The organism is Pseudoalteromonas shioyasakiensis, assembly GCF_001550135.1.
GTDB lineage: Bacteria > Pseudomonadota > Gammaproteobacteria > Enterobacterales > Alteromonadaceae > Pseudoalteromonas > Pseudoalteromonas shioyasakiensis.
Genome location: NZ_LRUE01000022.1, coordinates 277,439 through 361,159 on the forward strand (window position 1 = coordinate 277,439; position 83,721 = coordinate 361,159).

Sequence of the window (83,721 nt, forward strand, 5' to 3'; positions counted from 1 at the left end):
CGTTGTCGCACAACCTGAAGGTTGCGGTGAAACGTTCTGGCAACTGAGCTAGTGCCGCACAATAAGTTACTAGTTTTAAGTTACAAGCTTCAAGTTAGTTACTTTCTTCTTGAAACTTAAGCCAATTTCTTTTGGTGAGAAATTGGAGCGGCACACGAGGCTCGAACTCGTGACCTCAACCTTGGCAAGGTTGCGCTCTACCAACTGAGCTAGTGCCGCATAAATAAGTTGTAAGCTGCAAGTTTCTAGTTTCAAGCTAATGCTTTCAACTTTCCCCTTGAAACTTATATCAATTTCTTTTGGTGAAGAAATTGGAGCGGCACACGAGGCTCGAACTCGTGACCTCAACCTTGGCAAGGTTGCGCTCTACCAACTGAGCTAGTGCCGCTTTAAAGTAGTCAGTAATTTGTCCGTTGTCGCACAACCTGAAGGTTGCGGTGAAACGTTCTGGCAACTGAGCTAGTGCCGCTTTAAAGTAGTCAGTAATTTGTCCGTTGGCGCACAACCTGAAGGTTGCGGTAAAACGTTCTGGCAACTGAGCTAGTGCCGCAAATTATAACTTTCAACTATAAAAGTTTAGCTAAAGACACACTAACCCCGCGGGGGTTAACGTCTTAAGCGGGGCAGGATTCTACAATAATCCGATGTGTTTGCAAATGTTTTTTACAAATTAAAGAATTTTTCTTGGTAAACCTTTAATTCCATGATCGAATCTTTGATATCGTCGAGGGCTAGATGTGAACCTTTTTTGTTCACTTGCGCTAATACGTCAGGTTTCCAACGACGTGCAAGCTCTTTAACTGTACTCACATCAAGGTTACGGTAGTGAAAGTAGTCTTCCAATTCAGGCATGTACTTATTCATAAAACGGCGGTCTTGGCCGATAGAATTACCACACATAGGTGAAGCACCCGCAGGTACCCATTGCTTTAGAAATGCCAATGTTTGATCAATAGCATCTTGTTCAGTGAATGTGCTTGCTTTACAACGAGCTGTTAAACCAGATTGACCGTGCTGAGTCGTGCACCACTCGTCCATGCCATCAAGCAGTTCATCGCTTTGATGAATAGCAATAACAGGGCCTTCAGCCAAGATGTTTAAATCACTGTCGGTGACAACAGTGGCAATTTCGAGTATTTTATCTGTTGCTGGTTCGAGGCCTGTCATTTCCAGGTCGAGCCAGATAAGATTTGATTTATGAAAAGACATAGTTACCTTAGCGGTGCTTTCCTTTAGATCCAACGCATTTAGATATATCATATTAGTATCATCAGTCGACCTAAAGCTTTTTTTTCAAAAAGCCCGACATTTACTCAAGTTATAGGCCAAAAGTGGCAAAACAAAAGAAATTAAGTAAAGGCCAATCACGTCGAATTAAGGCCAATCATCAAAAACGCCTCTCTAATGCAGACAAAAAGCAACAGAAAGGGGCAACTGTGCAATGGCAAAATGACAATTTAGGCCCTGCCGAAAATGCGGTTGTGATCAGTCGATTTGGCCAACATGCCGATATCGAAACCGAATCAGGCGAAGTATTGCGCTGTAATATACGCAGAACAGTATCGAGCCTTGTATGTGGTGATGAAGTTATTTTTCGCCGTGCAAAAGTTAGCGAAGGCGACTTAGCAGGCGTTATTGAAGCAACTCATGAGCGTCGTTCACAACTAACTCGCCCTGATTTTTATGACGGGGTGAAAGTCGTCGCTGCCAATATTGACCAAATTTTAATGGTCTCTGCTGTATTGCCTGAGTTTACGCCAAACATTATCGACCGCTATTTAGTTGCCTGTGAAGACATGGGGATTGAGCCTATTTTAGTGCTTAACAAAATAGATTTAATTGACGATGAAGGCCTTGCTTTTATTGATGAAATTCTCGATATCTATCGTGAGCTAGGTTATCAAGTACTATTAGTCAGTAATAAAACCGGTCAAGGCATTGCTGAGCTTAAACAAAAACTGGTTGATAAAAACAGCATTTTTGTTGGTCAAAGTGGTGTGGGTAAATCAACCTTAGTGAACACTGTACTGCCTGATGCTGACATCTTAACCCAAGAAGTATCTGAGAACAGCGGCCTTGGTCAACACACAACAACCGTATCGCGATTACACCATTTACCAAGTGGTGGTAACCTAATCGACTCACCGGGAATTCGTGAGTTTGGCTTATGGCATTTAGATGTTGAGCGCGTTACATGGTGCTTTAAAGAGTTCCGTGATTTTATTGGTGGCTGTCGTTTTCGCGATTGTAAACATTTAAACGATCCTGGCTGTATAATTCGCCAAGCTGTTGATGATGGTGAAATTTCAGAACTTCGCTTTGACAGTTACCACCGAATTTTAGAAACTATGGCCGACGGCCGTGCTGGTGCACGCGCTCCTCGCGTATAACTATTTAGGAAATAACAAGTGAGTTTAGATAAATTCAAAATTGCTATGCAATATGCCATGCCAAAACATTTCATTTCGCGCATGGTTGGCAAGTTAGCAGCAGCAAAAGCGGGTGGCTTAACAACGGCCTTAATTAAATTGTTTATCAAACAATACAAAATTGATATGAGTGAGGCTAAATACCCAGATCCAGCTCATTACAAAACTTTTAATGAGTTTTTCACTCGCCCGTTAAAAGAAGGTATTCGTCCACTTGCTGAAGAAAGCGACATTATTGCTCACCCAGTTGATGGTGCAATTAGCCAATTAGGCGATGTAGTAGACGGTCAAATCATCCAAGCAAAAGGCCATGACTACAGCTTACAAGCACTCCTTGGTGGCAAAGAAGAAGACACTGCACCGTTTTTAGGCGGGAAGTTTGCAACTATTTATTTAGCGCCTAAAGATTACCACCGTATTCACATGCCTGTTGATGGTACGCTGAGCAAAATGATCTACGTACCGGGTGATTTATTTTCGGTAAACCCGTTAACAGCACAAAATGTACCTAACCTATTTGCTCGTAACGAGCGTGTTGTAGCTATCTTTGAAACTGAAATTGGCCCGCTAGCCATGGTACTTGTTGGTGCGACAATTGTTGCTAGCATCGAGACTATTTGGGCAGGCACAGTCACGCCACCAGCAGGTAAAGATGTATTTAGTTGGAATTACCCAACTACAGGTGACAACGCGATTACTCTGAAGAAGGGTGAAGAAATGGGTCGCTTTAAGTTAGGCTCTACCGTTATTTTAGCCTGGGGAGCAAATCAAGCTGAGTTCTTATCAGATCAACACCCAGAAACAGTGACCCGCATGGGCACACCATTTGCGAAAATTAACGACTAATAAGTTCAATTAAGCAAACCACTTGAGCAATAGTGGTTTGCTTAAAATTCATTATAAACCGCGCCTACACCCCACGATTACACTCTGAGCATTCACTATCTTTTTGAATATTAAAGCACTGCTGCATTAGTGTTAGCCCATCAAATTGAATAAACTCGCTACCCGTTTTATGGCCAAGCAATATATTGATAGCCAATAAACTTTGCATGCTCCCCATAACACCCAGCAACGGGCTCAATACCCCTGCATTGTCACAATTAAGCGCTGTTTGCTCCTCCGTTTGTGGGAATATACAGCCATAGCAAGGGCTCTGTTCATCACGAAAATCAAAACTCATCACCTGCCCCTGCGTTGCAATAGCGGCAGCTGATACAAGTGGGATAGATTTAGCTAAACAATAGCGATTAACCAAATACCGGGTAGCAAAGTTATCACTGCAATCGAGGATGATGTCAGCACCTTCAAGTAGCTCAACACAGTTACTTTCATCAAGCTTTTGGCATAAAGGCTTAACCGTAATTTGATTATTTAAACTGCTTAACACCTTGGCAGCCGCCTGTGTTTTTGCCTGCCCCATGTGGTTTACTTTATAGAGTATTTGTCGCTGTAGATTTGAAAGCTCAACTTTATCGTCGTCAATCAAAGTGAGCGTTCCGATTCCTGCAGCCGCTAAATAAAACAGTGCAGGTGAGCCAAGCCCCCCCGCTCCGACAACCACAATATGTGCAGACTTTAACTTTTGCTGCCCTGCATGCCCCACCTCTTTGAGTAGCAAGTGGCGGCTATAACGAATTTGCTCTTTGTCGCTTAACGCGCTCATATTATGACTGACCTTCGACCAGCTGTTTTAACTTGGCAATGGCTGCTTGGTAGTTTTCGGCTTCAGTAATCGCACGTACTACGGCAACACTGCCAACACCCGTGCTCGCAACTTGCTCAGCACGAGATAAGTCAATTCCACCAATCGCGACCGTTGGATAATCGGCCATCAACGGCACAAATTTTTCGAGCTTTTCTAAGCCCTGAATTTGCCCAGTCATGTCTTTAGTGGTGGTTGGATAAATAGCACCAAACGCCATATAACTTGGTCTGTAATTATGTGCACGCAGCATCTCATAAAAGCCATGAGTCGATACACCTAAGCGTAACCCCGCCTCTTTTATGGCAATTAAATTAGCGGTTTGTAAGTCTTCTTGTCCTAAATGCACACCATAAGCACCGTGCTTAATCGCCAACTGCCAATAATCATTGATATACACCTGCGCATCGTAATTCTGCCCCAGCATAACCGCACTTGCAATCGACTCATCAAGTGCTGCATCGTCTGCATTTTTCATTCTTAATTGAACTGTTTTAACCCCTTCGGCTAAACACTTCTCTAACCAATCAACCGTATCTACAACGGCATACAGCCCAAGTTGTTTAGAGTCGCACTCGGCAAAGCCTGCTGCCATGGTAAAATCAACCGGGCAATCAAAGTCGAGCTCATCACCGAGCCAACTTCCCGCCTCGATGACTTGTGGGTAATCTGCTAGATTTGTTGGAAAGCAAGTGTGTGCAACAGGTCCAATCCCTTCACCATATCGAATGGCTGCTTTTAAACCTTGGTTTATATAGGCTTTCGCTAAAATAAAGGCATCTTTGAGTGGATACTGTTTGGCTAAACACGCGGCAATCACAGAGGCCATACTGCATCCAGTACCGTGACTATGCGGAGTTTGAATTTTTTCGTTACCAAGCCAATATTCCTGCTCACCTTGCACGCAGTAATCAATGCAATAGCCACTTGGGTAATCCCAATGCCCCCCTTTGATAATCACCGCTTTTGCACCAAAGTCAGTTAACTTTTCTGCGGCTTCTTTCACTGCGCTTGGGCCAATCAAATAAACACCGGTTAATAGCTGCGTTTCGTGGGTGTTCGGTGTTACTACATCGACTAATGGCAATAAGCACTCTTTAATGGCACTAACGGTATCTTCTTCTGTTAATAAATCACCACTTGAGGCAATGGCAACCGGATCATAAACAACTAAAGGCGGCTCTGCCCAAGTTGCTTTGTAATGTTTTAAATGCTCACTAATAAGCTGTATTTGCTGCACATTGGCAAGCATGCCAATTTTAATCACACTGGCAGGCATATCACTGGCTAAGGCTAATAGTTGCGACTCAATCACCTCTGTTGAAATCGGGTTAAGTGCTTCTACACCTAAACTATTTTGTGCCGTTAAAGCAGTAATAACCGTACAGCCGTGTACATTAAAACTTTGCATTGCCTTGATATCGGCTTGAATTCCTGCACCGCCGCCCGAATCTGAGCCAGCTATGGTCCATACAACCTGATTCATGTTATTCCTCACATTTTATTCTTGATGCCAAAATGGCATACCGAGCGTCGGCGTTGATGGGCTTGCTACGTCTTTTTCTGGCATCGCTTTAGCCACATAGCTATATCGCCCCGCTTCAACCGCACTTTTAAACGCTTTACTCATCGTCACTGGGCAACCTGCCCCTGCAATTGCCGAGTTTAATAATACGGCATCATACCCTAATTCAAGCGCTTGGCAGGCATGAGATGGTAAACCTAAGCCTGCATCAACAATTAAAGTATGGTTTGGCAAGCGCTCACGGATCATTTTTAAGTTGTAAGGATTCAGCAAGCCTTTACCTGTGCCAATCGGTGCGCCCCAAGGCATTAGTACTTCGCAGCCTAAATCAGCGAGGCGCTGACACAGCACTAAATCATCTGTGCAATAAGGTAAAACTTTAAAGCCATCGGCCAATAAAATTTTAGTGGCTTCGAGCAGTGCGATTGGATCTGGCTGTAAATTATATTCATCACCAATTAGTTCTAACTTGATCCAATCAGTGGCAAACACTTCGCGGCACATTTGCGCCAAGGTCACCGCCTCTTTTACGCTATGACAACCCGCCGTATTTGGCAGCACCTTTAACCCAGTGTTTTTTATCAATTGCCAAAAATCATCACCCGCAGCAGCGCTTTGCTGGCGTCTTAATGAAACGGTGACAATCTCAGCCTGTGAGGCCACTATCGAATCCTGCATAACACTAGGTGAAGGATACAATGCTGAGCCAACCAGTAACCGACTCGTAAATTGCTCACCATAAACCGAAAAACTATCCATCTTAGCCTCCTTGAATTGGCGACAATAACTCAATGCTGTCGCCTTCGTTGAGGGTTTTAGCATCGCATTGACTGCGCGGTACAAAGTCACCATTAACGGCAACCGCAAATGGCGGTCTTGCGCCAAATTGACTTAACGCCTGAGTCAGCGATGTATTGTCGTTCACTGTAACTGACTGACCATTAATTAAAATATTCATTTTTATCCTTAAGCAATTAAGCTCACTGCATCATCAACCACCTGAGGCGCAAGTAGATAGCCATGACGGTATAAGCCATTAATACTGATCACTCGACCTTGCTTAGTGACTTTCGGACGATTGTCTGTAAACGCAGGACGAAGCCCCGATTGCAAGCTCTCGATACGCCCTTCAGCAAAGCCGCTATGCACCGTATAAGCAGCAGACAATAACTCCAGCGCCGAGCGCACGGTGACTTTACCGCGGTCTTGTGATTCGATTTCAGTCGCACCAATCACAAATTGATGATTTGGCTTAGGAGCAATATAAATTGGGTAACGCGGATGCATCAGTCGTATCGGTCTAGTTAGGTTCACCTCTGGTGCATATAAACGCGCCACCTCTCCTCTTACTCCACGCAGTAAAGGTTCAGCCTGTTTAGCACCTAAGCCTCTACAATCAAATACATAATCAAAGCTTTGGCCATTCACTTGATGGGCGTTCAATTCAACTTTACAGCCAAAGTTAAATTGCACTCCTTGCGAGGTAAGCTTTTTAAAACTAGCGCTATAAAATGCCTGATTATCGAGTTGCCCTTCACAAGGTAAATACACACCTTGGTGGAAACGCCCAGCTAGTTCTGGCTCAAGATCAGCGATTTGAGTGCCAACCAAAGCCTGTGCCTGATAGCTTTCAAGTGGTTTTAAGCGGCTCACAAAACTTTGTAAATCGCCCTTATCTTGCTGATGAGCAACCACTAAACTGCCTGTTTGTTGAAAATACACAGCGTCATCGAGTTCACTTAGAATTTGCTGCCAACGCGTGATGCTATTAAGCCCTTGTAGGGCTAAATCCTGTTCACACAGGACTGATTCTGCAAGGGGGGCTAACATCGCTGCAGCAACGCTGCCGGCACTGTTGCTAGCATGTTCATCATCTTGCTCAAACACACTTAACTGATGCTCTTTAGCAAGTGCCAATGCAGTTAAACGGCCAGTTAAACCAAAACCCAGTATCGCTATCTTTAAAGACATAAACTTTCTAGGCGCTAGGCTCTAGGCCCTAGGTAAAAACCCAGAGCCCATCGCTGATGCCTAGCTCCATCAATTAAACTGCTTTATGGTAAATCTCAGAGCCTGTTTTTTTGAACTCGTCTGATTTCGCTTTCATTTCGGCTTCAACATCGACCATTTTGATTTCGATAGCATCGCCTACGTTATTTGGATCGATACCTCTTGCTTCAAGATCTTTGGCGTAATCACGTACTTCTTGAGTGATCTTCATCGAGCAGAACTTAGGGCCACACATAGAGCAGAAATGTGCAATCTTGCCTGATTCTTGTGGCAGTGTTTCGTCGTGATATTCGCGGGCGCGTTCTGGGTCTAAACCTAGGTTAAATTGGTCGTGCCAACGGAACTCAAAGCGTGCTTTTGATAATGCGTTGTCACGCTCTTGCGCACCTGGGTGGCCTTTTGCTAAATCGGCAGCATGAGCAGCAATTTTGTAAGTGATTAAACCTTCTTTAACGTCTTCTTTGTTTGGTAAGCCTAAATGCTCTTTAGGGGTTACATAACAAAGCATAGCGCAGCCGTACCAAGCAATTTGCGCAGCGCCAATACCTGATGTGAAATGATCGTACCCCGGTGCAATATCCGTGGTTAATGGACCAAGCGTGTAAAACGGTGCTTCTTCACAGTGTTTAAGCTGCTCTTCCATGTTCTCTTTGATCATATGCATTGGCACATGGCCAGGGCCTTCGATGAACACTTGCACATCATGTTTCCAAGCAAGTTTTGTCAGCTCACCTAAAGTACGTAATTCGCTGAACTGGGCTTCGTCATTAGCGTCAGCAATAGAGCCCGGACGCAAGCCATCACCTAATGAGAAACACACATCATACTGTTTTAAAATTTCACAGATTTCTTCAAAGTGCGTGTATAAGAAGTTTTCTTTATGGTGCGCTAAACACCATTTCGCCATGATAGAGCCACCACGCGAAACAATACCGGTAACACGCTTTGCCGTCATCGGCACGTAACGCAGTAATACCCCAGCGTGAATAGTAAAGTAATCAACACCTTGCTCTGCTTGTTCAATCAAGGTATCGCGGAAAATCTCCCACGTTAGGTCTTCAGCTACACCGTTTACTTTTTCAAGCGCTTGATAGATTGGTACGGTACCAATTGGCACTGGCGAATTACGTACCACCCATTCACGGGTTTCGTGAATATAGCGACCCGTTGATAAGTCCATTACCGTGTCGGCGCCCCAACGAGTCGACCACACCATTTTTTCTACTTCTTCTTCGATTGATGATGTGACCGACGAATTACCAATATTCGCGTTCACCTTAACTAAGAAGTTTCGGCCGATGATCATCGGCTCAGTTTCTGGATGGTTGATGTTGTTAGGAAGCACGGCGCGACCACGGGCAATTTCATCACGCACAAATTCAGGGGTAATAAAATCAGGAATACTAGCGCCAAACGATTCGCCTTTGTGCTGGGCCGCAAGTAACTCTTCACGAACTTTAGCGCGTCCCATGTTTTCACGGATCGCCACATATTCCATTTCAGGCGTCACAATGCCTTGTCGCGCATAATGCATTTGCGTTACGTTTTTACCGGCTTTTGCACGGCGGATCTTTGGTAGGTGTTCAAAGCGGATATGATCTAACCCTTCATCTGCCATTCGCTGTTGAGAAAATTGCGAAGTCACTGAGTCTAAAATTTCAGTGTCGCCGCGGCTTTCAATCCACTTTTCACGGTATTTCTCAAGACCCTTGCGCACATCAAGTTGAAAATCTGGGTCAGTGTATGGGCCCGAGGTATCGTAAACACGAATTGGCGCGTTAGGCTCAAATACTGGGTTTTCTTCTGTACCACCGATGAAGGTATCGCTGAGGGTGATTTCACGCATCCCTACTCGTACATTGTCTTGTGTACCTTCTACATAAACTTTATGAGAATTAGGAAACGGTTGCCCCGTTAAGTTATAAATATAATCTGATGCAGCCGCACGGACTTCGCGGCGAGATGGTTTAGTTGTTGTGTTTGACATGACTTACCTCATTGCTTTAAGGGTTGTCTTGTCAGATATTGCAAATGCAATAGAGAGTGGCAAACGCCATTGGATCGTCAATAAGCTAAGTGCTTACTAGTGCAGCCTGTACCGCTTATGCCCCAAAAATTTGGCGCACAAGCGCCCAGTGAGGCAGCTTGTTCCCTACGCAGGTGTTAGCCTGATCAGGTTCACGGATCCCGCTTTCGCGATCTCAGCCTTATTAAAGGCACTCCGACAAGTATAAATTCGTTTCTTTTAAAACGCCCTGAGTGTACGTCAGTTAAAAATTTGCTGCAAGCTCAGCTACTTTAGTTTTTTGCAATGAAGGTAAAGTGGTGCTCACCTTGCAAGGTCAGTTGCTCAGCAGTTAAAGTAATGGCCGCACCTTCTTTTAGCGTTGACAGTAATTGCTGCTCAAGCGCATCAACTTGCTCACCACAAGATTTACGCGTCATACCTAACTTATTTACTGTTAGCGTATCTTCGCTGAGCGCACCTTCACCAAAAAATTTATTACAGCCAGCAAAGCCGTTAACCTGCATCGCTTCGATAAAACGCAGCGAGGCTGTTTGGGATACAGGAATGGCTAAACCATTCACTTTTGATAATTGCCACTGTGTATATTTTAATTGCTCACTAGTGACTGTCCCTGTCGATGAGCAGCCCATGCAAAATAATACTAAAAGGAGGGGCAAGGCTACTAACTTCATATTTTTTTACGATTCAAATTTCAATGTAGTAATAATAACAACATTTAACGCAATTGATCGTTAAAAAAACATGTTTTATCTGTAAAAAATTGTTCTAAGTTAGCTTTTTAAATAACAACGCAGACTATTTGAATAAGTTATCGACTTCTTCTGGTAAAAAAGGACGACCTTTTTCATTTACCGACGTGCCAATCACCAAAGCTTGCAGCATCACTTTATCGTCATGTTTACGATACACCGTTTGCCTAAAAGCAAACTTTAAACGGCTGATACGCTCAGGCTCAACTGCAACGTAAAACTCATCGCCCGGCACTAGTGATGCCTTGTAATCCATTTCGCTTCGCAGCACGACCAGGTTTACTTTTTCTCTTGCTAGCTTTGCAAAGTCGATACCTTGAGCATGTAAAAACTCATGGCGAGCATGCTCTAGGTAATTAAAATAAACACTGTTATTAACAATGCCTTGTAAATCACACTCATAATCACGCACTTTAAAGTCTACTTTAAAGGTCATAGTCGTATTCCTAATCAATTTACGTATAATTGCCTGCGTTTATACCATAAAAATTGATTTTATAGCCATTTGGCTAGCTAGGTTGCTAGAATAGCAGTCCCGAAAATGGAGTTAAGAATCCGCATGAAACGACGTTTATCATTATTATCTGCTGCCATCCTGCCTTTATTCGCAGCATCTTCAATTGCTTACGCTGAAGACGGTGATCTAGAAACGATTGAAGTTACCGGTGATTTCAAAAGAGAAAGCATTCAAACCCTTAGTGCCAGCGCAAGCTTGTTTTCTGATCATGAAATCAATCAACGTGGTGCAAAGTTTTTAGATGAGATGCTTGCTAGTGCAGCGAATGTAAACTTTACCTCTGGTGCATCTCGTGGTCGTTTCGTGCAAATTCGTGGTGTTGGTTTACGCTCACAGTTTGTTGACCCTATTAATCCTTCGGTTGGCTTAGTGATCGACGGTATTAACTACTCTGGTTTAGGCGGCAGTTCACTGTTATTTGATATCGACCAAGTTGAAATTTATCGCGGCCCACAAGGGACTCGCTTTGGTGCTGATGCCTTAGCTGGCATGATTCAAATGGAATCTGCAACACCCACTCTTGACCCAAGTGTGAAAATACAATTAGGTGCTGGCAACTACAACAGCTATGAAGCAGGTATAGCCGCAGGTACGGGTATTACTGACGACACAGCAGTACGCGCCAGCATTTATCAACGTGAATCGGATGGCTATGTTGAAAACCGTTATTTAGGTGAAGATACCCAGCAACAAGATGAGCTTGTTTCTCGCTTTAAGTTACACAGCCAATTGACCGATCATCTGCGTACTGAACTGAATGTACATTACATCGATATAAATAACGGCTATGACGCATTCACACTAGATAACAGCCGTTACAGTGTTGCTGATGAGCCAGGCCAAGACAACCAAGAAAGCATTGCGGTTGGCCTAGCAAACATATACACCGGCTTTGACTTTTTTGATGTTAGCTTAAACCTATCTGGTATCGACAGCGAGCTGTTATACAGCTATGACGAAGACTGGGTGTGTAATGATGAAGCCCAACCTGAATTATGTGCCGCTGGCTTACATGATTGGGGTTATAGCTCAACAGATGCTTACTTTCGCGATCGCCAAGATCAAGCGGCTGAGCTGCAATTTAGTGGTAAATCTGGTGAGTGGGTCGCAGGCATTTACTATCAAGGCCGCGAAGTTGACTTAGAACGTCAATACACTTGGCTTGCGCAACCATTTGCATCAACTTATGAAACCAGCAATATTGCTGCATACGGTCAATTAGCAACACCTATCGGCCCAAAAACAACCTTAATCACAGGTTTACGTGTTGAGCAGTATCAGGGCGACTACACCGACAACAACGGTTTTATTGAAGAAACCGATGATGTCATGGTGGGCGGTAAGCTTGCACTTGAATACCAAGTCATTGATCGCACCATGATCTACACCAGCATTACTCGTGGCTATAAAGCTGGCGGTATTAACTCTGAAGCTTTAGCAAAAGCAAAAGACGAAGGCTTAAACCTAGATGCTGATTTCTTTGCTAATCACACATCATTTGCCCCTGAATACCTATGGAGCGGTGAGTTTGGTGTGAAAGGCAGCTCTTTGGACGATAAGTTTGTGTTACGTCTTGCCGCTTTCTACATGTACCGTGAAGATATGCAGCTAAAATCGTGGCAAGTTGAAGGCCAAAAATTCACAGGTTATATCGATAACGCCAGCTCTGGCGAAAACTATGGTTTAGAAATTGAAGGCAGCTTCCAAGCTACTGACAATTTACTACTAACGGGTAGTGCAGGTTATCTACATACAGAAATCAATGACTTTGTTGCGCAATCAGGCCTAGATCAAGATGGTCGAGATCAAGCACAAGCTCCTAAATACCAATATGCATTCACTGCGCGTTATAACTTTACGCCAGCACTTTATGCATCAATTGGTGTAGAAGGCAAAGACGATTACTACTTCTCTGACAGCCATAACTCACAAGCACCAAGCACTAATTTAGTGAATGCTTCATTTGGTTATGAAAGTGATAATTGGAGCATTAATGCATGGGCACGTAACTTATTTGACGAAGACGTACCGACTCGTGGTTTTGAGTTTGGTAACGATCCATTAGACGGTTACACCACTCATACATACACACAGCTTGGCGAACCTATGGTTGCCGGTGTGACATTTATTTACGAGTTATAAGCAATAGGGTGCTAGGTTTTTTATCTAGCACCCAAACACCTAGAGCCTAGAGCCTAGAGCCAAATAAGTTAAGCCCTTTCAACATCAAAGGCGAGTACGTCTTTAATCTTTTGTTTATTCATTGCCAGCATAATGAGTCGATCAATACCCAGTGCGACACCCGCACATTGTGGTAAGCCATGCTCTAGTGCAGCTATTAAACGCTCATCCATTGGCACTTGCTTTAAGCCATTTGCTTCACGATATTGATTATCTTCACTAAAACGAGCTGCTTGCTCTTTGCCATTGGTCAGCTCATTAAAGCCGTTTGCCAGTTCCATATTTTTAAAATATAACTCAAAGCGCCCTGCGACTCGCTCATCATGTTGGCAAATATGCGCAAGAGCGGCTTGCGATGCAGGAAAATGATAAACAAAACAAGGCTTTTCTTGGCCAATCGTTGGTTCAACCTTCATACAAAATAATAGCTGCAACAAGGTATCGCGGTGCGTTTCATTCGCCGCAATATCGGCAAAGCCCTGCTCTGTTGCTAGTTGCTGCAATGTGCTGATATCAGCAGTTAAAGGATCAACACCTAAGGCGTTCATAAAGGCTTGCTGATATGTGAGTCGCTCTGCGCTTTCTACGCCAAGCACTAATTGCATAAGCTCATCCATTTCATCCATAAGCGCAAATTCATCAAAACCCGGACGATACCACTCAAGCATTGTAAATTCAGGATTATGATGACTACCCGCCTCTTCATTACGAAAGGCTTTGCATAGCTGGAAAATAGCCCCAGAGCCTGCAGCAAGTAAACGCTTCATGGCAAACTCAGGGGAAGTTTGCAAATAAAGTGGTAAGCCACCAGCATGACCAGGACCAACAAACTCGGTACTAAATGTCGCTAAATGCACATCGGTTACACTGGCCGCACTTAAGCTTGGCGTTTCAACCTCCATAACATCACGATCATAAAAGAACTCGCGAATACGGCGGATGATAGCGGCACGGTGGCGTAAAGTTTCAATATCGGCGCTTGGTTGCCAGAGGACATTAGACATAAAGTGTTTCCCAAAAAAAATCCCAGCAGAAGCTGGGATTTTATAATAAATTGCTTAACAAAGCCTATTACTTAACACGGCTCACGTATTCACCGCTACGAGTATCAACTTTGATCACTTCGCCGATTTGTACGAATAGAGGAACACGAACAACAGCACCTGTGCTTAATGTTGCTGGTTTACCGCCAGTACCCGCTGTATCACCTTTTAGACCTGGATCTGTTTCAGTGATTTCTAATTCAACGAAGTTTGGTGGAGTCACAGCGATTGGGCTACCGTTCCAAAGCGTGATTGTACAAACGTCATTTTCAACTAACCATTTTGCATTGTCGCCAAGCGCTTTTTCGTCAGCAGCGATTTGCTCAAATGTTTCGTTGTTCATGAAGTGCCAGAACTCACCGTCAGTGTATAGATACGCTAAATCTGTATCCATTACGTCTGCACCTTCAACTGATTCACCTGACTTGAATGTTTTTTCTAGTACTTTACCTGTGATAAGTTTACGAATACGAACACGGTTAAACGCCTGGCCTTTACCTGGTTTTACCATTTCATTTTCTAAGATGCTGCAAGGTTCGCCGTCTAACATAATTTTTAGGCCGCCCTTGAACTCATTGGTGCTATAATTCGCCATCGTTTCCTCTGTCTAAATAATTTCGAGTAATCTACGTGTCAATGATACAAAGAAATGAAGTAAATTTGCATAAAAACTGGCAAAAAGAATTGGCAAATGTTGTCACTTGTCCTGAACGCTTGCTAGAAATGCTAGGATTATCAAGCAAAGTAGACGAAAAAGACCTCAAAGCACGCAGTCTTTTTCCTGTCCGCGTGCCACTGCCTTTTATCAAAAAAATGCGTTATGGCGACATAAACGACCCTCTTTTGCTGCAAGTGATGCCAAGACACCAAGAGTTTTTAGCAAAAACAGGTTACGACAAAGATCCTCTAAAAGAGCAAGATAACAACCAACCTGGTTTGTTACACAAGTATCGCTCTCGGGTTTTAGTGATGTTTAAAACCGGCTGTGCTGTAAATTGCCGTTATTGTTTTAGACGCCATTTTCCTTATCAAGAAAACCAATTAAACAAACGCAGCTTGATTGACGCACTGGCTTACATAAAAGCAGACAGCAACATCAACGAAGTCATATTAAGTGGTGGCGATCCATTGATGGCCAAAGACGATGCTGTTAGTTGGTTTATGGATGAGTTAGAGCAACTTCCGCAAATTAAACGCATGCGTATTCACAGCCGCTTACCTGTGGTGATCCCTGCAAGAATTACCGATGAGCTATGTGCACGCCTTGCTGCATCACCGTTAAAAGTGGTGTTTATAAACCATATCAATCACGCTAACGAAATTGATGATGACTTTAAAGCGGCCATGCAAAAATTAAAAGCTGCAGGGGTGACGTTATTAAATCAGGCGGTATTACTAAAAGATGTGAATGATTCTGTCGAGTCGCAAGTTGCATTAAGTGAAGCGCTATTTGAGGCAGATATACTTCCTTACTACTTACATCTACTCGATAAAGTTGAGGGTGCTAGCCATTTTGATATCTCTGAGAGTCAGGCACGGGAAATCGTGACGGCTATGCTGGCAGCATTGCCGGGGTTCTTAGTTCCTAAGCTGGTGCGCGAGATCGGCGGCGAAAAAAGTAAAACGCCTATCGATCTAAGGGCGTGCTGACCTTTATTGATTGAAATTTGTTCACTCTATGGGCGATTTAATCGCGGCGCGAGATTTGTAACCTAGTGGGCTAAGTAAAAATCGAGTAACAAAGAGTTAATCGCCCCTAGGAAGAACCCGAAGGGCAGCGCGTGTTTGGCATTAATGCTGCGTTATCGCCTATTTATGTGGAACAACCACACTACATAGGCTCTGCCTTGCCTAAATACCAAACACACTGCTGCAAAATCAATCATAAAGGGTCAACACGCCCTATCTAATTTAACAACTAAACGTATACGTTTACGTTATTACCTAGTGTCGCAGTTACCGACTTAGCAGGTGTTTGTGCAGCACTGGTGTTCATTGCTGCGCCTTCGATAAGTGCAAGTGCCGCAGCACCATCAGCCTTTTGCTGTTTTTTAGCAAGCGATGCGCTGTAAACTTCTGCGCTTTCGCCACCGCCACTCATCGCTGGTAAGCTTGATCCTGATATATTCATAGTTCATTACCTGACTTTTTAAGACAATCCACGTACTATATCGGCATTGCAGTCTAAAGCTTTAGGAAAAAAATGGATTCAATTATAGAACAGCTAAATGCTAACCTAAAAATCGTTTACCGTCAGGCACTTGATGCCGATAAAAAATTAGATGACTTACAGCAGCAAGGGCACGGCAAATTCACAGCCTTATTTGCAAAAGATGCTGGCTTTGATTTTGAAGCTAAACGCTTTAAACCTTACGTTCTTGATGTTGCTGCTGATGTAGAAAGCTTAAGCAACGACGGTATGGACGAAGAAAAACTGAAAAAAACCGTTATTAAACTGCAACAGCTATTACAACTGTTAGCGACGTTTAAGTAACGTAGAAGCCTCTATTTCATTTATTGTGAATAGAGGCTAACGCGCGAAATAAATTTCACGCCTACATCAAAGAGCTTTAATTTCACAAAGAGACATAAGAGACGCTGCGCTTAGCAGCTACTAAATTAAGTTACTTTTTTAGTTTATTCTTTCTCTTCTCGTTCACTTCTCTTTGTGCAAAAACATGTTGAACCACAGAGAACACAGAGGCGCTGCGCGCTACACAGAGACAACCAAATTATCACAAAGAGGATAAGAGACGCTTCGCTTCAGAGGTAGAGCCTTTTGGTTTCCTCATTCTTTTCTCATTCACTTCTCTTTGTGCAAATACTTCTCGCGAAATAAATTTCACGCCTACATGTGGGAGCAGCTTTATCCGAGCATTGTTTTCGGCGTTAAAACGCCTCCCACGTTGCAGGTCTTTTACAAGACCCACAAACAACGCAGCTCAACTTAAAACTGACGGCTATCATTCACTCAGGTTTAACGACGGTAATAGCTCATCTTCGAACCAATCAGTAATTAAACGTTTATCGTAATAATAAGCCTCGTCACGACCTATCTTCATACGATCCATGAATCCCATATCTTTGAGTTTTACATCGTTTGCTTCGCTCACGACCTTACCGTTTTTATCGGTAATTGAATAATTTAGGTCGATACGCGGAAAGTAAATTGGTTTGATAATACGTAGCTCATTCATGGTACCAAAACGCACATCACCAGCTAGATCGAGCTCTGTCACCTCAACATTGAAGGTATAACCTTCGGGTAGCTTTTCAGCAAGTTTATTAAAGTGTTTTTCAAAATTCTTTGCCACATTTTTATGAAATGAACCTTTCGGTGAGTTGTTACCAGGTTCTACATCGCGGTAATCGTTAAAGTCATGCCATTTAACTTTTGCTTCTCCTGCGTGAGCAAAAGCGGGTAGTGCAATGACCATTGCTAAGGCAATTTTTTTTACTGTATTCATCTGTTTCTCCACTTAACAGGTATAGCTAATGATTAAATTTTAGCTGCTGACAATTAACTATAGCTTAATATCTAAACACTTAGGTGTAACCAATATGGTGCAAAATGTAATCAAAAACAAGCGATTCATGTTTTTGCTTTATCGCCGTAAATCACAATTAATTCATGTAATTTAGGCCGAAATGTGATGAAATAAGGCTAATTCAACCAGGTATAGTTCATGGATATTTTATGACCATTTTAGTCACCGGCGGAGCCGGATACATCGGTTCTCACACCGTATTAGAGTTATTACAACAAGGCACTGACGTTGTTGTACTCGATAACTTAAGCAATTCATCAAATGAGTCATTGGCTCGCGTAAAAAAAATAACAGGCAAAGACGTCACGTTTTATCAAGGTGATATTTTAGATAGAGCCTGCTTAGACAAAATCTTCAGTGAACACACAATTGATAGTGTTATTCACTTCGCTGGTTTAAAAGCGGTTGGTGAATCGGTTGTAAAACCTATCGAGTATTATCAAAACAACGTACAAGGTACACTGACTCTGGTTGATGCAATGCGTGATGCTGGCGTATTTAAGTTAGTTTTTAGCTCATCAGCAACGGTATACGGTGACCCAGCAAGTTTGCCAATTCGCGAAGACTTCCCAGTTGGTGGCACGACTAACCCGTATGGCACATCAAAGCTTATGGTTGAAATGATGCTGCAAGATATCGCGAAATCAGATGAACGCTTTGCCTTTGTTATCTTACGTTACTTTAACCCAGTCGGCGCACATGAATCTGGCCTTATTGGTGAAGACCCAAATGGTATTCCTAACAACTTATTACCTTATATTTCGCAAGTCGCTGTGGGTAAGCTAGAAAAGCTAGGTGTGTTTGGGGATGACTACGATACTGTAGATGGTACAGGTGTTCGTGACTATATCCATGTCGTCGATTTAGCATTAGGTCACTTAAAAGCGCTGAACCGAATTGCAAGTGATACAGGTGCGCACGTATTTAACCTAGGCACAGGTAATGGTTATTCAGTACTGCAGATGGTTACCGCTTTTGAGAAAGCCAGTGGTCAAGCCGTACCATACCAAATTTCGCCGCGTCGAGCGGGCGATATTGCAGCTTGCTACGCAGCTCCAGAAAAAGCGTTAAAAGAGCTTGGCTGGCAAGCTGAGCGTGGTATCGATGAGATGATGCAAGATACATGGCGCTGGCAAAGCAATAACCCGAACGGTTACAAATAGTCAAAGTCATTATAAGGCCGATGTTCACACATCGGCTTTTTAATTTGATGAGGCTTTCTTAAGCTGCGCAATACCCCAGAAAAGTATTCCTGCCCCCGTGCACGATAAGAAAAAGAATAACCCTAAGCCGACAGGCGATCCCCAAAACAAAATACTGTATAAAACTTCCATCTCTATATCCTTTATTATTATTTGAATTGTAAGTTATATAAGTTTTAGGAATAGCTCGTCAAGTCGCACATCAGCGCATCGCTTGAATGCTCTCAAGCGCTACAGCTAGCTGAGTTTTTAGTTTTTTATAGCGTATATAAACAACCAGCACGATAATGCCATTAATACCAAGCTGGATAAGCCATAGGCTGTATGTTTTAAACATAACCATATTAAACAAGGCAACGATTAGCAAAGCGCACCAAAGCACAACGCAGCCAATAAAACTCACACGCCAGTAATGAACTTGGTGCTTCAGCTGATTCTCTTTAAAATTAAGCATTGCATTGACATCTAGCGTTTCTGCTCGCCAAAGCTTTCGTCTTAAACGGTATGACCAAATTCCAAAACCTAGAGGAATAGGCACTAATAACGCAAACATAATGGTTTCATAGGTGTTTTTTGCCTCAAATAACATGGCGTAAATACAAAATACAGTTACCACAACACCTAAAAATGAGTCGATTAACCCTTTTAGCTTTAACTTAGTTCGCGACTTTTGCGTTTGTGCTATTAACGCTGCACTATCCACTTTCGGCGTTGCTTGCACAAATGCCTGCTGCCACTTAGCTAATTGATCATCTGCTTCGAATTTATCCACGTTATTTACTCCATTAGGCTCGCAAGTTGCTGTCTTGCTCTACTTGCACGCTTAGCAACCGCATCTTCAGACAGCCCCAGTGTTTGAGCTATCTCACTTTGATTAAACCCTTCAAGCTGTAAAGCAAGCACCTGCCTATATTTCAGCGTTAATTTACGAAGGGCAGCCATTAAATCTAAATTGTCGTCTGGTGATTTATGCGCACTTAAGGCTTGGGTGTAATCAATACTTTCAGAGCTTGCCACCTCTTTGCGGTTTTGCTCTTTTATCACATGATCAACCGCTTTATTATGAGCTATTCGGGCAATATAGGTTTTTATGCTGGCATCGCCCCGAAAGGCAACATCGGGTGATGAGTCATTACTTTCAAAAGCGCGCCAAACAGCCAGCGACATCTCTTGAATTAGCTCATCTTGTAGCGCTTGATTGATCTCGTAGGTTGCAGCAACACGCGCCAACAGCGGCGCGTATTCATTCAGCAATGTGTTTATTTGAACATCAGCTTTCACTGTACTTCCATGTTTTTATTATTATTTGAACAAACGATTATAGGCACAAAAGTAGGTACATGCTAATACCGGCCCTACCAACAACATAGGTAAAAGACTATAAGGGGCAGCAAAGGTAACGAGCATATTAATCAAACAAAGCATGCTTAATGGTTTAATCACCTTTAGTGCCGTTGTAATGCCTTCTTTAACAGCTGCACTAAGCGAAGCATTGTTTAAAAGTAACAGAGGTACCACAAACATAAGCAACATATTTACAGGAACAATTGATACAAACATGACCCCTACGCGCCAGCGCTCAACATCAACAAACTGACCTGACAATAAAGCCGATAACTGCTCACTACCAATCAAAGTACTCCCAACAGCAAATTGCACCAGCGCCAGTAAAATACCAACAACTGACCACACGGCAACTCGCCCCCACTTCGTCCATGTTGCATTGTGCTTAAATGAAAAGCCTTGCTGATTATTCAGGTTAAACAACAATGGCCACACCGTTGCCATTAACATAGGCGCTAACCATTTTGATAAAGTTAAACCTGTAGGTGCAGGTAATAGCTGCACTAAACCTGGCACAATAGCGAACAGCGTCATAAGTAAAAAAAGTTTAAACGGTGCTTTTTTAAATAGCCCCCACCCTTCTTTTAACCAAACAGCAGCATCACTAAATGGTGCATTCGTTGAATCAAGTTTTAGCGTATTCACAGTTGATGTTGTAGTCGTCATGAGTTTGTCCTTTTCGTAAAAATAGATACATAAGACACTGCCTATTGCTACCACCAAATAGAACAACTTCGTGTCATTTGCAGCTATAGACGAGACAAACACAGAAAACCTGACAAAATATTTTTAAAAAATTAAAAATAATTTTATTTCATTGAATTTTAAGGATAAAAAGAAATTGAGCGCAGCTATAAAAACAGCTTTAATTTTGGATTTTTACAGTAAGAAAATGGTGGCCCCTCCCAGACTTGAACTGGGGACCTAACGATTATGAGTTGCAAAACAAAGACTTACTACGAGTTACTTTTTGATATAACCATTTACTAATTTTCATAGTTATATCATAGGGTTATTGAACAAAACCCACCTCTGATGCATAAATCATTATGTATTTCAGAACGTTAAATTTTACGTTCAAAGTAGCACAGAGGTAGCACCATATGTCAGACACAAAATTTCGCTTCACAGAATTGTCGCTTGAAAAGATAGAATCAAACGGTAAACGCACTCGCTATTATGACAGTCTATTGTCAGGACTCATTTTAGATGTGAGCGTAGCTGGTAAAAAATCATTTAGAGTTTATAAAAAGATACCAGGGAGAGACACCCCTATTAATGTCACCCTTGGTTACTTTCCATCAATTGCACTCGATGATGCAAGGCGAATGGCTAGAAAGGTAATGGCAGATATAGCTGAGGGTATTAATCCTAATGACCTTAAGCGCCAGTTTAGAGCGGCTTCAGTTACCTTGAAAGAAGCTTTTGATTCATATATCGAATCTAGAGATCTCAAGCCTATAACTGAAAGAGGTTATAAACAAAAAATGGATTGCTATCTACCGGACTGGCATAACAAGCGCTTAGCCGATATTAATCAAACAATGATTTTAAAGCGCCAACGAGAAATCACCTCAAGAAGTCCTGCTCAGGCAAATTATACTATGCGCCTAATGCATGCTTTATTTAACTTTGCTAAAGCTGAATACAAGTCTTCAGAAGGTCGTTCACTATTTCCAGAAAACCCTGTAGATGCTCTATCTGAAAAACGTAGTTGGAATAATATAAAACGTAAAACAAGACGGCTGCGCCGTTCACAGCTAAAACCTTTTGTAGATGCATTATATGAAGTAAGAAATGAAGCTGCTAAATATCGTCAAAATAGTCGTGTCGGTTTTTGTGATTATTTGGAGTTTTTAACCTTTTCAGGCCTAAGAAGGTCTGAGCTACTGCAACTGCCTTGGTCACAAGTACATCTTGAAGATAGGATATTTATTTTAGAAGATACAAAAAATGGCTTGGACGTTGAGTTTCCTATAACGGATCGCTTAGCTGAGATATTTAATCGACGAAAAGAATACAAAGTATCTGACTATGTGTTTGGAACAAAAAGTAAAAAAGGCTACCTCACTGATCCTAAAAAAACGTTAAAACATGTATGCCAAATTGCAGGAGTAGTAATCACTTCGCATGATTTGCGCCGCACATTTACATCAATGGCAGAGAGTAGCGGAGTGTCAGGATACCTCCTGAAACGCCTTCTAAACCATATTACAGATAAAAGTGATGTAACTGCTGGCTATTTAATTTTAACCGCTGAGGAGCTTAAAGAGCCCGCAGAAAAAGTAACAGAAACAATAGCCAAATATGCAGGTTTGATTGAACAAGAGCCTGAAAATAAAATGAGTGAAATGAAAAGTCTGTTAGCAAGCTTAACTAAGGAACAAAAAGTTGAGCTGATGAGCACTTTATTAAGTTAGCTCTAAAAGAAAATACTTCCCCCTGTTAGTTCATCAAAACTAACAGGGTAAGCATCAGTCTAGTTTAGACTCAAGCAGACTTAACCACTCATCAAATAATGGACATCGCTGCCGTATTTTATCAATGCCAATTTGTTCCGCAATGCTTATACCTTCCGTCGTTTTTCTGAATTTTCCGTTTCTTTTCAGATTATCTAACCTCTTAGACGGAGCAGTCTCGCGACTATTATTAATTTGTTCAGGTTCTTCACAAGCTTGCGTAATAGCTATAACCTTTTCAACTTCGATATCTAACGCATTTGCTAAAATCACTTCATCACTAAATAACAAAGCTTCAAATTCATGCATTGCCATAAACGGAATAAAGCGCCTTTGTGGTTGAAGGTCACCATAATTTTGCGAAATCAACTCTGCTGCTGCATCATTTAATTTTTTTGCAATCTCAATATGATTTTCATTATTAATATCAGCTAAACTAGGCCACTCCTTTAAACCATAGTAATCAAAAAATTGAGTTACATATATATCAGGGCGCTGCTTCAAAAAACGACCTATATCTTTTTCGGCTCGGTTAAATTTAACATCCCCTCCCTTTTGACCTGGTTTGGATATCTGAGTCGCTCTGATAAAAATATTTTTATTTGCTAAATAAGGAGCAAGCACTCTCTCTATAAATGCTTGCTCAGTTCGACCTTCAACAATAGCCATCACTTCAATAAAGTTATTCATTCACTGGACCTCCAGTAATGACATTTTTATTCCAAAGCTCACCTAATGAATACTCATCAAGCCAATCTTCATAATCCTCTTCTTTTAAGCGGTTAAAAGTCGACGCACCATCTTTACGATTAGCAACTATGATATCTTCAACAGAAAAGTAATTAATTAATTCTGGTGATTGAGTTGCAACAACTACTTGTGTCCTTTCTGAAGCAGCTTTAACCAACTCAGCCAATATTGCTATCGCAGCAGGATGTAGGCCTAGTTCAGGTTCATCAATAATAATGGTTGCAGGGGGGTTAGGTTGTAATAGAGCTGTTGCTAAACAAATGAACCTTATTGAACCATCTGAAAGGTGATAAGGCTGCATAGGATAATCAGAGCCCTTTTGTAACCACGTTAAATTAACCAGTTCTTTTTCACCTCTTTTGAATGCTTCAAGTAAAAAATCATCAAAAAAAGGTGTGACTAATTTTATTGCATTTACGATATCTCTATATTCACTTGGGAAGTCATTTTTTAGCTTTAACAAAAAAGCCCCAATATTTGATGCATCCTTTCGTAATATTTTATTATCTTGAATTATTTCTTCCCCCCGCATAGGGGCTGTCGAACTAGTGTCATGGAAGTGATAAATTTTCCAAGATGAAATTGCATCGAAAACCGGTTTCGAATATTTTGAATCTGAAGAATTACTTTTAACTTCAGATACCATCCGTGATATCCCCTCTGAACTATCTCCTAGGTTCCACCATCCAGATGCCCCTCCACTATAATAACGAGCTTCATCTTCTATTGCTGCGTTATTGTTTGGTGTTGCTATTAAGTTAAAGCGAAAACCTCGAACACCAAAATTAGTCGAAAACTCAATTTTTTTCGTTACCTTCGGCCCACAAAAAAGTAAGTCACTAGCACCACCATTATCACGAACAAATCGATTCAGGTTACCATCAATCAAGGCACCCAATAATTTAAAAAAAGCAATAAAATTACTCTTACCAGCACCATTGGCACCTACAATTATATTTAAAGCATTCAGTTCAAAGTCTTCTAGTTTCTGTATAGACTTAAAACCTTTGATCGTTACTTTATCTAAAGAGCTTCCCATTGTATTTCTCCCATTAGTAACTCCTTAAATTAACTTGAAATAAGTGACTAAAAAGCTTAAATTTTTGTGTTTTTTTAATTTTAGCAGAGGCAATTCTCTTTATTCAATGATTGAATCTGGAAAAGAGGAAACATTAAAGAGCATATAAGCTTTGAGTGAATTGCACTTTACTGAAATTTGGCTAGTGAAACAAATTCATAGCCTACACTATAGCTAAAGTATCTCATACAAGTATGTGAACTAAACAATCAAAGCGCTTCAGAAAACTTTCAGATGTACGATTTTTATAAACCAGCTGATAATTATCCTTTCAAAAAGTTCACTTATAAAATCACCTTTGACTAAGCTTCAAATCTTTTAAAACTTTGATGTATCTACGTATCTAAACAGTTAGTCATAGACTATTAAATCAATATTGGGTTTATTTCTTTATTTATAAATACGTTTAGTGCTTTCCGTGTTTAGAACATTGAGTATATAGCTATAACAAGGGCTACAGAGGATATAAAAAATCAAAAGTACGAATCAAAAAAGTTAAAGGTACGACAGTTTTCATCAAAAGTACGATACTATTCAAGATCAAAAGTACGATATTATTCAAGATCAAAAGTACGACACTAACCTGTGTTTATCCTTTTCATAAAAAGTTCGGAGTTAAGTTTCGCGAGTTCCATCCTTCCACTTTCAGTATCACGAAAAATAAATAAGCTGTCGCCTTCAACCTTCAATAAGTAATCGAGTATTTTTTCTATTTTTCTAAGCCGCTTTTTTAAATCTGACAATGACGATCTAATACCAATTCTTTCTCGTAAATTATCTAACTTGATAACTTGCTTAGAAGGTCTACCACAGCGCTTCCGGCAGACTTCATAAAGTCTGCGATCAAATGGTTTAGATAATTGAAAGTAATCATCATGTAATGTTAAGACATCATTGTCATCAATCGTCTCGATGAGCCAATCGGGCAATGTTACTTGCCAGCAGCTTAAACCACTACCTTCGATTAACTTAAAGCCTTCGATGAGACCCATATTTTCCAAAAATCTTCGGCCATTAAACTTGTAATCAGTCGTAATTAAAGTTCCTACGAGTCGATATAAAGCCTTTTCAACAAGTTTGTACTCTTTTCCTGATGTTCCTCTCCCTGTAGCCTTTAGGAGATCATAGGTGTTGAAGCGAACCGTGTTACTGAGCTCTAACTTAGCATTTTTTGCAGCCATGATATGGCTCAAGCAATAAATGAGTACTTCTTTATCTTTGATGGTTGCTCGACCCTGGACGCTTGGAACGATTTTTATTGATACACCTTTATATGAGAAATCTAACGTACCTTTAGACTTTCCGTCTAATGCAAACACAGGCCACACCATTGAAAACATATCTGATTTCAAATTGACATGAGTCATTTTGCACTCAAAATACGCCATAACTAGCGTTACTTATTTCTTGGTTGAGAAGCTAACCAGTTGTGAAAGTCTTCAACAGGGAAAAGTAATCGAGCGCCAATTTTAATATGTGGTGGTAATGGGTAATTACCATTGCCTTGTTTGTTCTTAGAGATTTGATTAAAAAGAGCTTGTTTGCTGATAAAAAGTAAGTCGGCTACTTCTTCCGAACGATAAAATACCTTTTCCATTATTATTGACCTCAAAGCGTAAGCGTTGAGCTCAATTATTAGCTCAACACATTATTAATTAGTTGAGCAACAATGGTAATTGAGTGGTCAGAAAGTTGCCCCGAAAAGCTAGGGGAACTTTCGGGGGGTTTTTAATGTTTTAGGGGAAAAGCAACACAACTTAGTAACTATAAAAATTAACCATTTGATTTTTATAGTTATTATCTTTTAAAATGGGGATTGGCTAATAAAAACACCTACAAAAAAATTTGCTTGATAAGCTTTTTAAGTAGGCTTTTGGAGAGGCTCTATGCAATATCACTTACATTTGAAATAAAACAAAACAGCGAAGAAGATCACAAGGCTTAAAATCAAAGCGCAACCAGCGAGTACAGGAGCCATGTTTAAATCCTGCCTTCTTTAATTGCTGCAAAAAGGCTATTTTTTAACTTGTCGTAACGACGAGTGGCTCTAATAGCTAACACCATTAAAATCCACATTTGAAACCATTCGTATATTGTCATAACTGCAATCTCTGCTAATGCTTTGCATTTGAGTATAGAAAAGATCCTTCCCAATTACACAAAGCAATAATCCACTCACTAATATTTTGTTGCTTCTGCTCATTACAACCCATAAAGGGAAAAGTTATTTTTTTGCTTCGAGACTTAAAATGGCTGAAAGGCTCTAATCTAATATCCCAAACCTCACCGGTTTCATTTGTCACGTCGAAAGCAAACGCTTTTTGAGAAATTAGAGCAAAAAAGATTTCCTGCTCTGATTGCACTTCTTTCTCAAATGATAGCCCTAATGGTTCACATTCAGCTTCGATACCAGCCAAGCGGCTCTGAAACTCAACGACTACTGGGATGAATGGCCTTAGCTCAACATTTTTGTATAGATCTAAAAGTAGCATTACATTGCTCCTTAAAATTAGGCATGCCTAATTTTGATCGCTGACCTATTCTTTATGTGATTAGTAATAGGTGTCGTAAAGTTCCCCACGTGATTGTGCATCTTCAGCTTCTTCACGCGACATAAATTCATCATCAGCAATAATATTGCCCATACCATCATTCAATTTATCTAGTTGCTCTTTTTCTTTCGACGACTGCTCATCACTTGTAAATATACTTACCAACAAGTAGATAGTCCCGACTGATACACACACAAATGTTTCAAGCATATTCATTCCTCCAAATTCAAATTACCCACGAAAGCAAAAACTAAGGATTCCTTAGTATCTAGATTCAATTAAAGCTAAGAAACTCTTAGTTTTCAAGCTAAGAACAATAAATAATGAAAACTAATGACGAATCACCATTTCCAAAACGCTTAAAAGAGGCAAGAAAAGCCAAAGGGCTATCGCAAAAACAGTTGGGAATTTTGGCTGGAATGGATCAATTTGCAGCATCAGCAAGAATGAACCAATACGAAAAAGGTGTACATTCTCCAGACTTTAAAACAGTGAAAGCTCTGGCTGATATTTTAGATGTGCCAACTGCGTACCTGTATTGTATTGAAGATGAGCTGGCAAGTGTTATTAGGGAATGGTGCTTATAATACCTTCTCCATGTGTCTTCATCGCAAATAACTATCCCTTATAGAGGTTATTTGAAAGCCCCTATGTTAAGAAGGCCTTTTATCAATTGCTAAGCTTCTCCATAACATCTTGTGTATATAGACAATAGAAGTTTGCTCTATGAGTTTAGGAGTTAAGTTTTGAGTTCTATCATGGCTCCACTTTACAGTGCTTGTCCCATCAACTTTGATACCAACAATGCCTATTTTATATAGCGTATACAAAATATTCTGCCTAACTTGAGTCATGAAAGAGAGAGATGATGGATAGCTCGATTTAACATAGTCATGTGCGCTTTTGACGGCCAAGTCACCTTGCTCTTTAGGGATTTCTATTAAGCCCAAAATAACTTGCTCTAATTCTTCATCTAAAATGCTAGAAACTTTAAATTTACTATTTTTATGATGTAATAGTTCAATATATTTTTCTAACAATTGGTGCTCTGTTCGCCATTCAAATTTAAGTGACTCCAAACGCCCTTGAGAATAAGCTAATTCTGCTTGCTTAATCATTGAACCTGTAATTTCAGTTTTTCCTTGTGCTTCAATAAGACACTCATTAACAAATATAATAGCATCTCTTGGCCTCATCAATGTCCTATCTAAAATATAATCAAGAGGTGTAACCTTATCTATTTTATTCGGGAAGATATCTTCAAAAAAAACTTCACTATTAGTGTATTTGTTCTTTAGTAATTGATTAATCCTCATATCTAACAGGCTTTTGAGCTGAGGACGACTCCATCCCATTTTTAAATAAAAACTATTGTACTTCTCCGGTTGAAAGCCTGAATCTTTAGTCTTATCCAGCACTCGATGAAGTAAGTCTGTTCTAAGAGTAATAACTATTTTTACTGGTTTTATTGCTCTAAACTTTTTAATTGTTTCAATTAAAGCCTTGATTAACTTATATCTAAGCTCATCATCTACCCAGTTTTCATCAAGTCTATCTATAACAATAAATGTTTTTTGCTTTCGGTCATTAAAAATATCATCAGCAAGAATATTTACCAATTTTGCTAGTTTTTCAATTTGGACAGTATTTACAACTTTTTTTCCATAGTGGATTACTTCTGACTTAACCTCTTCTGTCATTGCCCCTCCTGCACCTCCAGTGATTTTTACACCTGGTACATTTGAAGAAATCGAAGATTTTAGGCTTGCTTCAAGCTTTTCCGTTAATTCTTTGATTCTGGTTTCAGTATCGACCCAAAATTTGTCCCCCCACTCTTCAATATACTTTAAGGCTTGTTGTTTTTTATAATTACCTGACAGTAGGTTGGTTATTAAATCAATGAAGTTGGTTTTTGCTTGAATGGAGTCAATGTTATATTTATATTTGATAAGCTCAACTGCGAAAGTATGCTGCCAAAGCAAATTATAAAAAATATCTAAATTTACACCTAAACCCTCAAAAAAATTTAAGACTGTAGAATTTGAAATATGTCTTAACGCTAAAGATTCAGGTTCAATCCTAATAACATTTTCAGAGCTACTTTCCAGTTGCTCCAAAAGAGCACTCTTTCCAATGCCTGTTCGACCTAAAACAATTGATTGCGGGGCTTCTGTATTTTCTATAACTTCAAAGTCACCAATATCAACAAAACAATCAGCTAAGAAGTTTAAATCGTTTTCTGCATCTGCCTCACCAATAGACATATGCTTCTTAAATACAAAATCTTGTTTAGGACTTTTCGCCATTCTATTTCCATATAAATCTAAGAATCTTCAACCTATATACTTTCACATGTTGGGTAAAACTTAAACTGTGTTGATTAAAATAGCTTTAAGATTTGAATTTTTAAAATGAGGCATCATGAGCAATTGCCTCCTCTTTTCTGGGCTTCGCCCATACCCCGCTATGTAGAAGCCTAAAACAGGCTTGCACATAGCGGGGTATGGGCTCTTGAGCATCTTACACGCAGGTTTTTATTTGCAGATTGAAATATTAATTAAAGCTGCTAATCTAAATATTAATCAAGCCCTACGGGCAAGAAAAAAACAGGCGCTTTCCTGCTGCCTTCAACACGTTGTTACATTCTCTGTAACCCCCACTTCAGAAGCTTTCAGCTTCATTATAAAACCAAGTCTTTTGATTTTTAGGCGCGATCAGTCCGAGCCTTACGCATGCGTAAAACAGGGGCGAATAGGCATTAGCCGCTGAGCTTAATCAGCCAGTTTTTCTTACAATCACATCGGAGAATAACTATGACCTTTAATGCTAAAGCAGAAGCACAGCGCCTAAAAAATGAGAAAAAATTGATCAGTAAAAAACGATTTAAGTCATCCAAGCTAGATAAACATAAACAACGACTTTTAGCTCTTTACGAAGAAGGTACGAATATAGCCAACCTACAAAGATGGCTCTTGCGTAAAGGAGTGAGAGCACATTGGACAACTGTAAAACGGTGGGTTGATAAAAATGCCTAAGTTCGCAAAACCAGAAACGCAAGCGGAAAAGCTAGCTAAAAACTTATTTAAGCACAAAATTATTAAGTCTTTAGGTACTGCTCGAAGTTATAAAACTGCACTTATAAAAATAGCTCGGTGGTCAAAGGATATTGGCATCAATGGTGTGCAAGGGATGAGCACTCAAGATGCTTATAAATACCTTGATTACCGCAGTGAGTTTGCAGGCCAAAAAACACTGGATATGGAACGGCAAGCAATCCAAGCTATGTTTAAACTCAACGGCAAACTTGGCCCTAAAGAAACGCTGACCGTAATAAAATCCGAAAAAGAGATAATCGAAAAGTCTCGCGCCTACACTCCAGCCCAAGCCCATGCAATTAGTGAACATCAAACTAGAAAATATAATTTATCAACACAAATAGCCTACGCAGCAGGATTAAGAGCCCATGAGCTTTTAACAATTGCAAAAGTATCAGAGCGTAAAGCAGATAACCGTCCAGCGCTAGACAGTAAATGGCTTGGTCGAGAAGGTCGTATTTATACAGTAAAAGGCAAAGGCGGCCTAATCCGTGATGTACTAATACCTAACACTTTAGCTAACCAGCTAGAACAAAGGCGCTTAGCGCAGCCCATAACGGTTCGTGATAGGGAAATTAACTATTTGCAACGTTATGATATTGGAGGTGGTCATAAATGGTCATGCTCATTCTCGAAAGCATCTAGCCGCACACTCTTTTTTTCTAATGGCGGGCATGGCCTTAGGCATAGCTATGCGCAAGAGAGAATGACTGAGCTAAAAAGCTTAGGTTTAAGTAGAGCAACTGCTCTCGAAACGGTATCGCAAGAGCTAGGCCATTTCAGGGCTGAAATAACTGAGGTTTATTTAAAGTAGCTCTTATTTGTTTAGTAATTCTATAAACTTTAAAGTTATGTTCGTAAATTTATATCTTTCTATTAACTAATTGGTACTGTAAGTTAATGCTACTGAACAAGGATATTCAAATGAGCGATAGACACATTGAGGGAGCATCTGTTGATGATATTCTTCTAAATACTTTTGATTTATTACTGAAGAAGGGCTCTAAATATACCGCCACCAAGGGTGACTTTATCGAGTATGATAGTTGCTTAATCACATTAACTAACCCTGTAGCAAGATTAAGTAGAACAGACATAAAACAAACAATTTATAGTTGCTTGGGAGAGTTTTTTTGGTACCTTTCTGGCTCTGATGCTTTAGACTTTATATCTTATTACTTGAAAGATTACGCTAAATTTGCAGAAGATGATGGCCATGTCCATGGTGCTTACGGTAAAAGAATATTTGATTTTGATGGGAAGTTTAATCAATACGAACAAGTTCTACAATGCCTCAAAAGTAAGCCAACAACTAGACAAGCTGTAATCCAATTATTTGGTGCGCATGATACAGCAGACACTTATAAAGATATCCCTTGTACCCTTAGCTGGCAATTCATGATCAGAAATGGAAAACTCAACATGTATGTAAATATGAGGTCCAATGATGCCTATAAAGGGTTACCTCACGATATATTTGTATTTACTATGCTACAAGAAATTATCTCTATTGAGTTAGGTGTTGAAATAGGCCTATACCATCATTATGTTGGTAGTCTTCATATCTATGAAGAGAATTTAGAGGATGTTAATCGTTTCATTGAAAAAGGCTGGGCTGCCGAGGCTCCTATAATGTCAATAATGCCAAAGGTACAAGACTTCTTGCCGATAAAAGGTGAAATATTGAGACTAGAAGAAAAAATAAGACAAGGCAGTACTAGTTTCACAGAAATATTTACTTCTTCAGTACCAAGTTATTGGATTGACATACTGCTATTACTATACTCTTTCAGAAAAAAAAGAGAGCTTCAAAATGATGAAATTAGCTTTGACCAATATATAACCTCTCTAGAGGCTGTAAAAGATAAGTTTGAATGCAAAAATTATGTAAATATCCTAGAAAATAAAATTATCGAGGCAAAATATAAAGGGAGTTATTGAAATTGTTATTAAGATCACATCAATCTAGTGCAGTTGAGCAACTGCATAATAAATTACTAAACTATAACGCTAACGAAGAAAATATTTCAATAATTGAATCAGATGACATCGCTCGCACATTAGTACTGCAACTTATCGATAGCATTAGAAGAGTTGACTATATTGAAGCATTAAAGAAGAGATCCATTTCAAAAAGCCGCTTAGATCCTCTTAATTCTGCTTTTGACCCACTTAGAGCTGCAATTTATTACTTTAATAATGATGAGATTGATGAAGCGGCGTGGCTAGTTTTCTTGTTTACCCACTTCGGTAAAAACCCAGATTCAGGATTTAGGCTATGTGCCGATATTTATGGAGCTTATGGAGAAAGAGACATATGGTCATGGAATGAGATAAGTTCAAACCCTATGGCTTTTGAACAGTGGTACAAGTCATGTTATCCAAAGATGATATCTGATGGTGTAGTCAGAAAGTTTGGGAATCACAGAAAATATGAATCTTTAAAACCAAATGCGGCAAGATCACTAGCTAGAGTTTTCAACTCATATGTTTCTTGGGTTGGTAGCAGTCATTACGCGAAATTTGATGAAGCAAAGCACCTTGCTAATAAAGTAGAAATAGATTTTTTTGAATTTCTTTATCGGTCAGTGCAATCAGTATCATCAATAGGTAGAACAGGTGCTTTTGACTACCTAACTATGCTCTCAAAAATAGGAATCATAGACGCCGTACCTAAAAAGTTATACCTACAAGGTTCAACTGGTCCAATCCAAGGAACTAGGCTTCTTTACGGGGTTAATCAAACTATGAATTGGAAAAATGAAGTCTTCGAAGAAAAGCTTTCTGAACTCGGAGACGCTTTAGAGCTAGGTAAATTTAAAATGCAAATCCTCGAAGATGCTCTGTGTAATTGGCAAAAAAACACCTCATCTTATAAATATTTTAGGGGTTAAATTAACCCCATTTGTATTTAGTTTTCAATTTGTTTAAATGAGAATGAGGTATAAGTCCTTTATGCTGTAGTTGGCCAACCAGAATTCCAGCCGAAACTTCTAGCTGTCTAGCTAAACGCATAATTTTTGCATAATCTTTAACTCTTAGACTAAAAAGATAAGGTTGATACTCCCTTGGAACCAATGTTGACATTGCAAAATCATTAGCTTCCTCTTCGAACATTTCTGGTTCAGAATCGTTTCTTATCCCTTCAATGAAGACCTGAGTTTTACTATGTAAAATTACATGACCTAACTCATGGAATAGGGTGAACCAAAAATGATCATCACTAAGATATCTAAAGCTTAATGCAACGATAGGAGTGCCCTCTTTAAAAAAAGTTGCACCGCTCGCTTTACACCCCTTTATTGGCTTTACAACCGCAAGCTTCACACCACAGTCATTCAGAATTGACTTCAACTGAGGTAAAAATATTTTTGGTTCAGTGATTCTAGATAGAGGTTTAATGTTACTCAAATTCGCTAATAATAGTTCTTTATTGAGCTTTTTAGGCTTTTGGTCTGCGCTATAGATATCAGCTAACCTGAGCCATGTAGTAACAGCTAAAGGTTTTGAGTCAAATGAGTTTGATGTTCTAAAAGCAACTTTCTCCATTTGCGATTGGTACAGGCTCTCCCACTCATCAATAGCTTTGGATTCAAAAAAATCTAAACACTGTGCCACTTTATATGGTTTAGATGAGTTCTTAATAAGGAATCCTCTGTTAACTAAATCAGAAACAGGCAATTCATTGAACCAACTTTCACACTCACTCGCCTGATGCTTTAGTGACTGGAAATAGTTCTTTTCCCTATTTATCCAAAAAGACTTAGATACCCCAAAAACTCCCTCAAGTCTCTCAGCTATATCAGATGTTAATTTTGAAAAGCCTTTTAGAAGGTTCTTAAAATCATCTGAATCTAAGTCTAATTGATTCATTAGCTCTTCATTGGAAAAGTCATTTTTCTTAGCTAAACTTTGGATTGTTACACCTGGTGGGGAGCACCAGTTAGGCTGAAAATTTTGCATTTTGCACTCCATTGTCCAAAATTTCGACTAATTTTAAATGGGTAACATAATCCCAATTTATATTTTTCCCATCATTATGAACATAGCTGTTGTTTGAAACAAAAGCCAACTCAATTGTATCAGTAATTTTAATGATAAGACGCTCTGGGGACATATGATTTTGAATACAATAAGGAAAAGATAATAGGTTCTTTAAATCTAAAAAAGAACAACAAGCTTTGATATCTTCAAGAAGAGACATCAATACATCAGCAAAATCCCCAACCATTTCTTTTAATTTTAAATACTGGCTACATGAATCCCTGAGTTCCTTTGAGCTGAAAGCTATTTCCACTATGACCTTGTAATCTTTTCCCTAATTATGTCGTTATAATACTCGTTTTGTATCTTTTTTGTCTAGGGCAGATAATTTCAAACAAAGACCTTAAAACAGCTAAAAGCCTATTCCATTTTAAGACTTCAATGATTAAGTAGCTGCAACATCCCCACTATTTACAATAATGCGCCAACTAATCACTATAAGTCATAAAAATTACAAGGCCACATTGAGTTGTTATAATAAAAAGTAGCACAGAGGTAGCACAGGGTAATTTCTGTTAGTAGGTGTTTACTTGGAAAGCTTGTAAAAATGGTGGCCCCTCCCAGACTTGAACTGGGGACCTAACGATTATGAGTCGTGTGCTCTAACCAACTGAGCTAAGGGGCCATTGTATTAGCGAAAGCTAAATTTTTTTGATGCGTTTAGCAGGTTTAACTGACTAAAGCGGGATGCAGTATAAAAAGTTTTTGTAACCTTGTCACTAGCAAAACCCTTTATTTTAACAATCACTAAATCAACTGCTCAAATAGTAAACTCTTTGTTTTTACAACGACCTTAAAGCATGCCGATTAGTTTCTAGCCTCCGACATTGTTCTAGATCAAATAGCTAAATCACTAAACTCGTTAAAATAGCCGCTCAATCAATTGCGGAGTGCTGACTGTGATAAATTTACCAAGCTGGGATCAATCTCTGATCAACAAGTACAATATTTCTGGTCCTCGATATACATCTTACCCAACAGCATTGTCTTTAGCTGATGGTTATAACCAACAAGATATGATTAACGCGATTGCGGCGTCGAAAAGCCGTTCTTTATCTTTGTATATCCATATCCCTTTTTGCAGTCAGCTTTGTTATTACTGTGGTTGTAATAAGGTGATCACTCGTCATCAATCTAAAGCCGATTTATACCTAGATAATTTAGCGCTTGAAATTGCTGAGCAAGCAACGCTTTTTGCCGATTATAACATTGAACAACTGCATTTAGGGGGTGGTACGCCAACGTTCTTATCGGCAGAGCAAATGAGCCGCTTAATGGTATTGGTTGAGCAGCATTTTAATTTTGCTGATGATGCCGAGCGCGGTATTGAGATTGACCCTCGTTCTTTAGCTGATGGCATGCTAGTACACCTACGTCAGCTTGGCTTCAATCGTGTCTCATTTGGTATTCAAGACTTTAATGATGATGTGCAACTGGCAGTTAATCGCCCGCAAAGCGTGCAATCTGTAAAAGGTTTAATTAGTGAGGCTCGTGAACTTGGCTTTAAATCTATTAATGCCGATATGATTTACGGTTTGCCACTGCAAACACCTGAGAGCTTTAAAGAGACGATTGCACAGCTGATTGAGCTAAACCCTGATCGCGTGTCGGTATTTAACTATGCTCACTTACCAGATAGATTCGCTGCACAGCGTAAAATTAAAGACGCTGACTTACCATCTGCGGGCGATAAGCTCACTATGTTCAAAAATACCCTTGAGCAGATGTTAGCGGCGGGTTATCAGTTTATTGGTATGGACCACTTTGCCCGTAAAGACAATGAACTAGCGATTGCACAAAACGCAGGTCAATTACACCGTAATTTCCAAGGTTACACAACGCATGGCCAATGTGACTTATTAGGTTTGGGTGTGTCATCGATTTCGCAAATAGGCAATGCCATTTTACAAAACGAAAAAGAGTTGAAGCACTATTACAAAGCTGTGCAAGAAGGCTATGGCAGTGCAATCTGTAAAGGTGTTGCTTTAACTGATGACGATACGTTACGTGCCGCAGTGATCAAACAATTGATCTGCCAGTTTGAGCTGGATATTCCAGCAATCGAAAAACAGTTTAATATTAACTTTGCCAGCTACTTCTGCGAGGCACTACAGGCACTCGACCCATTACTAGCTGATGGCTTGGTGTCTGTTAGCCAAGATAAGATCACAGTAACAGCTCGCGGTAATTTATTTATTCGTATTATTTGTATGTGCTTTGATGCGCACCTACAACAACAAATCAAGCAAACTCGTTTCTCACGAGTTATCTAGCCCAACAAAAAGCAGAGCCTAGGCTCTGCTTCTATTTTGCTTAAATCGCAGCATGTTTGTTTAATTGAATACTACGTTTTCGCTGCCTGGAGCGGCTTTAAACTCTTCAATTATACGTGCGCAATCTGCTTTAATTTCATCGCTATGCTGTTCTTCAGCACGCCAGCGAGCGGTGTCCATTTTAAAAATCTCTTTTTTAGAGTATTTCTTACGGGCATCGTGCGTTGGCATATCTTTTACGACTTCGTACATTTTAAATATGCCTGGGTAGCGCTCACTTAGCTCAAACTCTTCTGCAAAGCTGTATTGAGAGATCAGCACCCAAATACGTAAGCAACCTTCTGAGAACTCACATTGCTCTTCATTCATTGCACGGGCAATTAAATGAATGCTATCGGCTAGCTTTGCATTACGCTTTGCTTTTGATGCCGCAAGCTTTTGCTCATGCTCAGCTTGCTTCTTGGCGATAAGCTTATTTTGCTCTTTTAGTTTATACAGAAGTTGCCCTGCATAAAACGCAAGCCCTGCGATAATTGCCGCACCAATTACAATGGCAATAATCAAGGTTGTGCTCATCGCTCATCCTCATCTTCGTCATCAAACCATTCATTGGCTAAGTCATCAGATAAGTACTTATCGAAGTCAGATTCACCTTCATCGTATGAATCATCTTCAAAGTCATCTTCGTACTCGTCTTCATCTTCAATGCCTAATAACTCACACAGTGCTTGGTGGCGAGCAATACGGCTATTGAAGTACTTAGCATCTTTACCTGTTAATAACTCACCGCGCTCATGACGCTCAACTAGCTTAAGTAGACGCTCGTCATTCTCTAGCGCTTCTAACTCTTGCTCTGGTGTTAGTTCAGGCTCAGCCACTTTCTTAAGCTCAACCATAGGTTTTAAGTTGCGTTTCATTTCAACTTTCGGCTCAGCCTTAGGCGCAACTAAAGAAACCGGCTTTTTACTACCAACACGCTTATCTTTCGGTTGATTGTTTACAGCAGTGTTTTCTGCATTTTGTGCATCAGGTGCATTTCGAGACCCAGGTTTAGCACCTTTGGTCTTTTTAACTCGCTGCTCTTTTAACGCGCGCATCTCTCTAAGCTTTTCTTTGCTTAGACGTACAGGACCATTCGATGGAATTTTACGCGACTTTTTCTTTCTACTCATATCTTGATCATCTCACTTAAGAGGTTGTGCACAACGCCTTTGTGGCATTGTAATGCTGGCATAACCAGAAGAATTCGATGTGCGGATGTGGTTGGTCAACTTGACGAACTGCGCACTTTTCATACTTTTAGTACAAACGGTGGCTATTGTAACAGGACAAATAAAAAGGCGGTAGAGAAAACATCTCTACCGCCTACTAATCTGAGCGCCAATTATCTGGACACTTCTCCCTTCGACTTTTTAGTCTTTATTATTTTTATTATTATTGTTTATCCATTTTGTTATTGTTTTAACCTTCCGTGTAGCATTCCATTTTGTTTTTATTATTAAACTTCCATGAGCTTTTATTATTCTCGGTCAATCCTGACGCTTTTTTGTTATTTCCTTTAGGACACCTAACCAGTGTCAACCCCTAAAGACTTGCCGCAGTCACTTTCCTTATTACATTGTCCATGTTGTTTTTGCTGTCTCAGCGACAGTGGTTAATTTACTCATTAATAATTTTGTTACAACTGATTTATATAATTTTTCTTACAGATAAGATATTGCAACAAGCTCAACTTATTTAATAACAAAGAGTTATGTATAAAATTGAAATAAAAATAAGATTTAGCTTACAGCTCGATATGGACAATGTCTCACAAAGGCGTAGGAGATTTCGACATAGTTTAAATACAAAAAAAGCAGCTTGCGCTGCTTTTTTCACACTAATCACATATTACTGCGGAGTATTACTACCCGCAATCAGACTTTAGTGTAAGCCACCTAAGTATTTTGAAAGTACTTCGATGTCTTTGTCTGTTAGCTTTTTAGCGATGTCTTGCATCATACCGTTTAAGTCGTTATTACGCGTACCATCACGGAATTTTTCAAGTTGTGACTTGATGTATTCTGGATGTTGGAACGAAACTTTCGGGAATTTAGCTAGTGATGTACCGTTACCACGAGGACCGTGACACGCAGCACATGCTGGAATACCACGCTCTGCATCACCGGCTTTATAAAGCTGCTGACCTACTTCTACTACATCTTTAGGCGTTGTACCTTCAGACATATTTAAAGAAGAGAAGTAAGCTGCTAGGTCTTTCATGTCTTGATCGCTAAGCGGCATAGCCATACCACTCATTACTGGATCCATACGACCTTCTTTGCCGCCAGATGTCATACCTAATTTAAACTCTTGTAATTGTTTATAGATATAATCTGCGTGTTGGCCTGCAATTTTAGGGTAGATATTAACCGGTGCATTACCGTCTGGGCCGTGACAAGCCGCACACGTTGCCGATTTCTCTTTACCTGCGTTTACATCGCCATCAAATGCTGTTGCGTTGCTTGCTGACAACGTACCAAGCAATATAGTTAAAGATAGTGCTATTTTTTTCATGGTGAATTCTCTGTTTCCGACCCTGTATCATCTACAATATGGATGTTGTGATTTCTATATTCTACACGATAATAAATTCTCTGGCACGTTTTCTGCCCACATTAAGCTCATAATTTATAGGGATTTGACTTAGATTAAGTTTATACCTAGTAATTTTCCTAATTTAAAGCCAATTTAGCACGCTTAAATACGCTTTTGAATGCTGCTTTAATAGTATAAAATACGTGCCTTAAGTGGAAATTAGCCACTGTTTGTTATTTTTTATAAAAGACTAGGAGAGCCTGTGCTCAAATCTCGTATCAAATACAATACTGCGTCCTTTGTTACCAGCGCACCTGATATCTCACGCTTACCTGCTGATACGGGGATTGAAGTCGCGTTTGCTGGTCGCTCTAATGCGGGTAAATCAAGTGCTTTAAACACGTTAACAGATCAAAAGTTAGCGCGTACTTCTAAAACACCCGGTCGTACTCAGCTGATCAATACCTTTGAACTTGATGCCGATAAACGCCTTATCGACTTACCAGGCTATGGTTTTGCTAAAGTTCCTATCGAAATGAAGAAGAAATGGCAAAAGTCACTAGGTGAATACTTACAAAAACGTCAAAGCTTAAAAGGTATCGTTGTTTTGATGGATATTCGCCACCCGTTAAAAGATTTAGACCGTGACTTAATCGACTGGGCCGTGGGCAGCGAAATTCCAGTGCTGGCACTATTAACTAAAGCCGACAAGCTAAAACAGGGCGCGCGAAAAGCTCAAGTTTTACAAGTTCGTCGTGAGTTAAGTAGTTTAGATGGTGATATTACAGTACATGCCTTCTCTTCACTAAAAGGCACAGGCTTACCTGAAGTTGCTAAAAAGCTTGATGAGTGGTTCTTAGGGCCCATTGAAGCTCAAGCACCTGAGTCTGACGAACAACCAGAAGCTTAATCGCTTAGGCCAAGTAATAACGCTTGGCTAATGATTCTATATAGTAGCCCTGCTCGTCTGAGCAGGCTATTTCGGCCCACTGATAATAAACATTTCTCGATACCCTCGCAGCCAAGCCATGTGCTAATTGAAGATAAGGCACACTGACACCTTCAAATTCTCTCAGTAATAGTGGTTGCTTTGCTGAAACCAACCAAGCGCGCTGTAAATTATCAACACAACAAAGCGCACGGCCTTGCTCTGTATCTTCAAAGCGCCAATCAACAATAATAAAAGGTACATCATCGACCGTGATAGCCATTTTCTCGACGGGTGTTTTTAAAAAATAACTACCTGCTTCTTTGCAAAGCACAGAGGCAAAGAGTTTAACCATTGCCTCGCGCTTTATTTCACTGCCGGCATAAAACCACCGCCCTTGCGCATCAATCAATATAGGCACTTGTCCACAGTTTTGTGGCTGCCATTGATCAAAAGGTTTATCGGGTGCCTGAAGAGCGGCTTCTAAGTCAGCAAGTGATTGCATTATTTTTCTTTATCTAGCGTCAAAGAAAATGTTACAGGAACAGCTGTCGCAATTGATGGTAAACCCGCAAGTTTTTGTAACTCACTAATACCTTCTGTTACTTTGAAATCACTTGCATTAATAATCACCGGCGTAAACGATGAAACAGTAACATCGCCTTTCGGTGACATATTGGCAAGTACATCAATTGTTAACTCTTTCTTGTTGCCATGGAAGTCTAATTCAGCTTTCAAACCTTTAAGCACATGTTGACCTGGTTTTAGCGTTAACAGCGCTTTGCTTAAATCAGCAGTTAACACTGCATTAGGGAATTTAGCTGTCTCAAATAACAACTTGGTCATGCGCTCATTGCGGATAGGGATCAGAGTTTCAACCGATGTCAGATCGATCATCAACTTAAATTGACCTTGCTCGTTAAGTGTACCCGACACGTTTTTGAAATGATGCGCTTCTGCAACTGAATTCTTTTTGATAGACACAAAGCTCACATTGCTTTGCTCATTATTAACTTGCCAGTTTGCGCTGGCTAAAGGGGCAACTAAAATACTCGATAATGAAAAGGCAGCAATTGCCAAAGATTTAAACATAACGCATTCCTTCGAAAGTAAATAAGAATCACTTTGATGGTATCACTTGCGTTAATTTGTGCAATGAATTGTATGATAAGAGAAAGAAAAAGCGACTCACTCAACAAGGAGTGAGCCGGTATAGCAAACTGGGGAGAAGCTATCAATACGTTGCATCCTTTCAGATGCATCATCAACAGGATGTCCTACAGGATGAGGACGGCGCGGACTTTAGCAAATACCGGATTAAAAATAAATTGCATAACCGCAGAAACAACACAAATTGATAAACATATAACGAAACACTAAAACCATCTTTTCTTGTTTACTTAAAGTTAACATTACAGCGAACCGTAATTTAGGGTAAAGTGAATCAACAGCACGCAAAAATCAGGCTTTTTCAAGGCTTGTTAGTGATAAAAATTGCAGTAGAAGAGTAAAAGGTATGAAAAAAATCCCCTTAATTTTATTTGCTACCTTACTTTTTTTAATGACCCCCTACTGCCATGCAAAAAAAACAACGACACAATATCCGGTAATTTTAGTTCATGGGCTAATGGGATTCGATAACCTACTCGGCCTAGATTATTTTTATAATGTTGCTACAAGTCTCAATCAAGATGGTACCTTGGTGTTCACGCCAGCGGTCTCGGCTATTAATAGCTCTGAAGTACGGGGCGAACAATTACTCACTCGCGTAAAAGCAATTTTAGCACTGACTGGCGCAAAAAAAGTAAATTTGATTGGCCACAGCCAAGGCGCGCAAACAGTGCGCTATGTTGCCTCAGTCAGGCCAGATTTAATTGCCTCAGTAACCAGTATTGGCGGTGCAAACTATGGTAGTGACATTATAGATCTAATTAGTCAAAAACTACCTGCAAACTCTCAAGCAGAACATGCTGCTCAATTAGTATTTAATGCATTTGGTGGTGTTATTTCACTACTATCAGGTAACAGTGACTTACCACAAAACACACTGGGTGCATTAAATAGCTTAAGTACACAGGGTGCTCATGCATTTAATCAAAAATACCCTGAAGGTTTACCAGAAAATAAATGCGAGCAAGGTCAGCTAGTTGCCGAAAATGGGGTGTATTATTTTTCGTGGAGTGGTACAGCAGCACTCACCAATATACTGGACCCAACCGACTTGCCCATGCTGCTTGGTTCGTTACTTATTTTAGGTAAAGATGATGGCCTTGTATCGCGCTGCAGCAGCCATTTAGGACATGTCATCAAAGATGATTATGAAATGAACCACTTAGATGAGATTAATCAGTTTATTGGTTTACACAACTTTCGGGAAATTGACCCTATTGAGCTTTATCGTCAACACGTAAAGAGATTGCAAGAGTTGGGGTTTTAGCAAGTTAGCAAGTTAGCAAGTTAGCAAGTTAGCAAGCCTAAATGACTTAGCTTACGTGTCAAGCAACTCGCTAACTTTACTCTTTCCCCTAGAAACTCGCTAACTTTCTAGCTGATAGCTTTCATTTTTTCGAGACTATTAGTGAGCCTGTTGCCAGTTGTCACCGCTGTCGGCTTCAACAATCAGAGGCACATCAAGAGTCGCGGCTTCTGACATTAGCTTACAAATTTCAGCTTTATAGTCGTCAACACACTCTTCTTTAATTTCGAACACTAATTCATCGTGCACCTGCATTAGCAGCTTCACTGAACCTTCAGCTTGCTCGTTCACCCACTGATGAACTTTAAGCATCGCTTTTTTGATGATATCAGCAGCAGTACCTTGCATTGGTGCGTTGATCGCAGCACGTTCAGCGGCTTTACGACGAGCACCGTTACGGGCATTGATTTCTGGTAAATGTAAGCGGCGACCAAAAATCGTTTCTACATACCCTTTATCAGCAGCTTTTTCACGAGTTGTTTCCATGTACTCAAGTACGCCAGGGAAACGCTCGAAGTATTTATCAATATAATGCTGTGCTTCATGGCGTGGTACATCTAACTGACGTGATAAACCAAACGCCGACATGCCATAAATTAAACCGAAGTTAACCGCTTTGGCTTTACGACGCATATCGCTGGTAACCTCTTCAAGGCTAACCCCAAAGACTTCTGCCGCCGTAGCACTGTGTACATCTAAACCATTCGCAAACGCAGTTAATAGGCCTTTATCTTGTGATAAATGCGCCATGATACGTAATTCAATTTGGCTGTAATCGGCAGCCACAATTTTATGGCCAGGTGCAGCAATAAAGGCTTCACGAATACGGCGCCCTTCTTCTGAACGAATTGGAATATTCTGTAAGTTAGGATCCGTTGAGCTTAAACGCCCTGTTGCTGTTACAGCTTGATGGTAAGAGGTATGCACTCGCTTAGTGCGCTCATCAACCATTAGCGGAAGTTTATCTGTGTAGGTTGATTTAAGTTTAGATAAACCACGGTGCTCAATAATCACTTTTGGTAATGGATAATCATGGGCAAGTTCTTGCAATACTTCTTCTGCTGTCGAAGGTGCACCCTTAGGTGTTTTCTTAATAACAGGCAGCTCAAGTTTTTCAAACAAAATAGCTTGCAGTTGTTTAGGTGAGCCTAAGTTAAATTTTTCACCTGCAATATCATAAGCTTCTTGCTCAAGCTCTAACAGGCGTTCACCTAAACGTTGGCTATGAGCTGCAAGCATGTTGCTATCAATTGCAACACCAGTGCGCTCAATATCAGAAAGCACTGTGACAAGTGGTAACTCAATATCTTCGAATACTGATTTCAACTGGCTATCGGCATCAATTTTTGGCCATAACACTTGGTGAAGGCGTAGCGTTATATCGGCATCTTCAGCAGCATAAGGCGCCGCTTTTTCTAGCTCAATTTGGTTAAACGTTAACTGCTTTTTACCTTTACCGGCAATATCTTCAAAGCTGATATTTTTGTGACCAAGGTATTTCAGTGCCAGTGAATCCATATCATGGCGGCTACCTACACTATTAAAGACATACGACTCCAACATAGTGTCGTATTTAATACCCTTTAACTCGAAGCCCGCATTCGCTAACACGCTTTTATCGTACTTAAGGTTTTGCCCCACTTTCGCTTTGTTTTCGTCAGCTAAGATTGGGCCAATTTTTGCCATTACGGTTTCTAAGCTTAATTGCTCTGGCGCATCAGGGTAATCGTGAGCAACCGGAAGATAAGCCGCTTCACCCGCCTTAACCGCAAAGCTCATACCAACCAATTGCGCTTGCATATAATCAAGGCTGGTTGTTTCAGTATCAAAAGCAAACAATTCGGCGTCATTTAACTGCGCCACTAAGGTATCAAGTTGCTCTTCAGTTAAAATAGTTTCGTAGTGTGCATCAGCAACTTTTGGTAGTTCGTTAGCTTCAGTTGGCACATCTAAATGCGTGTCAGCGTCTTTAGGATTATCAAGTAGCTCAGCTAACCAACGGCGGAACTCACATTCACCATAAAGTGCAATCAATTCGTCACGATTAGGCTCTTGCAGCTTAAAAGTTTCAAGATCTGACTCAACCTCAACATCACACTTAATTGTTGCTAATTCATAGCTAAGTGGCAGATGATCAAGTGCTGCAGCAAGTTTTTCACCAATCTTGCCTTTAATTTCACCTGCATGATCAATGACACCTTGCAATGATCCATATTTTTGTAACCATTTCACTGCGGTTTTTGGACCACAGCCATCAACACCTGGGATGTTATCGACCTTATCACCCATTAAAGCAAGGTAATCAATGATCAACTCCGGACCAACACCAAACTTCTCAACCACGGTTTCTGGATCTGAAATGCTATCTGTCATGGTATTGATCAGCGTAACATGCTCATTAACAAGCTGCGCCATATCTTTATCGCCTGTTGAGATCAGTACATGACGCTGCTGCTCTGACGCTATGCGCGCAAAGGTACCAATAACATCGTCAGCCTCAACACCTTCAATACTAATCAGTGGGAAACCCATTGCTTTAATAATGTTATGTAGTGGTGCGATCTGTGTGCGTAAGTCATCCGGCATTGGCGGACGATTCGCTTTGTACTCACTGTACATGTCATTTCTGAAGGTTTTACCCTTGGCATCAAATACCACCACCATGTGCGACGGATCATATTGCTTGATCAAACTCTTAAGCATATTAACTACGCCATAGATTGCGCCTGTCGCTTCACCTTTTGAGTTAGTAAGGTGCGGTGGCGAATGGTATGCACGGAATAAATAAGAAGAACCATCTACAAGAATAAGTGGATTTTCAGGGATCTGAGCCATGGTGAAATTGGATCCTAATTGAATAACATTAAATTGTTTGTAAGCATGCCATAAGGCCATGAAGAAAACGACTGTGAATTATTAACCAATAAAGGTTTATGACAGAGCAAGCTGTGGATAACTTTGTAGATAACAGACAGAGCTAGTTCTCCCGAAATGAAAAAACATTTAGGAAAATTTTATAAGTTCATGTTTTGATTTAAAAAAGATATTACGGCGTTCTTTTTTTATTATTTTTGTCCGATGTGGAAAACGGTTTTAGTAGCGATAACCTTTTGCTTATTCGATACCGAATTAACATCCCTTTTCATAACCGGAGGAGTATTCTAGCATAATGGATCAAAGATCATAGCGATCCTTTATACTTTTTTTTTCGTTAGTAATTTATAAAAAGGCATAAACGGCTATTCATCATGCTTTGCGAGTTATCAAGCGACAAAATTTTTTTATTTTGTCGCCATGCTCGTATCCTTGTTAAACTAAAGCTAGTCGCATTAAGGAGAGTTCAAAAATGAAAAAAGTTGCTGTAATTTTAGCTGGTTGCGGTGTTTACGACGGCGCAGAAATCAATGAAGCCGTATTAACCTTATTACATATCGCAAAAGCAGGCGCGAGCTATCAATGCTTCGCACCCAATATCGACCAAATGCACACCATTAATCACCTAACCGGTGAAGAAATGACTCCTAACCGTAATGTGTTAGTTGAAGCTGCGCGTATTGCCCGTGGTGAAATTAAAGCGCTGACTGAGCTAAATGTAGATGAATTCGATGCCTTGATCGTACCAGGTGGCTTTGGGGCCGCGAAAAACCTATCTGACTTTGCTGTTAAAGGCGCAGATGCCCAAGTTCAAGGTGATGTACTGACAACTGCGAAGGGCTTTGTCGATGCCAACAAAGCAGCAGGTTATATATGTATTGCTCCTGCCATGCTGCCGCTTATTTATGGTAAAGGTGTAAAAACAACCATTGGTAACGATGCAGACACCGCTGCCGCTATCGAGCAACTCGGCGGAGCGCACCAAGGCTGTGCTGTGGATGATATCGTTGTCGATTCTCAGCATAAAGTGGTCACAACCCCAGCCTATATGTTGGCCCAAAGCATTTTAGATGCTGATGCGGGTATCGAAAAATTGGTTAACAAAGTATTAGAGCTTGCTTAAACATCAAGCTAGGAGCCAGTATTTAATGCTGGCTTTTCTTGCGCTAACGCAAAAAAATGACGGTTTTTCTCAAGAAAAAGCCTTTTAGATCATTTTATAAATTGTGGCTTAGCGTTATAATCGTTCTAATTTCCGTCAGATATCGTGATTGATCACGTTCAAATCGAAGTGAGCAAGGCAAAATGAAAAAACTCTCAGCTGCATTATTACTGCTAGCAACAACGGCATATGCACAAGCGTATGACAACTCTTTGACTGAAGATGCAATTAAAAAGCGTCTAGCGCCAATTGGTTCTGTATATCTAGAAGGTGATAAAGCTGCGGTCGCTGCTGAACCTACAGGTCCTCGTTCTGGTGAACAAGTTTACCAAGCAGCATGTTTTGCTTGTCATGGTACTGGCGCACTAGGTGCACCTAAATCAGCTGATGATTGGGCTCCTCGTATTGCTAAAGGCATGGACACTCTACTTGACCATGCAATCAACGGTTTCAACGCGATGCCTCCTAAAGGTACGTGTATGGACTGTTCTGATGAAGAGATCAGCGCTGCTATCGATTTCATGACTAGCAAGTAACAGTTTAAAACTAATACTAAGGGCTTAATTTTATTAAGCCCTTTTTTTGTGCCTGCTTTTAGCCGCTAGACTAATGCTGTAGCCAAATACGCCCCATCATAAATTACTATTTTGTTAACACCTGTTACTTGACGATCTAATAAAAAAGTGGAACTATAAAGGACGAAATTTAAACAACAATAAGATCTGGTTCTAAATCATTGGAAGATTCAGCAACACACATTGATAAGCTAGGCCGAAAAAATGCTCGCTTAAAATCGCTTTTACAAAAGTATAAGCAATCACATCACTTGCAACATGCTCTTTTACAATTATCAGAGCAAGCAAGCACTGTTGCCGAATTAACCCTGCTCTACCCTGCTATCCACAATATTCTGCAAGACTATATTCCAAGTAAAAACTTCTTCGTTGTGTTGCATAACCCGGTTTACGATAACCTTGAGCTATCTTATTTCGCCGATGAAAAAGATGGTCTTTCAGTACCGTTAAAATATGAGCAGTACTTTAAAGAAGGCCTCACAGGTTACGTATTTAAACAAGGTAAAACCTGTTACTTTACCAAACAACAAACAGAGCAAGCGGTTGAACAAGGCTTACTTAAGTGCTTTGGTACGCCAGCTGAGCATTGGGTTGGAGTGCCCGTCTATCGCGATAAAGTCATTATTGGAGTCATGGTCGCGCAAAGCTATGACAATAAACAAGGCTATTCGGAGCAGCAAATTGAGTTGCTCGAAGCGATGTCATTATATTTGGCGACAGCAATTGAACGAGTAAAAAAACGTGAGCTGCTCGAATCTGAAGTAAAAATTCGCACCCGTGCACTGACACAAAGTAACCAAGCACTGAACGACGAAATTCAACAACGTAAAAGTGCGCTAGAACGTCAACAGATCTTATTTAAAATATCAGAGCTGGCAACACAAAGTAAAAACCTCGACGATGTATATCTGCATGTACATAACATTATCAAAACCATTACCTATGCAGATAACTTATACATCGCATTGTATGACCAAAAGTCACATTGGTTAAGTTTCCCTTACTGCGTCGATGAATTTAACGATAATGGTAAACCAAGGCCATTTGCTAAAGGCTACAGTGAACTAGTGCTCAGCACTGAAAAGTGCCAAGTCATAGACAGTGAAAGAGCAAAAGAGCTTATTAAGCTAGGCGTTATAGAAAGACCCGTTAATGTACCACCAGAGCGCACCGCGACGAGTTGGTTAGGTGCGCCGCTTAAAACCTCGCAAGGCGTTATAGGCCTCATTGTTTGCCAAGCTTATAACAATAAACATGAATTTAGTCAGGATGATTGTGAGCTAATCACCTTTGTATCGCATCAAATTGCTAACGTTATTCAAACTCACCTAGCCAACCAAGAGTTAAAGCTTAGTCACCAAAAGCTTGAGCACCGGGTCACTGAAAAAACCAAAGAACTTCGCCAAGCCAATATGCACCTGCAAATGCAAATTGAAGAGCGTAAAAAAATAGAACAACAGCTGTATCACGATGCACACCATGACTCACTAACCAGTTTACCGAATCGCAGTTTATTCTTAACTCAGCTTGAAAAAACATTGCAGCACTACCAGCGCTACCCAGAGCAGCAGTTTGCAGTGCTATTTATTGACCTTGATAAATTTAAAGACATTAACGATCACCTTGGTCACCAAGCAGGCGATCAATTTTTAATTGGTGTTGCTGAGTCTTTCTCGCATTGTATTCGTGAGCATGATTTGCTTGCACGTTTAGGTGGTGATGAGTTTGTGATATTGCTCACTCACTTAACAGAGCAACAGCAAGCCCAAGATGTCGCCAAACGTATTATCGAAATTATGAGAAAACCTTTCTGTATGAAGGGTCAGTGTATTCAAAGTGGTGCCAGTATTGGTATTACTTACTCAAAACCAAGCTACAAGCACACCGATGAAATTATACGTGATGCGGATGCAGCCATGTATTACGCGAAAAATGCAGGCCGTAATCGCTTTGAATGCTTCCATCCGCTGCTTAATGCCAGCAATGTGCAACATGATGCTGACAATATGCATCACTTAGATGATTTGCCTATGCACTTTAGAAGTGCCGAAATCATTACCTTGGATGAACAAACTCGCTCAGAATCTTTACTCGAAGCATTTGGTGAACACCCAGTACTTGGTAGCACCAGCTTTGAAGTACTTAAGAAGTTTGCAACCGATAGAGTTCAGCACTTTGAGGTTGAACTTAATTTATTAAAACAAGCCTTCAGCTTAGTAAGTGACAGTAATCTAGAAAAAGTATTATTCCCTTGCTCTGGTTTAGTGCTTGAACGTATTAATTTTCAAGCACTGTGTAAGCTACTAAAAGCTCACGATGCGAATAGAATGTGTTTATTATTCAACGAACAAGAAATTCGTTATGCATCAGCGGTACAAATTGAAAATTTAAAAAACTTGGTCGCACAAGGATTTTCGATTGGTTTGAATGAATTTGCTAAAGATCGCTGTGAATTAAACTTACTGACTGAGTTCCAATTCGATTACTTGTTATTAAGTTCAACGTTCAGTAAGCGAGTACTACAGCAAGAAAACTATCACCTACAACTGCAAGGTGTGCTGGCGATTACTAAGCTGCAAAATATCCAAGTAATCGCGAAAGGCCCGTCAATTTTTAACTACCGCACGTTACTCGATAAGCACGGATTGTCATTGTTTATTGGTAAGCAACATGCGCTGGCGCCCTTCGAACACGAAGCACCGAGCGCACAATTTATTACTTCTTAAGCATTGCTCTTAGATTAGCTACACGAGCTTGGCCTTTTTCCATGCGCTCAGCCTGTGAAGAGGGTGGCTTTTTCGCTTCGAAGGCTAAATCATCTTGTGGTAACTCCTGCACAAAGCGACTGAGCTCTGTATCTGAGGTTTCACCAAATTGACGACGTAACTTAGCATAAGTCATTACCAGCTCTTGCTGTGCACGCGTAATACCTACATAAGCAAGACGACGCTCTTCTTCAACGTTATCTTCATCGATACTTACTTGGTGCGGTAATAAACCCTCTTCCATGCCAACCATAAACACATACGGATACTCCAAACCTTTTGAAGCATGCAGTGTTAGTAATTGTACCGCGTCAGATTCGTCTTCTTCTTCGTTGCGTTCAAGCATATCGCGCAGGGTCAGTTTACTAACCACTTCAGCAAGGTTCAGCGGCGGGTTGTCTGCGTCCCCTGTTAGCATGTCGGTGATCCAACGATAAAGCTCTGAAACGTTTTTCATGCGCATTTCAGCTGCTTTTGCACTCGGTGATGACTCATAAAGGTATGCTTCGTAGTTAATTTGCCTAACTAACTCTTTCACAGCCTCAAGGGTATCGCCCCGTACCGCATTATCAGAAAGCTCAACCACCCAGCGGGCAAAACCAGCTAAAGCATTAAAACCACGGCCCTTTAATCTGTGCGCAAGCTCAGGCTCAAAACAGGCAGCAAATAAGCTGATATGCTTTTCATTAGCAAGGGTGCCTAGTTTTTCAAGTGTGACCGTACCAATCTCACGGCGTGGCGTATTTACAATACGTAAAAAGGCATTGTCGTCATCTTGGTTCACCAATAGGCGTAAATACGCCATGATATCTTTAATTTCTGAACGCGAGAAAAATGACATGCCGCCGCTGATTTTATAGGGAATGCGGTTGCTCATAAGTGCTTTTTCAAACACGCGCGCTTGGTGATTACCACGATATAAAATCGCGTAATCTTTATAGCTGGTGCGTTTCATGAATTTATGAGAAATGATCTCAGCCACCACTCGCTCAGATTCATGCTCTTCATCACGACAACCAATCACTTTGATAGGCTCACCATAGCCAAGCTCACTGAATAGCTTTTTATCAAATTCATGGGGGTTATTAGCAATCAAAATATTCGCCGCTTTTAGAATTCGCCCTGCGCTTCGGTAGTTTTGTTCAAGCTTAATTAAACGTAAGCCCGGAAAATCTTTACTCAATAGCACAAGGTTTTGAGGCTTAGCACCACGCCATGAGTAAATTGATTGGTCGTCATCGCCTACCACGGTAAAACGAGCTCGCTCACCCACCAGTAGCTTAACCAGCTGATACTGGCTGGTATTAGTATCTTGATACTCATCCACCAGCAAGTAACGAAAACGCTGTTGCCAACGCTCACGCGCAGTGGCATTTTGGCCTAACAACAAAGTAGGGATCATGATCAGATCATCAAAATCTAGGGCGTTGTAAGCACGTAATTGATTTTGATAACGCGCATACAGCTGAGCAAACAAGGCTTTTTGCGGCTCACGGGCTTCGCGAACGGCACGCTCTGGTAGAATCAACTCGTTCTTCCAGCTACCTATTTGCATCTTCAGTAGATTGAGTAGATCTTTGTCTTTTTTAAGTTCTTCTTCGGTCAGCTCAGCTAGTAACTGGTTGGTATCTTGATCATCAAATAGTGAGAATCCAGGTTTAAAACCTAGCGTCGTTAATTCTTTTTTGATGATCTCAAGCCCAAGGGTATGAAACGTTGAAACCCATAAGCCTTTCGACTCTTGTTTACCCAAGGTTTGCGTTACACGCTCACGCATTTCTTTTGCAGCTTTATTGGTAAAGGTTACCGCTGCAATATTGCGCGCTTGATACTCACACTTTTGCACCAAGTAAGCGATTTTATTAGTAATAACACGCGTTTTACCAGATCCCGCACCGGCTAATACCAGACACGGTCCACTGATATACTTTACCGCTTCATCTTGTTTTGGGTTGAGTTTCATAAGCCCCTAAAGAAATTATCCAAAGACAGGACGGGCAATTTTACCGTAATCACTACACTACGCCTAGCCAATAAGGTAAGATTGTTTTTTTACGTGACTCAAGGGACGAAGATGATCAACCCAGCAAAACTTGAAGAAATCGCTAAGCAAATTACTGATAACATGCCGCAAGGCGTGAAAAACCTTGCCGAAACAGTTGAAGGCAAAACAAAGCAAGCTATTCAAAACAAACTTGCTGAGATGGACTTTGTAAGCCGTGATGAGTTTGATATTCAAAGCCAAGTACTTATTCGTACTCGTGAAAAACTCACTGAGCTTGAAGAGAAAGTTGCATTACTCGAGCAGCAACTTGCTAGCAAACAAGACGAACAATAAAAAAGGAGAGCGAATTAGCTCTCCTTTTTTCAATCTACTTCGGAATTAGCTTTTTTCTGCCACGCGTTCAAATACGCGCTTAACGGCAATACCGTAGGTATCACCAGCTTCTTCTGCACAGGTCACTACCGACTCTAGATCATTAAGATGACCATTCGCTAAGCCATACACCCAACCATGAATTGTTAACTCTTGGCCTTTCGCCCAAGCATCTTGCACAATGTTAGTACGGCAAACGTTACGTACTTGTTCGATAACGTTTAGTTCAATTAAGCTATTTAAACGCTCTTGTTCAGGTAATGCATTGAGTTGTTCGATGTGTTTTTCTTTTACATCACCTACGTGGCGTAGCCAGTTATCAATTAAGCCAAAACGTGCTTCGTTTAATACTGCTTGAACACCACCACAGCCATAGTGACCAACGACCATGATGTGCTTCACTTTCAGTACTTCAACAGCGTATTGCATTACCGAAAGACAGTTATGGTCGGTATGCACAACAACATTTGCCACGTTACGGTGAACAAATAGCTCACCCGGTAATAAGTCTACGATTTCGTTTGCAGGTACACGCGAGTCAGAACAACCGATCCACAGATACTCTGGATTTTGCTGCATTGATAGAATTTTGAAAAACTCAGGATCATTTTCACTCGTACGCGCTGCCCAACGTTTATTATTCTCGAATAAATTTTTTAACTTTCTCATTGCGCCTCTTTACGGTATTTAATAATTAGCTTGGATCAAGATATTCCTTGGTGTCAGCTGCTTTTCGCAAAACGTACTAACTGTTACTTGATACCCTTGTTGTTGCAAATATAAAGCACGATCGAGCACCAGCCAAACTTCAATTGCCCTTCTGAACACATGTCGGACGAGTTCAACTCGCTCAGTTACCCTTTTGCGCTTTTTACCTATCTCTAAAAATTTATTGTAATCAATGCCTTCTGGTAAATATAATGATTTTTTCTCAGCTGCCCACAAACAAAATGAGCTAAACGAATCAGAGAAAATCGCTTTGTTCACTGATGGCACACTCACATAGTGCATTTCACCGGTCAATGTTTTACGTAACGCATCAAACCCAAGACGCCATTCAACTTCTGTTTTTCTGACCTTATCAACTCGACTCGGTGCCGTTACCGTTTCTTGCAGCGCCAGTTTTAAATCGCGATGAGTAAGCGCTAGTTGGCTTTGCTTGGCAGGCTCGCTCATTGCTTGGTAGGCGTTATCTGTGAATAAATGATAACAGCATGGTGAAAAACTGATTTGCTGAGTTTTCGCTTTGCTTGCTTGCTGCATAAATGTTTGATGTAAACGACCACAGGCATGTAAAGCCACTGCATGCTGCTGGCTTTTAAAAAAGCCATCAGTGTCATCGGTTAATACATCAGCTTGTGAAAACTGCATCGCCAATTGCTGTTGCTTAGCACTGTGTTGACCTTGGTCGCACAAGTGTTGTTGTAGCTCAATGCTATGTACTCGTGGTGCTCCATTGAATGCCAACATGCGACCTAAATGCCCTTTACCAGCACACCATTCTAAAACAGGCTGGTTTAATGGCTGCTGACTGATCGCCGCGACAAAGTCTTGTAGTTGCTCAAACTTACGGCCTTTAATGCCATTACTTATCCAAAACGGAAATTCATTTCGGGCAGCACTTATCGCTGGCAACTCACACAATTCAGCCAGCTTTTCGATGTGTTCGATTTCATCAGTAAAATAACGATATAAAGCCTGCTGATCGGCATCAAGTTCACTCACTTGTTGGTCATCAAGCGCCCATAATAAGTTGGCTAATTCAGGCCAAGGAAGATCATCAAAATCAAATGCGGTACATTGCCAGTATTGGCGGGTTGAAAATAGCAGTGCATCTAAGGCAGCAAAGTGCTCGGCAAGTGTCATAACTACTTAGCGACAAGAAATAAAAAGCAGTATAACAGATTTATCTTATTTAACGTCGGTTACTACTGATCAAACGAATGTACAATGGCACACATGCAATACTTAGAATGATGGCTAGGATCAGCATCCAAGATAGCTCAAAACCTTCTGTTTGCTGTTGATCATACATAAAGCCATCAAAGGCCTGATCAAACTCATCCTGATCTAAGCCATATAAATCTGCAATCAAGCGCCACTTTGCCATCGACATATTGCCTAAATTAATCCCCGGTGGTTGAATGTAGCTTGCTAACACATGGGCTTCATAGGCCAGCTCTTGTACGCTTTTATGGATGGCATAATGCTGCTTGGTTACATCGATGCTTTCTTCTAAGTGTAATAAGGCATACCGCCACCCTTTTAAGCTGGCACGATAAAAGCGCTCAACAACCTCTGGCTTTTTCGCTAAAAACTGCTCTGAGGTATATAAAATATCGCCATACACATTCAAACCAAACTTTTGCGGGCAAATGAGTCGGTGACCGACTCCTTGTAGTGTCATTGTATAAGGCTCATTGGTGACATACACTTGCACCGCGTCTAAATCACCGGCAAGCCACTCTTTAATACCGCCTTCATGGCTAGCTGCCATCAAGCTTTCTAGGCTCAATCCAGCGCGCTGTAACATCACCAGTAACTCAGCATTTTCTATTGAACCGATTTTACTTAGCTTCTTACCAGCAAAGTCTCTTGGCTGAAAAATATCTGAGTTATTTTTTACCATCCAGCAGTAAGGCGAAAACTGCAATATGGCTCCAAGGGCGACAACCGGAGCGCCTTGCTGACGCTTTTGTAATATTCCTGAGTGAGTAATGGCAAAGTCGGCTTTACCGCTTAGTACTTTAGGGAAGGTATCTGGATGGTTTGGATCAGCAGGAATAATAGAGACATCTAGGCCTGCCTCCTTATAAAAGCCTTTTTCTGCAGCCATATAATAGCCTGCAAATTGAAACTGGTGAGTCCATTTTAACTGTAAGCTAACTTTATCAGCACACTGTGCGCTCATAGAAAGCATTAAACAGATTAACCCTAGTAGGCTTTTTATACCTTGCACGCATCATCCTTGCTTGAAACCGTGCATTAACTATAGGAAAAATAGAGAAAAAAACAAGGCTGCTAATTAGCAGCCTTATTCAGGTTTTATAACTAATTAGCCACTTTCACTGCGCTCAACTCCTGACCTTGGCTGGTTAGGAACTGGGTGAAACATGGGTTGTTTGTTTCATCTTGAACGTTGTATCCCAAACGGTTCAAATGCTCATTGAATACCTCATAATCACTCGGTTCGATAGCAAAGGCCGCCAGCACATTACCAATAGCTCCACCATGGTTACGGTAATGGAATAAAGTAATATTCCAATTACTACCAAGGGTATCTAAGAATCGCGCCAGTGCACCTGGGTATTCAGGAAACTCAAAGCGCAGTAAACGCTCATGAAGCTGAGCTGGCGCTTTACCACCCACCATATAACGAATATGCAATTTAGCCAGCTCGTTATCTGATAGATCGCAAAATGTGTAGTCATTTTCTGTCAGTGCCGCTTTTAACTCATCGAGCTCTTGCTGCCCTTGTCTTAAGGCAATACCAACAAAAATTTGTGCTTCGCCGGGGCCTGCATAACGGTAATTAAACTCGGTGATAGCTCTGCCACCTAATGAGTTACAAAATTGCTTAAAGCTACCCTTTTCTTCTTTAATAGTCACAGCAAGCAGTGCTTCGTTCTTTTCACCGAGAGCCGTTCGCTCTGCAACATAACGTAAGCGGTCAAAGTTTAAGTTTGCACCCGATAAAATCGCAGCTACGTTTAAGCCTTTAACACCATTTTGTTGGCACCACTTTTTAAGGCCCGCTGTTGATAGCGCCCCTGAAGGCTCCGCTATAGCACGAGTCGAAACAAAGATATCTTGCATTGCGGCGCAGATTTCGTCGCCCGTAACAGTGACCACTTCATCACAAAACTTTTGCGCTAAACGAAATGTTTCTGTGCCGATAACTTTTACGGCTACACCATCTGCAAAGCTACCAACACGGTCAAGCTCAACGGGCTTGCCTGCTTCAAGCGCTGCTTTTAGGCAAGCACTCTCATCAGCTTCAACACCAATGACTTTAATATCTGGGCGTAACGACTTAATGTACACCGCCATACCTGCTAGCAAGCCACCACCGCCAACAGGAATAAACACAGCATCAAGGTCGTTCAATTGCTGCATTAATTCACGGGCAACGGTACCTTGGCCAACAATCACATCGGCGTCATCAAACGGTGGCACAAACACCCCGTTACGCTGCTCTGTCAGCTCTAAAGCATGGGCTTTTGCAGCATCAAAATGATGGCCGTGTAATACCACTTCACCACCGAGCGAACGTACTGCATTCACTTTAATTTCTGGAGTTGTGACTGGCATCACAATTGTAGCTTTATGGCCTAAAAATGAAGCACTGAGTGCAACGCCTTGTGCATGGTTACCCGCTGAGGCTGTGATCACATCAGAACCTTTTGGCAACTTGCTCAGTTTATGAAATGCACCACGAAGCTTAAATGAATAAACCGGTTGTTGGTCTTCACGCTTTAACCACACATGGTTGCCTAGCCGTGCACTAAGATCAGCCATTTCGCTGACCTCAGTGACTTTTGCAAGGGGCTCCATGTTCGCTTGGATAATAGCGCGAAAATAATCGAGCTCTTGAGAAACCATAATTAACTAAGCTCCTCAAGTTTTGCTAAATCGCGAACAGCTCCTTTGTCTGCACTGGTTGCAAGTAATGCATAGGCTTTAAGTGCAGATGAAACATAGCGGTCACGATCAAGTGGTTTATAAGCATCTTTACCGCGTGCAAGTTGCTTTTGTTTACGTGCTTCAAGCTCTTCATCTGACAACGCTAGGGTGATTTCACGGGTTGCGATATCAATGATTATTTTATCGCCATTTTCAACATAAGCGATTGCACCACCGCTTGCTGCTTCTGGTGAAACGTGACCAATTGATAAACCTGATGTACCACCCGAGAAACGACCATCGGTGATAAGCGCACACTTTTCACCTAAGCCCATTGATTTTAAGTAACTCGTTGGATACAGCATTTCTTGCATGCCTGGGCCGCCTTTTGGTCCTTCATAACGAATAACAACAACGTCACCCGCTTTCACTTCGCCATTAAGAATACCCTCTACCGAATCATCTTGTGATTCGTATACAACCGCAGGGCCTTCAAAGTGCAGCATTTCTTCAACTACACCGGCACTTTTAACAATACAGCCATCAAGGGCTAAGTTACCTGAAAGTACAGCTAAGCCACCATCTTGACGAAAGGCATTTTCAACACTGCGAATACAGCCGTTTTCACGGTCATTATCAAGTTCTGGCCAGCGGCACTCTTGGCTCATTGCTTTTGTAGTGCGGATACCGGCAGGGCCTGCTTTATAGAATTTTTGCGCTACTTCATTATTAGGATCGGTGGCATCCCATTTAGTCACCATTTCGGCCATAGTGTGACCTGCTACGTGATCAACAGTTAAATCGACAAGGCCAGCCTTACCTAACTCACGGATAATTGCCATCATGCCACCAGCACGGTGCACATCTTCAATATGATATTTATTGGTTGCAGGCGCCACCTTACAAAGGAAAGGAGTTTTACGAGAAAGCTCATCGATGTGCGACATATCAAAATCAACACCCGCTTCTTGCGCTGCAGCTAATAAGTGTAAAACCGTATTTGATGAACCACCCATAGCAATATCAACTACCATTGCATTCATAAAGGCAGTGCGATTAGCAATAGCACGTGGTAATACTGCTGCATTATCTTTTTGATAATACTCACGGCATAAATCAACAATGCGCGCACCCGCTTCAACGTAAAGCTGTTTACGGTCTTTATGCGTAGCAAGTGTGGTACCGTTACCCGGCAGTGCTAAACCAATCGCTTCTAATAAGCAGTTCATTGAGTTGGCAGTAAACATGCCCGAACATGAACCACAAGTAGGACACGCAGAGCGCTCTACTTTTTCTGAGTCTTCATCGCTTACTGTGGTATCAGCGCCTTTTACCATGGCATCCACTAAATCAAGTTTAATGTCGATATCAGCAAGGCGTGTTTTACCCGCTTCCATTGGACCACCTGATACGAAAATAACCGGAATATTTAAACGCAGTGCTGCGAGCATCATCCCAGGGGTGATTTTGTCGCAGTTAGAAATACAGATCATGGCATCAGCACAGTGCGCATTAACCATGTATTCCACTGAGTCAGCAATTAAGTCACGCGATGGTAGTGAATACAGCATGCCGCCGTGACCCATTGCGATACCATCGTCGATCGCAATAGTATTAAATTCTTTTGGTACACCACCGGCTTCGGTGATGGTTTCAGCCATTAGCTCACTAAGTTGGTTAAGGTGAACATGACCCGGTACAAACTGAGTATATGAGTTAACAACAGCGATAATTGGCTTACCGAAGTCTTTATCTGTCATCCCTGTTGCACGCCATAAAGCACGCGCCCCTGCACGTTTGCGACCTTCTGTTGTTGTTGCACTTCTTAATTTAGCCATAATTACCTCAGTTGTTGCAGTGGCATGCCACTGACTTCCTCATTCCTAATTTATTTCTCACTAAAGCATCAATCTGATTGCTCTAGCTACCTGTTGATTTTTACTAGATTGCTTGTTGTTGAAATTGGTTTTCAACATTAACGTGTTTAACATCAACCAATTTATTCAATTGTGATGTTAGTAGATAAATTGGCTTATCGCTGTCTACCGTCATAGTGACGTGAAACGCTTCATCAGCCATTTCTAAATTCATGGTTGTTAGGTCAAAGCCACGATGGCGCGCAACGCGTAAAAAGCGCTCTACAGCGACACTTTGATTCTTTAGCGCAATCGTTAGGGTGTGTTTCATTTTACTGTCTCCGTCATCATTTCATCATTAGCAGCACCGGGTGGTACAAGCGGCCATACATTTTCTTTATCATCTATACAGGCATGCAGAATGTATGGACCTTCACTATTTACTAACGCATCAACTGCAGCATCGACTTCATCTGCTTTAGTGATGGTTTGACCTGGAATGCCAAACACCGCTGCTAACTGCACAAAATCAGGATTATCTGAAAGGTTTGTTTCAGAATAACGACCTTCAAAAAATAGCTGCTGCCATTGACGTACCATGCCTAAGCGCTGGTTATCTAGGATTAGAATTTTAACTGGCAGATTGTTACGGCGAATTGTTGCCAGTTCTTGAATGTTCATCATGATTGAGCCATCACCCGACACTGTGATCACAAAATCATTTGGACGAGCAACTTGAGCGCCGATAGCGGCCGGTAAACCAAAGCCCATGGTACCCGCACCACCACTACTTAAGTGATTACTTGGGTGGCTAAACTTCATGTGTTGTGCCACCCACATTTGGTGCTGACCCACATCACAGCACACAACACCCGTTGATGGCATTTTTTGGCTTAGCTGGTTTAATAAATAAGGGGCAAATACTTTCTCGCCCGGATAGTCATAACGCCATGCATGTTCTTTCATCATGCTTTCGATGTGCGTTAACCACTCATCAGACGTTACAAAACAATCAAGTTGCGGTAATGAGGTTTTTAAATCTGCGACTAATGATGCTTTTGCAGGCTTACGCTTACCAACCTCTGCCGCGTCGATATCAAGGTGTATCACTTTTGCTTTTGCGGCAAACTTGCTTAAATTGCCAGTAACACGGTCGTCAAAACGAGCACCGATACAAACCAAAACATCACACTCTTGCACTGCTAAGTTAGCCGCTTTACCACCATGCATACCTAGCATGCCAAGGTCATATTCATAATCAGGTAAGACGCTGCCTAGCGCTTTTAATGTTGATACTGCTGGCATGTGAGTTTTTTCTAAAAACTGCATAAGCTCGTTTTGTGCATCCGCAGCCTGTACGCCACCACCGATATACGCCACAGGGCGCTGCGCTTCACTTAAGATTTGGTTAGCTATCGCAACTTGGTTTGCGTCTAATTTAGGTAAATGATCTTCGGCGGCTAACCAAGGGTGGAATGGTACTTGCGCCATTTGGATGTCTTTTGGGATATCAACTAATACAGGGCCTGGGCGGCCGCTTTGCGCTAGGTGGATGGCTTCTTGTAGTATTTCGGCTAAGTCTTCAGCTCTTTCAACCATGTAACTATGTTTAGTACATGATAACGACATACCTAACACATCTACTTCTTGAAAGGCATCGGAGCCTATCGCTGCAGTAGGTACTTGCCCTGTGATTGCAAGTAACGGCACTGAATCCATCATCGCATCAGCAAGGGCTGTTATTAAGTTAGTCGCACCTGGGCCTGATGTTGCAAAGCACACACCTAACTTGCCTGTGCTGCGGGCAAAACCTACAGCTGCAAAACCCGCTCCTTGTTCATGACGCGTCAAATAATGTTTGACTGGCGCACCGTACAAAGCGTCGTAAATAGGCATGATGGCACCACCTGGGTATCCAAAAACATCCTTAACGCCATGTTTGGCTAATAAATCGATTGTTAACTCTGCGCCTGTCATCGTAAATCCTCATTCCTCAGTGACATTGTGTATTTGCTGCGACTCAAACCTTAAAACGAAAAAGCCCCCCGGACTGTTAAGTGCGGGGGGCTTTTTAAATGCTTCACTTTTCTCTAAGCACTAACTAGCCCCCGCGGTAATAATAATCACCACGACGTTAATTAGAATTAGAGAAAGTTTGTTTGTAAGCATTTATCTGTAACCAAATTCTGTTCATTTATAGCGGAAATCTAGCCATCCCGCTGTCTTTTTCTATTAGTACCGCGCTGGGGCTTGTAAGTCAACATAAAAATCAATTCAAAAAACAGGCTGAAAAGTAATATTAAAGAAATAAATATTCAACAATTTCACATATAAAGATTTATATTTCATTATTTATTGAAAATTGAAATTTCATACCTCGTTATTTGCCATTATATGATTGATTAATTTTTAGCAATTAGATGTGATTTTTCTGCATAAAGCCGATTTAATTTAACGCCTCAAAGAAAAATTAGTTTAGTATTGAAAAAACCACGTTATGAAAAGGAAAGTTATGAAATTCGTCCAGCGTATAAATGCCCTGTTTTTTATGGTGCTACTGCTTGGTTTTAGCCAATATACACTTGCAGAGCCGGGGTTATGGAAAGTAGAAAAAAACGGCGTTGCTTCTTATTTATTCGGTACCGTGCATGTGGGTGACAACAGCATGAAAGGCTTGCCAAGTAAGGTAACAAAAGCACTCGATAACTCAGATAAAGTCATTGTTGAGGTGGATATCAGCGCCATTTCACCAATGGAAATGCAGCGTCGCTCATTACCATTTATGATGCTGAAAAATGGCAAAACCTTACAATCAGAATTATCACCAGAAAACTATGCAAAACTGCAAAAGTACTTTGCTGATAAATCAATTGATATTGCAATGTTTAAGAATTTAGCACCATGGGCGGTGATGGTCACCATGATGCAAATGGAGTTCCAAAACGTTGGTTTTTCAGATCAATATGGCATCGACAAGCAAGTACTTGCTTACGCTCAAGAACATAAAATATCTATTGGTGAGCTCGAAACTCTTGAACGCCAAATGGAAATGTTTGAGCACTTAGCAATTATGAATGACAAGATGATCGAAGAAACATTCGAGCAACTTGCAGACGTAGATACCTACTTTTTTGGTCTTATCAAGGCTTGGAAATCGGGTGATATGAAAACACTTACGCAGTTTTACAATGAAAGCTTTGATGACTCTCAATATGGTCAACTAAGCGAGCAAGTGATGCTGATAGACCGTAACAACAATTGGGTTAATCAACTATCGACTCGCATCGGTAAAGAAAAGCTGTTCATTGCAGTGGGCGCTTTGCACTTACCAGAGCAACACGGTTTATTGAAGCAATTAACAGATAAAGGTTTTACCATTACCCGTATCTAAATGATTTCAATCGTTTAAAAGCGCCTTATGGCGCTTTTTTTGTGAAATCAGCCATCTCTAAATAGTTGTTGATACCGGCTATTTTGTCACTCGCGTGGTGATTAACATACACCACGGTGCTGGTGCCTGCAGCACAGATTTTTTCTATTAGTAATAACACGCGTTGCCTATTCGCTTCATCTAGGCCTAAGCAAGGTTCATCAAGGATCAATAAATTAGGGTGTTTAACCATAGCCCGAGCAATCAATAATAAACGCTGATCACCAAAAGACAGCTGGCTAAATGAACTACTTTGTTTGTCACTTAACCCTAATAACGCTAACCATTGTTTGGCTATGGCAAGTTGCTTATCGGTGGCTTTTTGGTAAAGACCAATGCTGTCATAAAAGCCCGAAACAACCGTATTGAGTGCGGTGATACTCACTCGATAATCCATATGAAGCGCGTTAGAGATATAACCAATGTGCTGTTTAATTTGCCAAATACTCTCACCGCTTCCGCGTTGGTAGCCAAACACCTTGATATCGTTGTTGTAACACTGCGGGTTATCACCCGTGATAAGGTTCAGCAAACAGGTTTTACCTGAGCCATTTTTACCTGTTAACTGCCAATGTTCGCCTTGGTTAATTTGCCAGTTGAGTTTTTCAAAAATAGCCTCGCCGCCATAACTTACCGATGCGTTGTTTAATCTTACCAGCATAGAATCAGTGAGCGGAGGTGCTTGATGGTCAATATCTGCCTCAGGTATTTGTAACTGAGTATGCGTGAGATGCAATAGCTTGAGTAAATCATCGCGCTGCTCGGGTCTAGGCTTTGCTAATTGCTCTGTGACATGACCCTCTTTAACGTAGGCGTAATGATCAACAAAGTCTGGGATCTCAGTTAAGCGATTGAGCACAAAAATAAGGGTCGTTGTTTTGCTAAGCTCTGCGAGTAGCTGATTAAGCCCAGCCATTGCCGTGACATCTAAGCCATCAAAAGGCTCATCAAGCACAAGTAAATCTGGTCGACCTATTATGGCTTGGATCAGCATCAGTTTGCGGGTTTCACCGGTCGATAAATCGCGAAATGCCTTGCTAAGTTTGTCACTAAAATCAAATAGGCTTATTAACTGCTGTAGCAAATCACTATCAAGCTGTTGCTCGTCTCGACCTGCAATAATTAACTCATAAACCGTACTCGAAGGCGTAACGCCATCAATAATATCATCTTGATCTTTTGTTAGCTCAGCCGCAAGGAGCTGCTTTTGGCTGTCTGGCGAAACCAATGCTATACGCTCAAAGCTATTCTCATACTGGCCTTTTTCTATTTTCGCAAAACCGGCAATGGCAGCTGCCACGGCCGATTTACCCGCCCCATTCGCACCAAGTAAAACCCATTGCTGCAATGGCGATACATTGATATTGAGATCATCTAAATAATAAACGTCATTGCCCAGCCCCTTTAGGCTAGCTTTAACATTAACCAACTGCACTTGTTGCACTTTGAATCCTCATTCTAAGTTACCGTTAGCTTGACGTTACCGTATTCGATAAAAAATTAAAAATCGTTTAAACCTTTTTTGAACACAGCTGCGACTAAGGTATAAAAGGTCATCAACAGGAAACAGACAATGAAAAAATTACTTTGTGTAGCAGCTATAGGCTTAGCACTAACAACAACATACGCAATGGCAAAAGACTCACGTGAACTAAATCACAACTTTGCTGTGAGTGGCGCAAGCCAGCTTGATATTGATTTTCCGGTGGGCAGCTTAGAGGTCGAAAGCTATGACGGTAGCGAAGTCGTCGTTACAGTTCGCATTGAACCAAAAAATGACAATAGCTGGTTCAGCTCTGATGTCGATTTATCAGATATTGAATTAAGCCACTCGCAAAGTGCCAGCTCACTTAGCTTAAAACTAGATAATGACGACATTCAACAAAACTGGCATGTAAAAATGCCTAAATCGATGGCAATTGATGTTGAACTTGGTGTTGGCGATATTGAAATTAACGACGCAAGTAATTCAGTTGAGATTGAGCTTGGTGTGGGCGCGGTAAGAATTGATAGCGCGCTTGATGACTACAAACGTATCGAGCTTGATACCGGTGTGGGCGATACTAAAATTCGCGGCTTAAAAAATGACGGTAACACTAGCCGTAAAGTGGTTAGCTCGCATTCAAGCTATCGTGGCAATGGCCAATACGATATCGAAGTCGAAGTGGGTGTTGGTGACATTAAAGTAACGAACTAATTTAACGCTTTGGTTATCCCTGTGAGCTCTCAGCAAATAAAATGCTGAGAGCTTTTTGCACTGAATCCAGCGTGATCGGTTTATATACGTGCAAGTTTGCTCCAAGCTCATATACTCGTTGCAAATCTTCATTCGATGTATTGGCGGTCACCACCAAAATTGGCACCTGTTGCCCCTGCTCATTACGAATAATATCAATCGCTTTAAAGCCATCCATAACGGGCATATTTAAATCCATAAAAATTAAATCGTAATGCTTATCTGAGGCTTTATCTGTGGCAATTAAACCATTTTCCGCCACATCAAAGCTGTAATTTAAATGGCTAACCATGCGTCCTAAAATGGTGGCGTTTAGCGGGTTATCTTCAACAATTAAACAATGTAATGCTTGCGGCAGCGGCGCTGGCATTGCTGATTTAGGCGTGCTTTCTAGTTCTAAATTAATTAACACTTTCACACCTTGTGGCTCAGCATTAAGAAATTGGATTTCTCCTTTTAATGCTTTAACAATGTGCATAACCCTAAGCAGCCCCGTTTTTAAGCCTTGAAAGTGTTGCTCTGAGTCATTTTCGTAGCTAAGTAAATCTGTCGGCGGCTTTTCAAAGCCTTTACCGTTATCTTGTATTTCCATTACAAAGTGCTGCTCACCTTGGCATGCAGCGGTAACGGCAATACGGCCTTGGCTTGGAGTAAATTTAACGGCATTGTTAATGATTTCAGCAACAATTTGCGTCAACCTTGCATGGTCAGTGCTCACCTCTTTATTGAGTGACTCAGCTAAGTTCACACTCAAGGTAATACCTTTATCGTTACAGGCATATTCATAGGGTGAGATAGCTTGCTTTAATGTTGATAACAAATTGTTGCTAGTGAAACTTAACTGCCATTCTCCCGAGGTTAGCTGCTGTAAGTCCATTAATTCGTCTAGCATAGCCACCAGCCTGTTAACGCAATAAAGCGCCTGCTGTTTAGTCAGTTGCTGACTGTCGCTGATATCAAGCGCTTCGATGGATGCGGTTAAACCTTGCAATGGTGTTCTAAATTCATGACTGGTACGGGCAATAAAGCGCTCTTTATTTTTATTAACACGCTCAGCAAACTCTTTTTGTTCTTTGTACTTAGCAATATTTTTAGTGACCAGTTTCTCCATGGGTTTAAAAATGAAAAATAACTCAATGGCTAATAACACCATGGCGATGAGCCAAAACAATAACTCTAGCACCGCCAAAAATGTGACTTTTTGAACTGATTTTTGCTCGAGTAACTTAACCGCTTGGTCTAGTTTTGTGAGTAGTGCCTCTAGCTGATTACTAACAAATGTTGAGCGGTCCACATAGGCAAAATCATCGGTATTGTTTAATAGCTGCTGCGCTTTACTCACATAACGCTTCACGTGCTCATCTAATGCGGTAGGGGGCGAGAAGTAATGGGCCTCAAGCGCCTCATTTAAATGAATATAGTGACCTTGCTCATCCTGCTGAATTAAAAATTGATGCCCTGCAATAAATTGCTCAACGGCTTGTTCCAGTAGTCTTCGGTGTTGCTGTTGGAAATGATCGGATTCATGGTAAATGAGTGCATTGCCGTACAAGGCTATTTTTTGGGACAGCATGCGTTGCTTACCGGCAATGTTGATAACTTTGGCGTCACCCTTTTGGATATACAAAAGACTCTGTATCAAGATAGCTGATACAGAGATCAATATGGCAATCGCCAATAACCCCCAGCGATATCGTCTTCGGATATCTGTGACTAGCTGCAACATGCTTTACTCATTATTTTTTAAAATAATTGTAGTTCATAGAATACAAGAAAGCCCACTTGAAGTGGGCTTTAAACATGATAGTTAACAGAAATTTATCGATTTTCGAGTCGGTTATAGTCAAATAACCCAAATTCAACGCCGCGATACTCTTTCGCTACACGGTGTAAAATATCGCTGTATTGCCAAAACTGTGGATGTGTTCGGCGAATAGCGAACTCACTTTTCAGATCTCTGTAAGCTGCTTCATCTGTTGCTTTAGCAAGCCCAGCTGCAAAAGCTGCAATTTGCTGGTCATTGTGTAAGTACCAAATGGCTTCTGGGTAATCACCTATGAACCCAGGCACAATCGTCACTGTATCTTCGTCATAAGCTCGTTGCCCTTCTTCATTCAATAAGCTCGAAATATTGTAATGAGCATTATGATGGATCAGGGTATAGGCCCTGTGCTTATCATCGCCATCTTTGACTAACACAAACGAAATTTGCGGTAGCAAGTTCACTGCTTTAACCGGAAGATCGTTAATTTTTGCAAGCGGCTCAGGTACTTTCGTATAGTCGTAACGAGTGCTTAAAATTGGCTTAAGCTTCTCTTTTAGCATATTGAACAACTCTGACTGCGGATCCATTGTTTTGTATTCAATGCCCGTAGGTTGGCTAAATGACAATTCATCTTCAAAGAAGCTCGTTAAGCTAGGTGGCGATTTACGATACCACTGGGCTTTAATTTCTTTGCGCTTAGCTTCTGGTAATAATGCAAGGTAGTTTGCTTCACCTTCTAAGCGTAAAAAGTCCATATACAAACGAGTTAATAACTGATGACCAATGTTGCCATACACATCAAAACCCGCCACCAGCAAGTAATGAATACGTTCAAATAGTGCGTAGTCGAGTATCCAGGCGGTTTTTGGTTGCTGGCCTATCCAGCCTTTTACAACTGTTGCGCTATCAAAGTGGCGGAACACTGTGAGTGCTGCATTTTGGTTATGGCCATCACCCTGCCAAAGTAAATCGGTTGTTAGGTGCTGACCGTTCTCAAACATCTTATTAGCCAGTGCAACTTTGGCTGACAAATATTTGTTTTGCCGTTTTGAATACTTCACCCAACTAGAAATCGGCAAGGCATTGCTTTCTTCTTCAGCTGGTAATGCTAAGGCATCTTCATGTTGTAACAACATTTCACCGACTTTAGGTGTCGCCGCCATTTCAGGCTTCGCAAAACCCACCCAGAACTGGTCGTTAATTACATTTAACGCGATTTGACCACGACAAACCGGCCCTTTAATAAAGCCCATAATAATAAGCTCAGCTTCATCAAGCATAAACTGATAACGTGAGTTGACTGGTATTGCCGCAAAGACCTTAAATGGGTTTGATGCCACTTCTGGCTTATAGCTTGGCAGTTTATCTACTTGATAATCAGCTTCAATAAATTGCGAATGTAAGCGTGCAAGCTTTTCGTCATTTAATGCTAAAGGTAAATGTGTTTTCGCTAAAATAGTCGAACGATCATGCATTAAACGATAGTAAACACGCTCAACCTTAGGGTCTTCATAAGGGCGACGGGTGCTAATGTGTTTGATCTCTTCACCCGGCGGCGTTGAAGAGCGTACCAGCTTGAAGTAGCTATGTTTATCGCCATGCTCTGGGAAGTAAATATGCGCTAAATACCAGTGCTCATAAATATAGCGCGCAGCCAGTTGATGCTTTAAACCATCTTGATTTAAAAATGCTTCCCAACGTTCAACTTGTTTTAGAACGCCTTCTTCAGGAGGCTCAATATGAGCAAGGTAACCGCCTTTTCGGAGCCACTTAGCAAGATGCTGAAACTCTTCACTCGAGATACCCGGTAAACCATAAGGCATACCACTGTGTGGGCTATCTTTAGCAAATGAGTCAAACTCATTCATTGTGGTACATGTTTGCTCACGGTCGAGTGAAAAATCAAACTCATCGCCTAAAATTGCTTGTTTAGGCAGTGGGCTGCTTTGCTTAAGTACTAAGGCATTATAAAGGACACTACCGGCAAGGTTAGCTTCTTCGGTTTGAGCTCGCTCGTTAAGTACTGGGGTAAAGCCTTTTTCACGCCACTGGGCGGTACTTGTCGCATCAAATAACAAGCGACTTGGCTCTTGCGCTAGTAAGCGAGTGCCGTCATAAACACGCTCTTTACTTAAGCCGCGGTCAATACCTTCCACAGAAGATAACTTAAGCTGACACGGTGCATCATAGCAGCCATGACAAACCACACAGCGACTATCAAGTACGGGCTTTACATCACTTAAAAACTCAGCACCTTCAAGTGTTGATGCTGCAACCACGCGCTGTTGTGGTTGTTCTTTACCAAACAGTTCATCGTAATGAGCGGCACCTAAGTATGCACAGCCACTTAATAGAATAAGGCCAAATACGGTGGTGAGGAGTTTTCTCATCCTTCCTCCTCGATATCTTCAACGTCATCACCTAAATCGAAGGTTGGCATCATATCGACTTGCGGCGACACAAAGGTTTGGTCGTTGTCGCAACTAAGCACCGCGCTCAATAGCGGCCCACGAACGAGTGTCAGCTGCGCATCATGCTCACCGTCAATCAATACTTGGTAGTCATCATTTAACGCTTCAAGACGATATTCATTAATGGCAATTGCGACACTGCTATCAACAGCTGGGTTTTGGCAAAGCTGCGCGAGTAACTCTTCGCTTAGCGTTACATGTAATAGTAAATCTGGAGATTCGATATCGCGGCTGTGAAGGTTCTCATCAAAATAAAAAAGAGGAAGGGTTAAATCGCTATTTTGCTCTAATTCCATGTGCTGCTCTCTACATCAAAATGACTTTTAATTGTACGAGTATAGCAAACTATAAGTTCAATAATTAGCGAAACTTATCAGCCGTTAGCAGCTTTTTAGCTGCTAACTAACCGAATTATAAAAACAGTGAACAATGCATCACCAAGGTAGCGTTTCGCCGTTTGAATGCCAAAACCCACCTGTGTTGCTAAGGTTTAATTCGTCAATCCGCTTGATGAGCCGCTCTGCGGCAGTTTCAGGGCTGATATCGCCGGCATAATTAACCATTTGCGTTTGTACAAAGCCCGGATGAAATAACCCTACGGCAATTTTTTTATCTTTTAGTTCATGGGCTAAACTAACACTGGCGGCATTAAGCGCCGCTTTTGACATACGATAACCAATGTAACCACCCGAGCCATTATCAGCAATTGAGCCCATGCGCGATGTGATCATCGCTACTTTGGCATCAATGCCTAAGCTTTGCTGTAATGCATGAGTAATACGAATAGGTGCAATACTGTTCACGCTGATTTGTTTTTCGATGGCAACAAAGTCCATATCAGCTAATGTTTCATTATGAAAAATGCCGGCGTTGTTAACCAAAATATCAATCTTGTCGCCGTGTAAGTAATTGGCAAGTGTTGCAACATCATCGGCGTTAGATACATCAATGTCGCTAATAATTTTCACATCGAGTGCTTGAAGCTCCTCACTTGGCGTGCGAACCACTGCGGTAACACGGTAACCTTGGGCTGAATACTGTTTACAAAAATTAAGACCAATACCTTTATTGGCCCCCGTAACCACCACATGCTTAGTCATTAATCTGCTCCTTAATTAGCTTTTTATACCAAACCACCTCAAGGTGCGAGTTTGTGCATTTTGAGGAGGCTTAGATATATATACCTTGGGACAGATTGGCAAAAACCAAGGGCTTAAGTTAATTCATCAATGGTTGATTTAAGTATAGAAAATACGGCCCCTTGTGGATCGGTAATCACACTAAAGCGCCCAACATCTGGAATATCTGTTGCTGGCACACAAATAGCGCCATTAAGCTGCGTTGCTTTAGCGACTGCCTGATCGCAATCTGCTACCGCAAAATACGGCATCCAGTGGGGTGGAATATCATCGGGCCATTCATTGGTCATTTCAAGCATGCCTGCAATCGGTTGCTCATCGATGGTAAATAAGGTGTAGTCCATGCCCTCCATTGGTTTCACCTCAAACTGCCACCCGAATAACTGACAATAAAAGTCGCGACTTTTTTGCATGTCTTTCGACACAAGCTCAAACCAGTAAGGCAGGTTAAGCTCTTGTACTCGTTTTGCCCCGATATGCTCACCGGCTTGCCATAAGGCAAATGTTGCACCGCCTGGTTCTTGAAGCATCACCATGCGACCTGCCGTCATAACATCATGTGGCCCTGCCAATACAGTTGCACCTAGTGATTTTGCCAGCTCTGTGCTTTGGTCAACATCATCAACAGCAATATATAATAACCAATGGGTTGGCATCTCGCTCATACTTGCTGGCAGTTGATACATAGCGGCAATATCATCACCTTGCTTTTGCAGCATGGTGTAATACATATCTTCGCCTATTGGCTGGTCGTCAAAACCCCAGTCAAAAAGTTGCGTATAAAATTGCTTTGCAGCTTGCCAGTCTTTCGCGCATAACTCGGCCCAGCAGAAAGTACCTGCAGGGTGTTTTGTATTTATTTTTGTCATGGCTGTTCCTCCTTCATTAACGGTAATCAACAAGCTGCTTTTTTGCCAATTATTTTTAAAATTTATTTAATTCACGTTTAGAAAAATTAAATAATCATAATCAATAACTTAGGTTTAAACCCTGCTAAAACAGAGAATTGCAGTTATGACATTATATTGATTGTCACAACAAACACATGTATAAATGCGAACAATTTTTAATAACAATTGTATAGCGATTTAACTATGACAATGAAATTTGCGCTTCCTTTTTTACTTACTCCTATCGCTGCGTTTGCAAATCAGGCCCAAGATATTGAACGTATTACCGTTTCTACAACTCGTAGTACGGCACCAGTTAGTACTGTACCTGCAACTATCAGCGTTATTACTAGTGAAGACATTGCTGAGCAACTTGCTCATACTCAAGATCTATCGCAAATTTTAGGTAATTTATTACCGAGCTTTTCACCAAGTCGTCAAAAAATGACCAGTGCAGGTGAAACACTCCGTGGCCGTGAGCCGCTATACATGATTGATGGTGTTCCTCAGTCAAACCCGCTTCGTAACGGTTCTCGTGATGGGAATACGATTGACCCTGCAATGATCGAACGCATCGAAGTGATCAGTGGCGCAAATGCAATTCAAGGCATGGGCGCAAGTGGCGGTATTATTAATATCATCACAAAATCAGCTGGCGATTTTAATCACCAAATGAGCGCGGGGTTTAGCACTCCAACAGACGGTGGCAGCGACAGCCAAAGCTATAAAGCCAGCTACTTATTCAGCCAACAACTAGATGATATTAGCTTCATTGGTGGTGTATCGGCTCGTAGTACGGGAATGTATCGCGATGGTAACGGTGACTTTGTTGGTTTAGATGGCACACAAGGTGACACGCAAGATTCAACCAGTCTAGACTTATTTTTAAAAGTGAAATATCAGCTTGATAACGAGCAAAGCATTCAAGCAATGCTGAATCACTACAAAATTGAAGGTAATGGTGACTTTGTAGCTGTAAATGGTGATCCAGCAACAGGCCTTGCAACCTCTGCTGAAAAAGGCGATGTAGAAGGCGACACGCCACGTAACCGTGTAACAACCTTTACCCTAGATTATAACCACAGCAATGTGGCTGGCGGTAACCTTGCTATTCAATTGTTTACGCAAGATTTTGCAGCCATGTATGGTGGTGGCACATTTGCTACGTTCCAAGATCCAGCCTATGGTGAGACTATTTTCGATCAGTCTCAAAATAAATCACAAAAGTTTGGTAGCCGCGTTACTTACAATAAAGATAACCTGTTAAACAGCCAGTTTGATATTGCGACCGGTATTGATTTACTTTCTGACGAAACATACCAAGAGCTTGCGCAAACAGGTCGCCATTGGGTGCCAAAAACCAAGTTTAATAACATCGCGCCATTCGCTCAACTACGTTATGACGGCTTAGAGGATTGGACGTTCAATGCCGGTGTTCGTTACGAGTACGGCAAATTAAAAGTGGATGATTTTACTACCCTAGCATCTTACAACAGCAGCTTTGTAGAAGGCGGTGAGCCAAGCTTTAACGAATTATTAGAGAACTTAGGTGTTGTTTATCAAGTAACTGATGAACTTCGTCTATATGCAAGCTACAGCGAAGGCTTTAGCATGGCTGATGTTGGTCGTGTGCTGCGTGGCATTAATCAAGCAGGTTTATCGGTTGAGAGTTTCTTAAACCTAGAGCCAGTTATTTCTGATAACCGCGAATTAGGTTTTGAATTTGCCAACGATAGCTTCAATATTAAAGCCAGCTACTTTGAGTCTGACTCAGACTTAGGTTCACGTTTACAAGCTGATGCTGATGGTATTTACAGCGTGCAACGTGAGCGTACTGAGATCTCAGGTTTTGAAGCAAATGCTCAATATTACCTAACTAACAGCACAACATTTGGTGCAAGTTACGCTGATACAGAAGGTCAATATGATGGTGATGGCGACAATAAAGTAGAGAGCGATTTAGGCGGCAGCAATATTTCACCTACACGTTTAAACCTTTACTGGCAGCAACAGTGGCCAGCAAACCTATCTAGCCGCGTACAAGCTAACAAAGTATTTGACCGCGACTTTAATACTGGTGAAGAGTTTGACGGCTACACAACCGTTGATTTATCGGTGCAATATCAAAGTGCTGAGTACGGTGCATTTAGCCTAGGTATCGATAACCTGCTAGATAAGTATTACATCACTTACTACGGTCAAACACGCCCAGCTGCAACACGCTATTTTGCGGGCACAGGTCGTACCGTAAACCTAAATTGGAACTATGCATTTTAGGTTTAAGCTAAGTAATTAAACAATAAAAAAGGCACCTTGGTGCCTTTTTTTGTGGTTGGTACTAATTAGTGATGATGCCCATGCTCACCTTTGAGCTGATTACCTTGCGCATCATAAAAACCGCTCGCGCCATGCTCAACAAACCCTAAGTTGATCATTTTAGCTAAAAACGGATCGCTTTCATTATCACCGATATCTGCGTAATCGGTCGTTTGATAGTTATCCCATTTCGCAAATTCTGCCTGAATCTTTTGCTGGTTGTGATGACTGGCTGTTAAAGCAATTTCACGGCTATAAGTTGGTGTTGAAATACGAATTGCTTTGAGTAACTTTTGATTGGCAAGCCAGCTTAGCTCTATTTTGCTCTCACCCTGCTGTTGTGTGTAATACTCTGTTAACTCACAGCCTTCACCGGTGCTTTTTTGGTGCGTCATTGAGGCTAAAAACTTATCGCTTACTAGCTGATATTTGCTACTCCAATCTTGTTCACCTTGCACTTCCGATGGTTGATACTCAATACCACGCTGGGCATGCTGAAAATAACGAATTGGGCGAATTTGTTGATTGCGCAAGTGTTGCCATAATTCAATAAACTGTGGATTCTGCTTAGCCACCTGGTGAGGCGTACGCCAAAGGGTAAAGGTGTTTTCAGTATGCTGCTTATTAGCAACTATATCTGTTGTGACCGTATAGTCTGCTTGCGTAAAACCGGTGTTCATATCGCATTGCCCTGCAACAGCTAGTGGGCTAAGTAATGAGGCAAGTAAGATGGCTGCTTTCACGGGATTCTCTTTTGTCTGGTTTACTTTATAACTAATTGAGTAAGGGAGGCTCAGAGCCTCCCAAGAACTCATTACTGTGCTAATTTAGCATCGGCTTGTTTAACAAGGTCAGCGGCATAATCCATAACATGGAAGATAAGGCTTTGCTCATTAGTGCCTGTTACTAAATGTGCACCTGGGCCAACTGCATACACACCCACATCTTCTGCTGCGTGTGTTTCAGAGCCTAGTGGTACAACGGCTTCTTGGTGGAAACCAGGTGTTGTTGTGTCAACATCAGTTAAATCAACACGACCCGTTACTGGCGCAAAGTTATAACCTGCATCAGCATCAGTCTCATCACCTAAGTCGCGGAAACCGCCACCATTGGTATAACCAACCGTTGTGTATGGCATGTTATCTGCTGCAAGTGATGGTTCATCACTACCCACAGGTACCACTTTACCTAAGATTGGGTTACCGCGTTTTGGGTAGCCTGCAATGGTAAATACGTGGCTGTGGTCAGCTGTTACTATGATTAACGTGTCTTCGATGCTGGTTTTATCAAGAGCAACTTGGACTGCTTTTGAAAGCTCAACTGTATCGCTTAGTGCATTGTAAGCATTACCAGCGTGGTGACCGTGGTCAATACGGCCAGCTTCAACTGTTAGCATGAAACCATTGGCGTTGTTATCTAACACATCAATTGCTTTTGCTGTCATTTCAGCAAGTGAAGGCTCGCCCGCTACATCGTTTGCACGATCTGCTTCGTATTGCATATGTGATTCATTAAATAAACCAAATACGCGCTCTGTTGACTCTGCATCGATTGCATCAAAACCTGCTTGGTCCATCACATATTGACCTGCTGGGTATTTAGCTTTCCATTCAGCAGTTAGGTCGCGACCATCTGTACGGTCACCTTCGACTGAGCTCACAGCATCAGCAGAGTTAAAAGCTGCGTCTTTCGGTAAGAAATGACGACGACCACCGCCCATAACAACTTCTAAACCATCAACATCGAGGCCTTCGTAGCGTGCTTCTAGGTTTGCTTCAAAGTTAACTAATTGCGATGCAATATCTTCACAGCCAGCGGTAACTGCCGCTTCTGGCATATCTGATACGTCTTCCCAGTTACGGTCGGCCGATTTTGCATACGTTGCTGCAGGTGTTGCGTGAGTGATACGCGCTGTCGAAACAATACCTGTCGACTTACCGGCAATCTCAGCAAGCTCAGTGGCTGTCACTAGCTCATTACCTGCAACCGTTGCACAGTTACCACGCTCAATGTCTTCATCAACACCGATAACGCCAGCATCCGTTTTTACGCCCGATGCCATTGCTGTCATCGTCCCCGCAGAATCAGGTGTTTGCGCATCAACGTTATAGGTTTTAGCAAACCCTGAGAAAGGTAGTGTTTCAAAGCTTAGTTGGTGCTCTTCACCTAACTTACCTTCAAGCTGACCGGCCATGATACGTGCTGCCGTCACGGTTGAAATACCCATGCCGTCACCAACAAACAGAATCACGTTTTTCGCTTTACCAGACTCTTTTACAACGGCAGCAATGTTTTCTTCGCTAGTAGCGACTTTAACTTGTGCTGACTTGAACCATTCATTATCGGTCAACGGCGCTAATTGCGATGCCGTTAACGACGTTGCTGGTGCATTACATGCAACGGTTGTATCCGTTACTTCTGCTGATTCTAGCTCACCGTTATCGTTACTATCTTCACCGGTTAGGGTTTCTGTACCACCGTTTACACACTGCTCAGAACCAACAGCTAATGTGTTTTCAACGGTTAATGTTTTTGGTGAGTTGTCATCGTCATCAGAACAACCCGCTAATGCCACTACTACAGCAAGAGAAATTAAATTTAGTTTTTTCATCGTCGTCGCCATTATTCTTCAATTAGTTCTAGAGCTTGGTTAATGATGTGGAAAATTACGTTTTGCTCCACAACGCCTTGTGCTAGTTGCGCACCTGGACCTTTTGCATGAAGTGAAATATCTTCACCCGCATGAGTCTCAGAACCTAATGGCACGGTAGCTTCTTGGTGATAACCAGGCATCGTCGTATCAACACCCGTTAAATCAACACGACCTGCAAATGCCGCTTCGCTATATGATGCATCTGCATCAGTTTCATCACCTAAATCGCGAAAACCTAAACCATTTGCATAACCGACTGTGGTGTACGGCATACCATCTGCCGCAAGGCTTGGCTCTTCGCTACCAATTGCCACAACTTGACCTAAGATTGGATTACCGCGCTTTGGATAACCCGCGATAGTAAATACGTGGCTGTGGTCAGCAGTAACAAGAATAAGTGTTTCTTCTGGGTTGGTGTTCTCTACTGCTGTTTGCACTGCTTTGGCAAATTCAACGGTATCGTTTAACGCGTTATAAGCATTGCCCGCATGGTGGCCATGGTCGATACGACCAGACTCAACGGTTAAGAAAAAGCCTTTTTCATTGCTCTTTAAGATGTCGATCGCTTTACCTGTCATTTCAGATAATGACGGCTCACCCGCGACATCGTTAGCGCGATCTGCTTCGTATTGCATGTGTGATTCATTAAACAGTGCAAATACACGTTTGCTGTCAGCATTTAGCGTATCAAAGCCAGCTTGGTCCATGACATACTTGCCATCAGGGTACATTTCTTGCCATTCAGCAGTTAGGTCACGCTCATCAGTACGGTCGCCTTCAACTTCACTAACTGCATCAGCTGAATTGAACGTTGCATCTTTCGGTAAGAAGTGACGACGTCCACCGCCCATCACAACTTCAAGACCATCTACGTCAGTGCCTACGAAGCGTGCTTCTAGGTTCTTCTCAAAATTAACAAGTTGTGAGGCAATATCTTCACAACCGGCTTCCACAGCATCAGCTGGCATATCTGATACGTCTTCCCAGTTACGGTCAGCTGATTTTGCATAGGTCGCAGCTGGCGTTGCGTGAGTAATACGCGCTGTTGAGATAATACCTGTTGCTAGGCCTTTGATTTCTGCTAGTTCTGTAGCGGTAATTAACTCATTACCGGCAACGGTTGCACACTTGCCACGCTCGATGTTTTCGTTAACACCAATAACACCTACATCGGTTTTAACGCCTGAAATAATTGCTGTCATTGTGCCTGCAGAGTCAGGTGTTTGCGCATCAACGTTGTAGGTTTTGATTTGCGCAGAGTAAGGGAATTCTTCAAAGCTTAGTAAGCCTTCTTCGCCTGACTTGCCTTCCATTTGTCCCGCCATGATACGAGATGCAGTCAGCGTTGAGATACCCATACCATCGCCAACAAATAAAATGACATTTTTAGCTTTAAACGTTTGCTCAGCCTGAGCCGCCGCCTCTTTTTCTGTTAATTTTGTTTCAGCGGCACTATACCAATCATTTTGTTTTTGACTGTCTGGTAACACACCTGCATTGGCCGTCGCTGACAACGCCAGCGTTAAACCAATTGCAGTAGCAATTTTATTAATTTTCATCGTTACGTTCCGTTAGTACGTTATTTTAAGAATTTGAGTGCTAACTAAACTGCACTTGGATAATTAGCGCAGCCATACTAAGAAGGCATTGTTACTAAAAAAGTGAGTTTTCATGACGAAATGATGAAACCCAAAAAAGTAGCTCAAGAAGGTAAGTAATTAGTTTTAGAGGAAATAATAGGGTTAGTGGTTTAAGAGTAATTCAAGCTTCCTTTTAAATAACTTCAATGTAATCAACATGAATAAAAAGCCCTTGAGCATATTACTCAAAGGCTTATAGTTGCATTGTTATTTAATTTACTTACTTTTTGCGACGTCTTAGCAAGCTAAATGGCGCTAGAAGTAAAGTTAGCCAAAATAAACTACCACCGCTGCTTGAAGATGATTTTTCAACTTCAGGTTTGCTACCTTCACCGTTTACAGTCACAGTAACGGTTGTTGAAACTTGTTCTGAGCCATCAGATACAGCATAGCTAAATGTTTCTGTCGCTGAGCTGCCAGCATATAAATCAGCAAACTTCCCAGCTGGGTCATATGTGAATGTACCATCCCCATTATCAGTAACAGTTCCTTTAATACCTTCCACATCTAACGAGACCACAGATAGAGCATCGCCATCTTCATCACTATCATTCCCTAAAGCATCTATGAGTACTGTTGATGATTTAGATGTTGAAACCTCGTCAGCTTCAGCTGAAGGTATAGTATTGATACCCGTAATAATCACAGAAACCTGAGCCATAGACTCTGAACCCACTTCATCAGCTATCGTATAAGTCAATGCATCTGTTACTTGTTCACCTTTTGTCAATGAATCAAATTGACCATTTGTAGAATATGTCCAAGTACCATCATTATTATCTGTTAATTCACCTGTTAGAGTATCCAAGTAATCAATTAATGTTATTGAATGACCATCAGCATCACTATCATTTTGTAATGGTGAAATATTTACAGTTCCATTTTCGTCAACATAAACAATATCGGCTTCAGCTGTTGGAGGCGTGTTGATAGATACAGATATGGTTACCTGCCCCTCAACAAATGCACCATTATTATCAGTCACAATATACTTAAAGGAATCGGAAATAACTGTTCCAGGAACTTCATCATCAAACGCGGTTGATGCATCGTATGTAATCTGACCATCAACTAAACTTACAACACCCAAGGTTCCATTATTTTGTACACTATCAATTGATAGAGTATCACCATCTAAATCTGTATCATTTTCTAAAACATTGATAACTGTTGTTTGACCTGACCAAATTGATGCAACATCTTCAGCTGCTACAGGTGCGTTATTTGGAGGCGTATCAGTATTTAGTGGAGCACCCGCACTAATTTGGTATCCACCAGTAGTTGCGGTCGTATCTTCATGCTGCACTACGGCGTAGAGAGTTGACTCTAAGTCCGTAGTAGCAACTTTATAGAACACATAGCCTGTTTTAGAAGGGTTTGTATCTAACGTAATATCTTGATCAATTACAGTTATGCCATCTGACTTATATAATGTAAGGCTAGGTTTCATCCCCAAGCTTAAGTCAGATACACGAACAACAAACTCACTTGTGGTATCAATGTTTTCGATTTGATAAAAGTCTAGGTCTCCCTGAGAGTCAACCATCCCCTCGATTCCAGCATTACTTGGAGTAAGATCATCACTCAGATAATAACTGTCATTACTATCACTGTATGGGACATCACTGACTACTAGTGAAGTTTTAGCTATACGAACAAAATTCTCATCGATACTTGGCAACGTCTCAGTTTCTGGTACTGAGCCATCAATAGTTGGCGTTAATAACCCTGTTGTGGTGTACACTGCATTGCTGTCATTATTGTCTACATGCACTTCAACTTGATAAATACCATTTTGATTATAAGGTGCAATTACTGAGTAAATTCCGTCCCCTGAAACAGCATCTCCACCAATGCCATTATCAAACATTTCAAGTTCGCTTTTAACTTGGTTTGGATCTGTAATAGTTGCCTTAACATTAGCGCCTGTAATTAGTTTATCTTTGGTGATTGCCGTAGTCAGGATCATAGGGGCTGGATAAGTAACTGCGTTCCCATCAACTCCTTCAACGTTGACAGAGTATGTACCTGATAAGCTTGGTTCAGCACTCACATTTACCGCAGCAGTAAGGCTAGTACTTTGATTTAGATTCGTTAATTGTAACTGCCACTGCCCTGCACCATGTGCAGATAGTTTCTGGTTAGAAATATTAGCACTACATGATTGAGTGCTAGCAGTATCTATACAGTTGAAATCTATATCGGTAACGAGTGTACCAGCACCATCAAATAGCGCTAACTCAAGATCTGCAAGATCTGCATTGTGATTTACAAAAACATTTATGTTATCTAGTCCAGAATCAACATAAATTGGCTGACTGGCGCTTTGAGTACTATCAATTGAGTATGTTGTAGATGCAAGGTTCTGATTATCTGTCGCAATCGCATTAGCTTGCAAGAAAGCATCAACAATTTCAGCCAATGATGTTGGTGAAGAAAAGTACTTACCACCAGTAGCATTAGCTAAAGTGAGAAGTGGGCCAGTTGGTGATGCACTACCATAGCCAAAACTGAAAATTGGCATATTGGCTTGTTGATAATTACTGATAACCGACGCCTGTGACAAGCGAGAATCATTGTCATCACCGTCGGCTAGGACAAAAACAACACCTGGAGCACCGCTTGCTTGAGTTTGTTGATATTGTTCTAAGTTATCAAGCGCTAATTGTGAACCATCGTAAAGGGCTGTTGACCCTCCAGCTCTGATTGAATCAATTGCTGCTTTTAGTTCAGTTTTTACTGAAACATCTGGGCTTTCAATTTTAGTTACAGGAAAATCTTGTATCACATTATAGTAGCTAGAGAAGCTAACTAACCCCATTGATGTAGTGCCTTCTGCTGTAGCATCAACAAGAATTTTAGCTGCTTGTTTGGCATTATTGATTGCCGCACCGCCCATACTACCTGAACGGTCAATAACCACTTGCATATCAATATCACCTTCAACCCAAACTACATCAAGCTGATCTCGGCATGATGCTTGAGCTGAAGGTAGTTCAATCTTTACTGGTGTTACATCATCTGGAGCATTGTTAGCCAGAGTAAGAAAGCGAGTACGCTCTGGTTGAGCCGTTTTTCTTCCTAACTTAGGATCATCTTTGGCATCTTGTAATAGCACTTCCCATGCACTTTTTCCGTATACTCGACCTTGAGCTGTTCTATCAACATTACCAATATTTGTTGCAGTAGAGTGATTAAGCCAAAGCATATCACCTTGTAGAGCTTTCCACTGATTACTCATAATAGAGTTAGTAGCTAAATCAGTTTTTATAGGGCTATTTGCATCTGCGCTTTCAGCTACGCCTTGATACTCGTCAAAAAGGCCATAAGCATAGTGCCCCCATTCATGGGCAAGTGTATAACCAGCACCTTTAGGATCTTGAAGCATATCATGGTCTTTGCCAGCACCTGCACCGTTCGGGAAAACATCACCAAACCAAATATGCATGCCATTCGCACCAAAACCTGACGCATTAGCTCTAGGCCATTCTCTTGACCCCCAAATAATATCTGATTTAGAGCGATGTTTATTTTCTCTAAATACACTCACTGTGCCAAGCTTATGCTCACCATTTGTTTGCTCACAAATAGCATCTGCGAAATTTTTAAAAATTTCTTCATAGGCATTCTGCTCTGCACCTTCTGGATTATTGTATAACGACACTGTTATATCAAAAATTGCAGTTGACGAATCAGTACTGACAGCTGAAAGGCTTTGCATACTGTTAGCTGCAAATACTTTCTTTTGCTGATGCTGATCGACGGTACTGACTCTAGATAACCAACTATTGGCAGCAATTGTTGATGTTGAGGCAAGTGCAGCGGCAACGCATAAAGCAGTTTGCGTAAGTTTATTTTTATACACTAATAATTCCTTTTTATATTAACAACTTAAATTTCACCTACTGTTTTAAAGCTACTATTCGATTTAATAACTAAAAATATTGGGCGATAACTCCTTACTTAAATGTGGTCTATACTTTAAAAGTTTTCGACCACTACAGAAGGAAGTGCCTGTTACAGGAAAGGAATTAACATTAATTAGATTGATATATACATAGTTATTCATACCGATTGTTGGCAAATAATTAACACAACAATCCCCACCGAGGTGTGAATTTTATGTATGTCTTCAGTATTTCAGAGCTTTTGAAGATAGAAAGAGAAAACCTACTGCTACTTATGAGCAATTTAGATCAAACCATCAAAGTACAAGCTATAAAGATACTGAGCATCTAAAGGGGAATTAAAAATATACTGCAAATAGCAAAGCTATTTTTTGACAAGTAGCACTTAAGCTAGTCATTAGCCATCCCTGATAAAACCATTCCATTTACATGACGGCAGTGATTCTAACAAAATCCATTAACAAAATACTACTATAAGATTGATTTTCGATTTCCTGTTTAGGAACAATACATTAAGCGAGATTTACCCAACTCTTATAATATTTAACTGACATCTAACTGATACTTGAGCAATTTAAGCTAATTTCACATAAAGAATCTAACATCCCCAATACAGAAACTATATTAACAATAAAAATTTAGTGAAATATTCACATTAAAATGACGTTATTAATGAATAAAACGATAAAACAATAGCGTAATGGTGATTTTTATACAGTGGTTAACGAGGGTAAAGTTCAAAGGGTCTAGGTAAAGCCATTAGGAGGCATGGTTTATGGTAATGGGGGTCATAAAAGAAAAGGTTTACATGGTTGTGTTGGGTTTCGCTGCGCTCAAACCAACCTACCCGAAGAATGAACAGGACGAATGCTGAGTGAGATACCACACAAACCAACCCCACCAATCTAATCTGACGTCTTAAAGCTAATAACTCTATTTACGTTGGGTTTCGCTGCGTTCAAACTAACCTACCCGAAGAATGAACAGGCCGAATGCTGAGCGAGACACCACACTAAACAACCCCACCGATCGAATCTGACGTCTGAAAGCTGACAGCTGATAGCTTTTCTACAGACATTAAAAAAGGCCGCCTGGGCGACCTTTTTATAAGCTGTGAAGCTCTATCTGTTGATATTACTCAACGATAGTTGCAACAACACCAGCACCAACTGTACGGCCACCTTCACGGATAGCGAAGCGTAAACCTTCGTCCATTGGGAGTTTAAAGGCGGCAGATTAGCCTTTCACTCTAAGCTACTAAAAGCTTCCAGCTTTCTTACAGGCATTAAAAAAGGTCGCCTAGGCGACCTTTTTATAAGCAGTGAAGCTCTATCTGTTGATATTACTCAACGATAGTTGCAACAACACCAGCACCAACTGTACGGCCACCTTCACGGATAGCGAAGCGTAAACCTTCGTCCATCGCGATTGGGCAGATTAGTTCTACAGTCATCTTGATGTTATCACCAGGCATTACCATTTCAACGCCGTCTGGTAACTGTACGTCACCTGTTACGTCAGTTGTACGGAAGTAGAACTGTGGACGGTAACCTTTGAAGAATGGAGTGTGACGACCACCTTCATCTTTAGAAAGTACGTATACTTCTGAAGTGAACTTCGTGTGTGGAGTGATTGAACCAGGCTTAGCTAGTACTTGACCACGTTCAACGTCTTCACGCTTAGTACCACGTAGAAGTGCACCGATGTTCTCACCCGCACGACCTTCGTCTAGAAGCTTACGGAACATCTCAACACCTGTACAAGTTGTCTTCGTAGTTTCTTTGATACCTACGATTTCAACTTCGTCATTCACGTTGATGATACCAGCTTCAACACGGCCAGTTACAACAGTACCACGACCTTGGATTGAGAATACGTCTTCGATAGGCATGATGAATGGCTTATCGATGTCACGCTCTGGCTCTGGGATGTAAGAATCTAGTGCTTCTGCAAGCTCAACGATTTTGTCTTCCCACTCTTTCTCGCCTTCTAACGCTTTAAGCGCTGAACCTTGGATTAGTGGTAAGTCATCACCTGGGAAGTCGTACTCAGAAAGAAGTTCACGAACTTCCATCTCAACTAGCTCAAGTAGCTCTTCGTCGTCAACCATGTCACATTTGTTCATGAATACGATGATGTAAGGTACACCAACCTGACGAGAAAGTAGGATGTGCTCACGAGTTTGTGGCATAGGACCGTCAGTCGCAGCAACTACTAGGATTGCGCCGTCCATTTGAGCAGCACCAGTGATCATGTTTTTAACATAATCGGCGTGTCCTGGACAGTCTACGTGTGCGTAGTGACGAGTTGGAGTATCGTACTCAACGTGTGAAGTTGAGATTGTGATACCACGCTCACGCTCTTCTGGAGCGTTATCGATTGATGCGAAGTCTTTAGCTACACCACCGTATACTTTTGCAAGTACGTTAGTGATTGCTGCTGTTAGAGTTGTTTTACCGTGGTCAACGTGGCCGATTGTACCAACGTTTACGTGCGGTTTTACGCGTTCAAACTTTTCTTTTGCCAT

Annotated in this window: 72 protein-coding genes, 3 tRNA genes, 1 pseudogene and 1 riboswitch; of the genes and pseudogenes, 22 read left to right on the plus strand and 54 right to left on the minus strand. The window is 41.2% G+C overall.

The genetic code is table 11. The features are described 5' to 3' along the window. Nucleotides 1-143 precede the first annotated feature (143 nt). The 3 genes from PASHI_RS17815 to orn form a co-directional block, all read right to left on the minus strand. Nucleotides 144-219 (minus strand) — tRNA-Gly (locus PASHI_RS17815). A 93-nt stretch (nucleotides 220-312) separates the two neighbouring features. Beyond that, nucleotides 313-388, minus strand: a tRNA-Gly gene (locus PASHI_RS17820). Between the two features lie 275 nt (nucleotides 389-663). After that, nucleotides 664-1,209 (minus strand): oligoribonuclease, encoded by a 546-nt coding sequence (gene orn / locus PASHI_RS17825; RefSeq protein ID WP_054554138.1) that lies wholly within the window; start codon nucleotides 1,207-1,209, stop codon nucleotides 664-666. Nucleotides 1,210-1,331: 122 nt separating this feature from the next. Between orn and rsgA the strand changes: the two genes are divergently transcribed. Both rsgA and asd read left to right on the plus strand, forming a co-directional pair. After that, nucleotides 1,332-2,390: a small ribosomal subunit biogenesis GTPase RsgA gene (gene rsgA / locus PASHI_RS17830; RefSeq protein ID WP_058585944.1), complete on the plus strand. Its 1,059-nt coding sequence runs from the start codon at nucleotides 1,332-1,334 to the stop codon at nucleotides 2,388-2,390. Nucleotides 2,391-2,408: 18 nt separating this feature from the next. Next, nucleotides 2,409-3,275, plus strand: a complete 867-nt coding sequence (gene asd, locus PASHI_RS17835; protein ID WP_175083551.1) for an archaetidylserine decarboxylase — start codon at nucleotides 2,409-2,411, stop codon at nucleotides 3,273-3,275. 64 nt (nucleotides 3,276-3,339) lie between these two features. On the opposite strand, the gene PASHI_RS17840 is transcribed toward asd, so the two are convergent. The 8 genes from PASHI_RS17840 to PASHI_RS17875 form a co-directional block, all read right to left on the minus strand. Further along, complete coding sequence (locus PASHI_RS17840; protein WP_062566541.1) at nucleotides 3,340-4,095, minus strand: HesA/MoeB/ThiF family protein; 756 nt, start codon at nucleotides 4,093-4,095, stop codon at nucleotides 3,340-3,342. A gap of 1 nt (nucleotide 4,096) precedes the next feature. After that, complete coding sequence (gene thiE, locus PASHI_RS17845) at nucleotides 4,097-5,620, minus strand: thiamine phosphate synthase (protein ID WP_062566542.1); 1,524 nt, start codon at nucleotides 5,618-5,620, stop codon at nucleotides 4,097-4,099. Between the two features lie 15 nt (nucleotides 5,621-5,635). After that, nucleotides 5,636-6,418 carry a thiazole synthase gene (locus PASHI_RS17850; RefSeq protein ID WP_062566543.1) on the minus strand — a complete coding sequence of 261 codons (783 nt, stop codon included), beginning with the start codon at nucleotides 6,416-6,418 and terminating at the stop codon, nucleotides 5,636-5,638. Between the two features lies 1 nt (nucleotide 6,419). Continuing rightward, entirely contained in the window at nucleotides 6,420-6,617 is a 198-nt protein-coding gene (thiS, locus tag PASHI_RS17855; RefSeq protein ID WP_171041525.1) for a sulfur carrier protein ThiS, read from the minus strand. Between the two features lie 8 nt (nucleotides 6,618-6,625). Beyond that, on the minus strand, nucleotides 6,626-7,630 hold the full coding sequence (locus PASHI_RS17860) for an FAD-dependent oxidoreductase (RefSeq protein WP_062566544.1): 1,005 nt from the start codon (nucleotides 7,628-7,630) through the stop codon (nucleotides 6,626-6,628). 73 nt (nucleotides 7,631-7,703) lie between these two features. Beyond that, nucleotides 7,704-9,656: a phosphomethylpyrimidine synthase ThiC gene (gene thiC / locus PASHI_RS17865; RefSeq protein WP_062566545.1), complete on the minus strand. Its 1,953-nt coding sequence runs from the start codon at nucleotides 9,654-9,656 to the stop codon at nucleotides 7,704-7,706. Nucleotides 9,657-9,801: 145 nt separating this feature from the next. Then, nucleotides 9,802-9,903, minus strand: a riboswitch (TPP riboswitch). Between the two features lie 64 nt (nucleotides 9,904-9,967). Further along, nucleotides 9,968-10,369, minus strand: a complete 402-nt coding sequence (locus PASHI_RS17870; RefSeq protein ID WP_062566546.1) for an META domain-containing protein — start codon at nucleotides 10,367-10,369, stop codon at nucleotides 9,968-9,970. A gap of 124 nt (nucleotides 10,370-10,493) precedes the next feature. Continuing rightward, entirely contained in the window at nucleotides 10,494-10,883 is a 390-nt protein-coding gene (locus tag PASHI_RS17875; protein WP_054561129.1) for an acyl-CoA thioesterase, read from the minus strand. A gap of 123 nt (nucleotides 10,884-11,006) precedes the next feature. Between PASHI_RS17875 and PASHI_RS17880 the strand changes: the two genes are divergently transcribed. After that, complete coding sequence (locus PASHI_RS17880; protein WP_062566547.1) at nucleotides 11,007-13,106, plus strand: TonB-dependent receptor; 2,100 nt, start codon at nucleotides 11,007-11,009, stop codon at nucleotides 13,104-13,106. Between the two features lie 68 nt (nucleotides 13,107-13,174). Here PASHI_RS17880 and epmA read toward each other — a convergent pair whose 3' ends face one another. Both epmA and efp read right to left on the minus strand, forming a co-directional pair. After that, the gene (gene epmA / locus PASHI_RS17885; RefSeq protein WP_062566548.1) at nucleotides 13,175-14,149 is read right to left on the minus strand and encodes an elongation factor P--(R)-beta-lysine ligase; all 975 of its coding nucleotides are present in this window, start codon (nucleotides 14,147-14,149) and stop codon (nucleotides 13,175-13,177) included. Between the two features lie 67 nt (nucleotides 14,150-14,216). Further along, nucleotides 14,217-14,783, minus strand: a complete 567-nt coding sequence (gene efp / locus PASHI_RS17890) for an elongation factor P (protein WP_054554126.1) — start codon at nucleotides 14,781-14,783, stop codon at nucleotides 14,217-14,219. 41 nt (nucleotides 14,784-14,824) lie between these two features. On the opposite strand from efp, the gene epmB reads away from it, so the two are divergent. After that, the gene (gene epmB, locus PASHI_RS17895) at nucleotides 14,825-15,838 is read left to right on the plus strand and encodes an EF-P beta-lysylation protein EpmB (protein ID WP_062566549.1); all 1,014 of its coding nucleotides are present in this window, start codon (nucleotides 14,825-14,827) and stop codon (nucleotides 15,836-15,838) included. Nucleotides 15,839-16,106: 268 nt separating this feature from the next. Here the strand turns inward: epmB and PASHI_RS17900 are convergent, their stop codons facing one another. Continuing rightward, nucleotides 16,107-16,319 (minus strand): hypothetical protein, encoded by a 213-nt coding sequence (locus PASHI_RS17900; protein ID WP_054554124.1) that lies wholly within the window; start codon nucleotides 16,317-16,319, stop codon nucleotides 16,107-16,109. A 72-nt stretch (nucleotides 16,320-16,391) separates the two neighbouring features. On the opposite strand from PASHI_RS17900, the gene PASHI_RS17905 reads away from it, so the two are divergent. Beyond that, nucleotides 16,392-16,682, plus strand: coding sequence for a hypothetical protein (locus PASHI_RS17905; protein WP_054561134.1), 291 nt, complete (start codon nucleotides 16,392-16,394; stop codon nucleotides 16,680-16,682). Between the two features lie 469 nt (nucleotides 16,683-17,151). Here PASHI_RS17905 and PASHI_RS17910 read toward each other — a convergent pair whose 3' ends face one another. Beyond that, nucleotides 17,152-17,655 (minus strand): DUF3016 domain-containing protein, encoded by a 504-nt coding sequence (locus tag PASHI_RS17910; RefSeq protein ID WP_062566550.1) that lies wholly within the window; start codon nucleotides 17,653-17,655, stop codon nucleotides 17,152-17,154. A 230-nt stretch (nucleotides 17,656-17,885) separates the two neighbouring features. Here PASHI_RS17910 and galE point away from each other — a divergent pair, with 230 nt between their 5' ends. Further along, on the plus strand, nucleotides 17,886-18,899 hold the full coding sequence (gene galE / locus PASHI_RS17915; RefSeq protein ID WP_062566551.1) for a UDP-glucose 4-epimerase GalE: 1,014 nt from the start codon (nucleotides 17,886-17,888) through the stop codon (nucleotides 18,897-18,899). Nucleotides 18,900-19,140: 241 nt separating this feature from the next. Here the strand turns inward: galE and PASHI_RS17920 are convergent, their stop codons facing one another. The 3 genes from PASHI_RS17920 to PASHI_RS17930 are packed head-to-tail and all read right to left on the minus strand — an operon-like array spanning nucleotide 19,141 to nucleotide 20,948. Further along, nucleotides 19,141-19,710, minus strand: a complete 570-nt coding sequence (locus PASHI_RS17920) for a hypothetical protein (RefSeq protein WP_062566552.1) — start codon at nucleotides 19,708-19,710, stop codon at nucleotides 19,141-19,143. Nucleotides 19,711-19,715: 5 nt separating this feature from the next. Continuing rightward, nucleotides 19,716-20,219: an RNA polymerase sigma factor gene (locus tag PASHI_RS17925; RefSeq protein ID WP_062566553.1), complete on the minus strand. Its 504-nt coding sequence runs from the start codon at nucleotides 20,217-20,219 to the stop codon at nucleotides 19,716-19,718. A 21-nt stretch (nucleotides 20,220-20,240) separates the two neighbouring features. Continuing rightward, on the minus strand, nucleotides 20,241-20,948 hold the full coding sequence (locus tag PASHI_RS17930) for a hypothetical protein (protein WP_062566554.1): 708 nt from the start codon (nucleotides 20,946-20,948) through the stop codon (nucleotides 20,241-20,243). 437 nt (nucleotides 20,949-21,385) lie between these two features. Here PASHI_RS17930 and PASHI_RS17935 point away from each other — a divergent pair, with 437 nt between their 5' ends. Then, nucleotides 21,386-22,702 carry a tyrosine-type recombinase/integrase gene (locus PASHI_RS17935; RefSeq protein ID WP_062566555.1) on the plus strand — a complete coding sequence of 439 codons (1,317 nt, stop codon included), beginning with the start codon at nucleotides 21,386-21,388 and terminating at the stop codon, nucleotides 22,700-22,702. Between the two features lie 54 nt (nucleotides 22,703-22,756). Here the strand turns inward: PASHI_RS17935 and PASHI_RS17940 are convergent, their stop codons facing one another. The 6 genes from PASHI_RS17940 to PASHI_RS17965 all read right to left on the minus strand — a co-directional run bounded on the left by PASHI_RS17940 (nucleotide 22,757) and on the right by PASHI_RS17965 (nucleotide 27,331). Continuing rightward, nucleotides 22,757-23,431, minus strand: coding sequence for a DUF4276 family protein (locus PASHI_RS17940; protein ID WP_062566556.1), 675 nt, complete (start codon nucleotides 23,429-23,431; stop codon nucleotides 22,757-22,759). Beyond that, complete coding sequence (locus tag PASHI_RS17945) at nucleotides 23,424-24,530, minus strand: AAA family ATPase (protein WP_062566557.1); 1,107 nt, start codon at nucleotides 24,528-24,530, stop codon at nucleotides 23,424-23,426. The genes PASHI_RS17940 and PASHI_RS17945 overlap by 8 nt, the downstream gene beginning before the upstream one ends. A 617-nt stretch (nucleotides 24,531-25,147) precedes the next feature. After that, nucleotides 25,148-25,957: a replication initiator protein A gene (locus PASHI_RS17950; protein ID WP_062566558.1), complete on the minus strand. Its 810-nt coding sequence runs from the start codon at nucleotides 25,955-25,957 to the stop codon at nucleotides 25,148-25,150. Nucleotides 25,958-25,965: 8 nt separating this feature from the next. Next, entirely contained in the window at nucleotides 25,966-26,166 is a 201-nt protein-coding gene (locus tag PASHI_RS17955; protein ID WP_062566559.1) for a helix-turn-helix transcriptional regulator, read from the minus strand. A 517-nt stretch (nucleotides 26,167-26,683) separates the two neighbouring features. Continuing rightward, entirely contained in the window at nucleotides 26,684-27,061 is a 378-nt protein-coding gene (locus PASHI_RS17960) for a hypothetical protein (RefSeq protein WP_062566560.1), read from the minus strand. Nucleotides 27,062-27,121: 60 nt separating this feature from the next. Continuing rightward, nucleotides 27,122-27,331 (minus strand): hypothetical protein, encoded by a 210-nt coding sequence (locus tag PASHI_RS17965; RefSeq protein WP_062566561.1) that lies wholly within the window; start codon nucleotides 27,329-27,331, stop codon nucleotides 27,122-27,124. 113 nt (nucleotides 27,332-27,444) lie between these two features. On the opposite strand from PASHI_RS17965, the gene PASHI_RS17970 reads away from it, so the two are divergent. After that, nucleotides 27,445-27,708, plus strand: a complete 264-nt coding sequence (locus PASHI_RS17970) for a helix-turn-helix domain-containing protein (RefSeq protein ID WP_062566562.1) — start codon at nucleotides 27,445-27,447, stop codon at nucleotides 27,706-27,708. Between the two features lie 66 nt (nucleotides 27,709-27,774). Here PASHI_RS17970 and PASHI_RS17975 read toward each other — a convergent pair whose 3' ends face one another. Beyond that, on the minus strand, nucleotides 27,775-29,427 hold the full coding sequence (locus tag PASHI_RS17975) for a P-loop ATPase, Sll1717 family (RefSeq protein ID WP_062566563.1): 1,653 nt from the start codon (nucleotides 29,425-29,427) through the stop codon (nucleotides 27,775-27,777). A 507-nt stretch (nucleotides 29,428-29,934) separates the two neighbouring features. Between PASHI_RS17975 and PASHI_RS17980 the strand changes: the two genes are divergently transcribed. The 4 genes from PASHI_RS17980 (at nucleotide 29,935) to PASHI_RS17995 (ending at nucleotide 33,110) form a co-directional block, all read left to right on the plus strand. Further along, the gene (locus PASHI_RS17980; RefSeq protein WP_062566564.1) at nucleotides 29,935-30,156 is read left to right on the plus strand and encodes a hypothetical protein; all 222 of its coding nucleotides are present in this window, start codon (nucleotides 29,935-29,937) and stop codon (nucleotides 30,154-30,156) included. Next, nucleotides 30,149-31,030, plus strand: coding sequence for a site-specific integrase (locus tag PASHI_RS17985; RefSeq protein ID WP_062566565.1), 882 nt, complete (start codon nucleotides 30,149-30,151; stop codon nucleotides 31,028-31,030). Before PASHI_RS17980 ends, PASHI_RS17985 begins: the two co-directional genes overlap by 8 nt. A 110-nt stretch (nucleotides 31,031-31,140) precedes the next feature. Further along, nucleotides 31,141-32,157 (plus strand): thymidylate synthase, encoded by a 1,017-nt coding sequence (locus PASHI_RS17990; RefSeq protein WP_062566566.1) that lies wholly within the window; start codon nucleotides 31,141-31,143, stop codon nucleotides 32,155-32,157. Further along, nucleotides 32,154-33,110 carry an alpha-glutamyl/putrescinyl thymine pyrophosphorylase clade 3 protein gene (locus PASHI_RS17995; RefSeq protein WP_062566567.1) on the plus strand — a complete coding sequence of 319 codons (957 nt, stop codon included), beginning with the start codon at nucleotides 32,154-32,156 and terminating at the stop codon, nucleotides 33,108-33,110. The genes PASHI_RS17990 and PASHI_RS17995 overlap by 4 nt, the downstream gene beginning before the upstream one ends. Before the next feature lies 1 nt (nucleotide 33,111). On the opposite strand, the gene PASHI_RS18000 is transcribed toward PASHI_RS17995, so the two are convergent. The 3 genes from PASHI_RS18000 to PASHI_RS18010 form a co-directional block, all read right to left on the minus strand. Further along, nucleotides 33,112-34,179 (minus strand): ImmA/IrrE family metallo-endopeptidase, encoded by a 1,068-nt coding sequence (locus tag PASHI_RS18000; RefSeq protein ID WP_062566568.1) that lies wholly within the window; start codon nucleotides 34,177-34,179, stop codon nucleotides 33,112-33,114. Next, entirely contained in the window at nucleotides 34,160-34,513 is a 354-nt protein-coding gene (locus PASHI_RS18005; RefSeq protein WP_062566569.1) for a hypothetical protein, read from the minus strand. The genes PASHI_RS18000 and PASHI_RS18005 overlap by 20 nt, the downstream gene beginning before the upstream one ends. Nucleotides 34,514-34,808: 295 nt before the next feature. Then, nucleotides 34,809-34,885 (minus strand) — tRNA-Ile (locus PASHI_RS18010). 274 nt (nucleotides 34,886-35,159) lie between these two features. Between PASHI_RS18010 and hemN the strand changes: the two genes are divergently transcribed. Beyond that, on the plus strand, nucleotides 35,160-36,533 hold the full coding sequence (hemN, locus tag PASHI_RS18015; RefSeq protein WP_062566570.1) for an oxygen-independent coproporphyrinogen III oxidase: 1,374 nt from the start codon (nucleotides 35,160-35,162) through the stop codon (nucleotides 36,531-36,533). A gap of 60 nt (nucleotides 36,534-36,593) precedes the next feature. Here hemN and PASHI_RS18020 read toward each other — a convergent pair whose 3' ends face one another. The 3 genes from PASHI_RS18020 to PASHI_RS18030 form a co-directional block, all read right to left on the minus strand. Beyond that, complete coding sequence (locus PASHI_RS18020; RefSeq protein WP_054561152.1) at nucleotides 36,594-37,109, minus strand: DUF2489 domain-containing protein; 516 nt, start codon at nucleotides 37,107-37,109, stop codon at nucleotides 36,594-36,596. Next, nucleotides 37,106-37,705, minus strand: a complete 600-nt coding sequence (gene yihI / locus PASHI_RS18025; RefSeq protein WP_062566571.1) for a Der GTPase-activating protein YihI — start codon at nucleotides 37,703-37,705, stop codon at nucleotides 37,106-37,108. Before yihI ends, PASHI_RS18020 begins: the two co-directional genes overlap by 4 nt. 751 nt (nucleotides 37,706-38,456) lie before the next feature. Then, on the minus strand, nucleotides 38,457-39,089 hold the full coding sequence (locus PASHI_RS18030) for a c-type cytochrome (protein ID WP_054561153.1): 633 nt from the start codon (nucleotides 39,087-39,089) through the stop codon (nucleotides 38,457-38,459). A gap of 283 nt (nucleotides 39,090-39,372) precedes the next feature. Between PASHI_RS18030 and yihA the strand changes: the two genes are divergently transcribed. Beyond that, complete coding sequence (gene yihA, locus PASHI_RS18035) at nucleotides 39,373-40,020, plus strand: ribosome biogenesis GTP-binding protein YihA/YsxC (RefSeq protein ID WP_054561154.1); 648 nt, start codon at nucleotides 39,373-39,375, stop codon at nucleotides 40,018-40,020. A 4-nt stretch (nucleotides 40,021-40,024) separates the two neighbouring features. Here yihA and PASHI_RS18040 read toward each other — a convergent pair whose 3' ends face one another. Then, the gene (locus PASHI_RS18040; RefSeq protein WP_062566572.1) at nucleotides 40,025-40,543 is read right to left on the minus strand and encodes a DUF1285 domain-containing protein; all 519 of its coding nucleotides are present in this window, start codon (nucleotides 40,541-40,543) and stop codon (nucleotides 40,025-40,027) included. Next, complete coding sequence (locus PASHI_RS18045) at nucleotides 40,543-41,130, minus strand: YceI family protein (protein WP_058585960.1); 588 nt, start codon at nucleotides 41,128-41,130, stop codon at nucleotides 40,543-40,545. Before PASHI_RS18045 ends, PASHI_RS18040 begins: the two co-directional genes overlap by 1 nt. 424 nt (nucleotides 41,131-41,554) lie before the next feature. Between PASHI_RS18045 and PASHI_RS18050 the strand changes: the two genes are divergently transcribed. Further along, a complete protein-coding gene (locus PASHI_RS18050) occupies nucleotides 41,555-42,475 on the plus strand; it encodes a lipase family alpha/beta hydrolase (protein WP_062566573.1) in 921 nt (306 codons plus the stop codon). A gap of 138 nt (nucleotides 42,476-42,613) precedes the next feature. On the opposite strand, the gene polA is transcribed toward PASHI_RS18050, so the two are convergent. Next, nucleotides 42,614-45,349: a DNA polymerase I gene (gene polA / locus PASHI_RS18055; RefSeq protein ID WP_062566574.1), complete on the minus strand. Its 2,736-nt coding sequence runs from the start codon at nucleotides 45,347-45,349 to the stop codon at nucleotides 42,614-42,616. A 511-nt stretch (nucleotides 45,350-45,860) separates the two neighbouring features. On the opposite strand from polA, the gene elbB reads away from it, so the two are divergent. The 3 genes from elbB to PASHI_RS18070 all read left to right on the plus strand — a co-directional run bounded on the left by elbB (nucleotide 45,861) and on the right by PASHI_RS18070 (nucleotide 49,851). Continuing rightward, complete coding sequence (gene elbB / locus PASHI_RS18060) at nucleotides 45,861-46,511, plus strand: isoprenoid biosynthesis glyoxalase ElbB (protein WP_062566575.1); 651 nt, start codon at nucleotides 45,861-45,863, stop codon at nucleotides 46,509-46,511. 182 nt (nucleotides 46,512-46,693) lie between these two features. Further along, the gene (locus PASHI_RS18065; RefSeq protein ID WP_054554118.1) at nucleotides 46,694-47,086 is read left to right on the plus strand and encodes a c-type cytochrome; all 393 of its coding nucleotides are present in this window, start codon (nucleotides 46,694-46,696) and stop codon (nucleotides 47,084-47,086) included. Nucleotides 47,087-47,286: 200 nt separating this feature from the next. Beyond that, the gene (locus PASHI_RS18070) at nucleotides 47,287-49,851 is read left to right on the plus strand and encodes a bifunctional diguanylate cyclase/phosphodiesterase (RefSeq protein WP_062566576.1); all 2,565 of its coding nucleotides are present in this window, start codon (nucleotides 47,287-47,289) and stop codon (nucleotides 49,849-49,851) included. Here PASHI_RS18070 and rep read toward each other — a convergent pair. Beyond that, entirely contained in the window at nucleotides 49,841-51,853 is a 2,013-nt protein-coding gene (rep, locus tag PASHI_RS18075) for a DNA helicase Rep (RefSeq protein ID WP_054561162.1), read from the minus strand. The two genes, PASHI_RS18070 and rep, sit on opposite strands and share 11 nt — an antisense overlap. Before the next feature lie 111 nt (nucleotides 51,854-51,964). Between rep and ubiK the strand changes: the two genes are divergently transcribed. Further along, entirely contained in the window at nucleotides 51,965-52,228 is a 264-nt protein-coding gene (gene ubiK / locus PASHI_RS18080) for a ubiquinone biosynthesis accessory factor UbiK (RefSeq protein ID WP_054561163.1), read from the plus strand. Nucleotides 52,229-52,273: 45 nt separating this feature from the next. On the opposite strand, the gene can is transcribed toward ubiK, so the two are convergent. The 7 genes from can to ilvG all read right to left on the minus strand — a co-directional run bounded on the left by can (nucleotide 52,274) and on the right by ilvG (nucleotide 60,723). Then, entirely contained in the window at nucleotides 52,274-52,936 is a 663-nt protein-coding gene (can, locus tag PASHI_RS18085; RefSeq protein WP_062566577.1) for a carbonate dehydratase, read from the minus strand. A gap of 18 nt (nucleotides 52,937-52,954) precedes the next feature. Next, nucleotides 52,955-54,133, minus strand: a complete 1,179-nt coding sequence (locus tag PASHI_RS18090) for a methyltransferase (RefSeq protein WP_062566578.1) — start codon at nucleotides 54,131-54,133, stop codon at nucleotides 52,955-52,957. Nucleotides 54,134-54,182: 49 nt separating this feature from the next. Further along, on the minus strand, nucleotides 54,183-55,187 hold the full coding sequence (locus PASHI_RS18095) for an ABC transporter substrate-binding protein (RefSeq protein WP_208855499.1): 1,005 nt from the start codon (nucleotides 55,185-55,187) through the stop codon (nucleotides 54,183-54,185). Between the two features lie 131 nt (nucleotides 55,188-55,318). Then, complete coding sequence (gene ilvA / locus PASHI_RS18100) at nucleotides 55,319-56,869, minus strand: threonine ammonia-lyase, biosynthetic (protein WP_062566579.1); 1,551 nt, start codon at nucleotides 56,867-56,869, stop codon at nucleotides 55,319-55,321. A gap of 2 nt (nucleotides 56,870-56,871) precedes the next feature. Next, the gene (ilvD, locus tag PASHI_RS18105) at nucleotides 56,872-58,728 is read right to left on the minus strand and encodes a dihydroxy-acid dehydratase (protein ID WP_062566580.1); all 1,857 of its coding nucleotides are present in this window, start codon (nucleotides 58,726-58,728) and stop codon (nucleotides 56,872-56,874) included. Nucleotides 58,729-58,831: 103 nt separating this feature from the next. Next, the gene (ilvM, locus tag PASHI_RS18110) at nucleotides 58,832-59,077 is read right to left on the minus strand and encodes an acetolactate synthase 2 small subunit (RefSeq protein ID WP_054554110.1); all 246 of its coding nucleotides are present in this window, start codon (nucleotides 59,075-59,077) and stop codon (nucleotides 58,832-58,834) included. Continuing rightward, complete coding sequence (gene ilvG / locus PASHI_RS18115; protein ID WP_062566581.1) at nucleotides 59,074-60,723, minus strand: acetolactate synthase 2 catalytic subunit; 1,650 nt, start codon at nucleotides 60,721-60,723, stop codon at nucleotides 59,074-59,076. The genes ilvM and ilvG overlap by 4 nt, the downstream gene beginning before the upstream one ends. Before the next feature lie 535 nt (nucleotides 60,724-61,258). On the opposite strand from ilvG, the gene PASHI_RS18120 reads away from it, so the two are divergent. Further along, nucleotides 61,259-62,137: a TraB/GumN family protein gene (locus PASHI_RS18120; RefSeq protein ID WP_062566582.1), complete on the plus strand. Its 879-nt coding sequence runs from the start codon at nucleotides 61,259-61,261 to the stop codon at nucleotides 62,135-62,137. Between the two features lie 25 nt (nucleotides 62,138-62,162). Here PASHI_RS18120 and modF read toward each other — a convergent pair whose 3' ends face one another. Next, a complete protein-coding gene (modF, locus tag PASHI_RS18125; RefSeq protein ID WP_062566583.1) occupies nucleotides 62,163-63,620 on the minus strand; it encodes a molybdate ABC transporter ATP-binding protein ModF in 1,458 nt (485 codons plus the stop codon). 129 nt (nucleotides 63,621-63,749) lie between these two features. On the opposite strand from modF, the gene PASHI_RS18130 reads away from it, so the two are divergent. After that, nucleotides 63,750-64,373, plus strand: a complete 624-nt coding sequence (locus tag PASHI_RS18130; protein ID WP_062566584.1) for a DUF4097 family beta strand repeat-containing protein — start codon at nucleotides 63,750-63,752, stop codon at nucleotides 64,371-64,373. Nucleotides 64,374-64,386: 13 nt separating this feature from the next. Here the strand turns inward: PASHI_RS18130 and PASHI_RS18135 are convergent, their stop codons facing one another. The 5 genes from PASHI_RS18135 to PASHI_RS18155 form a co-directional block, all read right to left on the minus strand. Beyond that, nucleotides 64,387-66,138, minus strand: a complete 1,752-nt coding sequence (locus PASHI_RS18135; RefSeq protein WP_082710976.1) for a response regulator — start codon at nucleotides 66,136-66,138, stop codon at nucleotides 64,387-64,389. 92 nt (nucleotides 66,139-66,230) lie between these two features. Then, a complete protein-coding gene (locus tag PASHI_RS18140; protein WP_062566586.1) occupies nucleotides 66,231-68,567 on the minus strand; it encodes a fatty acid cis/trans isomerase in 2,337 nt (778 codons plus the stop codon). After that, nucleotides 68,564-68,944 (minus strand): hypothetical protein, encoded by a 381-nt coding sequence (locus PASHI_RS18145; protein WP_062566587.1) that lies wholly within the window; start codon nucleotides 68,942-68,944, stop codon nucleotides 68,564-68,566. Before PASHI_RS18145 ends, PASHI_RS18140 begins: the two co-directional genes overlap by 4 nt. Nucleotides 68,945-69,082: 138 nt before the next feature. Beyond that, nucleotides 69,083-69,748, minus strand: coding sequence for an SDR family oxidoreductase (locus PASHI_RS18150; protein ID WP_062566588.1), 666 nt, complete (start codon nucleotides 69,746-69,748; stop codon nucleotides 69,083-69,085). A gap of 113 nt (nucleotides 69,749-69,861) precedes the next feature. Next, nucleotides 69,862-70,656 (minus strand): VOC family protein, encoded by a 795-nt coding sequence (locus PASHI_RS18155; protein ID WP_062566589.1) that lies wholly within the window; start codon nucleotides 70,654-70,656, stop codon nucleotides 69,862-69,864. A gap of 225 nt (nucleotides 70,657-70,881) precedes the next feature. Between PASHI_RS18155 and PASHI_RS18160 the strand changes: the two genes are divergently transcribed. Continuing rightward, nucleotides 70,882-72,954 carry a TonB-dependent receptor gene (locus tag PASHI_RS18160; RefSeq protein WP_244269413.1) on the plus strand — a complete coding sequence of 691 codons (2,073 nt, stop codon included), beginning with the start codon at nucleotides 70,882-70,884 and terminating at the stop codon, nucleotides 72,952-72,954. A gap of 65 nt (nucleotides 72,955-73,019) precedes the next feature. Here the strand turns inward: PASHI_RS18160 and PASHI_RS18165 are convergent, their stop codons facing one another. From PASHI_RS18165 to tuf, 6 genes and pseudogenes are all read right to left on the minus strand, one after another. Continuing rightward, nucleotides 73,020-73,736, minus strand: coding sequence for a hypothetical protein (locus PASHI_RS18165; RefSeq protein WP_062566590.1), 717 nt, complete (start codon nucleotides 73,734-73,736; stop codon nucleotides 73,020-73,022). 71 nt (nucleotides 73,737-73,807) lie between these two features. Continuing rightward, nucleotides 73,808-75,604: an alkaline phosphatase family protein gene (locus PASHI_RS18170; protein WP_062566591.1), complete on the minus strand. Its 1,797-nt coding sequence runs from the start codon at nucleotides 75,602-75,604 to the stop codon at nucleotides 73,808-73,810. Between the two features lie 11 nt (nucleotides 75,605-75,615). Further along, nucleotides 75,616-77,205, minus strand: coding sequence for an alkaline phosphatase (locus PASHI_RS18175; RefSeq protein ID WP_062566592.1), 1,590 nt, complete (start codon nucleotides 77,203-77,205; stop codon nucleotides 75,616-75,618). Nucleotides 77,206-77,506: 301 nt separating this feature from the next. Beyond that, on the minus strand, nucleotides 77,507-81,151 hold the full coding sequence (locus PASHI_RS18180) for an Ig-like domain-containing protein (protein ID WP_062566593.1): 3,645 nt from the start codon (nucleotides 81,149-81,151) through the stop codon (nucleotides 77,507-77,509). Between the two features lie 1,177 nt (nucleotides 81,152-82,328). Further along, a pseudogene (locus PASHI_RS21900) lies at nucleotides 82,329-82,415 on the minus strand (EF-Tu C-terminal domain-related protein); the annotation flags it as partial. A 121-nt stretch (nucleotides 82,416-82,536) separates the two neighbouring features. Then, on the minus strand, nucleotides 82,537-83,721 hold the full coding sequence (gene tuf, locus PASHI_RS18185) for an elongation factor Tu (RefSeq protein ID WP_054564107.1): 1,185 nt from the start codon (nucleotides 83,719-83,721) through the stop codon (nucleotides 82,537-82,539).

What these genes read in the sequence shown, in the direction of transcription:
- PASHI_RS18175 (WP_062566592.1), bottom strand. Translation starts at nt 77,205, where the DNA reads ATGAAAATTAATAAAATTGCTACTGCAATTGGTTTAACGCTGGCGTTG.
- PASHI_RS18145 (WP_062566587.1), bottom strand. Translation starts at nt 68,944, where the DNA reads ATGGAATTAGAGCAAAATAGCGATTTAACCCTTCCTCTTTTTTATTTT.
- tuf (WP_054564107.1), bottom strand. Translation starts at nt 83,721, where the DNA reads ATGGCAAAAGAAAAGTTTGAACGCGTAAAACCGCACGTAAACGTTGGT.
- PASHI_RS18150 (WP_062566588.1), bottom strand. Translation starts at nt 69,748, where the DNA reads ATGACTAAGCATGTGGTGGTTACGGGGGCCAATAAAGGTATTGGTCTT.
- PASHI_RS17880 (WP_062566547.1), top strand. Translation starts at nt 11,007, where the DNA reads ATGAAACGACGTTTATCATTATTATCTGCTGCCATCCTGCCTTTATTC.
- PASHI_RS17935 (WP_062566555.1), top strand. Translation starts at nt 21,386, where the DNA reads ATGTCAGACACAAAATTTCGCTTCACAGAATTGTCGCTTGAAAAGATA.
- PASHI_RS17990 (WP_062566566.1), top strand. Translation starts at nt 31,141, where the DNA reads ATGAGCGATAGACACATTGAGGGAGCATCTGTTGATGATATTCTTCTA.
- PASHI_RS18050 (WP_062566573.1), top strand. Translation starts at nt 41,555, where the DNA reads ATGAAAAAAATCCCCTTAATTTTATTTGCTACCTTACTTTTTTTAATG.
- PASHI_RS17980 (WP_062566564.1), top strand. Translation starts at nt 29,935, where the DNA reads ATGACCTTTAATGCTAAAGCAGAAGCACAGCGCCTAAAAAATGAGAAA.
- PASHI_RS17910 (WP_062566550.1), bottom strand. Translation starts at nt 17,655, where the DNA reads ATGAATACAGTAAAAAAAATTGCCTTAGCAATGGTCATTGCACTACCC.
- PASHI_RS18020 (WP_054561152.1), bottom strand. Translation starts at nt 37,109, where the DNA reads ATGAGCACAACCTTGATTATTGCCATTGTAATTGGTGCGGCAATTATC.
- efp (WP_054554126.1), bottom strand. Translation starts at nt 14,783, where the DNA reads ATGGCGAATTATAGCACCAATGAGTTCAAGGGCGGCCTAAAAATTATG.
- ilvA (WP_062566579.1), bottom strand. Translation starts at nt 56,869, where the DNA reads ATGGTTTCTCAAGAGCTCGATTATTTTCGCGCTATTATCCAAGCGAAC.
- ilvM (WP_054554110.1), bottom strand. Translation starts at nt 59,077, where the DNA reads ATGAAACACACCCTAACGATTGCGCTAAAGAATCAAAGTGTCGCTGTA.
- PASHI_RS17965 (WP_062566561.1), bottom strand. Translation starts at nt 27,331, where the DNA reads ATGCTTGAAACATTTGTGTGTGTATCAGTCGGGACTATCTACTTGTTG.
- PASHI_RS18155 (WP_062566589.1), bottom strand. Translation starts at nt 70,656, where the DNA reads ATGACAAAAATAAATACAAAACACCCTGCAGGTACTTTCTGCTGGGCC.
- PASHI_RS18045 (WP_058585960.1), bottom strand. Translation starts at nt 41,130, where the DNA reads ATGTTTAAATCTTTGGCAATTGCTGCCTTTTCATTATCGAGTATTTTA.
- PASHI_RS17975 (WP_062566563.1), bottom strand. Translation starts at nt 29,427, where the DNA reads ATGGCGAAAAGTCCTAAACAAGATTTTGTATTTAAGAAGCATATGTCT.
- epmB (WP_062566549.1), top strand. Translation starts at nt 14,825, where the DNA reads ATGATACAAAGAAATGAAGTAAATTTGCATAAAAACTGGCAAAAAGAA.
- PASHI_RS18065 (WP_054554118.1), top strand. Translation starts at nt 46,694, where the DNA reads ATGAAAAAACTCTCAGCTGCATTATTACTGCTAGCAACAACGGCATAT.
- rep (WP_054561162.1), bottom strand. Translation starts at nt 51,853, where the DNA reads ATGAAACTCAACCCAAAACAAGATGAAGCGGTAAAGTATATCAGTGGA.
- PASHI_RS17955 (WP_062566559.1), bottom strand. Translation starts at nt 26,166, where the DNA reads ATGGAAAAGGTATTTTATCGTTCGGAAGAAGTAGCCGACTTACTTTTT.
- PASHI_RS17900 (WP_054554124.1), bottom strand. Translation starts at nt 16,319, where the DNA reads ATGAATATATCAGGATCAAGCTTACCAGCGATGAGTGGCGGTGGCGAA.
- PASHI_RS17970 (WP_062566562.1), top strand. Translation starts at nt 27,445, where the DNA reads ATGAAAACTAATGACGAATCACCATTTCCAAAACGCTTAAAAGAGGCA.
- PASHI_RS18030 (WP_054561153.1), bottom strand. Translation starts at nt 39,089, where the DNA reads ATGAAAAAAATAGCACTATCTTTAACTATATTGCTTGGTACGTTGTCA.
- yihI (WP_062566571.1), bottom strand. Translation starts at nt 37,705, where the DNA reads ATGAGTAGAAAGAAAAAGTCGCGTAAAATTCCATCGAATGGTCCTGTA.
- PASHI_RS18130 (WP_062566584.1), top strand. Translation starts at nt 63,750, where the DNA reads ATGAAAAAATTACTTTGTGTAGCAGCTATAGGCTTAGCACTAACAACA.
- PASHI_RS17945 (WP_062566557.1), bottom strand. Translation starts at nt 24,530, where the DNA reads ATGGGAAGCTCTTTAGATAAAGTAACGATCAAAGGTTTTAAGTCTATA.
- PASHI_RS17940 (WP_062566556.1), bottom strand. Translation starts at nt 23,431, where the DNA reads ATGAATAACTTTATTGAAGTGATGGCTATTGTTGAAGGTCGAACTGAG.
- thiE (WP_062566542.1), bottom strand. Translation starts at nt 5,620, where the DNA reads ATGAATCAGGTTGTATGGACCATAGCTGGCTCAGATTCGGGCGGCGGT.
- PASHI_RS18140 (WP_062566586.1), bottom strand. Translation starts at nt 68,567, where the DNA reads ATGAGAAAACTCCTCACCACCGTATTTGGCCTTATTCTATTAAGTGGC.
- PASHI_RS18000 (WP_062566568.1), bottom strand. Translation starts at nt 34,179, where the DNA reads ATGCAAAATTTTCAGCCTAACTGGTGCTCCCCACCAGGTGTAACAATC.
- epmA (WP_062566548.1), bottom strand. Translation starts at nt 14,149, where the DNA reads ATGTCTAATGTCCTCTGGCAACCAAGCGCCGATATTGAAACTTTACGC.
- galE (WP_062566551.1), top strand. Translation starts at nt 17,886, where the DNA reads ATGACCATTTTAGTCACCGGCGGAGCCGGATACATCGGTTCTCACACC.
- PASHI_RS18120 (WP_062566582.1), top strand. Translation starts at nt 61,259, where the DNA reads ATGAAATTCGTCCAGCGTATAAATGCCCTGTTTTTTATGGTGCTACTG.
- PASHI_RS17875 (WP_054561129.1), bottom strand. Translation starts at nt 10,883, where the DNA reads ATGACCTTTAAAGTAGACTTTAAAGTGCGTGATTATGAGTGTGATTTA.
- can (WP_062566577.1), bottom strand. Translation starts at nt 52,936, where the DNA reads ATGAGAAAGTTAAAAAATTTATTCGAGAATAATAAACGTTGGGCAGCG.
- ilvG (WP_062566581.1), bottom strand. Translation starts at nt 60,723, where the DNA reads ATGACAGGCGCAGAGTTAACAATCGATTTATTAGCCAAACATGGCGTT.
- polA (WP_062566574.1), bottom strand. Translation starts at nt 45,349, where the DNA reads ATGGCTCAGATCCCTGAAAATCCACTTATTCTTGTAGATGGTTCTTCT.
- orn (WP_054554138.1), bottom strand. Translation starts at nt 1,209, where the DNA reads ATGTCTTTTCATAAATCAAATCTTATCTGGCTCGACCTGGAAATGACA.
- thiC (WP_062566545.1), bottom strand. Translation starts at nt 9,656, where the DNA reads ATGTCAAACACAACAACTAAACCATCTCGCCGCGAAGTCCGTGCGGCT.
- PASHI_RS18170 (WP_062566591.1), bottom strand. Translation starts at nt 75,604, where the DNA reads ATGAAAAAACTAAATTTAATTTCTCTTGCTGTAGTAGTGGCATTAGCG.
- PASHI_RS18040 (WP_062566572.1), bottom strand. Translation starts at nt 40,543, where the DNA reads ATGCAATCACTTGCTGACTTAGAAGCCGCTCTTCAGGCACCCGATAAA.
- elbB (WP_062566575.1), top strand. Translation starts at nt 45,861, where the DNA reads ATGAAAAAAGTTGCTGTAATTTTAGCTGGTTGCGGTGTTTACGACGGC.
- PASHI_RS18135 (WP_082710976.1), bottom strand. Translation starts at nt 66,138, where the DNA reads ATGTTGCAGCTAGTCACAGATATCCGAAGACGATATCGCTGGGGGTTA.
- PASHI_RS17850 (WP_062566543.1), bottom strand. Translation starts at nt 6,418, where the DNA reads ATGGATAGTTTTTCGGTTTATGGTGAGCAATTTACGAGTCGGTTACTG.
- PASHI_RS17870 (WP_062566546.1), bottom strand. Translation starts at nt 10,369, where the DNA reads ATGAAGTTAGTAGCCTTGCCCCTCCTTTTAGTATTATTTTGCATGGGC.
- thiS (WP_171041525.1), bottom strand. Translation starts at nt 6,617, where the DNA reads ATGAATATTTTAATTAATGGTCAGTCAGTTACAGTGAACGACAATACA.
- PASHI_RS17950 (WP_062566558.1), bottom strand. Translation starts at nt 25,957, where the DNA reads ATGGCGTATTTTGAGTGCAAAATGACTCATGTCAATTTGAAATCAGAT.
- PASHI_RS17930 (WP_062566554.1), bottom strand. Translation starts at nt 20,948, where the DNA reads ATGACGACTACAACATCAACTGTGAATACGCTAAAACTTGATTCAACG.
- PASHI_RS17840 (WP_062566541.1), bottom strand. Translation starts at nt 4,095, where the DNA reads ATGAGCGCGTTAAGCGACAAAGAGCAAATTCGTTATAGCCGCCACTTG.
- PASHI_RS17985 (WP_062566565.1), top strand. Translation starts at nt 30,149, where the DNA reads ATGCCTAAGTTCGCAAAACCAGAAACGCAAGCGGAAAAGCTAGCTAAA.
- PASHI_RS18090 (WP_062566578.1), bottom strand. Translation starts at nt 54,133, where the DNA reads ATGACACTTGCCGAGCACTTTGCTGCCTTAGATGCACTGCTATTTTCA.
- PASHI_RS18160 (WP_244269413.1), top strand. Translation starts at nt 70,882, where the DNA reads ATGACAATGAAATTTGCGCTTCCTTTTTTACTTACTCCTATCGCTGCG.
- PASHI_RS17860 (WP_062566544.1), bottom strand. Translation starts at nt 7,630, where the DNA reads ATGTCTTTAAAGATAGCGATACTGGGTTTTGGTTTAACTGGCCGTTTA.
- ubiK (WP_054561163.1), top strand. Translation starts at nt 51,965, where the DNA reads ATGATCAACCCAGCAAAACTTGAAGAAATCGCTAAGCAAATTACTGAT.
- PASHI_RS17905 (WP_054561134.1), top strand. Translation starts at nt 16,392, where the DNA reads ATGGATTCAATTATAGAACAGCTAAATGCTAACCTAAAAATCGTTTAC.
- ilvD (WP_062566580.1), bottom strand. Translation starts at nt 58,728, where the DNA reads ATGGCTAAATTAAGAAGTGCAACAACAACAGAAGGTCGCAAACGTGCA.
- PASHI_RS17960 (WP_062566560.1), bottom strand. Translation starts at nt 27,061, where the DNA reads ATGCTACTTTTAGATCTATACAAAAATGTTGAGCTAAGGCCATTCATC.
- PASHI_RS18095 (WP_208855499.1), bottom strand. Translation starts at nt 55,187, where the DNA reads ATGCTTTCTATGAGCGCACAGTGTGCTGATAAAGTTAGCTTACAGTTA.